Here is a 115,343-nt window from a genome sequence, read left to right as displayed (position 1 = left end):
ACACCCATGCCCTCAGGCTTGGACTGATCCGCCAGGTCTCGCAAACGCACCCGTTCATCATTGTCCGTAATCTTTCGGGAAACGCCGATATAACTCACCTGAGGAAGAAGCACAACATACCGACCAGGTAAGGTTAAGTTAACGCTAATGCGCGCCCCCTTCGTACCGACCGGTTCTTTAATAATCTGAACTAAGAGTTCTTGACGAGAGGTAAGGACGTGCTCAATTCGAACAGATTCAACTGAAGTAGGCTTGTCATCCTCATCAAAATGTGACAGGACTGCATCGCCGACATAAAGAAACGCGTTCTTATCCAGCCCGATATCGACAAACGCAGCCTGCATACCCGGAAGAACATTCTCAACTCGCCCTCGGTAGATATTTCCCACCAAATTAGACGAGCCACCCTCTTCCTCGAACACTTCCGTCAAATCGCCATGTTCAAAAACAGCTGCACGGAGCTTTTGAGAGTGAGATTGAAGGACGATTTCCTTGCCTGGGCTATCATGTTTCATTTGCGTTAATACACCTCCCCTGCCATAGCGTAACCATAATCAGCTTAAATAAGTAAAAACTAAGCAAGAACCTAAGCAAACTCGTCCTGTTAAAACGCTCACCTAAACCCAAGCCCAGCATCGATTCAGAGATGCCGCATGCTCAGAAAGCATGTCCACGTCGTTCCCGCTCCGCTCCGTTCGTTCTGTTCATTCTGTTCGTTCCCAGCCCAGCGGCGCAGCTCAACTCCAAAGCTGAGAGGCGAGATTTGCTACCTTCATTCATGAGAGAGGGGCGCGATCACACGGCGTGAAACCTATGCGGTCGTCTTGCCAAACTCGGCTTTAAATCCGCTTTCTTCAGCAGGACGGGAAACAGGGATGTTTCCCGCCGGCCCTGCGACAGGGACGTCGCATAGGCCGGGAATCCTGCCTACTTGCATAAAGGATTTAAAGCCCTAGTTTGGCAGACGAACGCATGGTTGAACAAGTGTGCTCGCGACCCTCTCACCCCAGAAACGGTAAATCGAGCCTCGAGCCTAGAGTTCACCAAGCCGCCCTACTCAGCTAGCTGCACAAACCCATCATGCTCCAAAGGCGAGCTATTTTGCCCCAAGTAACTCACATGCACACCCGTCCGTTTAATATGAATTTCCTCCATATCAAGCGGTAAATTTTCAAGTTCCCTGAGACTAGCGAGCACTTCCTCCGGGCGAACACTTCCGGAATTACCCATCTCTACTTCCAGCTCGAAGACAATTTCGTCCCCATGGATTTCTCCCTCTAAACGCTTGACCCACGGCCGGATATCCTTGTCCGTAGGCCCTTTTTTCGTATAGCGTGAATAAACCACCTGCTCCCGGGCAAGCCAATCCCCGACTGCCTCTTGCAAACGTTCCGGCAGAATCGGCAAAGCCATCAGAATGCGAATCCTATAGCTAGCCGCATTAAGGACCGCCATCAAGGGTTTAGCTCCCTGGGTGAGAGCACGCCCTTGCAACAGTCGGATTCCAGGAGGCAATTGCTCCTGAATGCGCCCGAGTACCTCTCCCAGATCCAGGTCGCGTTGAATATCAATATCTACGTACTCTCGTTCCCCTTCAGTCCCCACCGCTAAGGCGAAGCCGAAGGAGATTTTGGGACGCTGATTAAAACCTTCCGTATAGGACATGGCGATACCAGCCCGTCGGACCGCACGTTCAAATACACGCGTAAGGTCAAGGTGTGCGATATACCTCGCATCTTCAACTTTAGTATAGGCGATTCTTAGCCGCATGCCACTCACCCTTTCAAGATAATCTGAACCCCTCTAGCCTGACATATTCCACATCCTGAACACTCGTCATGTCGGCAATCGGTTGTTTTAGCTTCATGCAATGCTCGGTGATGTTCACTTACCAAGTACTGTTTTGTGACGCCACTCCCTAAATGCTCCCATGGTAAGATGTCATCATAATCCATCACTCGATTGGCGTAAAAATGTGGGTCGACGCCAAACTCTTTAAAAGCATCCATCCATATATCTTCGCGAAATTGGTCTCCCCAGCCATCAAAACGTGCTCCGTGTTTCACTGCCCATTCGAGAAGGGGAGCAAGTCGCCGGTCACCTTTAGCAAAGACCGCCTCCAGATAACTCGTCTTCACATCATGGTAATTATATTTAAATCTGCGATCTCTTAGCTTTTCTCTAAGATATCTTTGCTTAAGATCCACTGAAGCTTTTGATTCCTGCGGTTCCCATTGAAATGGTGTATGGGGTTTAGGAACAAAGAAACTTGTAGAAATCGTCACCGTAATATTTCTGCGCCCCATCTTGGTTCCGAGATTGGCGACTTTTTTGGCCAGATCAACAATGCCGTCGATGTCTTCCTGGGTCTCGGTCGGTAATCCAACCATAAAGTAGAGCTTAATGGTGGACCAGCCTTTTTTAAAGGCAGTCTCTACAGCGTCTAAGAGATTTTCCTCGGTAACCCCTTTGTTAATGACGTCACGCAAACGCTGGGAACCCGCCTCCGGTGCAAAGGTTAAGCCAGATTTACGAGTCTTCTGTACCGACTCCGCTAAATTGACATCGAAGGAGTCCACTCGTAGGGAAGGAAGAGATACCCCAACTCCGTCATCTCCATGCTTCTCTAGGATGCTCTCAATGACAGGCTGGATACACGAATAATCTCCACTCGAAAGCGAGGTGAGCGCAACCTCATCATACCCGGTAGAACGCACTAGCTCCTCCATTTGTCTAAGAAGGGTTTCCTGAGAACGTTCTCGGACTGGACGATAAATCATACCAGCTTGGCAAAAACGACACCCCCGTGAGCAACCGCGCATGACTTCAAGCATCATCCGATCATGCACAATTTCCAAGTAAGGTACAACCGGATTGGTCGGGAAAAAAGCCTGATCCAGGTCAGCAACGATGGCTTTTTCAACGACCGCTGGCACGCCTTCTTCAGCCCGAATACTCTCAATTCGACCGTCGTCCTTATAGGATACATGGTAGAAATCCGGAACATAAACCCCTTGAACTTGGGCCACTCTCACCAAAAAGTCTCTTCTAGGAAGAGGGTTGGTCTTCTGCTCGGCAATGAGGCGAAGCACTTCAGGCAGCTGTTCCTCGCTTTCTCCGAGGAGAAAGAAGTCGATGAACCCTACGAGGGGTTCTGGGTTAAAGGCACAAGGACCTCCTGCAATAATCCAAGGGTCATCGATCCCGCGTTCCTCGGAGCGCATCGGAATCCCCGCCAAATCAAGCATATTTAGGATATTGGTAAAACTCATTTCGTATTGAAGGGTAAATCCGACGACATCAAATTCTTGGAGTGGTTGAAACGATTCCAGGGCATACAGGGGAATTTCTTTCTCCCGCATTGTTTCTTCCATATCCACCCAAGGCGCAAAAACTCTTTCACAGAGAAATTCCGGGTAGGAGTTAACCAAGTGGTAGAGAATCCGAGTTCCTAAATGGGACATCCCAACTTCGTAAACATCTGGGAAGGCGAAGGCCATATGGACCTCAGTTTTATCCCAATCTTTTTTAATCGCGTTCCATTCTGATCCTAAGTACCTGCTTGGTTTCAAGACTTTAGGTAAAAACCGTTCGACCTGTCGGCGTATCTCTGCCGCGGTAAATTTACTCATGGTATGAATGAGGCCCCCTTGTACTACATTGTGGACCTCAATTATATCATAAATAACAGAATATCCCTAAAGTTTCCCCACTGGAAAACGAATCCCTTCTCTCAACATCCCTTCTACCACATCCGTTTCGGTTAAAATCTTATCCAGCCCCATCTCATTGTTTGCCAAAGAGATCATAGCGTAGCGATCGGGAGTAAACTCCTCAACAATTCGCACCAGCGGAGTATCTTTATGAACAGTCACCCAAAGACTTCGCATTAGCCCCTTTTTCAGCAAGTCCTCCTTCTTACGGGTTAGTTGCCGAATAAAGATAATATGCGCCGAGGAGATTTCTTTGTTGCCAGCCAGCCAAAAGAATCCCCCTAAGACGATGAAGGTCAGAGGACCTTCGGCAAATTTTCCCGTACCCCATAAAATTATCCCGTATAGGGCTAGGAGCAAGCCCAGCCATTTCCCTGCCCAGGCCAGAAATTTCGTGGTCCGGACGAAGCCGAAGTTTTCTGCAAAGAGTGCCCGAGCTACCCGACCGCCATCAAGTGGCAAAACGGGAACCAGATTAAAGGTGGCCAGCCAAAAGTTAAACCGCACAAAATCCTCCGCGAGTTCCCCGGTCCACACCCCCTGCCACCTTAACACTTGGGCTCCAAATAAGAGGAGCAGATTTAAGGCGGGACCCGCTAAAGCCATGATGCTCTCCTCAAATTTCCGCCCTTCAAAGAGGTCATCACAGTAAGCCGCTCCTCCAAAAGGAAACAACTCTAGTCCCACCACTCGAAATCCATACGCCTTGGCCGTCAATAAATGCGCCAATTCATGGCAAAATACTAGACCAAAGACTAGAAGAGCCTGGGCTACTAAACCCAGGACTCCATATATAACCAAGACCACGAGAAATGTGGGATGGATTCGGAGGCTCACTCCGTAAATTTTTAAGAGTTCCATCTTTTCCTCCTCATCGTGTAGGTTTTACAGCAGGTTACAGCAGGTTGTGTAGTGATTCATTTAATCCCGGCCCTTTTCTGTTCTCATGGATACGTGTTGTAAGTTTGACATATCTTCGATATATCGAAGATTTTGTGCTTTGGTGATATCTGTCTTCCACTTTGTACGGGCTTCTTTATGACAAATACATGAATCACCCCTACGTGTTCTTTAGGATAATCCTAGGATTTTGGCGGGATAAGATAAGGTAAAGGATTGACAGGCACGTTATTTTTCCTCAGTTCAAAGTGCAACCAAGGCTTCTTTAAAGGAGCAGAAAGACCTACCGTCGCAAGGACCTCGCCTTTCTCAATTCGCTGACCTTTGACAACTGAAATATCTCCAAGATTGCCAAGCACTGAGGTCCAGCCATCCCCAAAATCTAACTTTACAATCCTTCCTAGTTGAGCATCTTCTCCCACGGAGGTGACCACCCCTGTTGCGGGCGAAACCACCGGGGTTCCCAAAGCATTTTGAAGTGGCTCCACATCAATCCCGTTATGAACTGAACCCACAGCGTTGCTCCCGCCTTCTCCCTTAGCTCCATATTCAGCGACCACTTTCCCTGAAATAGGGGGCAAAAACTGACCTTTCATCTTCGCATCGACTGGAACGTTCTTACTAACAACTCCTCCTATGGACAAAGCTTCTTTAGCCATGCCATTTAAGGATTCGTAATAATTAGCTGAGTTCATGGCGCTCTGGTAAATTGAATGAATGGCACCTGAAAATGGATCTGTACTGTTGGCACTAAAGAAAATTAACAAAAATAGCGTCGCAGAAACGATCGTGCGCTTCTGAGTACCGTTCCAATGTTTTAAGTAGTTATCCCATCCTCCTTTTACCGGACGTCGAGGTCTTTGAGAACGTCCGGGTTGCTGATTAAGGCGTGGTGCAGATTTGCCCCGCCCTGCTTCTTTCCCCACTTCATGGATTGCCCGTTCCCATTCCCAGTCATCCCAGCGTTCATAAGGATTCATTTCTCTGCCTCACTTTCGATGCATGATATTCGTAGTTCGTGGTTCGATCTGTGAATTCGATTCTGCGAATCGAAGAAAGAAATTATACGTTAAGGCTTTAAATCTCGCGAACCTGTTCGCTTCGATTTAAACCTCTATCCACGAACATCGAACCACGCTTAGGCTCGTACACCCCTTAATAATCTATGAAAGGGCAAAAAAAATAGAACCGCGATTTGCGGTTCTATTTTGATGTTCGTATTTCATTGTTCGTTTTTCATTGTTCGTTTTTCAGCTCATAGCTAAAACATTAGTCGGCGACGTCTCAGATTAACACTTAACAATAATCCCACGGAAGCCATATTGGACAACATGGCGCTTCCACCTGCGCTGATAAGCGGGAGCGGAATTCCAGTAACTGGCATTATCCCGGAGGTCATGCCGACATTAACTAAAATGTGAAAGGTATACATTGAGACTATACCTGCAGAGATCAACATGCCGTAAGTATCTCGCGCTTTTAAAGCGATACTAAGACTGCGTAGTAGGAAGATCAGGAATAGGAAGAGTAAGGTGACCGTCCCGATAAAACCAAATTCTTCTCCAACTACGGAAAAAATAAAGTCCGTGTGATGCTCCGGCAGGAAGTTCAATTGGCCTTGTGTTCCCATTTGGTATCCTTTTCCCCATAACCCTCCAGACCCGATAGCCCAAATCGATTGAATAATATGGTACCCGTCTCCAGACATATCCGCCGCTGGATCCATGAATATAGTTAAGCGCCTTAACTGATATTCGTGCATAGGAAGAGGAAGCCCTTCAGCCCAGTGTAGCCATCCCGGTAGATTCGTCGAGAAGTGGAGCCAGAGCGCTACCCCAACAATGACAGCTCCGCCCAGTAACAGCCCTCCGAATTTCCAAGGGTTTGCGCCCGCAACAAACATCATCCCGATAAATATCGCTACAAAAACCAAGGTAGTTCCTAGGTCAGGTTGCTTTAAGATGAGAAGCATGGGTACGAGTATGAACAAAAACGGCAGGATAAAATCCTTATAATTGTTTAGCTTTCCTTTGCGCTCAGCTAGAAAATCCGCGAGGGTAACAATAATGAAGATTTTAGCAAATTCTGAGGGTTGAATATTAAAACCAAATGGGGTAGCTATCCAACGAGTCGCCCCTTTGGCATCAGCTCCAAAAAAGAACACGATCAAGAGTAACAGTATATTAAAGCCATAAATCCACCAGCGATAGGTTCTCCATTTTTCATAATCGATCACGGCAAGAACTGCTGCAGCACCTATACCGATCATAATCCAAGCAGCTTGCATTTTGACATAGTGCCACGGGTCTGATTTAAGAACATTAGTAGAAGCCGTACTCAATATTACGAGACTGGCCATTAGTAACAAACACGTAATAAAGATAAATAAAAAATCCAGATTTCTCAGCGTGCGTCTATCCATGTTAATTCCCCTTTGGTCGAATAATTAAGCCAAATACTTGCTCATTATAACACATCTCGAACACAGCCCAAAACAAGAAAACAAGGACGACCGAAGGATGAATCGGAAAAAGGACCGGCGACAGGGGGACGGTTCCCCTGTCTAAATATAATTTAGACAAAAAGACAGGGGGACGGTTCTTCTGTCTAAATAAATTTAGACAGAAGAACCGTCCCCTTGTCTCGCACTTGTTGTCTTGCATTTGCCGCTGGCGCTACGTTTCTCTAGCTTATTGCTTGGCAGCGTAGTCCCGCTTCATCTTAACGACGGGAATGTTAGCAACTAATGCCACTTCGCGGTCATCTTGACATAGATTGAATTCGAGTGCCGTTTCATCGATTTCCATGTAATTAGAAATAACTTTGATTAAATCTTCTCTTAATCTGTTGAGCATGGCAGGCGAAATGCTGGTACGGTCATGAACCAGAACGAGCCGAAGGCGTTCTTTCGCCACCGACTTGCTCGAGGCACTTTCCTTGCCAAGCATTCGGCTGATAAATTCTAACAAGGACGATTCCTCCTCTCAGTACCGAACGGTTAGCGTAAACCAACGAGTCTCTTCAATCTATCCATAATTCCTTGGGGCACATCAAGGGACATCAGTGGTACTTCTTCCCCTTGAATTCGTCTTGTGATCCGTCGGTAGGCCTCGCCGGCTTTAGATGTTTGATCCATAACTGCAGGTTCTCCACGATTTGTAGAAATAACAATACTCTCATCTTCTGGAACAACTCCGATAAGATCGACCGCTAAAATATCTAGGATATCTGAGATATCCATCATATCTCCACGTTTAACCATTTCAGGACGGATCCGATTGATGATTAATTTCGGATTTCTCAGCTCAGCTGCTTCCAAAAGGCCAATGATACGGTCGGCGTCTCGCACCGCACTGACTTCAGGCGTGCAAACAACAACCGCCCGGTCCGCACCGGCAATCGCATTGCGGAAACCCTGTTCGATTCCTGCCGGACAATCTATGATTGCATAATCAAATTCTTCTTTTAACTCCATGGCTAAGGTCCTCATCTGCTCAGGGTTAACGGCCGTTTTATCTTTAGTTTGTGCAGCTGGCAGCAAAAAAAGATTTGTAAAACGTTTATCTTTAATTAGTGCTTGTTTTAGGCGGCAATTCCCACTGGTCACATCTACTAAATCGTAAACAATGCGGTTTTCCAGTCCCATTACCACATCGAGGTTACGCAAACCTATATCCGTATCAACCAGGACGACTTTATGCCCTGCGGCAGCCAGTCCTGTGCCAATATTTGCAGATGTTGTTGTCTTGCCTACGCCCCCTTTTCCGGAAGTTACTACAATTACCTCACCCATATTTAGACCTACCTTTCCACATAGACTTATTCTCCTATCGAGCCTTGCCGCGCCAACCATTCATACCAGCCGCTTCGACTATCAATTGATCATCTTTAATTTTGGCAATTTCTGGACCCCGCCCACTGTCTTCCTCATCAGGTGCCCTCGTCACCAAGTCCGCAATACGCAATTGGGTAGGGGCCAAATGGTACGCGCTTACTGTGGCATTTCGTTCACCCGTCGCTCCTGCGTGGGCAACCCCCCGAAGGGAACCCAATACGGCAATGTTACCTGTTGCAATAATTTCCGCCCCAGGGTTAACGTCACCCAGAACAACCACATGACCATCAAATTGCACGCTTTTCCCAGAACGAAGTGTGCGCTCCACAAAGAGACAGCTTCCTTCTACCATCCCTTCTTCCCAGAGACGCGTTTCTTTGTCCTCCGTTGCATAGGCTTGAGTCTTACCTGGTACGCCCACTTCTTCTGAGGTCAACCATCCCACGAGTTCCAACCGTTGTTCTCTCAGGGCTGTCCCCAACCTAGCGTGTTCGTCTTCAGTATATTCCTTTGTCCCAGCATAGCATCGTACACTTGCACCTTGCAGGAATTGAACAGAATTCTTCAATAGCTTAGCGAGTTCAGTCATTAGCACCCCAAAGTCTGCAGCTGGATCTAGGTACAATACCAATCCATCACGAGTGCCTTTGAGTGCTACATGTTCAGTCCGTGTCAACCTGCACAATCCCCCATCACTAGTCTTTAATTGAATGCTATCTATGAATTCTACAAGCCTGTCCCAATTCCCTTTTTACAATTGAAAAGTATTGAGAAAAAACGAGGAAAATTCCTCGTTTTTTAGCTTCCATTCGCGGTCTTCCACCCAAAATACTGCATAAAAGCGGCTTTGGCGACGTAACCTGCTGTATCTCCACCGTGCTTTCCGGATTCAACGACTCCAGCAAAGGCAATTTGAGGATTATCATATGGAGCAAATGCTACAAACATCCCATTGAATACCTCACCTAATTCCGTATTGACATTACCAATTTGGGCAGTTCCGGTCTTAGCCCCGCCTGTGAATTCCGATAGATCTGAGAAGATAAATTTAGCAGTCCCTTCTTCCGTTCCACTTCCTGTGACTACGGCACGCATTCCCTGCTTTGTATGACCTAGGATCTCTGGAGAAACCGATACCGTGTTTAGAACCTTGGGTTCATTTTGCAAAACTGTTTCCCCAGTATTTGGATCAAGCAGTTTGTCGACAACATAGGGGCTAAAGCGTTTTCCACCATTTACCATAGTAGATATATAATTGGCTAATTGCAATGGACTATAGGAGTTATCCCCTTGCCCAATGGAATTATTATAACTATCATAGACCTTCCAGTCGACAAACTCACTGACGTTTTGCTTGTATTCAGCATTAACCTTATTAATCTCTGCGTCTTTCGCAGCTTGCACCTTCTGCTTTGCTTTGGCGTCCGCGGCATCGGCCAGTTTGGGAGCGTAATCACTCTCAATCGTTGCCAACTTATTATCGCGTGATTTCTCGTAAGTAGGCCCATAATACGCTTTTTTCCATTCGGCAGAGGGTGCAGTTCCTTTTGATTCGCCGGGCAAATCGATGCCATTTTCGACACCTAAGCCAAATTCATTCGAGATTTGTTTGATAACCTCTGTGTTGGCATCAAAAACCCGGCGTCCCATTACTTCAAAATAAATGTCCGAAGATTTGGCTAGGCCTTTATACATGTTGACTAGGCCGAAATAATTCCCTCCCCACTCAGGAAAACCTTGTTGTTGTGAGGGGCGGTCACCCAGGGAGGACATTCTATCATCAATCTGTTCATATGGCGTTGTGAGGTTGAGTTTTAACGCGGCCATTGCCACCACCATTTTAAAGACCGATCCTGGAGGATACACCCCGCTCAACGCTCGATTAAGAGAAGCCGCCTGTGAGGCACGTTTGGGGTCTTGAGGCCAATACTTATCCACCATGGCATCAGAAATACTGCCCGTCAATTCGTTGGGATCCATTCCAGGCCGAGAAACCATGGCCAGAATCTTGCCAGTATTGACGTCTATCACCACGGCCGCTCCAGCATGAGCAGCAGGATTCGTCTGTTGAATGGTTGCTATTACGTCATCAAGACTATCTTCTACAACTTTTTGCAAGTCAGCATCTATTGTCAGTTGGACTGTCTTTCCTGCTTGCGAGGGAGTGATAATCTTCTTAGAAAGCGGGCGGGCGTTATTGTCTACTTCGATTTGCTGAACTCCCTCGATCCCGCGCAACCAGAAGTCATATGACTTCTCAACCCCATCCTTGCCGACCATATCTCCCTGCGCATACTCAAAACCCGCTTTTTGCGCGTCGGGGTTCTTATTAAACTGGTCGATTTCCGCAGTGTCGCTTATCTCACGTACAAAACCAAGGAGCTGCCCAGCCAGTATTTTTTGGGGGTATTCACGAACTGGTATTGCATCCACACTCACACCCGGGAGTTCCTCCTGATGCTCTGCTATACTGGCTTGAAGTTCTGGAGGAACATTGTCCAGAATTACGACTGGACGATAACGTTCCCACTGATGATTCTGGATGTTGACCAAGATGTCTTCCGTAATTGAATCAATGGATTGATTGGGAATAGGCCAGTAGGGTTCAATGTAACCCGCTAACTTCCTAACCACATCTTTCCAATTACTGCTGTTGGCCAGTTGCAAATCCAACCAGTCTAAGTTGAGTACGAACTCTGGAACACTCGTCACTAAAAGCTTACCATTTCGATCGACGATATCTCCTCGTGTGGGAGGCACCTTCACTAGTTTCATGGCGTTCCCTTGGGCCTTAGCAGCATAGAAAGATCCTTGGCTTATCTGTAAATGCCAAAGGTTAAAGCCCAAGATGGAAAAAATAAGAACCACTACGATGCCTAAACCCACTATACGGGCAATATATGGCTTTCTTTCTCTGTCATCCAATGTGTGCACCTCCCTTCAATATAAGTATACTTTCTTCCTCGTATCTTCCCAACCCGGAGGGTCCGCGATCACACTCCGATGCCTTTGCGGTCGTCGTAGCCAAACTCGGCTTTAAACCCGCTTTCATCGGAAGCGCCTTATCCCCGTGCCTGTTAAGCGAAGAGGGTCGCGAGAATACGGCGAGAAGCCTTTGCGGTCGTCGTAGCCAAACTCGGCTTTTAACCCGCTTTCATCAGCAGGACGGGAAACAGGGACGTTTCCCGCCGGCCCTGCGACAGGGATGTCGCATAGGCCGGGAATCCTGCCCTCTTTTATCAGGGGTTTAAAGCCCTAGTTTGGCACGTCGATGCATGGCTGAACAAGTATCTCGCGACCCTCCCTATCGCTCATATCTCGGTCGATACCTTAGCCATCCACTCAGGAATGACTGATGAATCAATGGATAGGTTATCGGAACTAGGACTGCATTGTAGAATGCTACTCCAATCACCAAGCGCGTGATATAACCCAGAGGCCATTGAAGTCCTGCCCCTAGACTCAAAAAGGCGACCAGAATCTGACCTACTGCGGTAACCATAAATACTACGAACGTCGTTATGAGGAAATTCTCTCGATACCAGCGTTCGGCGAGCCAGTAGCTTAAAAAGGCAACGCCTGCAAGAGTAAGTGTATACATGCCAACATAACGTCCCAAATATAAATCCACTAATAAACCCGCGCCCAGACCCCAAAACATACTGGAGGAGAGGCGGTGGTGCATAGCGATATAGATTGTGAGTAACATTACTAAATCAGGCTTAATCCCCGACCACGACCAATAGTGAAAGAGCGTCCCTGGTAAAATCAGGCTCAGAAGGAACATAACTGCGAGCAATATATAACGCATTATTTTCCCACCGCCATTTTAACAATATAGGCCTCTTCTAAATTGTCAAAGTTAACCAACGGTTCAATAAAAGCAGTTTTAAGCAAGCCTGTAGGATCGAGTTGGATTTCCAGAACTTTCCCGATCGGGATATCCTTGGGGTATACCCCTCCTATCCCTGCCGTCAAGACAAGGTCACCCGCATTGACATTGTCTTCTCTGCGAAAGAGCATTTGCATATTCCCTTCTGGAGTCAAACGAGAGCCACGCTTATAGGTTCCTTCGACAATACCAAAGGTCCCATTGCCAGCACTACTGCGCACCAGGGCACTGACTTGGCCTTCTCCATCAAGAATCAACAAGACTTCCGAGGTGGACGGCGAGACGGAAACGACCTTTCCTATGAGTCCCAAAGCACCGATGACCGGGTCATTAACGGCAACTCCATCCTTGCTTCCACGGTTCAGAGTCAATGTCCGATACCAAGTGGTGGGGTTACGGTTAATAACGCTAGCCCCGACCTTTTCATACTTCTCAAGCGTCGGATTTCGAAACTGCCCCTGTTCAAGCTCCGTAAATCTCATACCTGCCAAAACTTGTTCCTTAAGTTGTAAATTATCCCCTGTTACCTGGTCAATTTTCTTAAGAAGAGCTTCATTCTGAAGTTGAACTTCCCGAAAGTCCCAAATTATCTTCGTATTATTCTTAATTCCGCTTCCCAATTGCAGAATTTGTTTTTCTATCGGACTCAAGACACCCTTCAATACCCCCCCAACGGGGTTTGGGAAAGTACTCCCCAGTCCTGTTAACCGAATTCCAATGAGTACGCTTAACAAAAGAAAGAAAACGAGAACCGCAATTCCCGTTCCATTTAATCTTTTCCCCACCCTAATTCCTCCCCGCTATACTTAGCTCTTTTGCGAGGCGGCTATTCTACGAAGGATGTCTGCATGTTCCAGTACATGCCCCGTCCCAATAGCAACACATGACAATGGGTCCTCCGCTATATGCACCGCAATACTCGTTTCATCCGAGATCAGTCGGTCTAGATTACGTAGCAAAGAGCCCCCACCTGCCATCATGATGCCTCGGTCCATGATGTCTGAGGACAATTCCGGCGGAGTTTTTTCTAAGCACGATTTGACAGCATCCACAATAGCCATGACTGGTTCTTGCAGGGCCTCTTGAATTTCTTCTGAGGTCACTTCAACCGTTTTAGGAAGTCCCGTTAATAAATCTCGGCCGCGTACAACGAACGTACCCGGTTCTGCCATGTACGCATATCCAATTTCTAGTTTGAGAGCTTCAGCCGTACGATAACCTATCATTAAATTATAACGTCTTTTAATATGAGCGACAATAGCATCATCCATTTCATCACCAGCCACACGAATGGATCGGCTTGTCACAATCCCACCCAAGGAAATAACGGCAACTTCCGTTGTCCCTCCCCCGATGTCTACGATCATATTTCCAGTCGGTTCACTGACTGGAAGGCCAGCACCAATGGCTGCTGCCATAGGCTCTTCTAAGATAATCGGGTCTTTTGCGCCTGCTGCCATAGCCGCTTCTTTAACTGCCCGTTCTTCAACCGGAGTAACCCCTGAAGGCACACAAATAACCACGCGTGGACGTATAAATGGATGTTCTGTCCCAAGTGCTCGACTAATAAAATATTTCAGCATCTTTTGCGTAACGTTAAAGTCAGAAATAACCCCATCTTTCAAGGGCCGAATTGCAATGATATTACTGGGAGTACGACCGATCATTTCCTTGGCTTTGTCACCGACGGCCAGAGGGGTCTTAGTCGTTATGTCCATTGATACCACAGAGGGTTCTCTAACTACAATACCTTTTCCTTTAACGTAAACCACTGTATTAGCTGTTCCTAAATCTATCCCTAAATCCTTGCTAAAAAAACTAAACATGTTGTTTAAAAACTCCTTCCAAATTTGGTGTTTCGCTGTGGACTATATGATTCCACGTTCTTTCAAACTTATAAAGCGATTATCTCCGATAATGACGTGATCTAAGACCTCTATTCCCAGAATCTTACCTCCGTCTGCTAGGCGATGTGTTACTTCAATATCTTCCTGGCTGGGAGTTGGATCCCCACTGGGGTGATTGTGTAATAAAATAATGGCGTTTGAGTTCCGCCGTATAGCTTCTTTAAAACACTCCCGGGGATGGACTAAGGATGAATTAAGAGAGCCTATTGAAACTGGGCTGATTCCCAACACATGATTCTTTGTCGATAAAAAGACAACGCGGAAATGTTCACGATCAAGAAAACGCATTTCTTCCATAACCATATGCGCCACATCTTGGGGAGAATTAATCATAGGTCGAGACATAGGATCAACAGAAACAGAACGACGTCCTAATTCCAGCGCAGCCTTCAACTCGGCTGATTTCGCTTTACCTAAGCCATGTATTTGGGATAACTCATGAACAGTCAGCTTGCCTAACCCCGAAAGTCCACCAACACTTACTAAAATGCGTTCCGCAAAGCTCAAGACGTTTTCTCCTTTGATGCCTGTGCGGAGTAAAATTGCTAGAATTTCGCGGTTAGATAAGGCTTCAGGACCTAATTGGTAAAGTCGTTCACGTGGTAGAAGGTCCTCGGGTAGATCCTTTAAACGCAGATAATCCATCATCCACCTCGCGTGAAGCGATATTTGTCTGCTCAATCCCCCACGCCCTAAGATATTCCGAAAGATTTTCCATAGGTAAGCCAATGACATTCGTCAATGATCCCTCGAAAGACTCAACAAACTTCCCTGCTTCCCCCTGAATCCCGTATGCTCCTGCCTTGTCCATCGGTTCTCCACTGGCCACATACGCCTTAATGACATCCACTCCGAGTTGATGAAAACGCACAATTGTTTCTACTACGTCCGAAACGAGTTTTCCTGATCCAGAAATCAATGCCACACCCGTTAAAACGACATGGGTACGACCACTTAAGCTTTGCAGCATTTCCTCTGCCTCCGCCTGTGTTTCAGGTTTCCCTAAAATGCAAGCGTCAAGGACCACCATCGTGTCTGCCCCGATAATAACATCCTGGATATCCCCCCCCTGATCTAACCAATGGGTTAAACCGGCTTGGGCTTTGCGTACAGCTAACTCTCTAACCCCAGTCTCTGGACTCATTCCCTCTGGCAATTCTTCTGAAACAGAAGCTTTGATAGTCTCAAAGGAGTAGCCTCCCTCGCGAAGTAACATAGCCCTCCGTGGAGATGAAGAAGCAAGTACGAGCATATTACACCTTCCTAGACATTAAATATCCCCCAAGTGCTCCCAATATTGTCGCAATAGTAATACTCAAGCGAAAACCAAAGGAAAGCGAGAGGAAAAAGAAATCCAAGTATGTATGGGAGGGTACATCGATGACAGCTGGACGCAAAAACGGCGCAAAAATTCCGTATTTTTCCAAGCCAAATCCGACCAAAGTTCCAAGAGCAGCACCGATCAATGTGAGCAAAACGCTTCTCCCTGTTCCTGAGGGATTTCGCCCCACAGCCATTGTTTTTCCCCCTTCCATCCCTTGGGATTTTATTCTTGAACTCATCGGTTCAAATCATTTTTTCTCATATAACTTCGTATAAGTGTAGCATTTTCCCCATTACTACGCAAGTCGACATTGAGCCATAATCTTCTATAAATAGGCACAAACAACTTCCAATTGTTCCCGGAGGAGTCTGTTTGGAAGAGAGACAAAGAAATGCAGAAAAAGCTTTACGCCTCTTCTGCATTTTCTATAACTTGTGAAAGTCGTGCAAGTTGTGCAAGTTCTTATCTCTTCAAAAGAGCAGCCCCTGAAATACCTGGATTGGTCATCTCATATGGGTTTAGGATTATATCGAGTTCCTCTTTCGTCAGGACGCATTTTTCCAGACAAATGTCGCGGACTGGTCGGCCACATATGATTGCCTCTTTGGCTACGTTTGATGCCACGTCATAACCTACATGGGGGTTAATAGCCGTGACAATGCCAACACTATTTTCCACCATTACGCGGCATCGTTCGACATTCGCGGTGATGCCTACGACACAGCGGTCCCTAAAGACACGGGCCACATTGCGCAGGATGTCCAAGGATTGTAGCAAATTAAAGACCACAACAGGTTCCATGACATTAAGCTCTAGTTGCCCAGCTCCACACGCCAAAGCGATTGTGAAATCATTCCCCTGAACTTGAAATGCCACTTGATTCACAACTTCTGCCATCACTGGATTGACCTTTCCTGGCATGATGGAGGAACCTGGTTGCATAGATGGTAGACTAATTTCATTAAAACCTGTCCGAGGGCCAGAGGCCATGAGGCGCAGATCATTTGCTATTTTAGAAAGGTTGACGGCTAAGGTTCGCAACGCCCCAGAAACTTCCATGAACGCATCTGTGTTCTGAGTACCATCCACCAGGTTATCGGCAATTCGCATCGGTAACAGCGTCCACTCGCGTAAGCGCTGGGTCACCTTCTTTATATACTCAGGATCAGCATTTAGTCCAGTGCCAACCGCTGTTGCTCCCATATTCATGACTTCTAGTGCTAGTATTGCCTGTTTGATTCTCTTAAGATCACGCCCTAACATGAGAGCATACGCTTCAAATTCCTGGCCAAGGCGAATAGGAACGGCGTCTTGCAAATGAGTCCTCCCCATCTTAATGACTCCGTCAAACTCTTGAGCCTTATCTTCGAAAGATTGACGTAAGAGGTCGAGAGCTTCCAGCAAGTCATTGGCCACATTCAAGCACGCAATACGGATTGCTGTGGGGAAAACATCATTAGTACTTTGGGCCATGTTCACATGAGTGTTCGGGTGTACTTTAAAATACTCGCCCTTTTCCCCACCAAGTAGTTCAATGGCCCGATTAGCGATCACCTCATTGGCATTCATGTTCATGGATGTACCTGCCCCGCCCTGGATCACATCGACCACAAATTGATCGTGCAACAGGCCCTCGACTATCTCTCTTGACGCTTCGACAATAACTTTTCCAATCTTAGGACTTAAGGACCCAATATGCATATTGGCTTCGGCAGCCGCACCTTTAACCATTCCCATAGCTCGAATCAATTCTCGATGCGGGTGATACCCGGTTATCGGGAAGTTTTCTGTAGCACGCAGTGTTTGAATTCCATAATACACGTCATCAGGAACTTCATGAATCCCTATTAAGTCCTTTTCTTGTCGCATATCTTTATCTCCTTAAATTATCGTACTTTTGTATATTGTACTTTGTATACATTATACAACTTCTCCGAATGTATGTCGACGACCAATTGTCAGTAGGGTCCATGGGTGTATTCCGCGTTTTCCGCAACGCGGAAAACAGGCCGTGTTGTGTTGCGTTTCCTTCCCCCGCGTCTCCCAGCCAAGAGGGTCCGCGATCACACGCTCCGACGCCTTTGCGGTCGTCGTAGCCAAACTCGGCTTTAATCCTCTTTCATAAAGCAGGGCGGGAAACAAGGATGTTTCCCGCCGGCAACGGCCAAGGATGGCCGATTTGCCGGGAACCCTGCCCGCTTACAAGAAAGGATTAAAGCCCTAGTTTGGCACGACGACCGCATGGCCCGAGGAGGTGTGTCGCGAAACCTCTCCACAGTATATCGTCCAATTGATGGCATCCAATAAGGCCTGCGCACTGGCCTTCAGGATATTCTTTGATACCCCGATCGTGCCCCAAACTTCGTGCTCTAGTCGAGTATCGATAATGACGCGAACTATGGCTTCGGTTCCTCGAGCACCGTCGAGAACTCTTACCTTATAATTAACTAGCTCACTTTTCCCGAGAATCGGAAAGAAACTTACGAGGGCCTGTCGTAATGCTGTATCTAGGGCATTAACTGGGCCATTTCCTTCGGATGCGATATGAACTGATTCTTGACCGACTTTGACTTTGACCACAGCGACAGAATCAAGTTCTCCTCGCAAAGGGTCACTCCAGACATGATAATCTAAGACTTCAAATGGAGGAGTGGTTAACTCTCCGATTATCCTTAAAAGTAAGAGGTCGAGGCTCCCTTCAGCTGCTTCGAATTGAAACCCGCTATTCTCTAACTCTTTGATTTCGGTCATGGCTTGCTCAACCCTCGGGTCATCTTTTTGAATCGTTGGTTCAAAGCGCCTCAAACGATCTAGAATGTTAGCCTTCCCAGCCTGATCTGAAATTAGTATACGTCGTTCATTTCCAACCCCAGCAGGATCCATGTGTTCAAAAGTCCGTTGGTTTTTAAGAATCGCATCCACATGCATGCCCGCTTTATGGGCAAAAGCACTGCGACCCACATATGGTTGTTTCTCATCAAAGGGTGCATTAGAAAGCTCTGCAACAAAACGAGAAAAGGAGGTTATTTTTAATAAAGCGGTGTCCGTTACGACTGTATAGTCTCCTTTGAGCTGAAGCAATGGAATGAGAGTGCTTAAATTAGCATTGCCACAGCGTTCTCCAAACCCATTCCAAGTCCCCTGAATCTGAGTCACCCCAGCTTCCACTGCGACAAGGGTATTGGCAACAGCAAGACCACTATCATTGTGGACATGAATTCCTAGTTCTTGGAGTTCAAAGGCCTCCATTACTGCCTTCACCCCTCGGGCTATTTCTCCAGGCAAACTTCCACCGTTGGTGTCACATAATATAGCGATTTTTGCTCCAGCATCAAGGGCTGTAGCAATGCACTTTAAGGCATAGTCTGGATTTTCTTTGAAGCCATCAAAATAATGTTCAGCATCAAAGAATACTATCCGTCCTTGGCTGACCAGAAAAGAAACCGACTCTCGAATTAAACGCAAGTTTTCATCTAAAGTTGTCCTCAAGACATCTCGGACATGCAGGTCCCATGCTTTCCCAAAGATCGTGATCGTTTCCGCTCCTGAAGCCAAAAGTTTGAGCAAGATTTCGCTGTTTTGCGGAGATTCGTTCACTTTGCATGTACTTCCAAAAGCAGCGATGCGTGCATAGGGCAGGCGCAAGTCGCGAACTTGTTGGAAAAACTCCTCATCTCGTGGGTTTGCACCAGGCCAACCCGCTTCCACGATAAGACTTCCCATCTCCTCAATGCGCTTCACATAACTTAACTTATCTTGTGTTGAAAAATGAATCCCTTCTCCCTGAGCTCCATCTCGCAGCGTAGTATCGTAAATCGTGATTTTCTTCTTCTCATGGATTTGATCCATTTTTCTTCCCCTCTTTCACGTAAACGTTAATCTGGTAACACAAAATCTCTTGATATTTTCCTCATTTTCCCATAGCTGAAGCTAGGGGCTTTACGGCAACAAGTGGTAATAGGATCTCTTCTTTACTTTACCTAGTCTAAACTATACTAAATTAAACTATAAACCCCCTGGCTAGTTCCTAAGAACCGACCACGGGGCTTTTTCCCACACGGTGTAGCTGGCGTACTTTCCAACCTGTATCGCCTAGTCCAGCACCTTACGTCTGAACTCTAGATACACTTCTTATTCTGCTATTATATGACACATACCTATTGATGTACAACAGCGAAATCAGAAAAGCGTTTAAGCTGTGAACTCGTTCAACTAACGATAAATTCTCTATCATGATTTTCGATGGCAGAAGATAAACGTCCCAAAGTAGACTCGTTTGACTAAGATAAACTGAATTTAGCACCTTAAGGTTATTATATATATTATAAAAATTGTTATTTATATTATAAAAACTATGATACTTAATTTACTTAAGTTACAAAATCCAATTATTATGCCTCACGTTAAGTGTAGATGGCTCATTCTTGCTCACTTTCGTCTGTTAACGAACTATGTCCACCAATTCCTTCAAATATGCCCGCTGGATTTCTCTTACACAATCATAGATAGCCCCAGGGCAGGTTAAAAACTTGCTCTGGAGCTGAGTTGAAACATATGAATTTAGGCACGACCTTAGCCATGGTAAGAACGTGCTAAGCATTTAAAACCTTTGCGCACCTACATTAAATGTCAAGACCTCAAGATTTACTGCGAGGTCCACATTCCGGAGCTCAATCTCAGGAGGAACATTCAATACGACTGGTGCAAAGTTCAGGATGGCTTGTACCCCTGCTTTAATCAACTGGTCAGCAATTTCTTGTGCGACAGCTGCTGGCACAGCCAGAATACCAATCTGAGTGCGGTTTTGTTTGGCGACCTCTACAAGTTGCTCTATTGGGAGCACTACTACGTCACCGACCGTAGTTCCCACTTTTTTGGGATCCGAGTCAAAAATGCTGGTGATGATAAAACCACGTTCCCTAAACCCTTTATAGGTACTTAGGGCCAGACCTAAGTGTCCTGCTCCAACCAAGGAGACACTCCAATCAACACTTAAACCGAGAATCCTCAGAATATGTTGACGGAGATCTTTGACATTATAGCCAACACCCCTGGTTCCGAACTCTCCAAAGTAGGCTAAATCTTTACGTACTTGCGCAGGACTAACGCCAACTCCCTCAGCAATATCTCCTGAGGAGGTGGTAATTATCCCTTTTCGATCGACATCAGTAAGATGGCGTGAGTAGACTGATAGTCGAATAATAGTCGCCTCTGGAATTTTTAGAGTTTTCAAAATGTGCCCCTCATTTCTCAGCTGATATTTGTAATAACTTGTGATAGATAGTTAATTATATCACTAAGAAGGAAAAACGCAATTTACTTCATCTTATTTATTACATTAATCTTCTTTATACAGTATTATTTACCAGAAAGAATATTTATAACCCTCTGCGACTCAAAAAGAAGGGATAATCCCATGGCTTTTTGGCCTTCAAAAGTGATTTCTTCGCGAATCTTACTAAAAATCTGATGGAGTCCCTCCAATTCTTTGGGCGGATAATCTCCAGCTAATGCATTCCATGACTGCTTTTCTTTATTCAAGGCCTCGACTGTCACCCCACCTTGGAGTATCTTATTGACATTTATTAAAAGTTCCCCAGTCAATTGTGAGCCATTTCCGGCGACACGAAATGATCTCTCTGGCAAAACGATTTGTTTTGGGACAGTGCTAATTTCCCTATCCGCTAAAGTTTGGCGCAACCCCTTAAGCTCGTCTGCCGAATGACCCAAGCCGACCCCTACTATCCAAGGGGCGGCGCTAATCACTTCTGCATTGAAATTCAATAATCTCAGCTGCTCTTTCCTCAGCTGAGCATTCCTCTCGCTTTGAAAGACCCCAACTTGGCAAGTCCAGAATTTCGCTTCTGGAAGGACCAAAACGGTGTTTGACTGCGAGTTAGCTTCCTTGCTGCGCTGTAGTGCTGCTTCCGCCTTTTCATGGCTCGACTGCCCTACAAGTTCCAAATATATCTTACCCACTCCCCAAGTCAGTAAACCAATTGCCATCATCCCCAAGATCAAGACAACAACAACTCGAATTCGTTCTGAAAGCCGCATTCTTCCCAGTCTCCTTCCACGCCACTTTGGACAACCCTTTTACCGGAAGATATGTTGGAGTGGAAGAAAATAGACCTTGGTAGTGGCGTTCATTTTCATTCATCAGTGGTGCCGCGTAGCGATAAAGGGAGTCTTGACTAGAACAAGAAAAGCCTTGCTCCCTAAGAGCAAGGCGACCTTACAAAAAACTGGCACTATAATGACCAAGGGTCGAACAGGAACGTTCGAGATTATGGGCCCTCCAAGGATGCATGAACTATCGCAAGAATACTTTCATCAGCACTGTGTAAAAGAAAGCTGCCAATAAAGAGGTTGTGGGAATCGTCACAAGCCAAGCGACGAGCATTTGTTTGGCGACTCCCCAGCGCACTGCGGATACCCGCTTGGCGCTTCCGACCCCCATGATGGAACCCGAAACGACATGGGTCGTGGAAACAGGTAGATGGAGGCCTGGGAACACAGTCGCTGACCAAATAACAATCGAGGAACTTAAATCTGCAGCAAACCCATTGATGGGCTCTAGTTTAAAGATTTTGCCTCCCATGGTATGAATAATCTTCCACCCTCCCGCAGCGGTACCCGCTGCCATTGCTAGGGCACAAGCGAGTTTTACCCAAAGGTGCGGGGCAATATCTGTTTGGGCTTGCAATCCCCCAGCGATGAGGGCCATGGTGATAATTCCCATTGACTTTTGGGCATCATTGGACCCGTGGTTAAAGGCCAGTAAGCCCGCCGAGAATATTTGCATTTTCTTAAAACCGTGATTAACTCGGGAGGGTGAAAAACCACCAAAAATAAAAAACATCGATTTCATAATGATGAAGCCCAGTATTATCCCAATAATCGGGGAGAAGATTAGCGCAGCAATGATTCGTCCTAAACCGTACCACTGCAAGACAGTAAATCCTGCTTTGGCAACTGCTGCCCCGATCATACCCCCAATCAGAGCATGGGAGGAACTGCTTGGAATTCCGAAATACCAGGTGACGAGGTTCCAGACAATCGCGCTCAGTAATGCAGCAATCACGACCTCTTGAGTCGCAAATTTAGGCGTGATAATATCTCTCGCAATGGTTTGCGCTACCCCAGTGCTATAGAGTGCTCCCACAAGATTTAATACAGCTGCTAAAATCACTGCTCGTTTTGGTGTCAAAGCCCTTGTCGAAACACTTGTGGCTATGGCATTGGCGGTATCATGAAACCCATTGATGTAGTCGAATGCCAAGGCCAAAAACACCACAACGATAAGCAACGCGCCTAGACTAGTCATATTTCAAGACCACGCTTTTGAGAAGGTCAGCAATAGATTCACAATGATCTAACGTGGTTTCGATATGTTCTAGAATCTCTTTCCATTTGATGATCTCAATCGGGTCTTTCTCGCATTCGAACAAGCGCGCTACTTCTTGGCGGTAAAGCTTGTCCCCTGCGCTTTCTAGATGATAAATTTCTTCCGCTGCAGCCATGATTTTTGTCTTTTGAAAATGGATATTCCCTAAACAAGAGAAGGCTGTTTGAATTTGCTCAGCTGCCAAACCCACCAGATGGACGAGTTCCTGCGTTCCGAGCGATGGTTTACCTGTGCGGTAAAGATGCATGCGTTCGACAGTTCCCTCTGCGTAGTCGACAATATCATCGAGAACTTGGGCCAACTTATAAATATCTTCACGATCTAACGGCGTAATAAATGTAGAATTAAGCCGCTGCAAAATTTGCTTGGTGACATCGTCCGCTTCATGTTCGAAGCGATTCATTTGAGCAGCATCTTCGGCTGAAACACAATCTTGCTGCATAATCCCCTGAAGCCTTTTGAGGGATTTGGATATGATTTCGGTGCTCTGTGCAAAAAGAAGATAAAATTTGTCTTCCTTTGGTGATAAACCAAACATGAAAATAACCCCCACCCTAAAATTTTCTTAGATATCTCCAAGGTGTTCTCATACGTCCGAAATCCCAGACTTCAAAACCAGAATGAAGTAGGGGCTGTATGCATTCCAGAGAGTATTATATCAAATTTCAGTTAAATTTGTGTTAATTCTATGTTAAGTTTGTTAAGTTTGTTAAGTTTGTTAAGTTCGTATTAATTTCGTGTTTCTTCTTTAGATATCCTTAATGTTTGATCTTTGCTTCAATTCGTCGATTAAGGCTTGGCGAGCATCTGCTAACATATAAATTGAACCAGTTACGCACAGCATGTCGTTTTCATGGAGACGCGAGAGAGCGAAAATAACCGCTTCTTTAGGGTCTTCAATGCAAGTGACAGGCCGCCCATATTGTTCCGCTAAACTTCCCAAAGCTCTCCAATCCCCCGCACGAGGGGAATTTGGACGGGTGATGATAACTTCGTCCGCCAAAGGCACGAGCAGATTGACCACTTTTTCCCGTTCTTTGTCCGCCAACATCCCTAAACAAAGAATGAGGTGATCCCGTGCATAAAGTGGGAGTGCTTGCTCTAGGGCTAGGGCTCCATCTAGATTATGGGCCCCATCTAAAAGGATTTTAGGCTCTAGGGAAAGTAATTCTAGCCGTCCAGGCCACCTTACCTCGCGTAATCCAGCATATATTGCACTTTGAGGGATATGTGCCCCGTACTTCGTCTGCAGAAGTTCACAGACCGTTACTGCTGTTGCCGCATTGCGAAGTTGGTGGAAACCAGTTAAGTGCAGGCGTAGCTTAGAATAGGTTGTGTTTAATCCAATGAGATTAAATTCCTGTTCTAGCTCTCCACTACAAGTACTTTCCCAGCGGACATCTTCCCCGACCAAGCAAATCGAAACCCCCATGGTATTCGCTTGTTCACGAAACACCTGAATCACGTCCGGATTGTCAGACGCCGTTACGACAATCGAGTTCGGTTTAATGATTCCCGCTTTAACCTTGGCAATGCTAATCAGATCGTTTCCCAAATAATCCATATGATCCATCGCAATATTCGTAATCACAGAGATCAGCGGAGAAACCACATTCGTCGAATCAATGGCTCCGCCAAGCCCCACTTCAATCAGAGCATAGTCAACGTTTTCCTCTGAGAAATAGAGTAATGCTAGGGCAGTGCTTACCTCAAACTCGGTGGGATGTTCAAACCCTTCGACAACCATAGTCTCCAAAATCGGCCGCACTCGTCTAATCGTCTGAATAACTTTTTCCTTAGGTATCATTTGGCCATTAATCACCATACGCTCACGCCAATCATGCATATGAGGTGAGGTGAAGACCCCGACCTTGTAACCAGCTTCTTGTAAAATACGGGCAATCATGACGGTTGTTGATCCCTTGCCGTTCGTGCCCCCCACATGAACCACGCGCAGAGCTTTTTCCGGGTTTTCTAACCGCTTAAGAAGTTCCTGGATACGCCCCAACCCCAAATTTATACCAAACGTGGTTAGGTTGACGAGGTAGTCCAAGCTTTCCTTGTAGTCCTTTTCTAGGTTGTTATCGAGCATACCCAGTTCCCCTCCTACTTCTGATGTTTCCGCTCTCTAAAGTTAAGTTGCTATATTAGGCTAGAAATTGCCTGAAGTTGCCTGACTTGGTCTAGGCAAAGGTGAATGCCAAAAACCAGTTTTGGCATTTCTTAAGAGACTACGGCAAGTGGCAAGCCCTTAAATCCAGAAGATATACTCACATAGGTGCTGGACACGCGGAGCAGCGCCTGTGACTAGCCTAAGCGAAGTGCCTCTAAGGTGTGTTAAAAGGACCGTTTCCTTAACACATTAAAGTACCGTCCCCTAACACATTAAAGGACGGTCCCCTTAACATATTAACTCAACATTAAAGAGTAGCTTTAAGGTCCCTGATTCGTTCCTCTAAAGCAGCGGTGCGAGCTACGATTCCTTCGAGTCTTTCCCGTTCTTTAGCTACAACTTGAGCTGGTGCCTTATTGGTGAATCCAGGGTTACTGAGTTTTGCTTCCAGACTCTGTTGCTCCAGAGTCGCCAGCGAAATCTCCTTTTCCAAACGGACAATTTCCTTATCCAGATCCATCAACCCTTTTAGCGGGAGATAGATTTCGACGCCCTCCAAAACAGCACTAGCCGCTTGCGAGGGTTTCTCTGCCAGAGTTTCAAATAGCTCTACACTTGCTCCTCCAGCTAATTTCAAGATATCAGCCTTCCCGTCCTCAAGCACAGCGCGTTGAAGATTATCAGGGGCAAGAATTAGAATTTCTACTTTTTGACCAGGAGCGACCTTCATCTCCGCCCGAATATTGCGGATTGCCTTAATGGCTTCCATGAGTAATGTCATATTAGCTTCAGCCACAGAGTCTTGATAGTCGGGTAATTTCGGCCACGACTGCATCATGATGCTATCTCCTGGTACGGGGAGGTTCTGCCAGATCTCTTCCGTGAGGAACGGCATATAGGGATGCAAGAGCCTCAATGTGCCTTCGAGTACTTCAAGTAATACGGATTGGGCAGTATGCCGAGCTAACACGTTTTCTTTGTCATAAAGACGTGGTTTCGTAAGTTCGATATACCAATCACAGAATTCATTCCAGATAAACTCATAGAGCAAGCGTCCGCCTTCACCAAGATCAAAGTTTTCTAAAGCTTCCGTCCCCTTCTCAACGGTGGAGTCATAGCGGCTAAGAATCCAGCGATCCGCCAAGGTTAGTTCTCCACGGGGCCCTTCTACGTAGTCTTCTAGATTCATGAGCACATATCGAGAGGCATTCCAAATCTTATTCGAGAAATTCCGAGTTGCCTCAAGCCGTTCTGGTTGAAAGCGCAGGTCATTTCCCGGAGTATTACCGGTAATCAGCATAAACCGCAAGGTGTCTGCTCCGTACTGGTCGATCACTTCAATGGGGTCCACACCGTTACCGAGGGATTTACTCATTTTCCGGCCTTGTGCATCTAGCACCAGTCCATGAATCATGACTTTAGGGAATGGCACTTCGTTCTTGAACTCCAGCCCCATAACAATCATGCGGGCAACCCAGAAGAAAATGATATCCCTTCCGGTTACTAAGACGGAGGTCGGATAGAACTGTTTCAGTTCAGGTGTTTCTTCCGGCCAGCCTAGTGTGGAGAATGGCCAAAGCCCCGATGAAAACCACGTATCTAAAACATCAGGATCTTGCTTCAGGTGATTAGCTCCGCAGGCAGGACATTTTGCTGGATCTGAGCTTGCACAAATCTCATGTCCACAATCCTCGCAATACCAGACCGGGATGCGATGCCCCCACCAGAGTTGGCGGGAAATACACCAATCTCGGATGTTTTCCATCCAACCGAGATAAATCTTCTCAAACCGATCTGGAATAAATTCCAAACGACTGTCCTTGACGACATCTATCGCCGGCTTCGCTAAAGGGTCCATTTTCACGAACCATTGCTTACTGACCATGGGTTCAATCACGGTGGAGCAACGATAGCATTCTCCAACAGCATTGGCATGAGGCTCGATCTTGAGGAGAATTCCTTCAGTTTTCAACTCTTTCACAACGGCAGCGCGTGCTTCGAAACGGTCCATCCCTACGTACTTACCAGCATTTTCATTCATCTTGGCTTCTTTATCTAAGACCACGATCTGGGGCAAGTGATGGCGTAGCCCAATTTCAAAGTCATTCGTATCATGCGCTGGGGTTATTTTCAACGCTCCAGTCCCAAACTCTCGCTCGACATAGTCGTCGGCAATAATCGGTATTTCCCGATCCGTAAGGGGAAGGAGAACAGTTTTCCCGATTAAATGACGATACCGTTCATCGTCTGGATGCACTGCCACAGCAGTATCACCAAACATAGTTTCTGGCCGGGTGGTTGCCACAACGAGAGCCTCGTCACTGTCTTTTACAGGGTAACGGAGATGATATAGATTCCCTTCGCTGTCGACGTGTTCCACTTCAATATCTGAAATGGTGGTATGACATTTAGGGCACCAATTGATAATATAATTCCCACGATAAATCAGCCCTTTATCATAAAGCTTAACAAACGCTTCCCGAACCGCTTTCGAGCACCCTTCGTCCATCGTGAAACGCTCACGTTCCCAATCACAGGAAGCGCCTAGACGGCGTAGCTGCTGCGTAATGCGCCCACCATACTGATGCTTCCATTCCCAGACCCGTTCCAAAAACTTTTCGCGCCCCAGCTCAACCCGACTCGTTCCTTCTTTAACTAACTGCTCCTCCACTTTAGCTTGGGTGGCAATTCCCGCGTGATCTGTCCCAGGCAACCAGAGCGTGTTGTAGCCCTGCATCCGTTTGAAGCGCGTCAAAATATCTTGAATTGCGCCATCCATAGCGTGTCCAAGATGAAGAGCACCTGTAACGTTTGGTGGGGGCATCACAATACTGAAGGCTGGTTTCTCAGTGTCTACTTCAGCATGAAAAAATCCACTTTCCTCCCAATAGCGATACTGTTTCCCCTCCACTAGGCTAGGATCATAGGTCTTCGCCATCTCTAGCTTTTCTGTCTTTTCAATGTTATCTGGCATATATCTGAACTCCTTTCAATATTAGGCGTATTAGCTCTCACGTTCATCCTCTTCCTTCTGCATCCCACCATACGCCTTTGCGTTCAGAAACGCAAACAGCACCACGGATCCCTCGTCGGAAGGAAAGACAAGGGGGCGACTCTCCTGTCTGAGAAAGACACGGGGTCGGTTCTTCCGTCTGCGAAGGACACGGGGTCGGTTCTTCCGTCTGCGAAAGACACGGGGTCGGTTCTTCCGTCTGCGAAGGACACGGGGTCGGTTCTTCCGTCTGCGAAGGACACGGGGTCGGTTCTTCCGTCCGAGTTTTAGAGACGATTTGGAGCTCAAAAAAAGCTCTTCATCCTAGAAAAGGACGAAAAGCTTCCGTGGTACCACCTTTATTCTGAGGGACATGTCTCTCAGCACTTGTTTATACGCTAACGGGCCTTCCCGTCAGAGAGTACTCTATTCCCCTCTGCCCCTCCTGCACGACCTTAACGTCTTACCGAAAAGGCCTTCCAGCAATGGCCTTTCTCTCTGAACAGTTGACTGACGCTATTCCTCACATTCTTCGGGTTTTGACTAATATTTCATTGAATACATTATACTCAACGTGATAAATATTGTCAAAAGGAGGGTGATGCAAGTTGTATACCCTAACTCTGCCAGGGATAAGCCCGCTTTACCCCAGTTACCTGAGCTGTCCATTCGTCCAAAGCAACAAGATCGTTGGGACCAACTTCAGATAAGACTGTTTTCCCCAGAGCTCGCACGCCTTCTTCCATTTCCATTGTCATAGATTTTAGGACATTGGCCACACTTTTACTTGCCAAATCAATGTCAAGGCGCTGCTTATAGGGAGAATTGTACCAGACCAATTGGGTTAGCGGTTCCCATGGGAGAATTTTGTGTACTTGCTTATGAATCAAAGCAAATAATGGAACCGTTCCCAGATAGATCGCATCCGCACCCAGAGCTATGGCTTTTAGACATTCACCAGGCGTTGCATACCCTCCTGCAACCACCAAGCTCACATCTTTACGAGCACCCTGATCGCATAAAAAACGTTCTGCACGAACCAATGCTAATAAACTAGGAATTCCTAAATCATCGCAGATTAGTGGAGATGCACCACTCGACCCACCTTGGGACCCATCAAGGACAATGACATCAAAGTCCGCCTCTAAACAAACTGCCAAGTCTCTTTCTAAGGCCCCAGTCGCCATAATTTTAATAGCAATTGGTTTCCCGGCTGCCTCCGCTCGCAAATCAGTAACATACTTTGGCCAGTCCCAAGGGGTATTAATGCCCGGCATTACGGCTGGGGTCACGACGGATTGCACAGGAGATATGCCCATTAATTTTTGGGCCTTTCCCTTCACTGTGAAGGGTTCAATAGTAAAGGGTCCCATCCTGGCCCCCTGGCCCATTTGCACTTCAATCATATCTGCAGCCGCAATCGCTTGAGGATTGCGCCCCCACGAGGTCCTACTGATTTGCCAAATAAACTTTCCAGCAGCCTCCCTTTCCTCTTTCAAAAAGGGCCCCTCACCGGAATTTGTGGCCGTCCCGATTTGTTTTGCCGCCTTAGCTAAGGCTACCTTGGCTTCTTCACTGAGACCCTCTCCATAACCCATACCAGCGATCATTAGCGGAATTTGGATTTGAAGGGGCTTTTCTGCTTTAGGTCCAAGGGTTACCTTCATATCAACTGGAATAGTTCCCTCCTTGGGTAGACGAGCCATTTGGCCAGGGACAAACATTAGAGTATCATAATGAGGCAGTGTTCTTGCTGAACCTAAAGGGCGCTGGATCAGCTTCCCGTCTTCGGCTCGCAAACTGATTTCCAGAATATTTTGGATTGACGTGCGACGGACTGCACTCCATAGTTCCATAAGATTCTCATGGTATTTGTCTGAAAGTAACCTTTCTATAACTAAACCAAAAAGCCTCTGGACGATAGTTCGAAATGAACGTTTTCCTACAAAATAGAATACGAAAAGGAGTACGACTCCAGCAATGAGTGCCCCCAAAGCCGAGAGAGCAACAACGAGTAGGGCAGTCTCTAACAGCAATGTCAATCCCCCATCTTTTATCGCAGAATTATCTAAGCAATCTTGATAGGAGTAGTCTATGTTGTTTTGCTAATAATATACGAGAGGGTCCGCGAGACGCTGTGTCACACAAGAACCTAGCTTGACAATGTACTCCTCTTTCATTATTCTTTGCATGTACTTTAAATGACCACTGGGGGGAAGAACATGCGGCAACGTGGACCCTTATTCAGTTTACAGACCATCATGACTTTGCTTGTTTGCGCTGTAGTGGCTTTATCTTTAACAGTAACTGACATCCTAATTAGTCAGGAAATTGCCGATAACACGCAACAAAATCTAGAAGATAAAGCGACGACTATTGCCCGCATTGTTGCCCACTCGCCTCTTGTGATTGAAGCGCTAAATGGGCAAAGAGCCGAAGCGGAAATTCAGCCCTTTGCGAATGACATACGAAAGATCACCGCTGTCGAGTTTATAGTTGTCATGGATATGCAGGGGATAAGAAAGTCTCATCCTGATATCAACAAGGTAGGACAACCCTTTGTAGGGGGAGACGAAGGGGCCGCCCTAGAGGGTCACGAACTTGTTTCCATTGCCAAAGGAACTCTAGGCATGTCCTTACGTGCGTTTACCCCTATTGTTACTTCTTCTGGTAAACAAGTTGGGGCCGTTGCCGTTGGGATCTTGCTTAACAATGTCAATCAGGCTGTAGCCCAGAGTCGGTTGATTATTTATATCAGTGTTGGCTTAGGATTAATGGTAGGCGTTATTGGTGCCATATTCTTAGCCCGAAAAATAAAGAACATAATGTTTGGCCTAGAACCTAAAGAGATTGCCAAAATGCTCGAAGAACGCAGTGCCATGTTAGAATCTGTAAGGGAGGGTATTTTGGCAATTGACACAGATTCCCGCATTACACTCGCAAATGCTGCGGCTCTCCGATTATTTAATCGGGCGGGTATTTCAGGTGACCCGGTTGGAGAAAAAGTAGCGGACTGTATACCCAATACACTGATGAATAATGTACTGGAGACGGGGAGTGCGGAATTAGATCAGGAACTCGATCTGTTTGGAATAACGATCGTAACAAACATCATTCCGCTCTGTGTAAAGGGTAAAAGCGTCGGAGCAATTGCTACGTTCCGAGATAAAACTGAAATAAAACAAATGGCTGAAGAATTAACCGGTGTGCTACTCTACGCAGACGCCTTGCGCGCACAGGCCCATGAGTTTATGAATAAGTTGCATGTTATTCTTGGTATGGTCCATATGGAGTATTATGATCAGCTCTCCACGTACATTAGTAAAATCGCTCACCAACATCAAAGTGAAGTCGGTTTTATTGTAAGACATATTAAAGATCCAGTATTGGCAGGATTTATTCTGGGGAAAATGAGTTATGCCCGAGAGGTTGGAGCAGAGTTAGTACTTTTCGAAGAGTGCTTTTTGCCGGTTCCGGCAGACCCGGAAGTAATTCACGAAATAGTTACCGTGTTTGGAAATTTGGTCGATAATGCTCTAGAAGCCGTGGTTGATTGCCCACTTAGACAAATTGACGTTAACTTTTCATACGAAGACAATGTTTTAAGCCTTGAAGTAAAGGACACCGGGCCAGGTATTAACGATGATTTAAAAAGCCAAATCTTTTCCAAAGGCTATTCTACCAAAGGAACTAAAAGGGGCTTAGGGCTATACCTAGTGAAGCGCAGTGTGGAGAAACTTAATGGAAAAATCGAGATCGCTTCAGAGGAAGGTCAAGGAACTCAGTTCAAAGTGTCTTTACCTTATAAAAACAAGGATGGATGGATGGAATGATTAAGGTCCTAATCGTAGAAGATGATCCTATGGTCTCTGAATTTAATCGGCGTTATCTTGAGCAAGTCGGGGGCTTTGAGTTAATAGCCATGGCCCCCTCAGTTGTTGACGCCTTGAACATTTTGGACCATCAAGAAATCGACTTGATCCTACTTGATATCTTTATGCCAGGTATGAACGGATTTGATTTATTGGCACAAATACGAAAGCTGGGTAAAGGGATTGATGTTATTGTCGTATCCGCTGCTTGTGATAGTCAAAGTATCAAGAAGGCTCTGCGCTATGGAGCCGTTGATTATTTAATCAAACCGTTTGAATTTGAGCGTTTCAATACGGCTTTATCCGCTTACCAAGACTGGGCAACAATGACAAAGGGGCAAGAAAAACTAAGTCAGGCAGAATTGGATATACGTCTTCTTCGTCCGAACCCGGTTGCTGTACCCAGTGAATTGCCGAAAGGGCTTACCCGAAACACCCTAAAGACTGTTTGGGATAACATACAAGAAATAAAGGAGCGCTCTTTTTCAACAGAAGAAATGGCTAACCGTGTTGGAGTTTCGCGGGTCTCGATGCGCAAATACCTAAGTTTTCTTACGGATATTGGAGTTATTGACATGGAAGTTATATACGGTTCAATCGGCCGACCGGTCTATCAGCACCGCTGCATAAAGCCTGAAAGTAATATTATAAAGACGTATTTTTAACCGGCCATCAGGCCGGTTTTCGCTTTCTTACCTAGTTTATTATTTCACTTAGTTTAGTTTCTTTAGTTAGTTTAGTTACAAAACAGTTAACATAATTAATTAAACTGTTTAAATTATTTGAAAAAACTTAATATAAAGAAGCAAATAAATTCAGGAGGTGCTTCTATGAGTTTGGCTATGAAAAAGGAAGTCCCAAGTTCCAAATTAAAATTGTCTGAGAACAAGGAAATCCCACCTTCCAGTTTTTTCTCCAAGTTTACGAACATAAAAGTCGGGGTTGTTCCCTTGCCTCTCTATCTAGTCTTAGCGGCGGTCATATTTATGGCATCAATGTACGGTAAACTCCCTGCGGATATGATCGGTGGTTTTGCGGTCATCATAATAATGGGCATCCTACTCGGGGATATCGGACTTAAGGTCCCCATTTTAAAGGAAATTGGTGGCCCTGCTATTTTGGCAATTATGGTTCCATCAACAATGGTTTTTTTCAATTTGATTAATCCTTCAGCATTGAAAGCTATTACTGCCGTCATGAAAACATCCAATTTTCTCTATTTTTATATTTCAATTTTAGTCGTCGGAAGTATTCTTGGCATGAATCGGAAGGTTCTCGTTCAAGGGTTTATGCGCATGTTTGTTCCTCTCATTGTTGGAACAGCTGCCGCTATTTCAGCTGGGTTGCTCGTCGGTACTTTGTTTGGTTACACTATCCAACGCACATTCTTCTATATTATTATTCCTATTATCGGGGGGGGCATTGGAGAAGGTATCCTTCCACTGTCTATCGCTTACTCGGCCATTTTACAAATACCCCAAGAAGCTCTTATCGGCCAACTTATTCCAGCGGCCGTTATCGGTAATATCGTCGCGATTATATGTGCCGGATTATTAAAACGTTTAGGAGAAAAGAAACCGGAGCTTACCGGGAACGGGGTATTGGTTAAAACTGGGGATGATTCAGAAGTTTTAACCGCCAAGGGCATTGATAAACCAGTTGACTTCCCGCTTATGGGAGCGGGTATTCTCATCGCTTGCGCCTTTTTCGTATTTGGTAACTTAGCGAGTCCGTTTATCGGAATTCCAGGTGCAATTATCATGATTTTCACCGCAGCCATCGTAAAGTATTTAAATATCATGCCTGCAAAAATGGAGCAAGGTTCATTTCATCTTTACAAGTTTGTATCTTCGAGTCTCACCTGGCCTTTGATGGTCGGTTTAGGCGTTCTATACACCCCTTTGAAAGATGTCATCGCTACCGTAACTCCTGGATACCTCGTGGTCTGTGCCTCTGTGGTTATAGCCATGATCTCTTCCGGATTTTTCATTGGTCGCTTTATGAACATGTATCCCGTTGAATCAGCTATTGTCACAGGGTGCCACAGCGGCCTCGGTGGAACAGGAGACGTAGCTATTCTTTCTGCCTCAAATCGGATGGAATTGATGCCCTTTGCCCAGATCTCAACCCGGATCGGTGGCGCCTCGATGATTGTTCTTGCCACTATCTTGATGAAGCTTTGGCATTAGGGGACTTGTATGACACAGCGCTTGGCACTTACGACGCAGAGCAAACTAACCGTGTAAGCTCCTAAAATGGGGAGCGGGGTTCATCCTTCGGCGATAGTATTATTTTAAAGAACACGCCTACGGCGATAATCTCCACTGGAGACTATCGTGACAAATTCGCCATCCTTGGCTCAGTTGTCGGCTTCGCACGTCCTGTGCTCAGCCCCGTATCTGGGGTCGCTTACACGGAGTTTGCTTTTCTGCTTACGTAAAAGACCTCGCACTCGTGTCACACTGCGTCCCTGCTTGGGTCAGAGAACGGAGAACGTGACTTTGGGTTGACGGCACATTTCATGTGCGCCGTCTATGGAATACGAATCTTTTGAAATGATAATTAGTTGCTTACCAATGCAGTATAATGACATACTAAATGAGAAAGTGGGATGGTCTAAAAATGAGTAGTATTCAAGAACGAGCCTTAAAACTCCACAAAGAACTGGTCGGAAAACTCGAAGTCGTTAGTAAAGCAGAACTTAATTCTCCTGACGATTTGAGCCTTCTATATACACCGGGTGTGGCCGAACCCTGTAAAGTGATTGCTGAAAATCCGGACGCAGCCTATGACTACACCGGTCGGGGTAATATGGTTGCTGTGGTATCTGATGGTACAGCGGTCTTAGGCTTGGGTGACATCGGTCCCCTTGCAGCTTTACCCGTGATGGAAGGAAAATGCATCTTATTTAAGAAGTTTGGGGGAGTCAATGCGTTCCCCATCTGTTTAAATACAAAGAATGTCGATGAAATAGTTCAGGTCGTTAAGGCCTTAGAACCTAATTTCGGTGGAATAAATCTAGAGGATATTTCTGCGCCTCGCTGTTTTGAAATTGAGGCACGTCTGAGAAAAGAGACCCACATTCCAATTTTCCATGACGACCAGCATGGTACAGCCATCGTCGTGTTAGCGGCGCTTATTAATGCCTTAAGAGTTGTGAATAAAAAGATCAGTGAGGTTAAATTAGTCGTTAATGGAGCTGGCTCCGCAGGAATAGCCATAACTAAATTATTACTAAAAGCGGGTTTGAAAAATGTTATCATGGTCGATCGTACCGGTATCCTTTGCCCAGGTGAACTTTGGATGAACCCAGCGCAGCGAGAGATGGCGAATCTAACAAATCATGCGAATCTCCAAGGCTCATTAGCCGATGCACTGGTAGGTGCTGATGTCTTTATTGGAGTTTCAGCTCCAGGTGCACTGACTGGAGATATGGTAGCCACTATGAATTCTGCGGTTATTTTTGCAATGGCAAATCCTACTCCGGAAATATTCCCGGAAGAAGCCTTAGCGGCAGGAGCGGCAGTCGTCGGTACTGGCCGTTCTGACTATCCTAATCAGGTAAATAACGTCTTGGTTTTCCCAGGTATGTTTCGAGGCGTGTTAGATGTCCGAGCTAGTGATATTACGGAAGAAATGAATCTCGTCGCCGCGTATGCGATCGCAGGAATCATAACTGATGAAGAGTTAAATGCTCAATATATCATTCCAGGAGTCTTCGATCCCCGAGTAGCACCGATAGTTGCCGCGGCAGTTGCTCAAGCCGCTATCGACTTAGGACTTGCACGTATTCATGCGGACCCCAAAGAGGTCCTTGAAAAGACGGTTCAATTAGCTAGCCGATAAGAGGGTCCGCGAGACACCTCCTCAGCCATGCGTCCGTCGTACCAAACTAGGGAAGGTCCGCGTCACACCTCCTCGACCATGCGTCCGTCGTGCCAAACTAGGGCTTAACCCTTTCTTGCAAGTGGGCAGGGCGAAACACGAATGAGTGTTTCGGCAAATCGGCCATCCTTGGCCAGTTGCCGGCGGGAAACATCCTTGTTTCCCGCTCTGCTTTATGAAAGCGGATTCAAGCTGAGTTTGGTTAGAACGAGCCCAAAGGCGTCGGAGCGTGTGATCGCTGACTCTCTGGGCTGGGAAGAAACTATTGAAAATCTATGGTTAAAAGAAATGCAGAATAGGCGTAAAGCCTATTCTGCATTTCTTTGTTTTCGTTATGCCCCTTATATTTGCTGTGTCACGCAAGTCCTCCCCATTTTCCATAATGAACGATCTCCGCCATAGCTTTCCGCGGGCGTGGACGCCGCTCCTCGGCTGCATACCCCAACGGAGTCATGGCTACCACTCGCACATTATCGGGAACGTTTAAGCTTTTCCGAACTTTCTCTTCACTGAACAAGCCCTGCCAACACGTCCCCAACCCTTGATCCGTCGCTGCTAACACCAAATGTTCCATAGCTAGGCCTGCATCGAGCATCATAAAGTCCTTGCCTTCCCAGACTTCTGATTCACTAGGCAGCGCACAGAGTACGACAACGATCGGAACCCCCATCAAGGCTTTTCGCCCAGGATTGGTCTCTTCCATACTGTCAGCCAAGGCTTCTCGCCCAGCTGCATCTTCAACTATAATAAAGCGCCAACACTGTAAGTTTTTCCAGGACGGTGCCAGTCTGGCTGATTCTAAGACATGCTCCAACTTTTCTCTCTCAACAGGCTTATCTAAATAACTCCGTAAGCTTCGACGAGCCTGAACTACTTCGAAAAAATTCATTTTCCATCCTCCTCTTATTTATCTCTTCAAATATTATGTTCTTGGCTTTTACAAGTTATTCTCTAAAACAGCTTATTTTCCTGCCTTAATCAAAATGTTCTCACATATAGGTCCACAAGGCGGAACACCATCCATTTCCGGATTTTTTTCCACAAAGCGAGTTTACGCTAAAACGAGCAGAGATATCATCTCTACTCGTTTTGTTAGATATTGCACTATTTGGTGCACTTATCTTAGTCTACTTGCCGATGATTATTGTCGGCCCATCGAGAAGGTTTTCAGCTTGTTTAATCAGAGTATCAGGAACAACGGCCGTTCCACCTAACGCCCGGACCATAGGACGAATTCCTGCATCTCGGAGTTTCTTGAGATAAGCCTCGACAGCAGGAGGAAGAGTTCCACTATTGGTATCAATAAGCAGAACTGGGTCGCCAGTTTTTGCTGCTAGTGCACTTCCTGCGAGCGCATCTGGAAAGTTAAAGCCATTTGCTAAAAATACTGTCGTAGGACTTGCCGAAAACTCATTGATTACGGTAGCAACCGTATCAAAGCGATCATTCCCTGCAAGTCGCTTAATTACAGCTGTAGGTACTAGCTCTTTAATTTGATCTTCGACAGCCTGAGAAACGACAAATACTCCACCAACAATATACACAGTAGTTGGCTTGCTATTCGCGAGATAAGTTTTTGTTTTGTCTGAAAGATAGTTTTGTCCTACCAGAAGTGTAGGGTACTGATTTGCTCCTGAGAAGCTAGATACTGCCAAGGCATCTGGAAAGTTTTCGCCAGATGCTACTAGTACAGGCGTGCCTATCTGTACGTTAGCCTTATCAACTACAGCCATAGCTGTATCATACCGGTCATATCCGCTCAATCGTTCAATATTTACATGCCCGCCCTTGATCAGTTCTGTTTCCAAAGACGTGCCAATTACTCCAGTTCCACCGATTATATATATTTTCGTATCTGGATTAGAATGTGCCGCAATATAACTTAAGGCATCTAATGACTGTTCTACTGTTTCTCCTACCAATAAAACTGGGGCATCAAATTTCTTGGAAAGGATACTTGAGGATAATGCATCTGGAAAGTTATTGCCAGATGCTAAGATGATGCTTGTACATTTGCCACTATTAAAGTCTTCTCCGATTGTTTTGGCTGTCTGAAAACGATCCTGTCCTGACAAACGTGCTTTACCGTTCGGTTCTAAGACAGTAAGAGTTTTCATTAAATCCATGTAATTAAATGAGTTGTTACTGTTCACTTCCGGAATCGTAATTTCAAGGGGACTGTTTATCCCAGAATTATCGGTCTTAAAGTTAATCAACAGGTCTAACGTGCCCTTTGCCTCAACCGGTGTATTCTGTTGTTCTTCACTTAGGGTATTCACGAATTTATTAATCTGAGCAATATTTACTTTCAGATTAACGGTCCCGCTTTCTTGTATACAATAACCATTGGAAATAGCATACTTTAATTCTATACCCTTATCACCTAAAAATGTCACCGCATCTAATTTATCCATGATGGTATTAAATTCAGCTAAAAATTGTGACTTGTTTGCCTCAAAATCTTCAAAAGCTTTGTCAAACTCACTTAAGGCATTTGCCTTATCAGGAACTTCACTGATTTCAAGAATCGAATACATAAACTTCTTAACAAAATCCATTGCTTCAGCATCTTGTGTAAAGTTATTAACGGTATATCGGATAAGATCCTTAAATTGTGCGTCATTGAGTTTTAATTTATAAATTTTTGCTGTTTCGGGTCCATCGTTTGTTTGCACGGTTTGACTTCCAACGCTTACGACATCAATTTTTGGATTGAAGCGTTTAGCATAACTATTTAAAAAGGCGATTTCTGTTTCTTGGAAATTTCTGCTGAATTCTGTTAGCTTAAGCATGTCGATACTACTAAGCTCAGAATCCGTCATTTCCGATGGATCCATTACCATATATTCCTTACTTGCAAATTGGGGAGGCAAAGTCGCTTGTGCAATTTGCGGCAGTCTGAGAATCTCAATAACTTTCGGTGTATTCCCTGTAAGATCCGAATCTACCCACATAGGCACGTCTATAGTCATGCCCTGTAAAGCCAAACTCATATCTACTTGTGCTTTACTAACAGTTTTTTCTTGATTACTGCTAATTTTAGAATTGAGATCTAATTTTGCATTATTAAGAAAAATGGCAGCCGTGTTAATTTGTTGTTGAACTTCAGGTTCAAAATCTGACCCACTTAATTGAAAGGTCATTGTAGTATGTTGCTGCAAAGAATTTACATCTTGCATCTTCATCCCTGCGTCAAAAATCACCTGCTGATTTTGACTACATCCCGGTAAAACCAGTAGCGCAGTTAATACCAACGCGGTCCAAATTAATTTAGTCTTCGATTTCATTTTCTTCCTCCTCTTACATAATTACGGTGAAATGATTATATCTTTAGTTATATTTCAATATTTAACGCTCATTTCCTGCACATTAATAAAATTCTTTTATTTCGTTTTCGGTTTCGTACAAGTTGAGACATGGGCAAGTATGAACGGTTCTCCACCTTGCTAAAGTCGTGCTGGCATTTACGAGGCGTAACACGAGTTTTCCCTTGTCTTACAATCCCTAGTTCCCTACTGTTCCCACCACGCTATATTCTTACTTAGACTTGCTTTATTCCTCTCCACTAAATCTGTGCGAGCAGAGTCCGGCTCCCAACCTACAAAAGGTTCTAACTGCCTAGGGCCCGAATCAACTAATTTCTCTTCTTCCTTGTCCCAAGGCCACTGAACATCCGGACTCTTTTCGCAGGCCCCCTTTGCCCCGGGTCTCCCCTTGTAATCGCGCTCTGAGCTTTCGATCCAATTAGTTATTGGTGGCTCTTTCCAGTCCTCATGTACCTCCTCTTCATCCCAATCAAACGTACTATTGACGCTATCATTTGTTTCATATCTATCATCTGTTTCATAGTCTGCATAAGATGGAGTAATCTGCGACCTTTTTCCTGACCATGCGCTCATTCCTGTGCCTTTCGCCCCACCTGCTCCAACAGCACCTGCCACTAAACCGATAATCACACCTTCAGCAAGGACTTGGATGAAACCCCACCCTCGGATTGGTAAAAATAACGCTAGTAAAAGCGTCCCTACTGTAACGTAACCCACTCCTACGATACCACCCAATAACCACTCGCCACTTTCCTTCGCTGTACGATAGCCGCCTACAATACAGCTAGCCAATAGCCCTATATCCAATAATCGAGAGATACTCAAGCCTCCAAGACCTGTAATACCCCAGACGATTCCTGCAAAAAGGGTCAAGACCGTAACTAGCAAGGCGGTGGTAATTCCTCTTAAGATCAATGGACCCATTCTTTCCTCCCCCTTCAATTTTACTGCCGGAGCTCTTCATCTCTCCTCGTACCATAAATACGTCGAACATGTCCAATACATTCCTCTATTGATCCAACATTATCCATTATCATGTCATGTTCTCTGAGAATATAGTGTGCTAAGACACATGGGTAAGGAGGAGTCCTAAATGGATTACGCACGATATATTGTTCAAGCTGGTGATACAATTTATAAGATTTCTAAAGCTTACGCAGTGGAAATGGCCCAAATCATTCAGCTAAATCATTTAAAACATCCTGATCGTATATACGCTGGTCAAGTTCTTTTACTCCCTGTCCTAGCAACCCATGAACCTACTGATGAGGAAATTCCCGAACCGAACTTTACATACGCCATGTGGCTCTATGACGCTTATGCAGGTAAAGATTCGGAATTAACTGCCGTTACCACCTACCTTTACCAGGCCGTGCTTCTGGATCGCCCAGAGTTCGATGCTTTACTCAGGCCCATAGCTTATGACGAGCTACAACATCTTGAAAAATTAGCCCTCGCCCTACGCCATCTGGGTGTCGACCCCAGGTACGGTTCATTGAGTAGCGGCCATTGGGTGGATTGGCGATCCAATTTTATCAACTATACCAGCGAGCTTTGTGTACTTCTTGACATTAATATTGCAGATGAGGCAAAAGCCCATCGTGAATATCTTGAACTCGCCCAAAGAATACCGATTCCAGAAATTCAATGCATTCTTACTGAAATCGCTGCCGACGAAGAGCGCCACTACTATCTCTTCTGTCAGGCGAAACAGCAATACTGTGGTGAGTGTGCTCCGGGCCCGTCGCTACCTCCATGTTCTCCACCTCCGATGTACACACCGATCGAAACTCCGGAAACTCCAGGGACTCCAGAAATGCCACCTAATCTTCCAGGTCCTCATGAAGGAGGCAAAGGTTAATAAATTAGTTCTTTTCAGTTTTCACTTCTTGCGATATACTAGAAACTGCGTAATTAGTGCTTTAACTTTACAGCGTCGAAGGTCGGATGTCTTAAGCGAGAGATCAGAAGATATCAACTTGTTACTAAAATCTGTTAAAGTTCAGAAAGGCCGTGCGTATCCTACGCAACGGCCTTTCGTTTAGTTTTCTTTACTAATTTTATTAAATTATTGGAACATTAGGAGTGATTTATTTGAAACTAAGCCGCAGCCAATGGGCTGATTTTTCATTACTTTTGGTTGCCCTTGTATGGGGTTCAACCTTTGTCATCGTCAAATTGGCTATTGAAGACCTTCCACCGCTTCCCTTCCTAGCTATTCGCTTCGCCCTTGCGTTCATTAGTTTGTTGCCTTTTCTCTACTTCCAAAAGAAACATATCTCTAAGGGAAGCGTACTTAAAGGGGTAGCTTTGGGATGTTTTCTGTTCTCTGGTTACGCCTGGCAAACAGTCGGTCTACAATATACGACTGCTTCCAACGCAGGTTTTATCACAGGACTCTCCGTTGTCTTTGTTCCTGCTTTATTCACCATAACTACACGGAAACTTCCAAGCCCAGGCTTAATCCTTGGCATACTCTGCGCCCTAGTAGGCCTTGCGCTCCTTTCTCTCGGTGATCGATTTCAGTTAAATAAAGGTGACCTCATGGTTCTTGTATGTGCCTTAAGCTTTGCTTTACATATTCTCTTCGTCGGGCGTTATGCTTCTCAGACAAATGCCACAGTCTTAGCAAGCGCCCAAGTTCTAACCGTGAGCATTTTAAGCGGTATTTCATCCTTGTTTTTACCTCAACCTGTGATGCACTTTAGCACCAATGTCTGGGTTGCCCTATTGGTCACCGCAATTCCTGCAACCTCACTTGCCTTCTTTGTCCAAACCAAAATGCAGCAATTCACCACCCCAACTCATACCGCACTCATCTTTTCTATGGAACCAGTGTTTGCTGCGCTCTCTGCCTTTTTGTTTGTCGGTGAAATTTTATCACCTAAAGGACTATTAGGCGCTGGACTGGTTTTAGTAGGCATGCTTGTAGCGGAGTTTACTGGATCAACGAACGAGAAATTGTTAGAATAAATAGAAGGTAAAAGACTCCTCCCATGAGGAGGGTTGTCGGATAGATCACCCCTTTGCGACGCAAAGAAATGAAAGGGATCATCGCAGCACATAAAGCAAGGAGTGCACTCGACAAGGCTAAGGTATCCAATTTCCACGGCGTAAGAGCAATTCCGATTGCCGGAATCACAGAGCTCTGAAATACCATTGCTCCACTTAAGTTACCCATCGCCAACGTGTCTTTACCTCGCCGAATCCAAAGGACGCTATTAAATTTCTCGGGTAATTCTGTGGCAATGGGAGTAATAATTAACGCAAGCACAAATACAGGAATCCCGATCGCCACCGCAATAGGTTCCACTGCATTCACAAAGCCATGCGCCCCAACTACGATCGCGCTTAAGGCGATCCCTATTTGAGCTAAGATTTTAACTAAAGACGGATTTTGGCTCTGCCTTGCTATGTAAAGTGGTGCTAGTTTTTCATACTCACACCCATCCTTGCAATCACGCAATGTTTGAATCACATAGAACCCATAGGCTAAAACTAGGGCCACTGCCACACCGTTTTTAACATCTTTATCGGACAAAAATGACGCGAAAATCGCCATAGTATAAACTATCAGGAAAAATCTCAAATCCCTTCGGACAACCTTCGCATCCAATCGAAGGGGGCGATTCGTTCGACGAAACAATAGCGCCGCAAGACCTGTTATAAAAAAAGCAAGTGTCGCTAACATGAAAGGCGCGCCAAGAATTGCCCCAATCCCGATATCTGCTCCTTCTGTGCCCTTCCCCAGCCCAAAAATAGCTATAATAGGCACCATTGTCTCTGGTAAGGCCGTCCCTACAGCTGCAAGAATACTCCCGACCGCTCCCGCTCCTAGCTTTAGCCTTTGCCCCAACCACTCAATCCCATTGGTAAACGCTTCCGCCCCAATCAATATGACCCCTAAACTCACAAGCAACATCGCTATATCTCTCAAGCTTTCCTCTCCCTTCCTCTCGCGCTCACCTTCGACTTCCTGACTATTCATCAGTCACTCTAAATATACGAGAGTGGGATTTATTTATGCTTGAACTTGCGTTATACACACGCTCACTTGCATCTTCTCACAGATCAAAGAAAATCGCTTTTCAAGCGCGAAGTTCCACTCTTGGATCGTCAGGAGGCGAAAGTAGCACGAAAGCACGAAAGCACGCACGTGGCACGGGGACGTTTCGTTTGCCATATTTTCATTATACCTTTATCACCCCGCGCATTTGATAAAACAAGACCGACGAATTAAAACACAGAAAGCCGAGACCATTTTAATCGAAAAAATGGATTCTCGGCTTTTTCTTTAATTATAAGGACGTTATTCACTTACCCTATGGCAGACAAACGGCCCCTTGCCACTATCTACTTTCGCATGGCGTCCCAGAACCAAGTGGCTCCGCGGTTTATCCTCGTTAGCGTGCCAGTGGTTTTGATTGAGGCTCATAGAATTCAATAGCAGAGAAATCCTTTTTGCAATGTATGAGTGCCAAGATCTCGATATCATCTAAGTTAATCTGGTAAATTATACGATATGAATAAATCAATAGTTCTCTTATTCTTTCTTCATTTCGTTCAGGTACTATTCTTCCCATGTAAGGAAATATATCTAATTTGTCTGACTTTTCAACAATAGTTGCTACTACGCTTTGTGCATAATAGGCTGAATCCTTAGCAATAAAATCATATATACTTTTTAAATCATGTTTAGAAGGGTTTGACCATCTCACCATGATTCAATTTCAGCCTTAAGGTCGTGGGTTGTTATTGTTTCACCCTTTTGGACTGCTTCCTGTCCTCTCTTGATTTTGTCCAATACAAATAACCGATACATGATGTCGTCAAGATCGACTGAATCAGGCAATCTCGAAATAGCATCAAGAGCTTCTTGCTTGATTGTATGCATCCAGTATCCCTCCTTGAGTTCGAAGTAACTGAGTCCATTTTACCTAGAATAGGATATTTTGGCAAGATTAAAATACAGCGAATAAAATCCACAGGAAAGCGGTGATCAACGTTAATGTGGATTCCCGGCATTTTCTTTCCGACAGAATAACGTCTATTTTCTTCAATATGGCAAACAAAACGTCCCCTTGCCACATGAAACGTCCCCTTGCCACATGAGACGGTGCGCATGAAATGTGCCGTCTCTCCGTTCTCCGTTCTCCGTTCTCCGTTCTCCGTTCTTCGTTCTTCGACCCCAGCCCGGGACGCAGGGTGACATGAGCGCGATGTCTTTACGAAAGCAGAAAAGCAAACTTCCGTTAAAGCTCCCGACCCCAGACACGGGGCTGAGCACAGGACGTGCGAAGCCGGCAACTGAGCCAAGGATGGCGAATTTGCCGGGAACCCCGCTCCCCAAAGTAGGAGCTTTAACGGTTAGTTTGCTCTGCGTCGTATGACGGAGCGCTATGTCACCCAAGTCCCAGTATCTCTTCAATAGCCTCGTTCAACTCTTTTTTACCGACTCCTGTCTGAGCTGAAAAAGGAAGTATCAGGGAAGCATCAGGAATATCGAAGGCCTTGGCAATTATATTCAAGGACTTATGCCACTGTCCACGAGCAATTTTGTCTACTTTCGTAGCCACAACCATGGTTGGAACCTGCATGTGGCGTAGCCACTGCTGCATTTCAATATCTTCAACACTCGGTGCATGGCGAATATCCACGATTTGAATCACCGCCCGCAACGGCTCTCGCTTTTTAAGATAAGCCTCCATCATAGGGCCCCACTGTGCATTAACAGTTTTAGCGACTTTAGCATAGCCGTAACCTGGCAAATCCACTAGGAACCATTGATCATTGACCCCATAAAAATTTAGAGTTTGTGTTTTTCCAGGAGTATTCCCCGTCCTGGCTAGGTTGCGCCGCCCCAGAAAACTGTTAATCAGGGAGGACTTGCCCACATTTGACCGTCCGGCCATCGCGATCTCTGGCAACCCCCCGACAGGATACTGTTCATATTTTACCGCTGACGCAACGTACTCAGCCTTACGAATGACTATCAAGATTTGACCTTCTTTCTTCTACCCCCACACTACGGACCTACTTAAGACTTCCACACTGGCCTTTCATCAGGCCTTTCTGTAAGTGGTATTCCCTTTGTCTCATAGACGGATTTCTTCAAATTTGTATCTGCCGGAATTTCATCCGAATGAGCTAATGGCAGGAGTGCAAGTTCCAGTACCTCTTCAATCCGGCTCACAAAGTGGAACTCCATGACTTTACGTACTTTTTCTGGAACATCTTCGAGGTCCTTGCGGTTTTCCTCAGGAAGGATCACGACTTTAATCCCTGCCCGATGAGCTGCTAAAACTTTTTCTTTAACCCCACCGATGGGCAGAACGTTTCCTCGCAAGGTTATTTCCCCAGTCATAGCCAGATCTGAGCGAACAGAGCGCTTTGCCAAGGACGAGGCCATAGCGGTGGCCATCGTAACCCCTGCCGACGGGCCGTCTTTGGGAGTAGCACCTTCTGGAACATGGATGTGAAGGTCCGTTCGATCATAAAAGTCTTCTTCGATTCCTATGTCCAGAGCGTGTGCCCGAACAAACGTCCAGGCTGCTTGCGCAGATTCCTTCATGACATCCCCGAGTTGACCAGTTAAGGTCAGTTTCCCTTTTCCCGGCAAAGGGGTTACTTCCACCGTTAGAACTACCCCACCGACTTCGGTGAACGCTAGTCCTGTGACCGCCCCGATTTCAGGAGCCTTAGCAGCTACTTGGAAATGGTAGCGAGGTGCACCGAGCGCGGACTCTAAATCTTCAACGGTCAGCAAATGAGGTTCCCATTCTTTTTTCACCCAACGAATGGCGACTTTCCGACATAGATTAGCGACCTGCCTCTCCAGAGACCGTACTCCAGACTCCCGAGTATACCCTTGAACCAGCTTGAGCAATACTTCCTCATCAAGGGATAAGACATCCTTGGTAAGTCCATGTGCTTCCATCTGTTTAGGTATGAGATAACGCATAGCAATATTCACTTTTTCATCTTCTGTATACCCACTAAGAGTAATAACCTCCATCCGATCTAAGAGCGGACGGGGAATTGAGTGCAATGTATTCGCCGTGAGCACAAAAAGCGTTTGGGATAGATCAAAAGGTAGTTCTAGGTAATGATCTGTGAAGGTACTGTTTTGCTCTGGATCAAGAACCTCTAAGAGAGCTGAGGCCGGGTCCCCACGGAAATCTGAAGTCATCTTATCAATTTCATCTAAGAGGAACACAGAATTACGGGTCCCTGCTGTCCGGACGCCCTGAATGATCCGTCCGGGTAAAGCTCCAATATAGGTACGGCGATGTCCTCTAATCTCAGCCTCGTCACGCAATCCACCTAAGGACATGCGCACGAATTTGCGATTCAAAGCCCTAGAAATAGATTTTGCTAAGGACGTTTTGCCTACTCCTGGCGGACCTACTAAGCAGAGAATTGGGCTTTTCATTTTAGGCGTTAGTTTGCGGATTGCTAAAAACTCCAAAATACGCTCTTTGATTTTCTCAAGACCGTAGTGATCCTCGTTCAAAATATCCTCGGCTTTTTTCAAGTCGATTTTGTCTTTCGATGTTTTAGCCCAAGGAAGTGCCAAGATCCAGTCCAAATACGTGCGAACTACGGTGCCTTCCGCTGAAGAGGGGGGCATTTTTTCTAAGCGTTCAATTTCCTTGAGCGCTTTTTCCTCGACTTCTTTGGGGCACTTTGCCTTAGCCAATTTCTCACGGAATTCCTCAGCCTCGACGAGACGCTCGTCCTTATCTCCCAGTTCTTTCTGAATCGCCTTCATTTGCTCCCGCAAATAATATTCCTTTTGCGCTTTATCCATTTGCTTGCGCACACGTTGACCAATACGTCGCTCAAGCTCTAGGATCTCGATTTCCCGCATTATAAGTTCGGTTAAGCGCTCTACACGGAGTTCAACTTCGATGGCTTCCAAAATCGTTTGCTTATCTGGCACTTTTAGGTTCAGGTGTGAAGCGACAATGTCTGCCAATTGCCCTGGTTCGTCTACCGCTAAAACGGTTCCCAGGGTTTCGATAGGAACACGTTTACCAAGTTTGGCATATTCCTCAAATTGGTGGGTCATACCACGTATTAATGTTTCTATTTCCGGCGTGCGCTTTTTCTTTTCCTCAGGTAGTTCCTCTATACGCACCTTGAAATATCGTTCTTCCTCCAAGAATTCAAGGACACGTCCTCGCGAAACCCCTTCAACTAAGACACGTATGGTGCCTCCTGGAAGTTTTAAGAGTTGCTTTATTTCAGCGACTGTCCCCATTTGGTATAGATCCTCTGCAACCGGCGAATCAATTTCTGTTTCTTTCTGGGATGTTAAAAGAATTATTCGATCGCCGAGCATGGCCTCCTCAATAGCAGCCATAGAACGTTCCCTACCGACATCCAGATGAATAACCATATACGGAAAAACTAATATCCCTCGTAAAGGGAGTAATGGTAATTCGCGTTCTTTGTTCACAAGTATCCCTCCTATTAAAGCATATAGAAAAAAAGCACACTAAATACAGTGTGCCAAACTTATCTTGAACTATTCTAACATGTTTTGCCCCGTTCAGGCAAATTCGCGACAACGTTGGTTACAACTCTGTTAACTGCAAAATCCAAGCGATTTAAAACTTCTTCAAGAGGTGGACGCATCTCAGTTTTTTCAAGTTTAATATCTGAAACCATCGCTAATTCAAGAACTTGGGTAAGTTCTTCTACAGGTATAATTTGGATTTCATTATTATAATCAGCAAAACGTTCCTGCCAGTTTTCTTTGGGGATCAAAACCCGCTTGCACCCGGCTTGTTTGGCAGCTTCGATCTTGGCTGCAACTCCTCCGACGGGTTGCACGCGTCCACGGATGGATATTTCTCCAGTCATCGCTAAGTAATTATCCACCTTTTGCTGACGAATAGCAGAAATGGTGGCCGTTGCAATAGCAATCCCAGCTGATGGACCATCGAGTGGAACGCCGCCCGGAAAGTTTACGTGAATGTCAAAATTCCGCGGCTCAATTCTCATTTGCCGTCTTAAGACGGTCAGAACATTTTCCACTGAACTGCGGGCCATACTCTTACGCCGAATTTTCTTCCCTTCACTCCCTTGTTCCTCTTCCTCGACGATTCCTGTCACCAAGAGAACTCCCGTGCCAGGAGCGACAGGAAGTGCAGTCACTTCCAGCTCGAGCAGCATGCCCATATTCGGCCCGTAAACAGCAAGTCCATTAACCGCCCCAACACTGGCCTCCATTGGTACTTTTCGCTCCGGTCGCGGTGCATATTGCCCGGTTGTGACCACCCATTCCACAATTTCCACGTCAACTTGGGGCAACTGGTCAGTTAAAGCAACTCCAGCAGCTAGCTGAACCATATTGACGGCCTCCCGACCATTCGAGGCAAACTGCTTGATGACATCGATGGCGGCTGGTGTAATGGGCATTTCCATCTTAGCAGCAGCTACACGAGCAATTTCTGCAATTTCATTGGGAAGCAAACCCCGGAAATACACCTCCATACATCGTGAACGGATAGCAGGCGGAATTTGTTCTGGACTTCGGGTGGTTGCCCCCACGAGACGGAAGTCGGCCGGAAGACCATTTTGAAAAATATCGTGAATATGTTGGGGAATATTTGGGTCTTCGGAACTATAATAGGCGCTTTCCAGAATCACTTTGCGATCTTCTAAGACTTTTAAAAGCTTGTTAATTTGAATTGGATGAAGTTCTCCAATCTCGTCGATAAATAGAATTCCACCGTGAGCTTTGGTGACTGCCCCTTGTTTCGGTTGAGGAATTCCTGCTAAGCCCATGGCTCCGGCTCCTTGATATATCGGATCATGTACCGAGCCTATCAAGGGATCAGCAATCCCTCGCTCATCGAAACGTGCGGTCGCGCCGTCGATTTCTGTGAAATTGGCACTACCTTTAAATGGGGAAAGAGAATTCTTCTTAGCTTCTTCTAAAATTAGCCGGGCAGCTGCAGTTTTACCGACGCCCGGAGCTCCATAAATCAGCACGTGCTGCGGGTTCGGACCGCATAAAGCGGCTCGCAAAGCTTTAATCCCCTCTTTTTGTCCTATAATCTCCTCAAAATGAGTAGGGCGAGTTTTTTCAGACAAAGGGGTGGTTAAAGCAATCTTTCGCATTCTTTGTAATTTTTCAAGTTCCTTACGGGACTCGCGCTCAACCGAAGTCTTATTTCCCTGTTGGGACTTGAGCATCCCCCAAAAATATAGCCCTATGACGATGGCAAAAACCAACTGAACGACCATGACTACACCACTGAGTCCATTCATATCTCTTTTCCTCCCTGTCCTGTACAATCTCACTTGTTTTAGTATTGCCACAAGATGGGAATTAAAACATGAAATAACAAGGTAAGGAAAAATTGCTAGCTCCCAAGAGTTAAGGGAGGATGCATCGTGTCCTTGTGGTGGAAAAAATAACACATTTTTATACAGCTAGGGCTTGACCGAAATGGATATGATAGGAATGGATACGACGATGGGCTCGCATGCATTATGCCGCTACAGAAAATAACACCGGAGAAGCTTTACAGCGTCTCCGGTGTCTCTATTCATTGCTCGTTATTCGTCATTCGTCATTCGTTATTCGTTATTCGTTATTCGATGCATTTTCGATCTATGAACCCTGATCCTCGAACCAGGCTTACGCAGATTCTTCCTTCTTGCTTTTCTTGGTGGGTTTTTCAGCCACAACGAGAAGGGGTTCTTCTTTCTTCGAAACCACGTCTGGAGTGACAACGCATTTTGTGACATCATTGCGCGAGGGCAAATCATACATCACGTTGAGCATGATATCTTCCACAATGGCTCTTAGGCCCCGTGCCCCAGTATTACGACGAATCGCTTCAGTCGCGATCGAAGTCAGTGCTCCTTCTTTGAACTCCAAGGTTACACCGTCAAGCTCCATCAACTTTTGATATTGTTTGACCAAGGCATTCTTAGGTTCTGTCAAAATACGCACTAAGGCTGCTTCATCCAACGCTTCGAGAGTTACAATTACAGGTAAACGTCCTACAAACTCAGGGATTAGTCCGAATTTTTGAAGGTCTGCCGGCAAAATCCCTTTTAAAACTTCTCCAACATTCAGATCTGTTTTATTTTGGATCGTTGCTCCAAAGCCCATGGTTTTTTGTCCGGATCGGTTTTGAATGATTTTTTCGATCCCGTCAAAAGCACCGCCGACAATAAAGAGAATATTCGTAGTATCTAACTGGATAAATTCTTGGTGAGGATGTTTGCGTCCACCTTGTGGGGGCACGCTAGCAACCGTTCCTTCAAGGATTTTCAGTAAGGCCTGCTGAACTCCTTCTCCAGAAACATCCCGGGTGATGGAGGGGTTTTCAGATTTACGAGCAATCTTATCGATTTCATCGATGTAAATAATGCCCTTTTCTGCTTTTTCCACATCATAATCTGCCGCTTGAATTAATTTGAGGAGAATGTTTTCGACATCCTCACCTACGTACCCTGCTTCTGTGAGTGATGTGGCATCTGCTATGGCAAAGGGAACATTAAGAACTTTAGCTAGCGTCGAGGCCAGCAAAGTCTTTCCTGATCCAGTCGGCCCTAGCATGATGATGTTTGACTTTTGTAACTCCACATCGTCAATCTTCATGCCTAGATTAATCCGTTTATAATGGTTGTATACTGCAACTGAAAGTGCTTTTTTCGCTTGATCTTGGCCAATAACATATTGATCAATAATCGCCCGGATTTCCTTGGGTTTCAAAACTTCTCCAATTTCAACGCCCAAGTCGTCAGTCAGCTCTTCCTCGATAATCTCATTGCATAGTTCAATACATTCATCACAAATGTATACGCCTGGGCCAGCAACCAATTTCTTGACTTGCTCCTGAGTTTTACCGCAAAATGAACATTTTAGCTGATTTTTGTCGTCGGTGTACTTTGCCATTCTCTCACCTCTATACCTCAAAATTTTCCCTCACGCCTTTGCTTAGGCGTTTTGCTCTATTAAAAAGCTGACTGTCTTCTCGCTTATCAAACTTTCTTTATAGAACTCAATCTCGCCACGCGTAATGAGGGACTGCTTGAGCAATTTTGCGTCTTGTTTATGACGCTCTGCAAGTTTTTGGATTCCTTCGTCTACTTCGTCTTCCGTGACCGTAATTCCTTCTACTTTGGCAATAGCTTCTAAAACTAAATCCGTTTTGACGCTTTCCACTGCTTGAGGACGTAGAGTCTCTAGCATAACTTTCTCAGTCGAGTTAGTATATTGGTAATACTGCTCCATAGTCATTCCCTGCTGAGCCAGGTTACGATTTAAATCGTCGACCATAACTTTGATTCGTTCAGTAAACATGACTTCAGGAATTTCAATGCTGGCATTGTCTACCACTTTAGAAATGACGGCCTTCATATGATTTCCCTTGGCTTGCATTTCACCCTGCTTTAATAATTTATTCCGTAAGTCGGCTTTCAATTCATCAAGCGTTGCAAATTCACTGACATCTTTTGCAAATTCATCATCTAATGCGGACAATTCCTTGCGTTGGATTTTTTTGACGTCTGTTTTAAAGACAGCTTCTTTTCCCGCCAGCTCTTCACTATGATATTCAGCTGGGAAGGTAACGTTGACATCAACATGTTGTCCGATTTCGGTTCCAATTAAACCTTCTTCAAAACCAGGGATGAAGGTACCCGAACCAATAACTAGTTCATAGCTCTCCGCTTTTCCGCCCACGAAAGGGACATCGCCTGTAAATCCTTCAAAGTCAATGGTGACTGTATCTTCATTTTCAACTTTGCCTTCGGTGAGTGTGGCGAGACGGGCGTGTTGTTCTTGTTGATTTTTTAGTTCCGCAATTACTTGCTCGTCCGTTACGCTAATAGCATCTTGTTCAATATGCAGGCCAGTATATTCTCCTAGTTCAACTTCAGGCTTGACGCTTACTTTAGCTTTGAAAATAAGGTCTTTTCCCTCTTCGATCTGTACTAAGTCAACTGACGGACGATCGACAGGCTTGATGCCGCTTTCGATAACTGCTTCAGCATAAGCTGGTCCGATCAAATGATCCAGCGCTTCGTCGTAAAGGGCTTCCTTCCCAACATGTAGTTCAACCATCTTACGTGGTGCTTTACCTTTACGGAACCCAGGGACATTGACTTTTTTAGCCAAAGTTTTGGCTGCTTGGTTCACCGCAAGTACGAATTCCCCTGAAGCGACGGTTACTTCTAAAGCTACAACATTTTTTTCTATTTTTTCTACTGAGACTGACATATATTCTCCCCCTTAAAAAACTATTTACTCTATGTGCAAGGCAACGCGATCGGATACTTTGTTAGTCTTCCCAGATAATTAAGACTACAAACCCGCGCTTAAGCCATATACATCCTATAGGTTCCTGAGATATTTCTCATCATAAGAAATTACGCTAAGTCAATATAACTCAACTTTAATCTAAAGGGGGAACGTTTCGTTCCCCCTTTAATTAGCCAGTTTACATCGACATTATTTAAGGGTCTCATTCAATAAATTTACTCACCAATTATACCAGACTTACACTACGTAATCAAATTGAAGAAACTATAAGTTGTAAATATCGTAATAACTCTTAGCATTAAGGGTAAAATAATCTTCATATTCTCGAAAGGAGAACGAAGATGATCATTATAGTGATCAGAACCCTGATTCTCTATACGTTGGTAGTCGTTGCCCTTCGTGTGATGGGAAAAAGAGAAATCGCTCAATTGCAGCCCTTTGAGTTGGTCGTGCTACTTATGATTGCCGACCTTGCTGTCATCCCCAGTGAGAATATAGGCATTCCACTCCTTAACGGCATCATCCCAATCCTTGTTCTTCTCTCCGCAAATCTAACTTTGGCATGGATTACTTTAAAGAGTGAAAAGGCTAGAGATATTATTTGTGGCACGCCAAGTATCCTAATCAAACAAGGGAAAATTGTCGAAGAAGAATTGAAGAAAAATTGCTACAACCTCACTGATCTGCTAGAAGAGCTTCGAATCAAGAACGTCCCTAACATCGCAGATGTCGAATATGCAATTCTGGAAAACAATGGAGAATTGAGCGTTTTCCCTAAATCACAGAAAAGGCCAACGATCCCCCAAGATTTTCATATCATACCCCCTTACGAAGGCTTGCCGCTCTCTATTATAATGGACGGTAAATTAAATACTAAAAACCTACAGCAAAGTGATAAGGACCTGGATTGGTTAAAAGATGAACTAAAAAAACAAGCGATAGACAGGGTCGAAGATGTCCTCATAGCAAGCCTAGACTCGTCAGGGACACTTTTCACCCAAGCAAAGCAACGGAAGTGAACTCAGGGTACCAGTCCCACTGCTAGAAGGACAAGCCTATTGCCTAGAGGGATGGTCAAACACGGATAGCAGATAGTAATAAGAGGTGAAAACAGTTGCGCACCATTATAACCATTGTCACAATCGTCATTATATTATGTGGTGGTTCCTTCGCTTCCTATCAGTATATCACGACAGCGACCGGGACCATGGGGACTCTGCTTGAGTCGGTGGAGAATTCTATCACTGTTGAAAAATGGGAGAAGGCTGATGAAGAATTAAATATCACCCAGAAAAAATGGGAAGATAACAATATGTGGTGGAGCATTCTCCTCGACCATCAGGCAATCGACAACATTGACATCAACCTCAAACGCTTGGAAAAACACATCGGTGTACAAGACATTTCAGAATCTCTAGGAGAATTAACGACCTTGAAACTTCTCTTCGAACAAATTTCCGGTGCTGAAATGTTCACTTTGGAAAACATTTTTTAACACCTTGAACTTTCTCACTTTACATATCCGCCATACAACGGTCACAGAACAGTAATATGAATGTCTAATACAGTATACAATTTTCATACATGAGTATACTATTTTCAACTAGGTTTTTGTTTTTTTCATGTAGTTAAAACCTCTTTATCCCTCCGCTTAATGAACGGAGGGAATTTTTTCGTCATAGACAATGCCAAGGTAATCTGGGATTGTGAGATCTCTAACATCTGCGTTTACAAATGTATCGTCCATGAACATTTAAGAGACATGCTGAATAGAATATTCAGGAACCTTCTCATCTTATTGGATTCTAAATGAGGAGGTGCAAAGGAATGATCTTTGGGTTATTGGGGCTTTTAGGGTTTTTAGCGCATCCTAGACAATTTGTCTCTTCTCTCCAATCTTATTCTCTGTTCATCTTGGCTAAGGGTTACAACTCTCTATTATCTGACACAAGCCCAATGGTCTTCTCAAGAACCATAAACTTTTTAGATAAGTATGGCTTAATCTCTCCAGTCTCAGAATAGCCCATACTTAGCCAAAATTTTAGCCCTTTCTCGTTACCAAATAGAACACCTAAACGAACTCGATTGTGTTGTCGACTAATAGCCCACTCTTCTAAGGCTTCATATGCCTTACTACCAATCCCTTTACCACGACTGCAATGTTCAAGTACCATTAATGCTAAAGTTAATGTTTTGGGAACTGGGTAACCCTCAATCAACTCAAACACGCCTACTAGTTGTTCCTGTCCATCAACAAAAATACCCATTAAAACTTTATCCTTATCCTCAACTCCCTCAGGTCTACAACTGAATAAGTCTTGTGCGGCGGTAGATTTTACAGGTTCATCATCCTGGAAAATTAAATAATCAGAACATCTTACCAATAATGCCTGAAGAATCGAGAAATCTTCTCTTGTAAGGACTTTCAGTTCCACTTCCATTTTTTATCCCCTTCTAATTGAAGTCATATAACGTGTGCTATTCATTACCTGACCATCTCCCTAGCATCTTACATTCTTTACCTTTTCTTAAAATCCTGCTTCCGGCGGGTCTCTTTTTTTATGCCCTGATCTCCATACATCTGCCTGATATTATCATCTATTTCCTTTTGGAAGGATGACTTCCAATAACAATCCAGAAGTAAATACAAAAAAGGCAGTTAACCCTTTCATAGGTCAACTGCCTTCAAACTTGCGTAAGTGGTGCTGGAAACAGGACTTGAACCTGCACGGTTACCCGCTGGAACCTAAATCCAGTAGATTGCGCTTTACGCAATAGTACATAAATATAGACTCCGTGGTCGTTACACGTTTCTACAATCTTTGTAAATAAGTTGCATATACCTCAATATTAAATTATATTTGCATGTCTATAAACTGAAATTTCATATTCTGTGCGTTATTTGTGCGTTATGGATACCAAAATAACGCTTCCTAATTAAGAGAATGAAACTAGAGAATTAGGTTGGATGTTATATAGTTCCGATAGCTTTATAATTAAATAAAGTGGTAACCGCGAAGAATTAAGTTCATATTTTCTGATCGTTTCCGGTGATACACCGCAGTGTTTTGCAACTTGTTCAAGTGTATATCCGCAGGGAATTCTCCCCTCTCATATTTCTTTTCCCTGCTTAATGTGGTCAAAGTGGGGATAAAATGATACTAAAATCCTACTCTGCATGACTAAAGTCCTGGACAAAAAAAAGATCCCGCACCGTTTCTGAGGAGAGCCAGATGAGCAGATCGAGCGCTTTTATGCCTATTACCATATTGTACCAAAACGCCAAGCTTTTGCATATTATGTGCTATCTCTTAGCAAAGGAGGAACTGCAAATGGCATTCGGTGGTGTTGATGATTGTTGTCATCGCGAAAAATTTCATTTTGAAGGAATTGCAATTGTTGTCATAATTATTCTTCTGCTTATCGCACTGGGAATCGTATTCTAATTTAGGAAGGAGGAACTTGCTATGTTCGGAATGGGTTACGGTGGAATGAGTGGATCATGTTGTCGTCCCCCTGTATGTTGCCCCCCTGTCACCGACGGCGTTGGTCCTGGCGTCGGTGTAGCAATTATCGCAGTTGCTATTTTGATCCTTATAGCCTTAGGTGTTATTTTCTAGAAATATCTTTTAAACTGGCTATCATCTGAAAGGTGATAGCCTTTAATTATTCATCTACCCCCTCCTATTTCGATCTAGTTTAAAGAAATGCAGTGTATATTCCCACCTGCCTTTGTTAATCATAAAACAAATAGATCCTAATCAAATTTCAGGAGGCCTCTACATGAGACTTGATCTCCCCTATTTGTATTACTATTTAATTTTTACGTTTGGATTATTGTTTTTAATTCTCGCTTTTATCCCCAAACTAGAAATCAAGAAACTGTTTTGGTTCGGACTATTATGGGGATCAGGTTTAGACTTTTTAGTTGAATATATCTACCATTTTGTTCATTTAACTAAGTATCAGCATATGGCACCCTTCAACATTGGTGTTCTCCCTCTATGGACAATCCTAGCATGGACACCGGCAGTTATGCTATTTATTTATTTTTTACCACAGCAAAGAGAACGATATATTTATTGGATTTATGTGATAATGTGGAGTACCTTTATTTCTTTTGTTGCGATGATCTTACGACAACTTGATATTTTAGTCTTTATAAATGGCGGACCATGGATCTGGTTCATAGGAAGCTTTATCTTTTTATCTCTTATGACCAAGCATTATCGGTCTCTTGAAGCAAGCAACAGACCGAGTTCGTAACATTTTTGGACAAGTAAGCATAATATGTATTGTTGTGATGGCCATAGTATCACATCCTTGAAGAGGAGAGCCGCTGAGCTCTCCTTTTACATTTTCCACAACAGCCATTTGCAGGTCTGCAGCTCATACTTCAACTCAAACACATGGCCCCGTCCACTTGTCGGGATATTTCTTGCCCTAGATTAGGTTTAATTATTCGGATTCGTATAGACAAAACATACCAGCTTACAGACTGATTTACTAGAGATAATATCAGGCATGGCCGTTGATCTCTTAAAAAGTTTATTTATAGGCATCGACAATAATCTCTCGTAATACTTAGGCAAACGATGATGGGTTTAAAGTTTGCTTTAAAGGATTATTACTCTTATTCAATAACTCATATATAAGAATACGGACTTCTTCTAGGTTAAAGGGTTTAATTATAAAGTGTTCAATCTTTCCTTCTTCAACTGCCTTTTTTAAATCTTTGGCATCAAAATAAGCACTCATTATAACAACAATTGTTTCTGGCGCTAAATCCCTAATTTCAGCTAGAATTTCTAAACCACCTAATCCAGGCATCCTTAGATCAAGTAACACCAGTGTAGGTTTTTCCTCCATAACAAGTTGTAAAGCTGTTGATCCATCAGATGCTTCTCTAACATAGAAACCTTGCTGATTAAAAAATTCACTCATTAGTCGGCGTATACCATTATTATCATCAACAACTAAAATATAATTATTAATAATGGCCCCTCCTTAGTTTTAAAAATTAGAATTTCCATCCGTTATTCGTCGTCGGCTATTAATTGATTAACTAACTCAGTAACTATCCTTTCCATATAATCTATTTCATGCAATATAACAATTGAATGATCAATTTTATTGTTCATCTTATCTAATTGGATAAATCCTTTCAGAACTGTTAATTGGTCAATTAAATTGTCACAAATTCTTAATATTTGATTTCTACTCATATTTACACCTTTTTCTATGCAAGTGTTCATATATCCTCTTTTTTTAAATAGTTTAAATATCTTCTATATATCCTAACATTATACAAATTTTACACTCATTATCTGCTATATACAAGAGAGTCTAAAATAAAGAATTAAAGTAAAGCCAGAGCTTTGATAAGCTCTGGCAAGTTAGATCTAGCTATCCACTTGTAGTACATTTTCCAGATTATCATTATCAGGGTAACCATGTTGAATCTTATTGTTTTTAGACTCTTTTCGTTGCTCAGTTGTTTTCATCGTTGGTTTTAAGTGATCATTTTGAGGTGGGGTATCGAACAGTGAATCATCACCTATCTTAGCTATAGTGAATATTGATACTAAACCAAATGCAGCATGGGATAAAAGATACGAAAGATTACTTACAGCATCTTTTGGTCTCACCTTGTTATTAGAAAATCCACTAAGAATACCTGTTATAACTGATCCAAACGCAATCCCCAAAAATAGACCCTTGGGAAATAATTTATCACGTCCATATGAACTTAATAACTTTACCCCCAATACTCCACCAACCATACTCATCCCAAGATTCATTATTACTCCAAGTAGTTGACCTTGCCATTTCTCAGCTTGTCTACGAGAAGAGACCCATACTCCGGCAGCTGTCGTTCGATAGGATCGTTGTGAAATTTTCATTCTTGATAAAATAACGAAGCATTTTATTGCCGGCTAGCTTTTCTTCTGACCGGGATACAATAACTTGGGCTTCTCTGTTGTCTTCTATTTTGTAGCGGACAGGGTGTGTAGAATATGTGAAATCTTATAGATCATAATCTGCTGAAATTAGAGTAAACGCTATCGAATATTTTGGTAAAACTTACAATATTAGGGGTCACGCCAACCAAATGACGTAAAACCCACGCTAAGACAATATATGGTAACAATGAGCCGGCTTTTCCAACGCTAAGGAAAAGTCGGCTCATTACGTTATTCACTCAAGTTTTGAGTTTGTTATTTAATAACTCTTTTTATTTCATTTTGCCTTTAAAAAAACTAGCAATAAAGCTACTAATCAGATAGTGAAAAGATAGCCTACAATAGGGTTCAATTCAAACCACATCTTCAAAGCCATAAAGGAGGCAATAAGGATAGTAAAATCATAAATCAAGCAATTTTCTTATTTGCTTGATAAAATTTAACAAAAACAAAGATATAGAGAATTGATGCCATCATACTTACATAGTTCAGTAACGCTTATGGGACTCAGAAGAATTATTATTCTAATTCGCGAAGATATTATGTTCGTTTTCACAATAAGTAAATATGTACGAAAGATAACCGATAATGGAATGTATGACCTGCATGATATTAACAGTACTTTGTCATCTATGAAGGATCAAACTATAAAATCGTCGTCGACAACGAACTTTAGACGGAAATATTTCTTTTAACGATGACAAAGCCCTCTCTTGCTTTGATATGCTCCCCTCTCGGTATCAGATTTTTATTATTTAATCTGTTTACCTTAAGGGGAGCATATCAAGGTGAACGTATTTGGCTGAATATGATATTAATTAACTACATCTGCAGCAGTGACATCTGCAGCAGCAACATTTGCAGCAGTGACATCTGCAGCAGTGACATCTGCAACAGTGACATCTGCAGCAGTGACATCTAAGTCTCCACATAAATAACACCACCTTTTAATGATTTCAGAAGTGAAAGGTTTGTCTTGTATAAAATATTCCGTTTGTTCTAAAAGTGTGCAAGCCCTTAACGGATGAAGAATTGAACGCAAATATGGACGATTATTAGCGTAGTAAATAATTATGTTGTGGGAAGGGATTGGCTGATTCACAACATTTATTAAGGAACAACAAAAACACGACTCGCTTAATTGAGCAAACCCCCTAGCCAATAGGCTAGGAGGTTTGCGTGGGGATGATGATAACTTGGGGTTCTATGCACAAATCGTCCAAAAGTTCGGCAGAGGAGTCAGTTATGTATATATTCCACAATATGGTACACAGCAGGTAATTAAAGCTATATCGAGTAATTTAAAGAACGTGATTTTGTTAGTTTGAGCCATTTCTCAACTAGTTTTCTAACGTAGTTACATTCACATAGTGAGATTTTATGGGAGTGGGTCCAATTTAGAAGAAAATCCAGATTTTGCGAGCTGATTCACGCTATTGAACTTTTGGACGATATGTGTACAGAACCCCAGAATGTAGATGTCACAATTGAAGCCGATTTAAATGCCGCGGTGTTTTTAGGGATCGAGGAGGGTGATGGCGGGATTATAAATCCGGTTATTACTTTAACTGCGGAGACTTCCACGAGTAAAATACAAGTCATGGAAATTGCGAATATTGCCCTTCGAAAATCGCCGGTTTTGGCAAGTTTAAAAACGAAAGTAAATCTAGTAATAAAATAGATACTTGTAAATAAGTCACCTGATCTGCCGGGTGGCTTATTTTCTGTTGTACGTACGGGTCCCGGTCGGGCTTTATTTACAAAATTACTCTTATAGGGGTCCCGCCAACCAAATGACGTAAAACCCACGCTAAGACAATATATGGTAACAATGAGCCGGCTTTTCCAACGCTAAGGAAAAGTCGGCTCATTACGTTATCCACTCAAGTTTTGAGTTTGTTATTTAATAACTCTTTTTATTTCATTTTGCCTTTAAAAAAACTAGCAATAAAGCTACTAATCAGATAGTGAAAAGATAGCCTACAATAGGGTTCAATTCAAACCACATCTTTAAAGCCATAAAGGAGGCAATAAGGATAGTAAAATCATAAATCAAGCAATTTTCTTATTTGCTTGATAAAATTTAACAAAAACAAAGATATAGAGAATTGATGCCATCACTATACTTACATAGTTCACAATCGAAAGTATTACACTTGGGAAATAATTCCCGTGTACATAAACCCCCAAAACTTGGGAGCCAACTAACGCTCAAACCATAGCCCACTGAGTTGGGAAATATTCACTTTTGTAAAAATAATTTTTGAAGTAATCAGTGAGTAAATATGCTGTAAATATAGCCCAACCAATTGCTATGACGTAAGAAAATGTGATAAAGAAGAACGATGCTATTTTTATATCAAAAGAAAACCACGTCTGCAAGTATAGCATGATTTTGTAATAACTTATTGCATACAGACAAGTAATTGGAACTACTAAAAAATACGCAGGTTGTATTTGATTATCCGGCAATTCACTGGATTTTAGCTGTTGGTAAATCAAATAAGTAAGTTTAATTACAAGTAAGAAAGAACCAATACTTAACGCTAACAAGGTTGCAACAGCTGCTATCGATGCAATCTCTCTGTTACTGGCCATGGAGGCTATTCCCGCCCCGGTTAAATTCACTAACCCAAAGGCAAAAACATCAAGTAGCCAGACGAAATTTGACTTTGTGACATCCAACGGCTGGCTTAACCAGCTTTTGAGCATCGTAAATTCAAGTTTGAGTAGCATCAACAATAGAAATCCAAACATGATTAAGCCAGGCAACATCATTCCTTGGATATTGTCATGTAGTTTCGGAACAAAAAAAGCTAACGGAGCTAAAATCACATTCATAGTCATAGACAGGGAGGCAATGGGGACACAAATGCCTGTAATTCTTGATGGTGGGCCACTCATAAACTCTTTGTAATCTTGCTTAGTCGCAAGCCATTGAATGAGGTCTTTTGAAAAAACAACAATAGAAAGTAAGTTTATAATAGTGAATACCAACATAATCCCGACTAAAGGAGCATACAAGCTAGTTTGCATTGTTGTCAAACTTGCCCAAGGGATATCTGATAGCTTAATTAATCCTTTCCCATGAGGCACTGCAAACTGAAGATAACTGAATGCCATGAGGGTAATACCCCCAGCCCCTAAAGGTGCTTGGAAATTAAATGGTGAGAACTTCAAGATACTTCCTCCTAACAACAATTCAGTTGAGAACCCCTTGTACAATTATTGCATCTATTAAAAAGTCACTACCTTATCCGCCCACACAACCATCTCAAGACAATCAACCATCGTTGAAATTGGACAAACATCAGTGCCATCAAGATTACGTGACTTAAGACAAGTTCCGCACGCCAGTATTTCTCCACCGGCTTCTGAATATACCTTAATCTGTCCAGCGACATCAAACTTCTCGTGAGTAAGATTCTCACATTCTACTGCTTCCCCCATCAGGAACACCTGAACTTCATGGCCATTCTTTAATGCAGTGTTTGCAAATCTAAAGCCATTCCAGGCTTTTTCAAACTCTTTTGTTTCCAGAATAATTCCAAGTTTCATACTCGATTCCTCCATTTTCAAAATAAGAATCCACTTCATAAAGTGGCCCTTGGCTTTCTCTCACGTTTAGTACCATTAGTGTGTCCAAGAAATTAATTGGACTTCTGGACCAAGCTTTTTTTCGACCGCTGTTTTGATGGTTTCAAAATGAGGACAGGGGAAACCGATAGGATTTCCTCGACCCATACAAGAGGCAAACGCAATAATTTCGGCACCTCTTTCAATCATTATTTTCGCTCTAGCCACCGCCTTCTTGCCAGGACATCCGCCACAGGAAACAAAACCGATTACTTCAACAGGACCTGTTTCGGCGAATCCCAGTTTACCTTCACTTGCAACCTTAAAGTCTGTGTTTCCCGGACATAAATCCTCGGTCTGTTGACAACGAATAATTCCTACTTTTGGCATTTAAATCCCCTCCGTTATAGTTATTCTTTTAGCATCCACTTAGGTTTTGAGTGTTAGCTTGTTTAACTCTTTGTGTTTCCTTTTGTCTTTAAGGAATACTAGCAATAAAAGTACTAGCCCTATAGTGAGAAGGTAGCCGACAATAGGGCTTAATTCAAACCACATCTTCAAAGACGTAAAGGCAATAAGGACACTTAAAATTATTCGAAGACTTGCCGTTTTCAACCGGCTACTTAAACGTCCCCCCAGTTGTGCCCCTATCAATGCACCGGCAACCAGGACTATAGCCATTAGGAAGGGTATTTGTCCCGTTCCCCACTTTCCAATGAACCCAGCCAATGCGGAAAGAAACGTTATGGCCACCGAACTACCAAGTGCAATCCTTGTAGGAATTTTAAGAACATATAGCATCAGCGGAATTAAAATGAATGCACCACCCTGGCCAACTATTCCTCCAAGTATGCCGACCAGCAAGGCAACGAAAAAAGCGAGATATTCATTAAAATCAACATTTTCAACCGCTAAATCATCATCCTTTTTAGAAGGTATAAACATCAATACAGTAGCCATTAGTGCCATACCTGCAAAAATTCCCAGCATTACTTCCCCTCGAATCTGCTTGGAGAAGTAAGAACCCAGCAGTGAACCAAAAACAACACCACTACCCATATAGGCTATAAGTTTAGAGTGAACAAAGTTATATTTTTTGTGGACGACTAACCCAGAAAAAGACCCGGCCATACTCTGGACTATTGTAATAGCGGCAGCCGTTTTCATGGAAATGGCTTCAAGCCCAATCAATGAAGGGACGTATAACAATAGGGGGACCATGATGATTCCCCCACCAATCCCTAGTAAGCCAGAAAAAAAACCTCCTATTAATCCAAGGGCAAAAAGAACAAATAGCAATAAAGTCGTCATATTAAACCCTCGATTATTTAGATATTTCCAACTTATATAAATCGTCCTGAACCATTTTACCCACGGTAGCGATTGTTTGAACTCCAGCATCTTTTAGCTCTTGGAGAAGGTTTGGCAACTTTTCTTCAGTTACTGAGATCAATAAACCTCCCGAGGTCTGGGCGTCTGCCAGAACAAGCAAATCGTGTTCAGATATGTCGGGGTTAATAATTAGGTCTCCTTTAAGGAAATCTAAGTTCTTCCGTGTGCCGCCGGGTACGACTCCTGAATTATTCTTAATCAAATTCCATGTCTCGTGGATCACCGGCACGTCAGACAGGAAAATCTTTGCCCCCAGACGGCTTGCTTTCGCCATTTCATGCAAATGTCCAAGAAATCCAAAACCCGTAATGTCAGTACAAGCGTTAACGCCGACTTTAACCATAGCTTCAGCAGCACGCTTATTAAGGATACTCATGATCTCAATCGCTTCAGCCATAACCTCAGGGCTAACAAGACTTTTTTTCATAGCTGTGGTTATGATCCCCAGTCCTAAAGGCTTGGTCAAGACGAGCATATCCCCCGCTTTAGCTCCAGCGTTGGTGACTACCTGAGATGGATCAATGACTGCCGTAACGACCATTCCATATTTAGGTTCAGGATCGTCGATCGTGTGGCCACCGATAACGCTAATCCCGGCTTCAGCCGCCTTCGCGGCTCCACCTTTTAAAATTTCCGCAAGCACATTCATGGAAAGTTTCTTCGAAGGAAAGCCGACAATATTTAGGGCAAAAAGGGGCTGAGCACCCATCGCATAAATGTCGCTTAATGAATTAGCGGCTGTGATTAAACCAAATGTATAGGGATCATCCACGACAGGGGTGAAGTAATCCACTGATTGCACAATGGCGAGGGAATCGTTTACCTTGTATACAGCAGCATCGTCGGCAGTGTTGGTGCCAACTAAAATGTTAGGATCATTAATTTGTGGTAATTGGCGCAGAACCTGCGCTAAGTCCTGAGGACTTATTTTAGCTGCTCAACCTGCACAACTAACCATCTCAGTAAGTTTAAGTTTCGCGTCGTTTAACATTGTCTTCATGCTCCTGTCAAATGAAAGTTTCTTGTTTAATCATATACTTATTAGTGCTATATTAAAAATATATAAATGATATAATATCTATATTAAAAGGAGATAGGTGGTGGTTACCTGTGATCAACGCGAATCATCTAATGGTTTTTAATAGCGTCGCAAATAACCTGAGTTTTTCGAGGGCTGCTGAAGAACTCTATACAAGCCAATCATCAGTTTCTATGCAAATGAAAAAGCTCGAAGAGTACCTTGCGGTCAGTCTCTTCGAGCAACTGGGTAAGAATATAGTTTTAACTGAGGCTGGAACGACGCTTTTTCTTTATTCTCAAAAGATTTTTTCCTTAATTGACGAAGGTGTTCATGCCATCGAAGAACTTAAAGGCTGCCACAAAGGTCGGTTATTATTAGGCGCAAGCACAACTCCGGGTGTCTATTTATTACCTAAGATTTTAGGTAAATTCAAGTCTGTTTATCCTGGAATACTACCTAAACTAGAGATAGCCAATAGTCAAAAAATAGTAGAGATGGTGAATACAAATAGACTTGATATCGGCATCGTCGGAGAAGAAATAATTTGTCCTCCAGAGCTCTATGTAGAACCATGGCTGAAAGATGAATTATTTTTAGTTGTCTCCGATAAGCATCCGTGGGTTAACAGAGCCAGCGTTCAAGTAAAAGACTTAGAAAACGAACAATTTATCTTTAGAGAGTGCGGTTCAAGCACTAGATCAATTATCGAGAATATCCTTGCCAACCATGGGTTAAAGGTAAGTATTGTTTTAGAATTAAATAATACTGAAGCAGTTAAACAAGCGGTAAGTGCCAATTTAGGAGTCTCTATAGTTTCTGGGTTTTCGGTTATCAGTAATTCGGGAATTGTCTGTATTCCAATAGAAGAATTAGGTTTCTATCGAATGTTTAATATTATTTATCATAAGAACAAGATATTTTCTCCTGCCACCAAAAGTTTTGTAGCTTTTCTCAAATGTGAAATTGGTGCAGAAAATTTAATCGATACGTTTTTCAGATGATATCCTCATTTCTGTATTTAAGAGGTCGTAAGGCATTTAACGTTGTCATTTGACTTGAATCAAACTTATACTCGCCCAGGAAGTTAATATGTTCCCATCCAAGAGGCGAAATATGATTCAGCAGCTCCTCTTTTAGATTTCCTTTGCCCTTCCTAAACTCTATGGCTTTGTTCAAATAAACCGTATTCCACACGCTGATCGCATTGATTATTATGTTAAGAGCACTGGCCCGTTGGAGTTGGTCCTGAAGTGCGCGTTCGCGCAGCTCACCGAATTTACCAAAGAATATTGTTCTGGCTAATGCGTTCATTGCTTCACCTTTGTTTAAAATTACCACTATAAAAAACCGAAAACCCGCATGAATAGCGGGTTTTAAGACAAATTATGGTGCGGGAAACAGGACTTGAACCTGCACGGTTACCCGCTGGAACCTAAATCCAGTGCGTCTGCCAGTTCCGCCATTCCCGCATAATATAATTGTTGCAACACGAGCAATAATATCATAGTTCTATTAATAAGACAAGTTTTTTTGTTATTCTCTTTCCAATGGATTAATCTGGACCTCTGGATTAATCTATCCTATACCTTGAAGCAACCAAAAATATTCAAAGATTAAGACCACGAGATTAATTCCGACCAACGCCAGTAGATTTTTTAACCAATCTAGAGGGTATCTCCAGTAATAAAACAGGATATTGAAAATGATAAGAAAGGCTGAGCAGATGACCCAACGCGAATAAATTCCAGGGTTCTGTGAAAATACCTGGATAAACCAGATGACTGGCAAAAATAGAAATACGCTCATGAAGGTGATCATAATATACCCGATAAAGCGGCGCAGGTCATTAGCATCTGGCTTAACTTTGCTCACCATCTCTCCCCCTCATTAAGAAATAAACACAGTGTCTCAGAAATCTTGGAAGACTTCCTCGAATTCAGCAGACGAGAAACGCATCAGAATTCGCTCTCCCACAACGGTTACAGGTCCTCCAAGTGCATCGGTCACTTTTAACCTTTCTTTGAAGTTTTTAGGAATTAGAACATTTTTCTCAGTAAATAAAATTCCTTTACCCGTAAGGAATCGCTTGGCGCGAAAACAGTTTGGTCAAGGGGGAACAGTATACATTATTACTTCTGACTTCATTAGTTCACTCCTTAATCATCCGTTCTGTCTTCAATGTACCACATCTTACCTTTCCTGTCATGTAGCTATCTAAACCATGACCCTTGCCCTTAGAAACCGATCAATTAACGGTATATTCATCCAGGTATCAGCATTGTCTTAAGGCTGCGTTCATACTGGCAGGCGGAAATGGCATCACACCATTCATGAAACAACGTGCCTTGAGGAGATAAAAAAGATGACGCTTGGCTACGCCATATCCGTCGTTCTCTCTTTTGTTCTATTCAATACATATTGATTAGCTTAACTTTTGAAAAGTATGTCTTGACAACAGGGGGTACTACAGTCTTTGGGTGTTCCCACTTTATTTACACGTTTGTATAGTAGAGCCATGGAACAAACGTTAAGCTCCAAAGCGTTTGCCAAATCGGTTCAATAAGTTCAATAAATCCTCCGGTGAAAATTGCAGTGATTTTGATTGTAATTTACTATTTGAAGCTGGGGCAGTCAATGGTTTGGCACCAGTCGTTTCTGGAGGCACGACCGACCTGACAAATATAGTTGTTAAAAGTTCTAATATCAGTAAAGGTATGGCGCCTCGCACGCCTGGAAACGTAAATAAATTAACAAGAAGAAAGACAGCCGGACAATAAGGTTTATTTGTAAAATCGCCATAGACGGCTAAACCAACTACTAGGGGAATCTCCGGTGTTTCAAGGGGAAATATCCCAGTAACAGCTTGATTGGTTGAAGGAACGGATGTGCTGGTTGAAGGCTGGACATTGCCGCGTGACACCGAGGCCAAAAAATCCTGCAAATCACTTAAAGACATCCTCACAGTTTGTTCAGGAGATATAATAGTACCTTTCTGAACTGGCTTTAATTCATGTCCAAAAAATCTATCAGCAAGAAAAAGGAAAATCTGAGCTACGATAAGAACACCCACCGAAGCAAATATCTTTCCCGTTAACAGTGGTTGTAAGAAGAAAAACGAAGCGCTTCCTGGTACAGAACTAACCGGAGCAAAAATGGTAAGACCCAAACTTAAAGGTTCTTTAGAAAAACATTCACAAGAAACAAGCTCACAAGGATTCGTCCCAGGCAATGGAGGTGTGCTATTAGAAAGCGATGAATAAATATTGTCCATTGATCTAATCCCCTCTTTCTATTCTAGATTATGGGGAGTTTACTGGAAATGCACTATGTACCTAGACCTTACCTTTTTTCTTTCCTGAACGGCTTCGCTTTTTTTCATATGCGACCCTCCGTAATTTATTAAGATTTTAGAAACTTAAAATTTGAGGTTTTCCCTCAGGACCATGACACCCTATCGCAAAGTGGAAAATACTCTATAAATTTAGTTTATTGAGTAACTCCAGGAACTTTCAATAACGCCTTCTCAACTGAACTTTTGCACTGTCCACAAGTCATTCCCTCAATTTTTAATACAATCCCATCTTGGAAATTCAAGGTATTTCCCCCAGATGGTCTTTCTTCGAATGTCCACAGCAACCCATTTTACATCGCTCCGATAGGTACTACACGGTTATCCGACTTCCTACCCATCATTTGACAGTAAAATTACCTAAGGATGAGAAAAGAATGTTAGCCTGGAGATTATCCGAGCGTCCAGTAAGATTAAACCCGAGATAAGAGATGGCAAGTTATCAGTTACTGTCGAGGTAAAAGAAGAAGGGAATCTGGGCGAACAAATGTCTCAAGTAGACTTAACTAAGCCTGTGAAAGCAGAAGAGTAAACTTAATTTACCATAACAAACGCTGTTTTTTATTATCAATTACTTGTTTAACGGCGATGATTACATACACAGTAAAAATAAAGGCACTTAACGATAGGATTGTACCAAAATAGGAAAATGGCTGTGCCCCTAATGTAACACCGTATAACCACAAGTCCAATAGAGACATATCCAAAGTCCCCCCATCCATTACTAATGTTATCCGTAAATAATTTTAAACCTAATAATTCTTTTTCATTTGTTGACTACTCCCCTTGACTTCGTTAATAACTTCTTCACGAGCTCCTTGTTCGATCTTGTTAATTTCATCACTCAGAAAGAGGTGAATGGCAAGAAACATTACCAATAAAGTTAGAGAAAAAGGAACTTGAGCATGAATAAACCTAAAGATACTATACATCTTATCATTAGGTTCAAGAGCTTGTAAGACAGCTATCGCTAGGTAATCAAGATCATGGAACACTACACCAATGGCCGTATGATCTTTAAAAACCGGGAAAAAAATTGACATCGAAATAGGGGCTAATTTAAACGGATTTAGGGCTTCGATGATTGACCTATGCTTTTCTTCGGCTATAGTCTCTAATATTTTTCCTTCTAAATCTAAGCATGCTTGCGTCGACAAAAAGTCAAGTTCTTCTTCTCCTAAAGCCTGGAGCCTTTCCTCTTGTTCCGTTAATAATTCTTTTTTTAAGGTTTCCAGCAATTTATTTATTTTACCAGTAAGATAAAGTCCCAAACAGGAAGCCAAGATTAATAAGGCGAGCGGAGAAGGCACATGAAACTCAAGGATTATAAACGCCGAAAATATATTGGCAAACGTTGGGTCCATTGCCTGTCTAATATAAATATCTACTTCTCCCAAATTTGTTACTGATACACCAATCGCCAGACTGGGAATAACAGGAAACCAGAACGTTACTGAAAGTGGAGATAAATTAAGTGGATTAAGGATTCTCACATAAAACTTACGTTGTTGCTCTGCTAAAGCATGCTTGATCTTTTCGATATATTGTCGTTCTGCAATTGATTGAGGACGCCAAGAAATACTGTTAAGGTACTGCTCAAGATACTGTTGCATGAACATATACGGACTTGATGGCCCCCTCATAAAAAACACTCATTCCTTACTTAAAACTGCTCAATTACGGCATTTTCGCTTTCAGTTGTTTTAGGCGCTTCTGTAAGACCTACTGTTTTAGAAATTAACCAAATCCAGAAAGTCGAGTTGATAATCGCAATGATAGTGGGTACTGGTAACCATACTCCCCAATACTTACCTTCCGTCGGATAAGTGTTCTTGGATTTTTGAACTGGAATACTATTCATTAGAAGCCCCTCCTAACCAGAGCGTATACATCAATTAACGGTCTCCCAATTACGCAGGATGACAGCTCCTAGTACAAAAGAAACTACAAAAGAGAACACCAGCCAAACAATCCAATAACTTTGAATGAGCCACAAAGGAGTAAAACTCCAAAATCTACAGCCTGCTATCATTAATATCACCCCTTATTTCATTACCATATTATTCCTAATAATTTATTATGGTTCCTTGTTCTCGAAATAGATCGCTAAAATGTCCTGCTCAAATCCCCAAAAGGTTATATTCGGAGTTATTTCATCTAGTATATGGTCTCCACAAAGAAACAGCTGATGTTTTCTCTCATACAAGCCGATATGCCCAGGCGCACAACTCTAAAATGCCATTGACTCCTACATATTCATCCCTAATCTGCTGAGACCCTCATTAAGAAAGTGTTTTGAGAGATTCATAGAATCCTCCTTTTTGGTGTTCCTAAAATTAGATAAGAGTGTAAAATCAGCAATTCTGCAAGATGATTTTACACTCTTATTTTACTTAATTGCTGAAAAGGAGCTGTCTTTTCAAAAAATGACTTTTTTATTATTTTGAGACAGCTTTATTCTAGAAAACTTGTTGCCTTCATAAGCGGGGCGGGATCCAAGGATGGATCCCGCCCCAACTAAGATACGGAGGTCGAACTTGCCGGAACCGCGCTCATATTCATTAGCGGATTTGCATCTTCAACTCAACTCTCCTATTATTTATGATCCCGACGATTATTGTCTCCACCGTTGTCTTTGTCACGGTCTCCCTGTTTGTTCAAGTCATCTTTATTATTGTCAGACGACCGAACAGTTGGGGCCATTTGTGCTTTAACTGGGACAATTGTTACATGAGCTTTATCGCTTTGGTTAACTTGGTAAGAGTTCCGATCCATTTCTGGCTTTTCTGGCTTTACTTGCTCTGGTTTGGTCTGTTTGGCTACATTTTCATCCTGATCGTTTTGGTGATTTTGGTCTTTATCTTCAATGTAAATCTTTCTTTTTTCATTGACGGATTTTCTGAATTGTTCTAAGGCAGCTTTAGTTTCGTTATCCATAATTGTCTTTTCAGTTTCGACCTTAGGCACTGATGTCACTAGTGCGACCTTTTCTTCTTCTTTTTGAATCTTATCGACAGCTTTTTCCATGGTTCGTACGACATTAAGTGCTAATTTTTGAGCTGCTTGAGGAGGAAGCTTGTCTACTAAATTGCCCAAAACCTGAATGTTCTTTGCTTCAACATTCGCTAATGCTATAGCAAGATTTTTAGCTGTTTCAGAGTCAGTATCTTCAACTTCAAGCAGGAATGCCTGCGCCTTAGCGATTTTATCTGTGTACTCATTTAAACAGACCTCGGAAGCTTCAATATTTCCATCCTTCACAAATTGATGGGCTTGTGACAACTTTTTAAGTGCTTGACGATGGTTTAACTCACCTTTACGTGCTGGGTCGTATGTCAAGGCAAGTTGGAGTTTATTGATCAAATCACTGAAAAGAGTGGCTGGAAGAATTTCATTGCCATCCTCGTCTACAACCGGTGCAGATAGTGCAGTTTTTGCTTTTGCAATTTCTGTTGCTTGGTTTTTTATCCTAAGTTCGAAGGCTGCATTTGTGTCCTCATCACTTACTGCTGCTACCGCTGTAACTGCAGTTGCTTTTAAATCTTCAGCTTTCGCTATTTTTGCTAATGTAGTGATTGGTGCGGCTTCATAGGCCGAGACTGCTTCTTCTGCTGCTTCTACCTGAAGTGCAGTTTTTGCTGTTGCAATTTCTGTTGCTTGGTTTTTCACCCTAAGTTCGAAGGCTGCATTTGTGTCCTCATCGCTTACTGCTGCTACCGCTGTAACTGCAGCTGCTTTTAAATCTTCAGCTTTCGTTACTTCTACTAATGTAGTAATTGGTGCTGCTTCATAGGCCGAGATTGCTGTTTCTGCTGCTTCTACCTGAAGTGCAATCTTTGCTTTTGCGATTTCTGTTGCTTGGTTTTTTATCCTAAGTTCGAAAGCTGCATTTGTGTCTTCATCGTTTACCTCTGCCACCGCTGTAACCGCTGCTGCTTTTAAGCCTTCAGCTTTCGCTACTTCTACTAATGTAGTGATCGGTGCATCTTCATAGGCCGAAACCGCTTCTTCTGCTACCTCATGTACCGTTGTAGCTGTTACTGTTGTAGTTGTGTTTGCTACCATTACTTGAGTATCAGGAGTGATCGTCTGAGCTAGTGCTGAACTGATTGGTAATGCCAAAAAGGCAACCGTTACTGCAACTGCAAGTTGTTTTTTCATCTTAATCATTTTCTACCTCTTTCCTCTTTTTAGTCGTTCAATTATGTATCGAAACGACCTGGGTTCTACTTCGTTTTTCGGGCTTGTTCTAACCCTTTCATAATATTCTTACGAGCTAGTGATCATTTTTAAGGGGGTCGTACCAAAAAAAATGTCGTAAACTGCCTATCCCCCCTGGGAGATTAAATCCATAAAACACAAAAATCCTACTCATCTGTTCTCTTATCGGAGAGCAGTCTGAGAAGGATATCGACACATAGTAACCATACGACGAAACTATTCTAGAGAGCGCATTTCAGAATCTTGACGAACAATCTAGAAACATTCTTAGTTACTTATTAGCTGCTTAGTTTAAAGCTCACATAAAAAGTAGATCCTTGGGGACTACTCTCAACATTTATCTTTCCGTTATGCCGCGAAACTATACCGTAGCAAACGGCTAACCCTAAACCCGTGCCCTGTTCTTTAGTTGTAAAGAATGGGGTGCCCAATTTTTCTAGCACATACGGTTCTATACCCCTACCTTCATCCGATACAGCTAATACTACGTCACTGTTAGTAGAGAATGTTCTGATGCTTAACTGTCCGCCACTAGACATTGCCTCAAGTCCATTACGAACAAGATTCAACAATAGCTGGCGTATCTCCTGTATGTTAAGTGGTAAATTCGGCACTATATTAAGCTCTATCTTTAATAATTGATCATTGTTGCTTACGTCCGCTTGGACGAGTGGCAAGGTGGAAGTGACGATATCATTAATATTGTGACATTCAAGCAACGTTAGTTTGGTTCTACTGATGGACAGAAATTCCGAAAGAATAGAATTTGCACGGTCTAGTTCTTCTACCATGAGAACAAAGAACTCTTTATCCTTTTGCTCTTGTTTGTTCATCAGCAATTGCAAGAAACCTTTAACTGTTGTCATTGGGTTTCGGACTTCATGGCTGATACTTGCAGCCATTTCACCAATTAAGTTTAGCCTATCAAGCCGCGCCATCTCAATTTCTGCTAGTTTCCGATCTAAGATTTCTTGGGTAAGTAAATCATTAGCTATTTGTAATTCCTGCGTTCTCTCTTTGACTAGATCCTCTAGATAATACGCATGTAGTAAATCCTGTCGTCTATATTTATAGAGTGCTGTCGAAAGAAAATATGAGCATAAAACAACCAAAGATGTGTTTACATAGTGAGCTTGCAGAAGAATCGGATTCTTTTGACTGATAGATAATGAAATTATAAACACAAGCCAGGATAATCCATACAAAAGTGCTGTAACCTTTGGTTTAAAATTATACATTACAGCTAAGATTAAGCATCCTACTACGTAAACGGTAATTTGTCCATGAATCCTTTGATCAATCCAACCAGATATTACAGCTGCCAGGCTTAGCATCAAAAAGACAACTAAAATTACATAGGATTTATGCACTAATGTTATGTCATTTGCGGTGTTAGCAATAATCCAATAGGAAATAAAAATAGAAAAGAGTGTCAGCGAGCCTAAGGCCACATGCGCATAAAATAGAAATTTATAACCATTTATAATAATCCAGAGACCATTCAGATTATTAAGATAGTCAATAAAAAGCAATATCAAGTTAACCGAGAATAAGATAATAGCTAATTTACTAGTTTGCTTGAAATTATTGTAAGCTATAATTTTATCGATGGCATTTTCGTATTTCTCTGTTATAGCTTGTGTTTGAAAAAACGTCACACAGGATGCACTCCTATTCCGTTAGAAACTAAATATCGTCCAATGGATTAACTAGTTAAAGGCACCTCTCACCCCACAATATTCCACGTTGACTATAATTATCCTCCTTTTCACAAGAACCCTCTCATTATTTATTTTATCAGTTAGTATCTATAAATCTTATGTAGCAAAACAGTTATCAACTCAACTGTGCTCTTCGCTAAAATATGGTGCCTGCCAAGCTTTTTTGATCTACTAAGGCAGTTCTAGAAGGATTTTGACACAACAAAAACACCGAACGATACGTTCGGTGTAATTTTTGAGTTATGGGGTGGATGATGGGTCTCGAACCCACGAATGCCGGTACCACAAACCGGTGCGTTAACCACTTCGCCACACCCACCATAAAAATTTGTAAATATTGGTGCGCCTGGAGAGATTCGAACCCCCGACAACCTGCTTAGAAGGCAGATGCTCTATCCAACTGAGCTACAGGCGCAGTTCAAGGATTACGATTGTTAACCCAGGGTACCATCAACCGAGGATAATTGGGAAAATCATGGTCGGGGCAGAGGGATTCGAACCCCCGGCCTCCTGGTCCCAAACCAGGCACGCTAGCCAAGCTGCGCCATGCCCCGAAACGGTGACTTGATTAGTATAGCCCATCCCAGCCTATTCGTCAAGAAGAAATTCAAAGTTTTTTTGCGACGTTGAATTTACTCATAAACCCTCTATATTTTGCCTTGGGAACTTGTGCCTCTAGCAAGAGTCCTCAGAATCGGAATCACTTTACGAAATGCCTGTGCCCTATGGCTTAGCGTATTTTTCTCAGTCAAGGTTAGTTCGGCCATCGTGCGAGCAAACTCAGGCAGATAAAAGAGCGGGTCATAACCAAATCCATCCGATCCGCGGCGTTGTGTCAGAATTTGCCCTTCCACTGCGCCCTCTGTCAGATATTCTTCACCATAAGGCGTTGCCATAACTAAGGCGCAACGAAAACGCGCAGTCCTTTTATTCTCTGGGGTCATTTCTAAGAGATGTAGTAGTTTGTCATTGTTGCGCTCATCATCTTTAGGCTCCCCAGCATAACGCGCAGAATATACGCCTGGCGCACCATCTAAGGCATCGACTTCCAAACCCGAATCATCGGCAAGGGCAATCAGTCCCGTTCTCCGAACCGCTTCTCTGGCTTTGATTGCAGCATTTTCTGCGAAGGTTACCCCATTCTCCTCCACATCTTCCCAGTCTGGGATATCCAGTAAAGAAAGAACTTCAATCTCCTCATCCACAAGCAGTTCTCGAAGTTCTCGTACCTTTCCCTGGTTTTGAGTCGCAAGTATTATCTTCATGCGGTCGTTTCCACGGCAGACTTCTGGACCTCCATTAAAGTGCGGATCCCTTTTTCGGCAAGTTGCAAGAACGCATCCAAATCTGCTCGGTCAAAGGGGGTTTCTTCCGCCGTCCCTTGGATTTCCACAAACTTCCCGGCACCAGTCATAACAATATTCATGTCTACGTCCGCTTTTGAATCTTCTTCATACGCTAAATCCAGAATCGCATGTCCCTGGACTTTACCCACAGAGATGGCAGCAAGGGTATCCAAGATGGGGTTAGTGCGAATAAGTTTCTTTTCCATCAAAAACTGAACCGCATCAACTAAGGCAACGTATGCTCCAGTAATAGCCGCCGTACGGGTTCCACCATCCGCCTGCAAAACATCGCAATCCAGCCAGATTGTGCGTTCGCCAAGCTTCTTTAAATCAACTACAGACCGCAGTGCACGACCGATTAAGCGTTGAATTTCCATGGTACGCCCAGTGAGTTTTCCTTTGGTCGCCTCACGTTGAGTCCGGGCTTGAGTGGCTCGGGGAATCATCGCATACTCTGCAGTGACCCATCCTTTGCCTGAGCCTTTTTGAAAGTGAGGTACTTTTTCCTCTACGCTAGCGGTACATAGAACCCGAGTTTCTCCGATTTCGATAAGAACTGAACCCTCCGGTATATTTGTAAACTGCCGAGAAATTTTAACAGTCCGTAATTCATCATAAGCCCTGCCATGAGTACGCTGCATATTCATAACCTAACCTTTCTTTCACCTAAGTCTTTTACTATAGCGTAGCCGAAAGTCCCTGACTTCAGTCACGGGCTGCGCACCTTAAAAACTCGCCGACTTTAGTTGCACGAAGTATCAGATATTTTAGTCTACCAGATTAAAACAAGAAATACCAATCCGAGGTCCCAGGATGGACGAGTGTCTAAATAGTTTGGTCGCGCCCTCCAAACAAATCAATGGAACGAGTCGGCATCGTTTCTTCTCCCACAATACCCGCTATAGTATAAAGCTTTGCTATCGAATCGAACCGGAATTCCTTAAGTAAGTGGAAACCTTTAATTTCGCTGGTTCGCCGAATATGGATACGCGCACCTGTGCAAGGGTAAAGCATCTCTCCAACCCGAATGTGCCCGTCATCGGCAAAACATATGGGTAAATCTGCCTTTATTATATCTAAAACACGTTGTTCCACTAAGTCTAAATCTATGTCCGGTTTTTCCGGAAGTTCCAAGACAAAACCGTGTTTTATGTCACTGTGCACTTCGGGCTTTGCCAAACCCATTTCCTCTAGGATCATCGATGTAATATCCTCGGCACTGTGAGCCATTCGCCGATACTTAATCGACTCAAAGACAATCTCCGCAATGCTATGTGGTTCTGGACCAAACACAGTCGGACGAGTTACAATCACTTCTTCGCCTACGCCAATCAATACTTCAGCATTAGTCCCCAGTTGAGCATAGACCAGGTCAAAATGCTCGATGACCACGCGATGTCCAGTCGCTATTGCCTTCTGAATAGCTTCGGCGATTTTCCAAGGCTGAGTAAAAGCGGACTCGAAACGGACATCCAAATGGTAGGTATGATAGCGGAAATGCCCACGATCAGCATCCTCCATCAACGGCAACGGCCGAATATTAATTCCATCGTCATCATTGGTCAGTTCTAGGCCCGGAAACATGCCTCGAATGAGCAACGATTTTCCAGCTCCAGCATCTCCCACAAACCCGATTAGCTTATCCTCAGGGCTTAGATAGCGTTGTTGAATATTTGTTCCTAAAAATAAAAGACGTCTCCTCCCACGCGGAGCAAAATAGACCGCCTGCATTAAATGCTCATGTACAAACATGGTCAAAATTCATCCCCCCTTAAGTAATATTAAATGGGACACAAAAAATTGCACTTATGTAGAATCAATTAATTATTGCTCCTCACAAACGATTAATAAGGAAGATCATAACCAGAAGTATGGGTTGATGGATTAAATAGATACCTAAGGAATTTCGACTCAACCACTGAATCCCTGCAGAATCTTGTTGAAACGGAAATAGTGGTTCCGTCCGCTCAGCGTAGAAATATCGATAAGCCAGGACTCCTAAAATGGTCACAGCAAGATACGGAAAAAGGGGATAATAATCCATGGAAGCAAACCCATCGTACATAAGGCCAAATGGAAGCATAAGACTTGTGTTTAGCACTTGTTCTTTGAACCAGAATCCGAGAACAGTCGAAGAACCAGCAAGACCCCAAAGAGTCAGTGATGACAATCTGACTAGAAGCGGAGACAAGATCATTGAAACGCCTAAAAAGTGTAGAATCCCAAAACGTACATACTCATCTTTCATGAACAGATAGGTTACCACCGTGATGACCATGCCATAGAACAACACTTTCAGACCTCTCCTAACAGGGGATTTACTAAATCCACTTGAAAGCCCAGAAATAAAGATAAAAAGCAGGGCGGAAGCTTTTCCGATAAAAAACCAAAGTGGAGACCGATAATCAATATTGACTCCAGCAAACTCCTTCAGATCATATACAAAATGAAAGAGGACCATCAACACAATCGCAACCGCCCTTAGAACATCAATCTCCCCATGACGAATTTTCATTTTCATTCTCGCTTCATCACGCCCTTCCTGCCACTGTCCAGTTCGCTGTTCGCTCTGTTCCTAGTTACTTTGTTCATAGTTCGTGGTTCGTAGCTCCTAGTTCCTAACTCGTAGTTCCTAACTCGTAGCTCCTAACTCGTAGCTCCTAACTCGTAGCTCCTAACTCGTAGCTCCTACTCCTAGTTCCTAGCTACGTAGTTCCTTGCTCGTGGCTCGTAGTAGTGGCCCTATCAGATCTTTCACATCGCATTTAGCCGCCGACTGACTGACACCCCATCTCCAAACGGTAAAACAGTAGTGGTAAAGTCAGGATTCTGGCAAAGGTCCTCTAAGAATTGGCGAAGTCCATTCACCATTCGGTCATATTTTTCCACAAAAATACTTCCCGGGACCACCCACCCCCGAAAAAGTACATTATCCACCACCAGTACCCCTCCAGGTGAAATTAACGGGTAAATAAGATGCAAGTATTCTAGATATTCTCCTTTGGCAGCATCGATGAAAACAAAATCAAACATTGAATCTAGCGTCGGTAAGATCTTACGAGCATCTCCTCCTAACGCTGTGACACAATCCTGAAGACCTGCACGTTCAAAGTATTTAAGCGCTCGAGCACGCCGATCTTTATTCATATCAATCGTCGTGACATGCCCACCAGTCTTTTCCGCTGCACGGGCTAACCAAATCGTGGAATATCCGATCGCCGTCCCGATCTCTAAAATAGCCTTTGCGTTGCCCATATGTACAAGTAAGTTAAGGAAATTTCCGACCGTCGGCGTCACCACCGGAATTGTTTCCTTCAGAGCCTGCTCTTCCATTTCTTTAAGCAGTGGATCCCGTTCTCCCAACAATGTTTCAAGATATTGTTCCATTTCAAAAGGGTAAAACAAAGCCATCTTCCCTTCTTGTCACTAGAATTCCCACTACCACTTTACCACAGATGGTTTTAGAACGATAACTCATCAAATAGTAAGCCCCGTTTCATGATATTCACTTTAGTTTTTCGTACGAATTGAACTTAACAAACAAAGTTGATTGACAATCTCCATGGATGAATCCAGGGGATTCTTGGGTGAGTTAATATTACATCTCAGCAAATTATTATTAAAAAAATGTAATTTTCACAGCGACGGCGATAATAACCGCAAACAAAGCAGATAAAGTTGTTCCCAGAATATAGTATTCTGCAAAATCCGGGTTTTCCTTAGCTTGATTAAATCGAATAGCGGTCTTTGAACCATATAAGGCGGCCAGAGCATTCCAGGCACCCGCTAAAATAATACTAATGGTTAGAATACGCTCAACTCCACCGATATACCTCCCAGTTTTAGCATCTGCACCTAAATCTTTTCGTATTCCACCTAACAATGTCCTAACAACAACATTAGCTACAGACGTGACAAGACATAAGTAGATTAAAGCCAGTAGAACTTTCTTCATCGAAGTCAATGATTCAGAAACAGATACAGATCCATTAACATATTGATAATAAAAGCCCATGTAATGGCTTAAATCGAAATTGTATAGTGCATGGGCTGCAATAAAAATGCTTATTAAATGTAACACTTGGTCCCCAAAGAATAAGGGTACTGTCATATCGATTGTTTTCAACTTAGATTTTATGTGACCAGAATACGGACTTTGTTTCAAAATCTTTTCAGTTATCTTTTCGGTTATCTTTTCAGTTTCGGTAACCTTTTCCTTTTCTAATTCTCTTTTAGAAGTGGTAGCATCGACAGGGTCATAAGCGTCAATTTCTATCACTGTGCTCTTCTCTGTTACTGAAGTATTTTCAAGTTTGCTTGTCATAACAGAGTCGATGTCACAAATCTTCATTTCTGCTTGGATGGTAGACTTAACTATATCTAAAAGCCAGTGAAAAGAGTTTACTAAAAATAACACAATCCAGGGAATACTTTCAAATATAGACCTGAAAACTATTATATTTAATATGAAAATAATTACTATATGTATTGATACACCCTGCATTCGCTGCTTTATATCAGGATCTATTTTCAATTTGCATAACCGATCATTCTGGAAAACAAAGTCACCGGCCAAATGTGCTAGTAACAAAGCCAAAAAGTAATCTGAAAACATCCTTCTTCACCTCACCAGCTTATAGATAACCCGCAGTTATGACCTTATCTAAATAATAACATAATGAAATGACAATAATTTGTATGATTTGTACGATTTTTATAACTATATAAGTTATAAAACAAAGATATAACCTATACAGTTATATCTTAAAAATATAATAAATTTTTATTTGTAATTTATAGTTTATACAGGACTGGCATAGCTATTTTTTTTTCGATTTCCTCGTGCTTTTGGTGTATCTAAACACGTCTTAATGAGGGCATCAACGGTTGACTCCAGCTCTTTAATCTCACTCCAATAAGCTGAAGCCACCAGCTTACTAACTAAAGGTTGGGTACAGTTTAATAAGCTAGCAATGTCTCTTTGATTTTTATTTTCTCTTAAATATGGCAAAATCTCATTAAACCTATTGGCTTTGTGTATCCAGAACTTTCGCGAAACGGCAAGGAGCCCCAGCAAAGTATTTATTGTAGTTTCATCTTGCTCAATAATAGTGCTAGGTTCTGCCTTGAAAATTATGGCATGCCCTTTTCTATTATGGCTTATATCCAAAGCTTTTCTGGCGTAATGAAACGCTGGTCCATCCATACCTAGGGCTACTTTTTTAATATCCGTTAATATGCGCCCCAAACCAATACCAAAACGCACTTCTACAAATTTTTCCTTATAACTTTCTGCGTTAATACCTTCAATAACACAGGAAATAATCTCATACAGTGGTGCATTAGGTCGCAATAGTCCCTGGAATTCGTCGCCTAGCGTAATAAGAAAATCTGACACAATAAACTCTCGATACAGCTGGTTCACAGAGTCAAGTGTTTCCTCTAACCTAGATTGTACTTGTTTTCGCTGTTCACCAATAATCTTTTTGGAATCAACCAAATCTCCAATTACTGCTAGATAACGATTGCTGGTCATTTTTTCGTCCCTCCTTCCAGATACAAAGGTATTATTTACCAAAATATACTTATTAACACCATCTATTTTCCGTACATAATAAATTCTTTATCCGTTAGGTCTAGTGAATATTAAAATATGTAAAATAAAGCAGAATGTGAATTTGTTTTAATGGTTGGAATGGCGGAATCGTGACAATCCCTTTGGAGATAAAAACTGCGCTGATTATCCCTTAGCCGGCTACTTTAATCCTTTTGAGCATAAATAGATCACTATTACCATATACTTCCTCAAGTATATCATAATAGTGATCTATTATTCGAGGGTTTTACTATAATCGCGAAAATTCTACTTTTAAGTTTAAGTGAAATTATTCTCGAACTCTTTCAACAAATTACCTTAGGTACCAGAATAAATCGTTCAATCAAGCTCCCTTAAGATAGCATTCTTTTCGCCATCTCCACCAATCGTGCGTCCAGCATTGGCCCTGCTCCGCGCTGAATCAGCGCTAACGATTCACCTAGAGTCATCGCCAGACGATAAGGTCGATCCTCCGTTAGTGCCACAAAGATATCTGCAATTGCCATCAAACGGGATCCCTCATCGATTTCGTCTCCCACCAAAGCAAAAGGATATCCTTTGCCATCGAGACGTTCATGGTGATGAGCAGCCCATTCCACCATGCGAGTAGGAAAACCTGCCTCCGTCAATAAGCGATGCGTATGGTACGTATGCGTACGAATGATATCAATCTCAGAGCTGTTAAGTGGCCCCGGTTTATCCAGAATTTTCTTAGGTACAGAGAGCTTCCCCAAATCATGTAGTAAGCCTGCCACATAGATTTCGTGAAGCCGCTCCGACTTCCAACCTAATCCCCTAGCCAAACGCTCTACTGTTTCAGCAACCGACCGTGAGTGTCGCGCCGTAAATTGACTCTTCTGATCGATCAAATCAGCAAACGTTGTCGCCAAATCATCTGTGAACCCTATTTCTAATTCGCGCGTCGCAGGTAATTGCCACTGTCCAAATAAGAGCCCTAAAGAAATCTGGAGTAAATCAGGTTGTTCGATATCTAGCCAAAAAGCCTCTTTTTGAGCTACGTGTTTAAACGCAGAGGCAACCTCGGGATAAAACAACGTCCCAGTTTCCGCCGTGACCCATTCTATAATCTCGTCCCGCTCCCCATGGCTAGTTAAAGTCCGCTTCAAGCGAAGATCAACCTGATCTGCCAAGGACAAAATACGGGCCATTAACGGTACTTCCTCGTATGGCGCACGCAAAGCACTGGCCAAAGGATCTGGAGTTTCATGGTGATATTTGATCGCTGTGGTAAGAATCTCTCCCGATGGAAAACGTTCGACTATTGCCGCTCCAGAAAGGCAATGTTTTTCTAGGATCCGCGGATCTCCATTATATGCTCGAAAGCAACCAAGTGCTCCAATATCATGTAAAAGCCCAGCGACAGTGAGCTCCACCAACTCTTCTTTACTAAATTTTAGTACCCGACCTAAACGCATGGCAATATACGCTACACGTTCTCCGTGACGTTGCCCCAGTGAAAACTGTAAGCCCCTTTCAATTTCTTCATCTACCAAACCGAGATCAAGCGCATGTGAAAAACTCCACATACGGCGAAGATAGAAGGCATCTTGCAACAATTTCCGTTCCCCCAATAAAGCTACTTCTTGCTTTTTAGATATCAATCAGAAACCCCAACTTTATTTGACCAAAGAATTCAAGGGCAAGAAAAAACCGTCTCCGATTTACACGCAAAGCAGGACGGTGCACATGAAATGTGCCGTCCTCCAACCTCTTCGAAATGTCTAAACTTCCTCCGTACCACAACCACAAGCCCGGGACGAAGTGTGACAAGCGCTCGATGTCTACTTAAGCCGACCAGCAAACGTCCGTGCAGGCTCCCGGCCCCAGATACAGGGCAGCGCACATGAACGTGCAACCCTCAATGCGCCAAGACGACGCAATTGCGCAGGAACACTCACTCATGTTCTGCCCGACTCCAAAAGACAGGAGCTTGCGCGGTTAGTTTGCTCTGCGCTGTGTCACCTAATCACCTAATCTCGCAAACCCATCTGCGCCAGACTCGTCGCCGAGTTAGCCACATCTTCAGATGCAGCCCCTATTTGTCCAGCAGTCAGTGCTAAAGCATCAATCTGTTGAGCAATTCCCTGAACCTGTTGGATACTGGCATTAATTGCAGACATAATGTCTCCAAAACGGCCTACCACTTCGCTTGCCTCCGCTGCAGCAATCTGCATGGCGTCAGTGGTTTGAGCAATGGATTGATTCACGGCCAGAGTATTTTGCTTTGTGAGCATAATCAGTGCACTGATCTCTTTGACAGACTGTTCGGAATGAGTGGCGAGCTTCTTCACTTCCTCCGCAACGACACCGAAGCCTCGACCACTTTCTCCTGCACGTGCCGCTTCGATGGCAGCGTTTAAGGCCAAGAGATTGGTTTGGGAAGCAATTTCCTTGATCACATCCGTAACCGAAGCAATACGCGCGGAGCTATTATCGAGTTCGGTCATTTTCCCTTTCATCTCGGATGTCATACCCGCTAGACGCAAAATCGTTTCTGAGATCATTTGAATCTTTCGGGCACCCTCTTGTGCCAAAGCATCCACCTTTCCAGAGAATTGAGCCGCCTCAGACGCATTATTCGAAATTTGTGCTGTGGCTTCATTCATTTCCGATGCAGAGGCCGCTGTTTCTTCCGAAGTTGCCGCTAAGGCTTGGCTGGCTTCACTGACCCTGCGTTGCAAGCTATCAATTTCATGTAAGGCCTTCTCTAACTCAGCCTTTTTGTCAATTTCGGTCATATAAGATTGAATATAGCTAGCCATAACGACTTGCTGGTCAAAACTCAAGATTCTCTGAACAGCTAAAGAGGCGCGAATGGCCTGGTCAGTTTTTTTACGATAGTGCTTAAAAATCCGAGGTATGATTTCGTCGCAAAGAATTTGATTGGCACTCAGATAATAAAACGGAGGTAGATTGATCCGATTGTGAACCTCCCCAATCGTAACTCGCCACTGCATAAACTCTTCATCAATCTTGTCCGGAAAGAGAGAAAGCAGATACTTCTTCATGGTTATTTTCAACTTTTCCACAGACGAAAATTGTTCAATAATCGCTTTAAGCCCTGGTAATGTTGTGACATGAGCGTAGAAATTTCGGATGATTTCCTCCGAATCATGTTCAACGACTGATCTAACCTCTTTAATCAAGACCAACTGTTCTGAATCTATTCTCAACAAGCGAATGGATTCATCTAAGTCAAACTGGTGTAAGCGAATCAAACAGATCATCCTTTCATTATCTATCATTAAATTTTCTATTTAAGTGAGATTTCCTTCAAGCTACGGGAGTGGTTCGCCAAACTCAATTTTCGACTTTAGTTAAACGAGTTCACTATTTTCATGGGATTAAATTTATAATCCCTATTCCCCAGAAAGTATCTGATCCTTATCAGTAGTAAATTCTTTACCTTCGAGTAGAATTCCTAAGGCTGTGAGAACTACGTTTACCGTACAAAAGGCATCGTGCTCATCAATTGCACAGTCATCACATATACTTTGTACCTCACCGAAGGCCTCTTGCAATTCCATATTTTTATATCGTTCGGGAATCAAGGGCACGCTCCGGAACATATCCAGAATGTCCTCTGGGATCTTATCGTTAAATTTTTCCCCTGTCTGAGCGGATAAACTTAAGAATTCCTTGGCCATGAACAATTGGCACAAGGCAGAACATTTACACCCTTCCGCACAAGATTTATCCATCTTTGAAAATGCCTTATAGGCACTAAGCTTACTGAACCCCCGAGTTGCCATAGTAATCCCTGCTCCTTTTTTACTTTTAGTTAGGTCGTACTTATAACTATTACACAACATGCGGGTTATTCAGGACTTCTTCGATTGCCAGCGCAAACCGTTCCGAACCCGTTTTCTCTAAGACATGATAAAGCCGAACCCGGGCTCCTTCACCAAGCTCTGCTCCAAATTCCTCTGCCCCTTCAGCATAAGTTTCCAAAATCCGTTTCACTACAGGGATAACCTGGGTCCGAGGAATTCCTTTTCGCACTAATTTTCCATGCGTAGGACTCATCCCTGACTCAGAACCACCGATCCAAATCGAATATTTCCCGCGTGGCTCTGCCATCAGCCCCAGATCCTGGCATTGCACACCAGTACAATTGCGCGGACAACCAGATATTCCAATTTTAAAATCCCAAGGAAGAATCGTTCCGTAAAAGGCCTCATCAAGTTCCTTGGCGAGGCCTAAGGTATCTCCCCGAGAGTTTGGTGAGAATCCTTTACCAGGACATGCCGCGATGTTCCGAACGCTCCTATGTAAATTCGCTACACGGAGACCGATTGCTTGGAGCTGTTCTAAGGCAGTCTCAACTTTTTCTTTTGGAATAAGGAGCAGCGAGGTCATACGACGTGTGTTTTTAATGACCCCATCCTCCCCGACAATCTCGGCCAAAACCCGCACCTGTTTCCCGGTCAAAACCCCGCCCGGGGAATTTACAATTATGGCCACGATCCCGTTGGCTTGTTCCGCGATGGCCCAATGAATTCCGCTCTCACATTCAATCGCATCACCAGTCCAGCGATATTTATCATCTCGTTGAAGTTCCGTCATAAAACGTCTCCTCTCAAACAATTAAAGTAATTCTTAGTTATATTTCTATATATTTCGACTAAATCCTGCATGTTTGATTAGAATTTAAATATTATCCTAGAAACAGCAAAAGAGAGCCTCCGCGTTTGGCTCTCTTAGCTATTCATTCATTATCAAGTGATTGTTCAATTCATTGCTAAAAAGGTGTTTTGCTATGTTGACTCTTAATTTGTGCTTCATCCAGCACGACGACGGGTTACACGTTGAGTAAATTCATGAAAGAAAGGTTCGACTTCCGTTTCTAATTGTTCCACCGATCCATCGGACAAGACTTCATAAATTTTAACCTCACCGCCACCCTTCGTCCACTCGTGGCAACATTCTCTGCAGTAATACCGTTCACGGCCAATTCGGCCTACCTCACGTGCTCCACATAACGGGCAACCATTCATAACTCATGCCAACTCCAATCAGGATTTCAAAGACTATTTACATTATACCGCAAAACCCTTGACTTTTGCGGTATAAATTGTGAAGCTTTTGTGTACATTTCACTCTAAGAGGGTTTAATGCCCAAAAATAATTGCAAAATAATCCCAAATTTATCGAAATCTGATATTTTTCAGGTATGATTTCGAAAAAAATAGGATTTTAAGCAATAAAAGTCGAAAACTTTTTAAAATTTGCATTTTCCACTTAAATATAATAATTGAAATAATCGTAGGAATTCTCCAGGAATTACAACATCAGAAGTAATTTCCTTACTGAGGAAGATGGTTGGCGCAGGAACCTCGCTTTGAACAAGGGGCGTAACAAAACTCAGAAATTTTTCTGAGTGGTGGTGGGCTATCCTCGACAATAACGGCGATTCCCGAACAAAAAGGGTCTGTAACAAACTGGAGAACAAGTTTAGTTACAGACCCTTTTATTTTACAAACTTAAGCTCTTTTGTACTGTGCCTTTCCAAGGTCATAAAGATTGTTTCCCTCATGATCAATGATCACTATGACAGGGAAATCCTTGACGACTAAACGTCGTACTGCTTCTGGTCCCAGTTCAGGATAGGCGATTACCTCAGCCGAAACAATGCGTTTGGCAATCAAGGCTCCCGCTCCGCCAATCGCTCCGAAGTAAACGGCACCATGTTTCTTCATCGCTTCAATTACTTCTGAAGAACGGAGACCTTTGCCAATCATTCCCGTTAATCCTTCGGCGATCAGCTTTGGAGAATAAGCATCCATCCGACCGCTTGTCGTCGGCCCTGCCGAACCAATCACCTGACCTTCTTTAGCGGGACTGGGCCCTACGAAATAGATGATTTGATCTTTCATCGTGAAGGGAAGGTCAATGCCTTGCTCCATCGCCTCGACCATTTTTTTGTGGGCTGCATCGCGCCCAGTATAAATCACACCGCTAATTAAGACATTATCCCCGGCTTTCAGACCTTTGACCTTTTCTTGGGTAAGGGGAGTTTCAAGGCATATGACTTCGCTCATACAATTGCCCTCCCTTGCAAGGTGATTTCTTTATGACGAGTAGCATGACAGCCAATGTTTACGGCAACTGGCATTCCGGCGATGTGCGTGGGATAGACCTCTAAATTGACAGCGAGAGCAGTTGTCACACCACCAAATCCTTGCGGACCAATGCCAAGTCGATTAACCCGATCTAACAACTCTTCCTCGATCTTCGCCAGACGCTCTTCTGGATTATGGCTTCCCACTTCCCTAAGTAAGCTCTTTTTGGCAAGCAAGGTTGCTTTTTCCATCGTTCCGCCAACGCCTACTCCCACAATAATCGGAGGACAAGGGTTACCACCCGCTCGATCGACGGTGTCCACCACAAATTGCATTGCACCTTCCAACCCCTCAGAAGGCTTGCACATTTTCAAGCCCCCCATATTCTCACTGCCAAACCCTTTCGGAGCCACTACCATGTGCAAAGAATCGCCGGGGACAATATCATAATGAATCACAGCTGGCGTGTTATCTCCTGTATTGACCCGCTCAAAGGGGTCCTTGACTACTGATTTGCGTAAATATCCTAAGTCATAGCCACGGCGCACCCCTTCATTAATCGCCTCGGTGAGACCCCCACCAACCACGTGCAAATCCTGGCCTATTTCAACAAATAGTACGGCCATCCCAGTGTCCTGACACATTGGAACTCTTTCTTCGTGTGCAATTTCTGCATTCTCAATGAGTCGTTCTAACACCTCAATACCCAAGGGAGAACTCTCATCCTTTAAAGCTTTTTGAAATCCAGTCATGATGTCCGAGCCTAGATCATAATTTGCATCGATACATAGTTTTTCAACCGCTGAAATAATCTCTTCCACGAGTATTTCCTTCATCTTTTCGAATCCCCTCCTCTAAAGACATTTCCCGGTAGCAAATAAAGAATTCCTAATATATATGATAGTTCTGAATATTGTGAACTCTTCCTCTCATTTTACTACTTGGCCAAGCAAATGCAAGAGGAAATTAATTATCAGTTTTTGCAGAATAAACGTCGGAATACGGACTTGAACCAGTATTGTTTACTGCCTGAACTTTATAATAATAGGTAGTATCCGCCCATAGACCAGTATTTATATAGCCCGTGGTTGTTACTGTCGCAAGATGGGTATATGTTCCAGACGACGAGGTTGCTCCGTAAACATAATAGGATGTTGCTCCGCTTACTGAATCCCAAGTAAGGTTAATTTGGCTGGCACTCGCGGTGGTTGCAGTTATATTTGTCGGTGTGGAGGGTGCATCAGACCCATTGGAACTTCCATGAAGACTAGTTAGAATACTTTCAGGTACAATGACGGTTCCTCCAAAAACAACTTCTTTTTCGATACTACTTGCCTTACTTCTAAAGAAATTTATGGTTGACTGATCGACAGGATCGCTAACCAAGATAACTGGTGAATTTGTCAATGAAGCTAACGCTGACCCTGATAAAGCATCCGTGAAATATTCCCCTGTTGATATATAGCAGGTGCTGAAATCCAGTTCATTTGCGAATTCTTTAATAATACTAACATTTGTTTCATATCTATTGATCCCGCTAAGACGTTTAGGAGACGGAAGTTGCTTAAAGACATTCTCACTTATAACACCGGTTCCGCCGACAACATAGGTACTTTGTACATTTTTTAATAAATAGTTTTTTATATTTTCAGGCAAAGTATCCTTCGGTGTAAGGATAATCGGCATGCCCTTCATTGTAGCAATGGGCGCAATTGACAAGGCATCCGGAAAACTTACCCCACAAGCAACTACTGCTTGATCGGAGTCTCCCATGGCTTCAGCAATTTTTATCGATGTTTCATACAGATCCTTTCCCGCAATCCTTGAGACTTCTATTCCCATGTCTTTTATGCTTTGTTCAACGGCAGATGATACAACACCGGTTCCGCCTATGATAATAACGTTCTTTGTCTTTAAACGTGAAAGCTCAAGCTTTGTTTGGGCGTTTAAGCTAGCCTTTGTCGTCAGTAACAAGGGTGAATTATATTTTTGGGCCAGTGGGGCACTGCATAAAGCATCAGAAAAAACTTCCCCACTTACGATAATGGCGTAATACGAAGTATTCCATCCTGCTTTGGAGACTTCAACAGAAGTTGCATACATATCATTCCCCGCTAATCGCTCCGACTTGATTTCTGATGTTGGATCAGATGGAGGAGTAGTGGTGCCTGACTTAGAAGTTTTTGCATCAGCTCTTGAAGAATAGTCGCTTGTGTCACCAGAACTGTTGACAGCTCGGACTTTATAATAATAGGTGGTATCTGCTGACAAGCTGGTGTTTGTATAGTTTGAGCTTGTCGTTGTAGCAATTTTAGAGTAGGTACCTGAGGAGTCAGTTGATCTATACACATAATAGGATTTTGCGTCACTGACAGAATCCCACTTCAAATATATTTCACTGGAGCTTTCAACTGTAGCGCTAAGATCATTTGGTGCTGACAGATCATCTGACTCATCCGTCGTTGCATGTTCTTTGGAAGAATAGTCGCTTTTACCGGTACTGTCGACTGCTAGGACTTTGTAATAATAGGTGGTGTCAGGCGACAAGTTTGTATTGGTATACTTTGAGCTTGTCGTTGTAGCAATTTTGGAGTAGGTGCCTGAAGACGAGGTTGACCTATAAACTTGATAAGATGTAGCGTCACTGACAGAATCCCAGTCCAGGTATATTTCATTGGGGCCTTCTGCCGTAGCAGTAAGGTCTTCCGGTGCTGAGAGACTATCTGATTCATCCGAATCATCGGACTCATCGGACTCATCCGTGGTTGCATACTCTTTGGAAGAATAGTCGCTTTTACCGGTACTGTTGACTGCTAGGACTTTGTAATAATAGGTAGTGTCAGACGACAAGTTCGTGTTGGTATACTTTGAGCTTGTGGTTGTAGCAATTTTGGAGTAGGTGCCTGAAGACGAGGTTGACCTATAAACTTGATAAGATGTGGCGTCACTGACAGAATCCCAGTCCAGGTATATTTCATCGGGGCCTTCTGCCGTAACATTAAGGTCTTCCGGTGCTGAGAGACTATCCGACTCATCTGAATCATCGGACTCATCCGTCGTTGCATATTTTTTGGAAGAATACGGGCTTTCACCAGCACTGTTGAGGGCTAGGATTTTGTAATAATAGGTGGTGTCAGACGACAAGTTTGTGTTGGTATACTGTGTGCTTGTTGTTGTAGCAATTTTGGAATAGGTGCCTGAAGACGAGGTTGACCTATAAACTTGATAAGATGTAGCGTTATTGACGGAATCCCAGTCCAGGTATATTTCACTGGAGCTTTCTGCCGTAGCGCTGAAATCTGTCGGTGCTGATGGAATACTTGCCGCTAACGTGGTTTTGGGAAACAATAATGTTGAAACTAATAGGCAAAGCATCATGGTTATAAATCTGAGATTAACCTTTTCCATCCATTTACCTCCTCAATATTCTAGAAAATATTTTCCATATCATTCCTTATCAGTATTCAAGCAGATGTTTAATGTCTTTTCTCATCTGCGAAAACCTTACTACTTCTTTATTCTTGTCATATCTGCATAATCCTTCCTATCGTTGGGAAATATTTTAGAGTGAACTCGTTCAACTAAACGCCATCCATAAAGCCTTCTAATAAATGTAGAAATACTGTAACTCCTAATAAATCTGCACTCCCGCCCGGACCTATCTTGCGTCTACAAAAATCCTTATCCATTTCTTCGATCGCCTTAACTCCTGCGGGCGTTCTCATACCCCCCATAGAAATAATCTGCTTAGCTCTTTCTTGTACTTCTTTTAACACACCAAAGGAGTGCCTATGCAAAATATTTGTATCCTCGTTAAACTGCATAATACCTAACAGAGTTTGCACTAACCTTGAGTTTTGGTTTAACTCGTGATTTTCCTTATAAAACTCCAGGGAAAAGTCAAAGACCGTGGGTAATCCTCTTTGAACTTCTCCTCGGATACCTTCAACGTTATAGGTTAAAAAGAGTCTTTCACCGTGCGTCAACACAGATTTTGGGAGGTTTTTCAGTTCGCTAACTCTTGAATTTAACTCCTGTTCCACTAAACCTTCGGTCATATCTTGAATAATACTCTGCAATGATGAGAAGCAGGTACCCGATTGTATGGCTTTCCCTCCGGCCGCACAGCAAATACCCATTAAAAAAAGTGTTCCCTTGTGGGTATTGACGCCCGCAGTTTTGTGAAACATTTGGCATTCACCCAGTTGCCCAATCCGCCGAATTTGCCTGAAAATCTCTTTCGCGCTATCGTAAGAAAGCCCCGCTTCCGCACAACGGATCAGAGGATTAATAAGAGCGGTGGCACTATCAAGAAATGTGAAATAATCCATGTCACTATGTGCGCCTTTAGATACTTTAGAAACCAGCCCCGGCGACGGGGTGCAGGAAACCTCATAAAGCATTGCTTGTACTGCCAGACTCGCTAGGTGGATGGCTCGGTCATCGATATTTCCTAAACCTTTCTTCAATGTACTCTATAACCTCACTCTCACTATGTCGCCTCGCTCTTACGCAATGATGGGCATAGTCCTCACAGAGATAACATTTTCGTTTCGAAAACCCAAGTTCCTGTCGACTTATACTAGACCCCGATCTATTATACACGTCGAGATCTAAGCATCGCCCCAGACTATGTCCTTCTTCAATTTTGATGGCCAGCGTCTTTAAAGCCCAAACCCCTTCATCAACCGCAACGTAAAAAGCAGGACCGTCCGCCCCTTGGGTAAAAAGAGTTTCCCTCACCTTATCGCTTAGAATTGTACAAATCACAGGGCTCATTTCATTAATCATAGCTACTGTTATAGTGTTCGTTTTCTTGAGCCCAGGATAGTTTACTCTCATCCCTAAAAGCGGGGTGTTATAGCGTTTTAGGAGTTGCTCAATCAAAACAGCCCTTTGCTCCCTTGCTGCAAGCAGTTCATCAGCGGTGCATTCTTTCATCACTTAGTGCGGAGAGTCGCCACGTTTCAGCTTCTCCACGATCTCCTTTCCAAAACTTGTGTTTAGAAACTCTAAAGTCACTTCAGGCAGAAGATTGTTGAGTTCCTCACTCTGAAAATCTCCTACCTTCAGTAGGTTTCTAACTCGAGATGCACTTATAGCACTCTCTCCCAAGGATTTTCTCGGAATTACCGTCACCTTGACACCGTAGGACGGAAGGACTTTCTCTAAAGCCGCATTATAAGCCGCCGTAACCGGGCAATAGGGTTCTTCCCCTATATATCTCTTCGTAATGTTCAAGCGACCGCAAAAGTATTTGCCGAAAATTGAGGCGTCTAACTCTGAATATGCCCGTACCCTTGCCCCCTCTTCCTTTATAAAGTAGGAAGGAAAAGTAGTTGAGGATATTATGTACTCTCCACTGGGTAATACCTGAACATTTTCTAAATGCTCGACTCCCTTACTAACCAGTTCATATCTTGTTTTAAAGGGAAAAATAGATCGGTCCTCTTCAACAACAAACACCAGGACTTCTTGATTGTTCTTTGAAACTTCTTCTATTAAATAGTAATGTCCTAAGGTAAACGGATTACAATTCATCACAAGAGCTGCTTTTTCCGCAACTCCCAGCGAGTACCTGCTTTTCATTTCTGTGATAGCTTGCTGGATGTCATAAATCCCATTTTCCAAGAGAGCAACATCGGCATTGCTCTGGATAGGTTTATAGTTAAGAGCTTCAAAGAAATGTGAGTTCGCAGGTTTCGTAAAGATAAAGCTGTGGTATATACCCTCACTAAAAAGTTTATCGATCAGACTGGAAATCAAGCTGGCAGTTAGCCCTTCACCTCTAAATTCTTCTTTGACCGCAAAGCATTTTAGGACACTCTTCGCTTTAGAACAAGTGGCAAGAATATTCCCTCCGCCCGACACACCATCCCTAATGATTAGGGTATAATCCACATCTTGATCTAGTACTAAGTCAAAACCCTGGAGAAAGACTTCTACTTCTTCCCTTGCTACCCGATCCTTGAGATTTACCCGTAGAGGGTTAACTCCGTTCATTGATTTCGTCTCCTTTAGATGAAGGCAAATGAAGTTAGCAGATTACGACTTGTCGGCCTAAATGGTGCGAACGGTCTAAAAACACGGCCTACACACTATGCCTCACTCTGCCTCACACTGCCTTTACTACATCGATAACGCTTCCGTCCCGATATTCCACTACAGCTACGATCTTCTCTAGCGTTTGTACACCCTTGGGTATTCCCGTAATTCTCTCAGCCATCTCTTTTAATTCGTCGATGCTCACCAGAGGAAGGTTCGTATGACTGAGCTTTTCCATTAAATCTACTCTTCTAGGATTGACCGCGATTCCTCGTTCTGTCACGACCACATCAATACTTTCTCCAGGGGTTGTAATCGTTGTCACTCGATCCTTGATGATTGGAAGCCTAGACTTCATAAGATTAGTGACGACGATGGAAAGTTTTGCACCGGCCGCCGTATCACTATGCCCACCAGAACCACCCATGATCACTCCATTGGAACTTGTTGTCACATTGACATTAAAGTCGGTGTCGATTTCAGTAGCTCCTAGAATCATAATATCTAGATTGTTCACCACCGCCCCCTTGGTGTGAGGATTTCCATACATGGAGGCAGACATAGCTTGGTGGGTGGCATTAGATCTAAAGGAGTCGATGGCTTTTAGGTCAAAGCATTGGACATCAAAGAGAGTTTTAAAGAGTCCCTCTTCTAACATTTCCACAAGGTAGCCAGTGATTCCGCCGGAAGCAAAGCTCCCTACCACACCTTCACGCTGCATAATATCTTTAAGCTCTGAGGCGACTGCTAGGGAGGTTCCGCCTGCTCCGGTTTGAAATGACATGCCATCCTTAACTAAACCAGACGCTTTTATCACCTCAGCTGTCCTTTTAGCAATGATTAAGGCCACTGGATCTTTGGTAATTTTAGTGGTTCCCGAAACGATTCCTCTGGGATCTCCGATGGATTCAACCTGGACCACGTAATCAACAAAGACTTGGCTTATTTGAATCGGGCAGGCAGGGAAAGATACTAAATTGTCGGTAATAGCAACCGTTTTATCCGCATATTCTGCATCAGAAATAGCATACCCTAATGTGCCGCAAGCTGATTTACCATATACCCCATTAATATTGCCGTAAGTATCTGCCGTGGGTGATGCGATAAAGGCCACATCGATATGCAAATCCCCACTTTCTATGGCCCTTGCCCGTCCGCCATGGGTTTGCATGATAGCAGGTTTTTTCAATTTACCCTTCGATACTGCTTCCGCCACAGGACCAGATATGTAGTTTGAGACAAGACCCGTGACGACACCATTTTTGAAGTGCTCTACTAGGGGTTCATGAATTGGGAATATCGAACTAGCAGCAACGGTTAAATCCTTTAGTCCTCTTTTGGCCAACCCCTCAAGGACCATATTTAAGACATGATCACCATTTCTTAAATGATGATGAAAGGAAATAGTCATGCCATCTTTGATTTTGAGCAGATCAAAGGCCTGTTCCAGGTCGTCTAATACTTTCTGATTCGCAGGGGTTACGCTTGTCACATTCACTGCTTTTCGGGTCTTAATCCCATAATTCCTAAAAGTACCTTGAAACGGACTAACCTCTCCATACCCCTCAATATAAGCTGGGAGATCCCGACCTAATATCGTCTTCATCTTGCTCCACCCTCGCCACTAATAAGTCCTAGCCTAATACCTTGGTCCACCGTGGATGTTGCTCTATTGATAACCGGAGCATCGATCATTTTGCCGTCTAAGGCAAAGACTCCTTTTCCTTCCTTCTCTGCTTCCTCCATGGCATCTAGAACCCTCAACGCATGATTAAGTTCCGCCTCTGACGGTGCAAAAACAGAATGGATAATCTCAATCTGTCTTGGATTGATCGCTGATTTTCCTGTCATGCCCAAGCTCTTGGCCTTAGCGGTATCCTCTGCAAGTCCCTCGTAGTCATCCGTATCTGTGAACGGAGTATCAATAGAATCGACCTTTAGAGCCCTACACGCAGTAGCCACCTTATTGCGGGCATAAAAGATTTCCTCTCCCTCTCTAGTTCTTGCGATTCCTAAATCCGCAGTCAAATCCTCTCCTCCGAGTAATACCCCCACTACTCGCGTTGAGGCCTGTATTACATTGTACACAGTTTCCAATCCAACGGCCGTTTCTATGAGAGCAATCAGTTTAATACTGCCCGCGAGATATCCTTCTTCAGATTCTATTTGATCGAGCATTTTATCGACAAGCTTTATTTGTTCTTCATTTGCCTTCGGGATTAATAAGGTATCTGGTTTAACTCTGGCGATCATATCCACATCGTGTGGCCCAAATTCTGTATCCAAGGGGTTAACTCTCACGACGACTTCGACCTCTGAGTAATCGATCGTTTTAATGGCTTCTCTTACTAAAATTCTGGCACTATCTTTCTCCGTGAGACTGACTGCATCCTCTAAATCCAGGATAATGGAATCCGCCCCTAGAATTGCCGCATCTTGAAGCATGCCTGGGTTGTTTCCCGGCATAAAAAGCATTGATCTTCTTAGTTTTTCCACGTTCCCACCTCATCAAATTCTGCTCAGCCAACAAACTCTACAACTAGCCAAGCGCAGCGTACGCTTTAGTTAAAGCATATGATACAGTATCTATCTATCCCCTTCTACAGGGCTCTCTTAATAGCTGTTTCAACTCTTGCTCCGATCGTATAATCTAAAGCTCCCTTATCTTGGGCCTTAATCTTAATCCCCTCTACACTCATTTCCTTAACCTTATGTAAAATCACTTGCTCAATCACATCGCCAAACTGCTGCATAACGATACTTTCAAGTTCAAGTTCCACTCCTTCAGATTCAATGGGCATGACCATAATTAGAATATCATTGGATTCCAAAGAACCCGCTTTAGCAACCTTCGTTATTTTCATCGGAAATCACCTCATTTAAATAACTTTTTTAACCCTCGGGCTATAAATATAAATCCTAGGTAAATTGCAAACGCAACTAAGAAACCCCAGAGGCCTTCCGTGATATCTTGAAATTCCATGTTGCCACGACCTGTTATTTTTTGCCCAATCTCAATGGCGAAAACTAGAACAACAAGGACAGTAAACGTATAGATAAAGGAAATTGCCGTTAGGCTATACCGAACAAGATACTTAAAAAACTTATTTACAATTATAAAAAGCACTATCCCTAAAAGCCCGATGACAAAAAAATGTAGCTGCTTATCGTTAAAGTGCAGACCCAAGTGACGTGACAATAAGACTAAGTTGTCGTGGAAATAGTTCATAATGCTGGTTATAAGTCTCAATACGTCGCTCATGCTTTAACCTCCAAGTATAACTCCCTTCCAGCCCTGAGGGTCGCGCTCACACGCGCCCCTCACAACAACACCCTATCGCCCCATTAAACTGTGGCTCCTTCGGCACTACAATCCGCTTACCCGAGCCCGCCTCCAAAAGCCGCCCTACTGCGTGGTTATGCGCAACCCCCCCGGTAAAGACCAAAACCTCCCCAGTGAAAGAACGAAGGAGAGGTAAAATACGTTTAACGATTGTGGAATTAACCCCTGCCGCGAGTTCAGCTAAAGGAAACCCTTCAACAATTTTCCCGATCAGCTCACTTTCGCCAAACACCGCACACGTCGAGTTCAACTCCACCGGAGCATCAACATATTGCCCGAGCTGCTCAAGGGACACATCAAGTATAGTCGCCATATTTTCTAAGTAGCGTCCTGAAGAGGCCGCACACTTATCGTTCGTCATAAAATCGACCATTTTCCCGTTACGGACCTGAATGATTTTACTGTCTTGTCCACCAAGATCAACCAACGTAAAATCTTTGAGCCCCGTCTGATAAATCGCTCCCAATACATGCGCCTTAAGCTCCGGAATCGCCGCTCCACCGGCAAGCTCTAAAGTATTACGCCCATAACCAGTGGAAACTAAGCAATCCACCACTGGCAATCCCAAAGCCTCAAAGTCCACGACCAGCTTCTCGCCCTGCTTCCGCCCATATTCCCGGTAAAACCGGATCGTATCCAGGCTTTCCAAGCGGAGAATCTCGAATCCTTCCTCCTCGTTCTCCGACCTCATGAGGGCGATCTTCACACTCCGGCTTCCTAGATCAATTCCACAGATAGTTTGTCCAGACATGCGCGCCCCTCCTAAAAGTATGTACTAAATTAGTACCCCCATTCAATCCCGTTCTTGCATACAACACTTGCGCCCTAGTTTGGCACGACAATCGCATGGCCGAGGGACGTGTCTCACGACCCGAGCATGGATAAGAACGACTCCAACCTCATTTTACTTCGCGCATCTAAGCCTGTTGGATTTTCCCCTTCCAAGGTCAGGATCGGGTAATCCAGCTTTTTCCGGATAATCAAATCTTCGATCTGACGATAACAAAAGCTTTGTGTATAGTGAATAATCCCGTCTAGTTGGCGGCGCTCTGCCTCCCGCTCAATATCCTCAAGCCGTTGAAACACTTTGTATGGATAGGTGTATAAGCGGTACTGTTCTACGACGTCATCCGTCTCAAAGGGCATCGCAAACTGTCTCTGGACTTCATTAAATACAACACGGGCTCCGTGTTTTTCTAAGAAATCATACATTTCGGGGAAAATTGGTGGAACTCCGATAAAACCAAGACGAAGCTCACGTCCCTTTCCACGTGTCCCTGAACGCACCCGCTCTGAAAAAGGCTCTCGCTCTCGCGCTGTTTGAATAAACCCTTCCATCTCTCGAGCAAAGCCCTCAGGGTCGCCATTAAAATCTGAACAAGAAACAAGGTAGAGGTGGTTTTCAAATCCGCTCACCCGGTTTTCTTCCCAAGTCAAGCGGTCAATTTCCCACGCTAGGGCTCGGACCTGATCAAGTCGTTTCTTTTGCAGATTTACACCCTCCCACGTTGCTCCTAACGTTTCAATTAGCTTGTCCATTTGAAGCCGGAGCATGTCAGGATCTCGATCATACGGAAAAGCGAAAGGAATAATGTTGATTCCCTCCACTTCCCACGTCTCCATCAGGGCGTGAGTATTACTGCAATCTCCTTGAGTCACAGCAACAATGCTCTGAATCTCAGGGTTATGCAAGGCTGTCGTATATAATCCCTTGATCCAACCGCATACATTGCGCGGGTATCCAGCCAGCTCCGCTTCCTCCACTCGGCGCATAGCTTCCGGACCCGTAATAAAAATATTGTTCAAATCGACCGGTATATCTCCTGCTGCGAAAATCACTTCAACAGGCACCGTCGTTGTTAAGCCAATTTTGCCCATAATCGCTGTCTACTCCTTAAAATGTCTTTATATATACTCTATTTTAATCTTAAATCACAAAATGTTAAGTTGTAACTACGCAAAATCCCCTCTACTTAGATACAACACTTGAGCCCTAGTTTCGCGACTAACGCATGGCTGAACTAGGGTTTCGCAGACCTCTCTTAAGCACAGCGAGTGTCCTACTCATCTCATTGCTCACAATCATTAATCCTTCATCGACACCCATACCTGGTTTGGCGAGCATTTGGTCTGGTCGAGTAGCTAGAGATACATGTACCGCGGTCCTTGCACCACCATCCGTTTCATTGCAAGATCCCCCGACATAAGCACCTACCCCGAATTTCTTGGCATAGATGACTGCCTCAATGGTATTTTGAATTCCGCCTAAATCTGGAGTCTTGATTTGAACCATATCCGCCGCTTGAGCATCCACAAATTTAACGATATCCTCATACGTGTTGCACCACTCATCCGCGACGATTTCCACCTTTACTCCGTGAGCCTTCAATGCCTCGCGCAAAGACTTGAGTTGTTCAATCTGACCTTTCAAACTTCCAGCATCCATCGGTCCTTCAATTCTCAAATGTAGCGGTAACGCTGCCTTTTCTAACTTAACAAAGTACTCAACCATCCGCTCAATATCATCTTCAAAGGCGATACCAATCGTGCCGTAAACATCAATATGCAAAACTGGACGATAATCATCGCCACCAAGTGTCATGATCCTATTTCTAAGCCACTCGACATACCCGAGGAGTAATTCCCCGTTTTTCCCCAGCTTTGTCTCTACATTGTTAATTAATGCATGCGGTAACACCCCAGCGCGTTTAATAATCGCCTTATCGGCGTTATCATAACGATCATCTCCAGTTTGGGTGAAGATCGGAATTGGCTCAAGGATCATCGGAAGTTCGTATTCCTCAAGAATCACTTCCGTCATGGTCTTTTTCTTTGCTTTAGCAACCCCATCGAGAATAGCTTGGCTCACCCCATAACGAATGGCCGTATGATAACGGTCTCCATTCGGCCGTTCTAAATTCTCTATAACCCCCACCAAATCTCGAAAAGAATCCAGTTCCTGCCCTACCAACTTAGGAGCAATTTCTTCTAAAATGATTGGAATAAAATCTTCTGCCAAGAAAAGTGGATCACGACCACCACACCCAGAATACTGAACTGCCGCGCAATCCCCCGACGCCACTTGACCATCTTCCAAAATAAGCATAACCGAAATAGACTCACCTCGTTGGCGAACCGCCTTAAACCCCAGAGTTTGCGGCTCACCACAACACGTAAACCCATCCTGAGTAGCTCCACACTTAATCGCTTTCTGGTCATCAAAATAAAATCCAGTAAGCCCAGGCGAAGCAATAACGTCAACAATTTTCATATTATGTAGATCCTCCTTAAAATCGGTCCTCATGTTGCTTAGACAGGGGGACGGTTCTCTTGTCTGACATGACTGAGAAACTTGTCCCCGCACCCTCTATATAACTATCCTACTCATATTCAGTTCTAAGTTAATACTTAAAGAGACGCTGATACTGCAAACAAATGTCTATCATTTACGCAATCACGATACACGAGATTCAGACAGAAGAACCGTCCCCATGTCTCCGCTACTCATATTCAGTTCTAAGTTAATACTTAAAGAGACGCTGATACTGCAAACAAATGTCTATCATTACGCAATCACGATACACGAGATTCAGACAGAAGAACCGTCCCCATGTCTCCGTCGACCCTAGCCAGAGGGGCCGACGTGTCTCGCGGACCCTCTCGAGCGCCTTTCGTGAACGTGTCTCAATCGGCACCGCCCGCCAAGGATGTTAAGCCCTTGGCCGCCCAACGAGCATCCCTTTTCCGATTGCATAAATATCATCAATTACCATCTGAAATGACGGGTCCCTTCCTTCATCTCGTCCGCGCTTAGCGATGCGTTCTCTGTGAAACTCCTTGATCGTCTCATTGAAGGGAATATTTCCGAAATCTAAGAGACGCACTGCACCAGTGGTATCGCGGGCTGGGAGGATCTTCCCGGAATTATAACGACTCGGAGCGAATGGGACATCAATGACGCCGGCTTGAAAAGCCCGGACAGCGCCGACCGCGGCATCTCCTTCGCCTAGATCGAGCACTCTATCGAGTATGGCCCTAGTTTCCGCCAAGATCATTTCCTCTTCCAAAGCGAGTTCTGGAGTCATAGGCAGTTTTTGGTCTTTCAACATATTTAAAATCTGTTTTGTGGTGCGAAGTCCTGCCGCATTAGCCTCTTTGGTCGGAATACCGAGTGCTTCATGCGGAGTTTTGACGATAACTTTAGAAGCTTTAGCTAAGGCTGCTGCAACAGCACCCCAGGAAATAACCCCATAGGCCTTCGCCTCGTCTTGTGGGAAACCACCCATCCATTGGTGAAAGACCGTGGTAATCATGACTTTCGGCAAGCCGAGTTTTGCTAAATATTCTTCCGCGAGAATGGGGAGGGTATGCAGGGCTGCCACGTCTTGAATGAGATTACCGCATTGTCCGTATCCGAGTGTCAGGCTACGAACTCCTTGAGAGACCGCGAGGATCCCCTCAATAACAGCAACCGCATGGGAAATGGCCGGTGGCACGAGTGTTCCCGTCAAGGGACCGAAGGGCTCCCGGTTTATTTTGACCCCTTGCTCCTCGTACAGACCAATCAAGCGGTCCACATACTGCCAGTATTTAATCGTGCTTTCTATTGAAACGTCTTTAGAATACGGAATGTTATATGATATTCCGCCCCCTTCATAATCCGTAAAGCCACCAGCGATTGTAATTTCCGCCAGTAAACGGGCATCCGGGGTCCCGTGCCGAACTTGCACAGGCACTTGCACGCTTTCGACAACTCGCCGACAAGCTGCAACCCCATGGTTGACTGCCGGAAATCCGTTTAGCATGGAGCGCCCGATGGCTTGGCTTTCTTCAATACCCGCTTGTGCTTCTGTATATCGATTTTGACGGGTATAGGAATCAATCGTGGAGGGCAGGAAATCTGCCCCGCCTTCATCTTGGAGATACCGCAACAACTCGATATGCTCATTGAGAAGGGCCACACCCGCGCGAGGTTGAGCATAGGTTATCCCTTTTGCCTTTCCTTCGGCGAGTTTTTCAGCAAATATTTTACTTTTGGGTAACTCCTTATGATAAGCGACTGCTTCTTCAAAATTAACTTCCTTACCAGTCTCCCATTGTCCTAGGACTTCCTGCCGTTGACGGTGAAACTCTTCAGCGTCAATTTTTTGGACTGTTAATTCCATCTCTAAACCCTCCTACTATACTTTTACCATATACTTTTTCATCATACGAAGTGCAATTTGTGGCGCCACTTCTCTAAGCAGTCCCATGGCGGCTAAAATGTACTCTTTATCTATGTAAAAATCCGCTTTTTGTGGTTTGAGAATCGTGGGATCCTCCGGATTAAAGACCGCCCCTCGTAAGATTTCCTTAGCTTCTGGGTGATGGAGAAGGACTCCTCCTGTCCCGATGACGACCGGTAATTGTGTCAAATCTTTGCCGTGCTGTACATAAGTCGCTCCGAATGGGGTATAAACCACTTCAATTGTCCCCACATGGCGATCCACAGCTAAGCTTACTGCCACTCGACCCATCGCTACATCAAACTTGACTTCCTCCTCCGTTTGGGGGATTCGCCAAGGATCTTCTTTGCATAAGCCCAGCTGACAGGCAACTTGATCCTCTGTCCAGCCAAGATAGTCAAACAGGCGCCTTCCTGCTGTTTCCACCAACGCTTCTGAACTATAGCGCATTCCTAAATCGCCTTCTACTGTCCGTTTGGCATAAGGTTCTGGCAAACCTCTTAGCATCACGCTGGGTTTACTTGGGTCACCTTTGGCAATCGAATGCACATCCGTCGTGGCCCCCCCTACATCCACGATCATCAGTTCTCCCATTCCTCCTTCGGCACCGTGACCCTGCGCCAGAAGTTCTGCAGCCGCAAGCACAGCCGCTGGAGTTGGCATCATGATTCGCTCCATAAACTCCTCAGCCTTGTCTAAACCTTTGGCTTGGATGATGTGCGATAAAAACACGTCCCGAATGGCCATACGAGCGGAGTCTACCGACAAAACGCCGAGTTCGGGCATCACATTATCAGCCACAACCACGGGATCATGCCGTTTTTTCAATATTTCTGCGGCCTGGGCTGAGACCACTTTATTCCCTGCAATTACGACTGGCAGACTAATTGGGAGCTGACTCAGCATTTCTGCATTTTTGAGCAGTACTTCCTTATTCCCGCCATCCGTACCTCCTGCTAACAAGATGATATCTGGTTTTGCGGCGGTGATTTTAGCGAGATCCTGTGCGGTCAGTTCAAAGCTAAATACTTGTTGAACTCTTGCACCTGCGCCCAGAGCGGCCCGTCTTGCTGCTTCCCCTGTTAACTCTTTCACCAGGCCACTGGCAATCATCTTTAAGCCACCCGCTGCGCTACTACAGGCAAGTTTGCGGATAAAATTCCACCCTTCCACAGGTTCAGGAATCTGAGCTAAGGCCGCTTTTAACCCATCCATGATATTTGTTTCAATGGTCGTACCTGCTTGGCCTGTCCCGACGATATCTTCTTGATCGAGGTCTACAACTGTCACTTTGGTGTATGTACTGCCAAAATCAATGAGAAGGACTGCTTGCAAGGTCCATTCCCCCTTTAATCTTCCGAAATACCTAAGTCCTCACGTAAATCTTTAATCGCCGTCTCGGGCATAGTTCCCGGTGGATAAACTCGGTCAAAACCCATGACCAAGAACCGTTCTTTGACCGACTCGAAGTCCTGTTTCCCACACACCAAGTTTCCTCCGGCATATATAAGGATATTACCAATTCCTGTTTCCTGACATTTCTCTCGCAAACCCCGGCAATCCATCTCCCCATGTCCATACAAGGATGAAACCAGGATCACGTCGGCATTTGTTTCAATCGCCGCATGAATGAATTCTTCCTGAGTGGCCAACACCCCAATGTTAATTACTTTAAAACCCGCTTGAGTGAACGCGTAGTCCAAAATTCGGTTCCCTACGGCATGTACATCTGAACCGATAACTCCCAGGACCAAGGTCTTTTGTTCCACTATAATCCCTCCCACTTCGCGCATTGCATTTCGAGCTCTGCACTTCGAACTTCAAACCTCGACTATTGAACATCGCCTTCATACAACCCTAATACTCCCACCTCAATAAGGGGAAGTGGTCCCCGTACTCTGCTGCAGTGAGGATAGTCTCCACTGTAGTCTCGATGTTCAACTTTAGTAAACGAGTTCACTCCCCCGGTGTTACCTGTTCCACCAAGTCGATAGGTTCTTGGAGGAGTGTATTTCCGACTTGCCGGAAAAGCCCTGGATCCCCACTCACATAATAGCGGGCACGCCAATGTTTTTTTCCTAGAACTGAACCGGTGGGTGCTTCAACTGGTCCATATAACCCACCTCCTTCCATACGTTGAAGCAAGATTTTAAGTTCTTCGACAACAGCTTGAGCTGGATCAATGATAAGGACATTTTCCCCTAAGATCTTTTGCAGGACTGGTTCTATAAAGGGGTAATGTGTACACCCTAAAATAAGGACATCCACACAGTTCGCTTGGAGTGGCTCGAGATAAGTTCTGGCAATTCCTCGAGCTTCAGCAGAGTTGGCCAGTCCGGCCTCGATCAAGGGCACAAAGAGAGGGCAAGCCTGAGCTTTCACAAGAGCAATGGCTGCTTCCCCTTGCTGCCACGCCTCACGGAGCACCGAATCATCCGGAGAACTCCCTTTAGACAACGCTCGGCTCACCTCGGACGAATATGCCTTACTGCGTACAGTGGTTTCCGTGGCAATCAGTCCAATCCTACCCGTTATTGTTTTTTCCACCGCCAAACGGGCCCCCGGTTCCACCATTCCAATCATCGGGATATTAAACCGTTCCCTAAGCGTAGGAAGCGCCGTTGCCGAACTGGTATTACAGGCCACGACAATCACCTCTGCCCCTTGTCCAATTAAAAAAGCGATACTTTCTTCTCCAAAACGGATGAGTTCTTCACGAGAACGGTTTCCATAGGGAACTCGCGCAGTATCCCCAAAATAAACGATTCGGACATCCTTTAGTTGATCCAGGATCTCTCTCATGACAGTCAATCCACCGACCCCGGAGTCAAACATGCCGATCACGCGCTGCTTCTTCATATCTTCCCCCCCTTTATTTCAAGCAAGGCACCTCGCAGTAAATTGAGACTGCCTGCATCTGGTTCAAATTGAAACTCAATACATTCCATGTTTTGCGGAAGCACTTTTTCGACCCGCAATCGAAGCTTCGGCGCCAGGATTACGGCCCCACATTTTAGTAACTCCTCACGCAAATTGTCCTCACTAGGCTGAATCAGCGTTTTAATTGCCGGGTGTAAACCCGCTTGTTTGAGCGCTACTATTACCTTTTCAGCAAATTGTTGGCTTTCACAAACCAGCGCCAAATCACGTCCCATGGTTAATTTAGCTATGCGCACGATAGTCTCCAGTTTAGGTTGTAAAGATATCCCGAGAATAGGAGTGGAAAGTTTAGCTAAAAGGGTTTTCACTTCGGCTAAGTGGGCCGCGCCCGTGACAGCCATATCCACCCCAGCTAAACGCTCTTGCGCCCTAGGAGATTCTTGAAGCTCAGAGAGCAAAAACGGCAGGAGAGTCACACCAAGGCCCAGATTCCAATTGGAGTCTGACAGTTGCTCAGGGTTACTTACTATAAAGGCTACTTTCATTCGAGAAAGGAGGTCCTTCTTTTCCATCCCGCGCACATGCACGAAGGATACAAAATCGTCGATGGAAAATCCGAGCCCAACCGCCTCTTCCATGGCTACATCAACAATGCGTAAAACCTTCTCTTTACGCCCTTCCTGCTGCATAATCAGCAGCGTATCCGCCACAAATGTCCCTCTCCCTCGAGCAGAACTTAGGATCCCTTCGCTTTCCAGCTCTTTATAGGCTTGGCTGACCGTATTTCTGCTTACAGCTATGCTTTCAGATAAGTCCCGTTCTGTCGGAAGCTTTGTCCCTGCTGTCCAGATTCCCTGAGTGATTCGCCGCCGAATCTGCTCTTTAAGTTGAATGTAAAAGGGTATACCACTTTTTCGGTCCAGATCCATCTAATCACCCTTCTTCCATACCCCAATCTATTCTATGCTCGCAACACCCATTATATTGGTATGGTTAACCAGTCCAATACCACTTCGCCATTATATCAGTATTCCCCTTCTTTATCACACTATTTATAGAAGTTACTTTTAATTAACTATTGAAACCTAAATCGAAGCCCAACCACCCTTGAGTAGGTGTAGGGTAGCCTGCTCCTAAAGAAAAAAACCTGTCACATTCCGTGTCAGGTTCGAGCGTAATTATAACTTCACCTTATTTGAAGCATTATTCCAACTTCCGGACCTATAGCATAGCTGAAAGACTGCCCCCAGGGCATGCCCTTCAGCTGCTAATTCCAGTGTACATCTCTAACATCCTTTTGATTTAGGTTTCCAAAAATTCTCCAATCGCTTGCATGGCCTCAGCTTCCTTCTCCCCTTGGGTTATGACAACAATCTTCTCATTGGCTTCAATCCCTAACGCGAGTATGCTCATAATACTTTTGGCATTAACCTTCTTATCCCCTTTAACCAAGGAAATGTCACAAGGGAACGAATTGGCCTTTTGAACGAGCATAGCTGCAGGCCTGGCATGTAATCCTGAAAGGCTTTTGATAATAAATGAACTTTCCACTTTAACTACATCCTTTCCAAACTGATTCAAATATTTTTCCGAAATCTAACTTAACTAGGGCGGGTCGCTTTAAACCCTTTTTTAAATATATTCATCAACGAATTTTTTAAATAAATGACTGGCCTAACCTCTAGTAATATACATGTAACTAATTCATTTCTAACGATGACCTCTAATTTGATACCGGCTCTAATTGAGATACGGAAATTAATTAGATAAGTTTTATTTAGTAACTAATACCTTAGTAGCTACTAACTTAATAACTTAATAACTTAAATCTTGATGTCCGTCAGCACAGTTAAATCGGTGTGTAGCTGTAGAATGCTAGCGGGAACTGCTGTGCTTACAGGTCCATAGAGCGTCTTGGTCAAAATGTCTCGTTTGCTCTCCCCGCTGACCAGTAAGAGAATTCTTTGGGCTCGCATAATGCTACCGACACCCATCGTTATTGCTTGGCGAGGAACCGCTTCAGAACCTGGAAAGAATCGCGTGTTAGCCTGAATCGTCTCCGCTGTCAAATCGACGACATGCGTATGAATCTCCATATTATGCGAAGGTTCATTGAAACCAATATGACCGTTGGGTCCTAGACCTAGTATCTGCACCTCAATGCCTCCGACGCTCTGAATCGCATCATCGTATCTACGGCATTCCGCAGCTAAATCGGATACATCCCCTCGCGGTATATCCCCATTACCTTTCGGCAGGTCAACTTTACTCCAAAAATGTTCGCGCATAAAAAAAGCGTAGCTTTGCGGGTGATCAGCCGTTAAACCGACATACTCGTCAAGATTAAAGGTTCGGGCCTGAGCAAAGCTAATGAGCCCTTCTTGAGCCAGCCGAGTGAGATGTTGGTACATGCCAATCGGCGTACTTCCCGTCGGAAGACCCAACACTAGATTTGGACAAGCTAAGATTTCTCGGGCCACCCAACGGGCAGCCATTTGACCTAAACTCAGATTATCTTGGGCATATAGGTATTCCATTTTACGTCCTCCTAGATTCCCCTTGCTTCAAAGACTAACTTGCCTTGTAGCCAAACCTGCTTGATGTCAAAATCCGGTGACAAGCGGATAAACGTCGCTTCTTTGTTAAGTTCTAGACTGCCAATCCGGTTATCAACTCCCAAGAGTTTGGCGGGATTTAACGTTACATAGCAAACAGCCTTCGGCAACGGATATTCAAGCGTTTGAACCAATGTTTTTAGGCCCTGTCGCAGGGGATAGGCACTACCAGCGATGGTCCCATCCGGTAACTGGGCCATACCTTGGCGTACAAAGGTCTTTTGTCCCCCTAGTTCATATTCTCCGTCTGGCATGCCCACTGCTCTGGTACCGTCAGATATCAAACAAACCCGTTCTGGCGATTTATTCCTTAATACTAGGTCAATCACTGCCGGGTGAATGTGTACCCCATCAGCAATAATCTCCATGGTAATTGTTTCCTCAAGTAACGCTTTCGTTAAGAGGCCCGGATTACGGTGATGAATTCCTGGCATAGCATTAAACGCATGAGTAATATGCCGCACACCCCACTGGACAGCCTGCCCCATCTGATCAAAATTCGCGGCGGTATGTCCTGCCGAGGGAATTACGCCATGCGCCGCGCAAATCTCAGCCAGTTCTCGTCCATCCGGTCGTTCTGGAGCAAACGTAAGAATCTTAACAAGATCCGGGAATTCCCCGAGTAGGTTTGCCAGGAATTGTGCACTCCCCTCCTTAGCTCCCTCCCAAATCAGCTCCGTCGCTTGCGCGCCGCGGAACTCTACCGCTAAAAAGGGGCCTTCCAAATGAAGTCCTAAACTTTCCGCACCCCATAGTTGACCCCGGTGAAAATCCGCGACATTGTGTAACACCTTCTTTAGTTGTTCAGCACTGCACGACATCGTTGTAGGCAAAAAAGCAGTGGTGCCTTCTTTTAGCAGAGCCTCGGCTAGGGTGTGTAAACTTTCTGGGGTACCATCCATAACATCATAGCCCCCGGCCCCATGAACATGTGTATCAATCAAACCCGGGATCACAAAATCCCCTTCCATGTCCCAGACGGTTGTTTCCTTCAAGTCTTCTGGCCTAGATCGCTGAATTTCTGAGGCTTCGTCAAAAATTTCCTTCAGAATACCATCTTGCCAAAGCATTCCACCAGAGCAAATACGATCTGGCAGAACTAATGTTGCGCCATGCACCAAACCTCGATCCATTATAATCCCCCTCTAAGTGCCCAGCGGTGAACGGCCCAAGCCACGCCCGATTCACAGTTTGACCTAGTGACTACTTGGGCCTGCTGTTGTACAGCTTCAGGAGCGTTACCCATGGCTACGCTCAGTCCTGCCACTTGGAACAAACTCAAGTCGTTATAATTATCGCCGATAGCCATAATCTGCTCCGGTCTAATTGCTAAAGAATTTGCGATCTGGCGTAAGGCTGCTCCTTTAGAGACATTAGTCGGACAGATCTCAAGATTTCGGGGGTCGGAACTCGTCACACTCAAACCCGATATCTGGCCAAGATCCCTAGCCGTCTCCTCCAACGAACTTTCGCTTAAGACAGCCATTTTATAGATTGGTTCCCTAGTTGTTTTAACCCATCCCGCTAAATCGTCCACCCGCAGGGCAGGGCAGTACTCTCTCACTCTCTGAACCCACTCAGCCGGTGGCTGCTGCCCTTCAAGCCTGGCCAGATTCTGTTCTGGCCAGTGTTCGTTCCAACACGCCGGGGTATCAAAGATCATGCCCTCGACTGAATATATATGGCAGTACAGACCATGGCGCTGGCAATAGGCTATGAAGTTCAACACCACATCCCTATGAAAGGCCACACCGCTGACAATTTGTTCTCCATTACCAATAAGCGCTCCGTTTAACGCTGCGAACGGTGTGTTCAAATCCAGTAATTGTGTGTGCCAAAGAATTGAGCGTGGTAAGCGCCCACTAATCAGAACGACTTTGCCGCCTGCCACCTGAAAAGTCCGCAAGGCCTCCTGATTCGCTCGGGTAATTTCTTTATGCTCATTTAACAAGGTTCCATCAATGTCCAAGGCTATTAATGAGTAGTTAAGCTTTGGCTTTGGCTTGGACTGGAAAAGCGAGGAAGAGAACATCTTCTCCGGCAACGACCTCACCGTCCTTACGTGCCAATTCAAGACTCCATTGATCACTATTGGTTATTACTATCGGAGTTGCCAGATTTTTTCCGTTGCTGGCTATAAGTTTTAAGTCCGCTTTGATTAATACACTGCCAAGTTTAACCTTGTCTCCCTGACTAACCATTACCTTAAAACCCTTCCCCTTTAATTCGACGGTATCTATACCGCAGTGAATTAAACACTCCACACCTGCCTTTGACTTTAACCCGATGGCGTGACCAGTAGGAAACAAAGCAGTCACCTCTCCGTCAAAGGGCGCTAAAATCTCACCCGACGTGGGATAAATAGCTAGGCCAGGACCCAATAGTTGGTTAGCAAACACTGGATCAGGCACTTGATCCAGTGCCATAATTCTACCACTCAGCGGTGCCCTTATTTCTGCTTTCACCGTTTCAGTCTCGTTCTGTTTAGTTTTCCCAAAAGGCCACATGGCTGGCACTCCCAACTTCCTTATAATAAACCCAGTTTTCTTCAATAAACTCAGTTTTGTTTAAAAACCCTTAAAGCTTGGGACACACTCCCACCCACTTGCACTAGAAGTTCTTGTGCCTCAACTGCGGAACTACCGATCAACAACAAGGTCACTGCCACTTTAACGGACCCTCCAGCTGCAACAATGGCTGCCTCTGCTTCCTCTCGACTGACGCCGGTAGCCAAGCAAACAATACGTTTCGATCTTTCCACCAGTTTCTTATTGGTTGCCTGGACATCCACCATCAAGTTACCATACACTTTGCCCATCCTAATCATGGACGCCGTGGTCAGCATATTTAAAACTAATTTCTGGGCAGTACCCGCTTTCATCCTGGTTGAGCCCATGATTACCTCCGGACCGACCAAAATTGCAATTGACAACTCTGACACCTTTTGCATCTCAGAATCCGGCGTACAAACGACAGCAACGGTATGACATCCAAGCTGGCGGGCATACTCTAGACCGCCAATGACATAAGGCGTCCGTCCGCTCGCTGCGATTCCTACGACCACATCTCTTGGATTTAAGTCCCGGGCTAGCAGATCTTCAGCTGCCATGGTCAAGGAATCCTCCGCACCCTCAACAGCCCGAAAAACAGCCTTTTCCCCGCCAGCAATAACCCCCTGCACTAAATCCGGCGAAGTTCCGAAAGTAGGCGGACATTCCGAAGCATCAAGTATGCCCATTCTACCACTTGTTCCCGCTCCAAGATAGAATAACCTACCTCCCCCACTCAGGCTCTCAACAATCCAATCAACGGCTTGAGCAATCTGAGGTAGTACTAATTCGATGGCTAGCGCGACTTTCTTGTCCTCTTGATTAATACATCGTAAGATTTCTAGGGTTGCTAATTCGTCAATATTCTCCGTCTCCGGGTTACGTGCTTCCGTTAACAGTTTTTCCAAGTTCATAGAAACTCCACCCACCCTTCTATAGTTCTTCTAGCTCTTTTCTCTAAATCGAAATGCCCGTCCTGGAGTAATCCAGTCAAGCAGAAACTCTTCTTCCGGTACTATTTTACCCACAACGTTCACCCGCAGATCAGCTGGAAGTGACTGCCTCATGACTTGTAGCTCTCCCATATAACGCAGATATTGAGAATTGTCCAAGGTGATGCTGCCACGCAGACGGGGCTGTGGAGGACGGGGTAAGATGTCTCCCCGACATAGGCCACGTGCCTCCTGAGAGCGGACAACATGTTCCCCGGGATCCAAGCGATTGGTATGTCGAGTAGCAAAGAGAATGTTTCGTTCATCCTCTGTCAAATCAGGATGCACCTCTATCTGTATCTCTAGACAGCTAGCATCCACCTGACCAACCGCGGCCAACTCCAAAGGCTCTGCCAACGGATCCCCGAACAAGATGCCATCGACTAAGGCACTTGCCGCCAGATGTTTGGCCGCTTGCAATGGTTTCCATAACCGATGTTGTTCTAACGTTGGAAGGCCGGCAAAAATAGGGCCTCGCGGGTTTTGCCGAGAAGGGATAAAAGCCAAAACAGGTATTTTGTACTTCCGAAAGATCTCTGAACGTTCGGCAAAAACATCATATGATAAACCAGTTTCCGGTCGAGGATAATAGTTGTGGCACGCCTGAAGCTTAGCAGGGTCTGCACCGGCATCCATGATCGCTTTAAGCAACTCCTCATTAACCGTGCTGGCATTGATTTCAATCGCAAGTCCGCTCTCCCTAGACATCCGGGCTATTTCCAGCGGGGTAAAGCCGAAGTCCAAGCGCAGCGCCTGTATTCCTAATCGACGCAAAGGTTCTAGGTGATCGAGACTGGCCTGAAGCAGTTTAAAGGCCATGGGCGAAATGTCCGCTGTAATTTGGTAACCTAATTTTACGGCTTCAACCACTAAAGACTGAAATTCTTCTAGGAGGGTCTCCGCATTCGCCTCCGGGATGTGTAAGGAAGTAAACAGCCTGGTAAAACCAGCTCGATTGGCAAGCTTCAAATATTCACGGTTAGCTTCAATCGTATATCCCATCCCCACATAAGCGGAGATACCTTTGCTAAGCATTTATGATCAACTCCTAACCGCAAGCTTATTCATTTTAAAAACCTAGATATGCGGTGCAGTCTCCCCCTCTAGAAACAGGGGAGACTGCTACCTCTCTCCACTAACATTCCATAAATAACAATTTGTTTCTATCTGCTAAGCATTCTCTATAGGATCTATAGGATCATCAAAGCCGACAATCCAAGTTACCACAAAGCCTGCGACGTAAGCCACAACCAGACCGAGCAAGTAGAAAAGAACACTCCCGTTCTTGATTAAGAACGTCAATGGTAAACCGGAAACACCCATGGCGATGGAAGCAACGTGAAACGAAGCTTGTACTGCTCCACCAATCGCGGCACCGATACAGGCAGTGATAAACGGCCGGCCTAAGGGCAAGGTAACACCGTAAATTAAGGGTTCCCCGATTCCCAAGAGCCCAACCGGCAAAGCTCCTTTGATGATATTCTTAAGCTTCTTGCTCTTAGTCTTAAAGTAAATCGCAAACGCAGCTCCTACTTGACCGGCACCGCCCATGGCTAAGATGGGAAGTAGTGGGTTTTCTTTTGTAGTATTCAAAAATTCCATATGGATGGGAGTTAAGCCTTGGTGCAAGCCAGTCATCACTAAGGGCAGGAAAGTTCCAGCCAGGACCAGGCCAGCAAGTGCCCCACCGTATCCAAGCATGGTTTTGAAGAAATATACAGTTCCGTCCGAAAGAAAACCACCGACTGGTTGTAGAATGAAGTAAGTGGCAAAGCCCGTGATTAGCAGGGTTAAGGTAGGGGTCACGATGATATCAATCGAGTTTGGAATTACCTTCCGCAATTGTTTCTCCACCGTACTCATAAACCACGCTACAATTAACACACCGATAATGCCACCACGGCCAGGTAGCAAAGCGGCACCACCAATTGTAATATTAGCAATGGCCGGGTTAATCAACAGAACGCCTGCCAATCCGCCCATAGCTGGAGTACCACCAAATTCTTTCGCGGCATTAATACCGACGAAGATAGCAAGGTAGACAAAAATTCCGCTCCCTAGTGTCGTTAAGATCGTGACTATAAGTCCTTTAGGGTCCACGCCCATGCGAACAGCGACATTGGTTATACCTGAAATCATGCCGGAGGCCACAATGGCGGGAATAAGCGGGATAAATATGCTGGATAATTTACGCAGGAATAATTTAAACGGCGTACGATTTTTATCATCAATCGAGGCCTTTAAATCTTGTACTTCACCCATTTGAATTCCGGTTAATTTTGTAACCTCCGCGGCCACCTTATTAACCAAACCAGGACCTAAAACTACCTGGAACTGCCCGGATGATTCCACTAGACCGAGGACCCCATCGATTCCCTTTAATTCATCTTTATCCACTTGGGCCTTATCCACAGCTGTCAAACGGAGACGCGTCATGCAAAAGCTTACAGCTGCGATGTTCTCCTGACCACCAAAGACTTTAAGGATTTGTTCGGCTAACTCTCTTTCCTTTGTCAATGTCTTCTCCTCCTCTTACATTCAGGGTTTTACTGATATCTTTTCCTACATCTTCTAACTTATGACCTCAGGTCAATAGCAAATTTGTAGCGATCACCCCGATAAACTGATTTCACAAATTCAACGACCTGCCCCCCAGACGCATAGGTCGTTCGCTCGATCAAAAGGACAGAAGCCTTGTTTTTGATATTCAGTTTAGTGGCCTCCGTACCCTTCGCCTGGGACGCTTCCAAAGTCTGGGTAGCGTGTGATATTTCGATGCCTCTCTCCCGCATTACCTCATACAGCGAACCTGATGCCACCTTTTCCTCAGTAAAATTCGGCAAATAACAGATAGGAACATAAGCGGTCTCAATTGCCATTGGTTCATCGTCAGCTAGCCTTAGACGTTTGATCTCATACACACTGTCTCCGTCCTCGATACCAAGTTGCCTGGCGACACGACCTTTTGCCGGACAAGTGATCATGTGAATGAGCCTGGTTCCCGGCTGCATATTTCGCCGCTTCATGTCCTCTGTAAAGCTAGTTAGCATTTGAAGCCCCTGTTCAATCTTCGGTTGGGAAACATAAGTGCCTTTACCTCTCTCCCGCCGCAACAAACCTTCATTCACCAGCTCAGAGATTGCTTGCCGAACGGTCATCCGACTAATACCATATTCCTCACAATATTCCCGTTCAGACGGTAGACACATGCCCACAGGATATTCTCCCGACGAGATCCCTTCTTGAATCAAGGTCTTTAATTGAAAGTAAATAGGAACCGCACTAGTCTTATCAATCTTCATTCTCTCACCTCCCTATTTCGAATTTTCATACACTTAATATAACATATAGTTGTCGAGTTGTCTAGACCAGTACGCCGAAACCATTTAAAGTGTAAACTACTAATGCAATACTCTAAAAGTACCTCTTGTTCCTCAATGGTGCAATCAATGGCCAAAAAGTTGTGTAGAACTTGGCTAGGTAATATGTCGATCAATGGAATAGGCATTTTGCAATCCAACCGATTTGTTTTGTATATTGACGTTATTCGGCGGTTGGTTCTTTTATATCTATCGTCATATATTTTGCTATTCAAGGAACTGTGCAACATTATAGTTCCCAATTGTGCTTGCTAGCTGTCGTGGCGACACTCCATGCTTGTTTTTCAAATCTTTGTCCGCTCCTTTTGCAAGGAGTAATTTGATCATTTCACCTTTTTCTCTAGAATTGAAAACAGCATCATTCAAAGGAGTGTTTCCATGAATATCCTGTATATCTACTCTTGCTTGGTTTTGCAAAAGTATCTGAGCAATATCTAACAAATAGTTCTGAGCTGCAAAATGTAAAGCTGACAGCCCTCTGGAATCTTGCAAATTCACATTTGCACCTTTTTGAATTATAATTCTTGCAATCTCCATATCCTTATTTATTACCGCATCCATTAGTGGTGTTCTTCCATGCTTTTCCTGCACACTCACATCAAAACCAGTATTTAGCAATTTTAATAGTTCCCCTTTGTTTCCTTTATTAACAATTGTGAAAATCTCATTCAAGTTATATCACCTATTCAACTTAAATTCGGGAGTATCTAATACTTCTTAGTTGTTGTATAAGAAATAGGGTCTACCGTTATCAATATAACATTGGTTTCTGTTGTACAAATTCTTATTGTTTTATTGAGATTTTCTATATTCCTACCAAGCAATAAAACCTCTCCCTGAAACATCCGCAGCAGTCTTGTATACTACTTTTTCAAAATCATTTCCTATGCAATTATTATATACCTTATCCAGTACCTTTCTGTCTTTACTGTAAAACTCAATAAATATTGAATCCGTACACATAAAAACCATTTCGCAACTACTTTCTAAAAAATCTTCAAATGTCTTTATTTCAGCTCGTTCATTGCCTATAGGATACGCTTTTATATCAGCAAATATCATGTAATAACTATCTCTTGATATACATTTAAAAAACTTTTTTCCACTTAAAACATTGACCCCAAATAAATTTTGTTTTATGTCTCCATTTTCAGGATACAAAAAGTCATCGACAATTATCTAAAAGAACGCCTTTCCGTTATGGCGTTCTTTACACATTTTTAAGTCAAATGTGTAATATAATTATAGGTACTCTTATCTTGAATACCCTATAATATTTCCCATAACGAGCATGAAGTTGGTTTGTGATTATCGTCAAATGTGTTTACATCCTTCTTAATTTCTCGCAAATTGAGTCTCGCTTGATTGTCCTTAAGAAACTTCCCAAATTTAGCATTCCAACTTTTGCTAGGACTGGTCTTAGCGTTGTAATAATTCCCCTGATGAGCTCTGATGACATCCACGGTTAAGACTTCCGTGTTTTTTTCTTTCCCTCATCGCTCATTCCCGGATAAATAACATAGTGCTCCTCAAAAGACTTTAAAAACTCTGGGCGCACCAAATCGAGAAAAGTCCTAAAGTCCCAATA

General features: G+C 44.0%; 113 protein-coding genes, 4 tRNA genes, 1 pseudogene and 1 other annotated feature (2 of these 119 only partly in view). Of the genes and pseudogenes, 14 read left to right on the top strand and 104 right to left on the bottom strand.

Annotated elements, in window-relative coordinates:
* The 27 genes from E4K67_RS01630 to E4K67_RS01500 all read right to left on the bottom strand — a co-directional run.
* A protein-coding gene (locus E4K67_RS01630; RefSeq protein ID WP_135544661.1) for an Rne/Rng family ribonuclease crosses the window boundary here: on the bottom strand, positions 1-515 show its 5' end (the start). It extends 739 nt beyond the left edge of the window; 515 of the gene's 1,254 nt are visible here — the first part of the coding sequence; it begins with the start codon at positions 513-515; its stop codon lies off the left edge, out of view.
* A 296-nt stretch (positions 516-811) separates the two neighbouring features.
* Positions 812-937, bottom strand: a complete 126-nt coding sequence (locus tag E4K67_RS31000) for a hypothetical protein (RefSeq protein WP_274594821.1) — start codon at positions 935-937, stop codon at positions 812-814.
* Positions 938-1,053: 116 nt separating this feature from the next.
* Positions 1,054-1,770: a TIGR03936 family radical SAM-associated protein gene (locus E4K67_RS01625; RefSeq protein WP_420841511.1), complete on the bottom strand. Its 717-nt coding sequence runs from the start codon at positions 1,768-1,770 to the stop codon at positions 1,054-1,056.
* 5 nt (positions 1,771-1,775) lie between these two features.
* Positions 1,776-3,632 carry a TIGR03960 family B12-binding radical SAM protein gene (locus E4K67_RS01620; protein WP_135544659.1) on the bottom strand — a complete coding sequence of 619 codons (1,857 nt, stop codon included), beginning with the start codon at positions 3,630-3,632 and terminating at the stop codon, positions 1,776-1,778.
* 66 nt (positions 3,633-3,698) lie between these two features.
* A complete protein-coding gene (locus tag E4K67_RS01615; RefSeq protein ID WP_135544658.1) occupies positions 3,699-4,574 on the bottom strand; it encodes a M50 family metallopeptidase in 876 nt (291 codons plus the stop codon).
* A 221-nt stretch (positions 4,575-4,795) separates the two neighbouring features.
* On the bottom strand, positions 4,796-5,593 hold the full coding sequence (locus tag E4K67_RS01610) for a murein hydrolase activator EnvC family protein (protein ID WP_135544657.1): 798 nt from the start codon (positions 5,591-5,593) through the stop codon (positions 4,796-4,798).
* A 281-nt stretch (positions 5,594-5,874) separates the two neighbouring features.
* The gene (gene rodA / locus E4K67_RS01605) at positions 5,875-7,035 is read right to left on the bottom strand and encodes a rod shape-determining protein RodA (protein ID WP_135544656.1); all 1,161 of its coding nucleotides are present in this window, start codon (positions 7,033-7,035) and stop codon (positions 5,875-5,877) included.
* Positions 7,036-7,303: 268 nt separating this feature from the next.
* Positions 7,304-7,582, bottom strand: a complete 279-nt coding sequence (gene minE, locus E4K67_RS01600; RefSeq protein ID WP_135544655.1) for a cell division topological specificity factor MinE — start codon at positions 7,580-7,582, stop codon at positions 7,304-7,306.
* A gap of 29 nt (positions 7,583-7,611) precedes the next feature.
* Positions 7,612-8,406 carry a septum site-determining protein MinD gene (gene minD, locus E4K67_RS01595; protein WP_135544654.1) on the bottom strand — a complete coding sequence of 265 codons (795 nt, stop codon included), beginning with the start codon at positions 8,404-8,406 and terminating at the stop codon, positions 7,612-7,614.
* 34 nt (positions 8,407-8,440) lie between these two features.
* Positions 8,441-9,124, bottom strand: a complete 684-nt coding sequence (minC, locus tag E4K67_RS01590; protein WP_135544653.1) for a septum site-determining protein MinC — start codon at positions 9,122-9,124, stop codon at positions 8,441-8,443.
* Between the two features lie 122 nt (positions 9,125-9,246).
* The gene (gene mrdA, locus E4K67_RS01585) at positions 9,247-11,373 is read right to left on the bottom strand and encodes a penicillin-binding protein 2 (RefSeq protein ID WP_135544652.1); all 2,127 of its coding nucleotides are present in this window, start codon (positions 11,371-11,373) and stop codon (positions 9,247-9,249) included.
* A gap of 379 nt (positions 11,374-11,752) precedes the next feature.
* On the bottom strand, positions 11,753-12,259 hold the full coding sequence (gene mreD / locus E4K67_RS01575; protein WP_135544650.1) for a rod shape-determining protein MreD: 507 nt from the start codon (positions 12,257-12,259) through the stop codon (positions 11,753-11,755).
* A complete protein-coding gene (gene mreC / locus E4K67_RS01570) occupies positions 12,259-13,125 on the bottom strand; it encodes a rod shape-determining protein MreC (RefSeq protein ID WP_135544649.1) in 867 nt (288 codons plus the stop codon). The genes mreD and mreC overlap by 1 nt, the downstream gene beginning before the upstream one ends.
* Before the next feature lie 21 nt (positions 13,126-13,146).
* Positions 13,147-14,166, bottom strand: a complete 1,020-nt coding sequence (locus E4K67_RS01565; RefSeq protein WP_135544648.1) for a rod shape-determining protein — start codon at positions 14,164-14,166, stop codon at positions 13,147-13,149.
* Positions 14,167-14,208: 42 nt separating this feature from the next.
* Positions 14,209-14,892 carry a RadC family protein gene (radC, locus tag E4K67_RS01560; protein ID WP_135545143.1) on the bottom strand — a complete coding sequence of 228 codons (684 nt, stop codon included), beginning with the start codon at positions 14,890-14,892 and terminating at the stop codon, positions 14,209-14,211.
* On the bottom strand, positions 14,843-15,499 hold the full coding sequence (locus E4K67_RS01555) for a Maf family protein (RefSeq protein ID WP_135544647.1): 657 nt from the start codon (positions 15,497-15,499) through the stop codon (positions 14,843-14,845). The genes radC and E4K67_RS01555 overlap by 50 nt, the downstream gene beginning before the upstream one ends.
* Before the next feature lies 1 nt (position 15,500).
* Entirely contained in the window at positions 15,501-15,764 is a 264-nt protein-coding gene (locus tag E4K67_RS01550) for a DUF4321 domain-containing protein (RefSeq protein WP_135545142.1), read from the bottom strand.
* A gap of 269 nt (positions 15,765-16,033) precedes the next feature.
* Positions 16,034-17,440 (bottom strand): aspartate ammonia-lyase, encoded by a 1,407-nt coding sequence (gene aspA / locus E4K67_RS01545; RefSeq protein ID WP_135544646.1) that lies wholly within the window; start codon positions 17,438-17,440, stop codon positions 16,034-16,036.
* A gap of 51 nt (positions 17,441-17,491) precedes the next feature.
* On the bottom strand, positions 17,492-17,671 hold the full coding sequence (locus tag E4K67_RS01540; RefSeq protein ID WP_135544645.1) for a hypothetical protein: 180 nt from the start codon (positions 17,669-17,671) through the stop codon (positions 17,492-17,494).
* Positions 17,672-17,791: 120 nt separating this feature from the next.
* Positions 17,792-19,420: a citramalate synthase gene (gene cimA, locus E4K67_RS01535; protein ID WP_135544644.1), complete on the bottom strand. Its 1,629-nt coding sequence runs from the start codon at positions 19,418-19,420 to the stop codon at positions 17,792-17,794.
* A 751-nt stretch (positions 19,421-20,171) separates the two neighbouring features.
* Positions 20,172-20,804 (bottom strand): redox-sensing transcriptional repressor Rex, encoded by a 633-nt coding sequence (locus E4K67_RS01530; protein ID WP_135544643.1) that lies wholly within the window; start codon positions 20,802-20,804, stop codon positions 20,172-20,174.
* A gap of 125 nt (positions 20,805-20,929) precedes the next feature.
* Positions 20,930-21,628, bottom strand: a complete 699-nt coding sequence (locus tag E4K67_RS01525; RefSeq protein WP_135544642.1) for an SPOR domain-containing protein — start codon at positions 21,626-21,628, stop codon at positions 20,930-20,932.
* A 256-nt stretch (positions 21,629-21,884) separates the two neighbouring features.
* On the bottom strand, positions 21,885-22,898 hold the full coding sequence (locus tag E4K67_RS01520) for an inorganic phosphate transporter (protein WP_135544641.1): 1,014 nt from the start codon (positions 22,896-22,898) through the stop codon (positions 21,885-21,887).
* Positions 22,891-23,517 carry a DUF47 domain-containing protein gene (locus E4K67_RS01515; protein WP_135544640.1) on the bottom strand — a complete coding sequence of 209 codons (627 nt, stop codon included), beginning with the start codon at positions 23,515-23,517 and terminating at the stop codon, positions 22,891-22,893. Before E4K67_RS01515 ends, E4K67_RS01520 begins: the two co-directional genes overlap by 8 nt.
* Before the next feature lie 210 nt (positions 23,518-23,727).
* Entirely contained in the window at positions 23,728-25,071 is a 1,344-nt protein-coding gene (locus E4K67_RS01510) for a bifunctional folylpolyglutamate synthase/dihydrofolate synthase (RefSeq protein WP_135544639.1), read from the bottom strand.
* Positions 25,072-25,399: 328 nt separating this feature from the next.
* On the bottom strand, positions 25,400-28,066 hold the full coding sequence (locus tag E4K67_RS01505; RefSeq protein ID WP_135544638.1) for a valine--tRNA ligase: 2,667 nt from the start codon (positions 28,064-28,066) through the stop codon (positions 25,400-25,402).
* 345 nt (positions 28,067-28,411) lie between these two features.
* Positions 28,412-28,626, bottom strand: a binding site (T-box leader).
* 75 nt (positions 28,627-28,701) lie between these two features.
* Positions 28,702-30,078, bottom strand: coding sequence for an FMN-binding glutamate synthase family protein (locus E4K67_RS01500; protein ID WP_420841518.1), 1,377 nt, complete (start codon positions 30,076-30,078; stop codon positions 28,702-28,704).
* Between the two features lie 228 nt (positions 30,079-30,306).
* Between E4K67_RS01500 and dcuS the strand changes: the two genes are divergently transcribed.
* The 4 genes from dcuS to E4K67_RS01480 all read left to right on the top strand — a co-directional run bounded on the left by dcuS (position 30,307) and on the right by E4K67_RS01480 (position 35,802).
* Positions 30,307-31,917: a DcuS/MalK family sensor histidine kinase gene (gene dcuS / locus E4K67_RS01495; protein WP_135544637.1), complete on the top strand. Its 1,611-nt coding sequence runs from the start codon at positions 30,307-30,309 to the stop codon at positions 31,915-31,917.
* The gene (locus E4K67_RS01490; RefSeq protein WP_135545140.1) at positions 31,914-32,621 is read left to right on the top strand and encodes a response regulator; all 708 of its coding nucleotides are present in this window, start codon (positions 31,914-31,916) and stop codon (positions 32,619-32,621) included. The genes dcuS and E4K67_RS01490 overlap by 4 nt, the downstream gene beginning before the upstream one ends.
* Positions 32,622-32,786: 165 nt before the next feature.
* Complete coding sequence (locus E4K67_RS01485) at positions 32,787-34,145, top strand: 2-hydroxycarboxylate transporter family protein (protein ID WP_199242432.1); 1,359 nt, start codon at positions 32,787-32,789, stop codon at positions 34,143-34,145.
* Between the two features lie 433 nt (positions 34,146-34,578).
* Positions 34,579-35,802 (top strand): NAD(P)-dependent malic enzyme, encoded by a 1,224-nt coding sequence (locus tag E4K67_RS01480; protein ID WP_135544636.1) that lies wholly within the window; start codon positions 34,579-34,581, stop codon positions 35,800-35,802.
* A 394-nt stretch (positions 35,803-36,196) separates the two neighbouring features.
* Here E4K67_RS01480 and E4K67_RS01475 read toward each other — a convergent pair whose 3' ends face one another.
* From E4K67_RS01475 to E4K67_RS01465, 3 genes are all read right to left on the bottom strand, one after another.
* Positions 36,197-36,730, bottom strand: a complete 534-nt coding sequence (locus E4K67_RS01475; protein ID WP_135544635.1) for a nitroreductase family protein — start codon at positions 36,728-36,730, stop codon at positions 36,197-36,199.
* Positions 36,731-36,968: 238 nt separating this feature from the next.
* Positions 36,969-39,128, bottom strand: coding sequence for a cell wall-binding repeat-containing protein (locus E4K67_RS01470; protein WP_135544634.1), 2,160 nt, complete (start codon positions 39,126-39,128; stop codon positions 36,969-36,971).
* A 225-nt stretch (positions 39,129-39,353) separates the two neighbouring features.
* Entirely contained in the window at positions 39,354-40,091 is a 738-nt protein-coding gene (locus tag E4K67_RS01465; protein WP_135544633.1) for a TIGR04086 family membrane protein, read from the bottom strand.
* 169 nt (positions 40,092-40,260) lie between these two features.
* On the opposite strand from E4K67_RS01465, the gene E4K67_RS01460 reads away from it, so the two are divergent.
* Both E4K67_RS01460 and E4K67_RS01455 read left to right on the top strand, forming a co-directional pair.
* Positions 40,261-41,028 (top strand): LysM peptidoglycan-binding domain-containing protein, encoded by a 768-nt coding sequence (locus E4K67_RS01460; protein ID WP_135544632.1) that lies wholly within the window; start codon positions 40,261-40,263, stop codon positions 41,026-41,028.
* A gap of 233 nt (positions 41,029-41,261) precedes the next feature.
* Positions 41,262-42,140 carry a DMT family transporter gene (locus E4K67_RS01455; RefSeq protein WP_135544631.1) on the top strand — a complete coding sequence of 293 codons (879 nt, stop codon included), beginning with the start codon at positions 41,262-41,264 and terminating at the stop codon, positions 42,138-42,140.
* On the opposite strand, the gene E4K67_RS01450 is transcribed toward E4K67_RS01455, so the two are convergent.
* The 9 genes from E4K67_RS01450 to tig all read right to left on the bottom strand — a co-directional run bounded on the left by E4K67_RS01450 (position 42,106) and on the right by tig (position 52,416).
* Positions 42,106-43,104 carry a sodium:calcium antiporter gene (locus E4K67_RS01450; RefSeq protein WP_135544630.1) on the bottom strand — a complete coding sequence of 333 codons (999 nt, stop codon included), beginning with the start codon at positions 43,102-43,104 and terminating at the stop codon, positions 42,106-42,108. The genes E4K67_RS01455 and E4K67_RS01450 overlap by 35 nt on opposite strands.
* A 466-nt stretch (positions 43,105-43,570) precedes the next feature.
* Positions 43,571-43,888, bottom strand: a complete 318-nt coding sequence (locus tag E4K67_RS01445) for a type II toxin-antitoxin system RelE/ParE family toxin (RefSeq protein ID WP_135544629.1) — start codon at positions 43,886-43,888, stop codon at positions 43,571-43,573.
* Positions 43,882-44,061 carry a hypothetical protein gene (locus tag E4K67_RS01440; RefSeq protein ID WP_135544628.1) on the bottom strand — a complete coding sequence of 60 codons (180 nt, stop codon included), beginning with the start codon at positions 44,059-44,061 and terminating at the stop codon, positions 43,882-43,884. The genes E4K67_RS01445 and E4K67_RS01440 overlap by 7 nt, the downstream gene beginning before the upstream one ends.
* Before the next feature lie 162 nt (positions 44,062-44,223).
* On the bottom strand, positions 44,224-44,577 hold the full coding sequence (locus E4K67_RS01435; protein ID WP_135544627.1) for a hypothetical protein: 354 nt from the start codon (positions 44,575-44,577) through the stop codon (positions 44,224-44,226).
* Positions 44,570-45,163, bottom strand: coding sequence for a ribosome biogenesis GTP-binding protein YihA/YsxC (yihA, locus tag E4K67_RS01430; RefSeq protein ID WP_135544626.1), 594 nt, complete (start codon positions 45,161-45,163; stop codon positions 44,570-44,572). The genes E4K67_RS01435 and yihA overlap by 8 nt, the downstream gene beginning before the upstream one ends.
* 41 nt (positions 45,164-45,204) lie before the next feature.
* A complete protein-coding gene (lon, locus tag E4K67_RS01425) occupies positions 45,205-47,628 on the bottom strand; it encodes an endopeptidase La (RefSeq protein ID WP_135544625.1) in 2,424 nt (807 codons plus the stop codon).
* A 74-nt stretch (positions 47,629-47,702) separates the two neighbouring features.
* A complete protein-coding gene (gene lonB, locus E4K67_RS01420) occupies positions 47,703-49,448 on the bottom strand; it encodes an ATP-dependent protease LonB (protein ID WP_135544624.1) in 1,746 nt (581 codons plus the stop codon).
* 373 nt (positions 49,449-49,821) lie between these two features.
* On the bottom strand, positions 49,822-51,090 hold the full coding sequence (clpX, locus tag E4K67_RS01415; protein WP_135544623.1) for an ATP-dependent Clp protease ATP-binding subunit ClpX: 1,269 nt from the start codon (positions 51,088-51,090) through the stop codon (positions 49,822-49,824).
* Positions 51,091-51,132: 42 nt separating this feature from the next.
* Positions 51,133-52,416, bottom strand: a complete 1,284-nt coding sequence (gene tig / locus E4K67_RS01410; RefSeq protein ID WP_135544622.1) for a trigger factor — start codon at positions 52,414-52,416, stop codon at positions 51,133-51,135.
* Positions 52,417-52,799: 383 nt separating this feature from the next.
* Between tig and E4K67_RS01405 the strand changes: the two genes are divergently transcribed.
* Complete coding sequence (locus E4K67_RS01405) at positions 52,800-53,477, top strand: DUF421 domain-containing protein (RefSeq protein WP_135544621.1); 678 nt, start codon at positions 52,800-52,802, stop codon at positions 53,475-53,477.
* Positions 53,478-53,572: 95 nt separating this feature from the next.
* On the top strand, positions 53,573-53,953 hold the full coding sequence (locus E4K67_RS01400; protein ID WP_135544620.1) for a DUF4363 family protein: 381 nt from the start codon (positions 53,573-53,575) through the stop codon (positions 53,951-53,953).
* Between the two features lie 430 nt (positions 53,954-54,383).
* On the opposite strand, the gene E4K67_RS01395 is transcribed toward E4K67_RS01400, so the two are convergent.
* Positions 54,384-54,899 (bottom strand): GNAT family N-acetyltransferase, encoded by a 516-nt coding sequence (locus tag E4K67_RS01395; protein ID WP_135544619.1) that lies wholly within the window; start codon positions 54,897-54,899, stop codon positions 54,384-54,386.
* 496 nt (positions 54,900-55,395) lie between these two features.
* Positions 55,396-55,560 carry a helix-turn-helix domain-containing protein gene (locus E4K67_RS31425; protein WP_135545138.1) on the bottom strand — a complete coding sequence of 55 codons (165 nt, stop codon included), beginning with the start codon at positions 55,558-55,560 and terminating at the stop codon, positions 55,396-55,398.
* 131 nt (positions 55,561-55,691) lie between these two features.
* Here E4K67_RS31425 and E4K67_RS01385 point away from each other — a divergent pair, with 131 nt between their 5' ends.
* From E4K67_RS01385 to E4K67_RS01380, 3 genes are all read left to right on the top strand, one after another.
* Positions 55,692-55,904 (top strand): hypothetical protein, encoded by a 213-nt coding sequence (locus tag E4K67_RS01385; RefSeq protein WP_135544618.1) that lies wholly within the window; start codon positions 55,692-55,694, stop codon positions 55,902-55,904.
* A gap of 21 nt (positions 55,905-55,925) precedes the next feature.
* The gene (locus tag E4K67_RS30035; protein ID WP_199242431.1) at positions 55,926-56,078 is read left to right on the top strand and encodes a hypothetical protein; all 153 of its coding nucleotides are present in this window, start codon (positions 55,926-55,928) and stop codon (positions 56,076-56,078) included.
* Positions 56,079-56,241: 163 nt separating this feature from the next.
* Entirely contained in the window at positions 56,242-56,724 is a 483-nt protein-coding gene (locus E4K67_RS01380) for a hypothetical protein (protein ID WP_135544617.1), read from the top strand.
* A gap of 318 nt (positions 56,725-57,042) precedes the next feature.
* Here the strand turns inward: E4K67_RS01380 and E4K67_RS01375 are convergent, their stop codons facing one another.
* From E4K67_RS01375 to E4K67_RS01360, 3 genes are all read right to left on the bottom strand, one after another.
* Positions 57,043-57,441, bottom strand: a complete 399-nt coding sequence (locus tag E4K67_RS01375; RefSeq protein ID WP_274594830.1) for a response regulator — start codon at positions 57,439-57,441, stop codon at positions 57,043-57,045.
* A 419-nt stretch (positions 57,442-57,860) separates the two neighbouring features.
* The gene (locus tag E4K67_RS30030; protein WP_206752167.1) at positions 57,861-58,259 is read right to left on the bottom strand and encodes a hypothetical protein; all 399 of its coding nucleotides are present in this window, start codon (positions 58,257-58,259) and stop codon (positions 57,861-57,863) included.
* Between the two features lie 976 nt (positions 58,260-59,235).
* Positions 59,236-59,523 (bottom strand): hypothetical protein, encoded by a 288-nt coding sequence (locus tag E4K67_RS01360; protein ID WP_135544614.1) that lies wholly within the window; start codon positions 59,521-59,523, stop codon positions 59,236-59,238.
* Between the two features lie 351 nt (positions 59,524-59,874).
* Here E4K67_RS01360 and E4K67_RS01355 point away from each other — a divergent pair, with 351 nt between their 5' ends.
* Positions 59,875-60,102 (top strand): hypothetical protein, encoded by a 228-nt coding sequence (locus tag E4K67_RS01355; RefSeq protein WP_206752166.1) that lies wholly within the window; start codon positions 59,875-59,877, stop codon positions 60,100-60,102.
* 371 nt (positions 60,103-60,473) lie between these two features.
* Here the strand turns inward: E4K67_RS01355 and tsoY are convergent, their stop codons facing one another.
* From tsoY to selD, 5 genes are all read right to left on the bottom strand, one after another.
* Positions 60,474-61,601: a selenoprotein TsoY gene (tsoY, locus tag E4K67_RS01350; RefSeq protein WP_376797696.1), complete on the bottom strand. Its 1,128-nt coding sequence runs from the start codon at positions 61,599-61,601 to the stop codon at positions 60,474-60,476.
* A gap of 57 nt (positions 61,602-61,658) precedes the next feature.
* Positions 61,659-61,979 (bottom strand): DsrE/DsrF/TusD sulfur relay family protein, encoded by a 321-nt coding sequence (locus E4K67_RS01345; protein ID WP_135544612.1) that lies wholly within the window; start codon positions 61,977-61,979, stop codon positions 61,659-61,661.
* 75 nt (positions 61,980-62,054) lie between these two features.
* Positions 62,055-62,387, bottom strand: a complete 333-nt coding sequence (locus tag E4K67_RS01340; protein WP_135544611.1) for a CGGC domain-containing protein — start codon at positions 62,385-62,387, stop codon at positions 62,055-62,057.
* Positions 62,388-62,426: 39 nt separating this feature from the next.
* Positions 62,427-63,308: a sulfite exporter TauE/SafE family protein gene (locus E4K67_RS01335; RefSeq protein ID WP_158408368.1), complete on the bottom strand. Its 882-nt coding sequence runs from the start codon at positions 63,306-63,308 to the stop codon at positions 62,427-62,429.
* A gap of 13 nt (positions 63,309-63,321) precedes the next feature.
* Positions 63,322-64,380 carry a selenide, water dikinase SelD gene (selD, locus tag E4K67_RS01330; protein WP_135544609.1) on the bottom strand — a complete coding sequence of 353 codons (1,059 nt, stop codon included), beginning with the start codon at positions 64,378-64,380 and terminating at the stop codon, positions 63,322-63,324.
* Positions 64,381-64,499: 119 nt separating this feature from the next.
* Between selD and E4K67_RS01325 the strand changes: the two genes are divergently transcribed.
* Entirely contained in the window at positions 64,500-65,411 is a 912-nt protein-coding gene (locus tag E4K67_RS01325; protein ID WP_135544608.1) for a LysR family transcriptional regulator, read from the top strand.
* Here E4K67_RS01325 and E4K67_RS01320 read toward each other — a convergent pair.
* From E4K67_RS01320 to E4K67_RS31420, 5 genes are all read right to left on the bottom strand, one after another.
* Entirely contained in the window at positions 65,404-65,775 is a 372-nt protein-coding gene (locus tag E4K67_RS01320) for a Tn3 family transposase (protein WP_338031837.1), read from the bottom strand. The two genes, E4K67_RS01325 and E4K67_RS01320, sit on opposite strands and share 8 nt — an antisense overlap.
* Positions 65,776-65,796: 21 nt before the next feature.
* Positions 65,797-65,879: transfer RNA gene (locus E4K67_RS01315), tRNA-Leu, on the bottom strand.
* Between the two features lie 106 nt (positions 65,880-65,985).
* On the bottom strand, positions 65,986-66,285 hold the full coding sequence (locus E4K67_RS01310; protein WP_135544607.1) for a hypothetical protein: 300 nt from the start codon (positions 66,283-66,285) through the stop codon (positions 65,986-65,988).
* Between the two features lie 652 nt (positions 66,286-66,937).
* Entirely contained in the window at positions 66,938-67,681 is a 744-nt protein-coding gene (locus E4K67_RS01300; protein WP_135544605.1) for a hypothetical protein, read from the bottom strand.
* Positions 67,682-67,896: 215 nt separating this feature from the next.
* Positions 67,897-68,004: a heavy-metal-associated domain-containing protein gene (locus tag E4K67_RS31420; protein ID WP_199242428.1), complete on the bottom strand. Its 108-nt coding sequence runs from the start codon at positions 68,002-68,004 to the stop codon at positions 67,897-67,899.
* 140 nt (positions 68,005-68,144) lie between these two features.
* Here E4K67_RS31420 and E4K67_RS29590 point away from each other — a divergent pair, with 140 nt between their 5' ends.
* Positions 68,145-68,291 (top strand): Ger(x)C family spore germination C-terminal domain-containing protein, encoded by a 147-nt coding sequence (locus tag E4K67_RS29590; RefSeq protein ID WP_158408390.1) that lies wholly within the window; start codon positions 68,145-68,147, stop codon positions 68,289-68,291.
* Between the two features lie 220 nt (positions 68,292-68,511).
* On the opposite strand, the gene E4K67_RS01290 is transcribed toward E4K67_RS29590, so the two are convergent.
* The 50 genes and pseudogenes from E4K67_RS01290 to E4K67_RS01045 form a co-directional block, all read right to left on the bottom strand.
* Entirely contained in the window at positions 68,512-69,402 is an 891-nt protein-coding gene (locus E4K67_RS01290) for a hypothetical protein (protein ID WP_206752165.1), read from the bottom strand.
* Between the two features lie 20 nt (positions 69,403-69,422).
* A complete protein-coding gene (locus E4K67_RS01285; RefSeq protein WP_135544603.1) occupies positions 69,423-69,620 on the bottom strand; it encodes a hypothetical protein in 198 nt (65 codons plus the stop codon).
* A gap of 228 nt (positions 69,621-69,848) precedes the next feature.
* Positions 69,849-69,980, bottom strand: a pseudogene (locus E4K67_RS30440) (MBL fold metallo-hydrolase); the annotation flags it as partial.
* A 374-nt stretch (positions 69,981-70,354) separates the two neighbouring features.
* Positions 70,355-71,929, bottom strand: coding sequence for a DUF5667 domain-containing protein (locus E4K67_RS01275; protein WP_135544602.1), 1,575 nt, complete (start codon positions 71,927-71,929; stop codon positions 70,355-70,357).
* Between the two features lie 329 nt (positions 71,930-72,258).
* Entirely contained in the window at positions 72,259-73,638 is a 1,380-nt protein-coding gene (locus tag E4K67_RS01270) for an ATP-binding protein (protein WP_135544601.1), read from the bottom strand.
* A 306-nt stretch (positions 73,639-73,944) separates the two neighbouring features.
* Positions 73,945-74,020 (bottom strand) — tRNA-His (locus tag E4K67_RS01265).
* A 19-nt stretch (positions 74,021-74,039) separates the two neighbouring features.
* Positions 74,040-74,116 (bottom strand) — tRNA-Arg (locus E4K67_RS01260).
* 61 nt (positions 74,117-74,177) lie between these two features.
* Positions 74,178-74,255 (bottom strand) — tRNA-Pro (locus tag E4K67_RS01255).
* 93 nt (positions 74,256-74,348) lie between these two features.
* Positions 74,349-74,966, bottom strand: coding sequence for an XTP/dITP diphosphatase (locus E4K67_RS01250; protein ID WP_135544600.1), 618 nt, complete (start codon positions 74,964-74,966; stop codon positions 74,349-74,351).
* Complete coding sequence (gene rph, locus E4K67_RS01245) at positions 74,963-75,688, bottom strand: ribonuclease PH (protein ID WP_135545136.1); 726 nt, start codon at positions 75,686-75,688, stop codon at positions 74,963-74,965. Before rph ends, E4K67_RS01250 begins: the two co-directional genes overlap by 4 nt.
* Before the next feature lie 184 nt (positions 75,689-75,872).
* The gene (locus E4K67_RS01240) at positions 75,873-76,799 is read right to left on the bottom strand and encodes an alanine-tRNA synthetase second additional domain-containing protein (protein ID WP_135545135.1); all 927 of its coding nucleotides are present in this window, start codon (positions 76,797-76,799) and stop codon (positions 75,873-75,875) included.
* A gap of 82 nt (positions 76,800-76,881) precedes the next feature.
* Positions 76,882-77,568 (bottom strand): heparan-alpha-glucosaminide N-acetyltransferase, encoded by a 687-nt coding sequence (locus E4K67_RS01235; protein WP_135544599.1) that lies wholly within the window; start codon positions 77,566-77,568, stop codon positions 76,882-76,884.
* Positions 77,569-77,801: 233 nt separating this feature from the next.
* Positions 77,802-78,452: an O-methyltransferase gene (locus tag E4K67_RS01230; protein ID WP_135545134.1), complete on the bottom strand. Its 651-nt coding sequence runs from the start codon at positions 78,450-78,452 to the stop codon at positions 77,802-77,804.
* A 214-nt stretch (positions 78,453-78,666) separates the two neighbouring features.
* Positions 78,667-79,662: a DUF3307 domain-containing protein gene (locus E4K67_RS01225; protein ID WP_135544598.1), complete on the bottom strand. Its 996-nt coding sequence runs from the start codon at positions 79,660-79,662 to the stop codon at positions 78,667-78,669.
* Positions 79,663-79,848: 186 nt separating this feature from the next.
* A complete protein-coding gene (locus E4K67_RS01220; protein ID WP_158408366.1) occupies positions 79,849-80,583 on the bottom strand; it encodes a SatD family protein in 735 nt (244 codons plus the stop codon).
* A 413-nt stretch (positions 80,584-80,996) separates the two neighbouring features.
* Positions 80,997-82,220: an HD domain-containing phosphohydrolase gene (locus tag E4K67_RS01215; protein ID WP_135545133.1), complete on the bottom strand. Its 1,224-nt coding sequence runs from the start codon at positions 82,218-82,220 to the stop codon at positions 80,997-80,999.
* Positions 82,221-82,634: 414 nt separating this feature from the next.
* Positions 82,635-83,882 (bottom strand): globin-coupled sensor protein, encoded by a 1,248-nt coding sequence (locus E4K67_RS01210; RefSeq protein ID WP_135545132.1) that lies wholly within the window; start codon positions 83,880-83,882, stop codon positions 82,635-82,637.
* A gap of 141 nt (positions 83,883-84,023) precedes the next feature.
* A complete protein-coding gene (locus tag E4K67_RS01205) occupies positions 84,024-84,416 on the bottom strand; it encodes a nitrite reductase (protein ID WP_135544596.1) in 393 nt (130 codons plus the stop codon).
* A gap of 49 nt (positions 84,417-84,465) precedes the next feature.
* Complete coding sequence (locus E4K67_RS01200) at positions 84,466-85,230, bottom strand: NAD(P)/FAD-dependent oxidoreductase (RefSeq protein ID WP_135544595.1); 765 nt, start codon at positions 85,228-85,230, stop codon at positions 84,466-84,468.
* A 215-nt stretch (positions 85,231-85,445) separates the two neighbouring features.
* Positions 85,446-85,661: a hypothetical protein gene (locus E4K67_RS01195; RefSeq protein ID WP_135544594.1), complete on the bottom strand. Its 216-nt coding sequence runs from the start codon at positions 85,659-85,661 to the stop codon at positions 85,446-85,448.
* 486 nt (positions 85,662-86,147) lie between these two features.
* Positions 86,148-86,705, bottom strand: coding sequence for a Fe-S-containing hydro-lyase (locus E4K67_RS01190; protein ID WP_135544593.1), 558 nt, complete (start codon positions 86,703-86,705; stop codon positions 86,148-86,150).
* Positions 86,702-87,562, bottom strand: a complete 861-nt coding sequence (locus E4K67_RS01185; protein WP_135544592.1) for a fumarate hydratase — start codon at positions 87,560-87,562, stop codon at positions 86,702-86,704. Before E4K67_RS01185 ends, E4K67_RS01190 begins: the two co-directional genes overlap by 4 nt.
* Positions 87,563-87,692: 130 nt before the next feature.
* Complete coding sequence (locus E4K67_RS01180; protein ID WP_135544591.1) at positions 87,693-90,134, bottom strand: cell wall-binding repeat-containing protein; 2,442 nt, start codon at positions 90,132-90,134, stop codon at positions 87,693-87,695.
* 173 nt (positions 90,135-90,307) lie between these two features.
* Positions 90,308-91,195 carry a triphosphoribosyl-dephospho-CoA synthase CitG gene (gene citG, locus E4K67_RS01175; RefSeq protein WP_274594819.1) on the bottom strand — a complete coding sequence of 296 codons (888 nt, stop codon included), beginning with the start codon at positions 91,193-91,195 and terminating at the stop codon, positions 90,308-90,310.
* The gene (gene citX, locus E4K67_RS01170) at positions 91,167-91,667 is read right to left on the bottom strand and encodes a citrate lyase holo-[acyl-carrier protein] synthase (protein ID WP_199242427.1); all 501 of its coding nucleotides are present in this window, start codon (positions 91,665-91,667) and stop codon (positions 91,167-91,169) included. Before citX ends, citG begins: the two co-directional genes overlap by 29 nt.
* 3 nt (positions 91,668-91,670) lie before the next feature.
* On the bottom strand, positions 91,671-92,729 hold the full coding sequence (citC, locus tag E4K67_RS01165) for a [citrate (pro-3S)-lyase] ligase (protein WP_135544589.1): 1,059 nt from the start codon (positions 92,727-92,729) through the stop codon (positions 91,671-91,673).
* A gap of 112 nt (positions 92,730-92,841) precedes the next feature.
* A complete protein-coding gene (gene citF, locus E4K67_RS01160; protein ID WP_135544588.1) occupies positions 92,842-94,377 on the bottom strand; it encodes a citrate lyase subunit alpha in 1,536 nt (511 codons plus the stop codon).
* Positions 94,374-95,267 carry an HpcH/HpaI aldolase/citrate lyase family protein gene (locus E4K67_RS01155; protein WP_135544587.1) on the bottom strand — a complete coding sequence of 298 codons (894 nt, stop codon included), beginning with the start codon at positions 95,265-95,267 and terminating at the stop codon, positions 94,374-94,376. The genes citF and E4K67_RS01155 overlap by 4 nt, the downstream gene beginning before the upstream one ends.
* 104 nt (positions 95,268-95,371) lie before the next feature.
* Complete coding sequence (gene citD / locus E4K67_RS01150; protein WP_135544586.1) at positions 95,372-95,635, bottom strand: citrate lyase acyl carrier protein; 264 nt, start codon at positions 95,633-95,635, stop codon at positions 95,372-95,374.
* 11 nt (positions 95,636-95,646) lie between these two features.
* Positions 95,647-96,033, bottom strand: a complete 387-nt coding sequence (locus tag E4K67_RS01145) for a hypothetical protein (RefSeq protein WP_135544585.1) — start codon at positions 96,031-96,033, stop codon at positions 95,647-95,649.
* A 46-nt stretch (positions 96,034-96,079) separates the two neighbouring features.
* Positions 96,080-96,865: an acyl-CoA dehydratase activase gene (locus tag E4K67_RS01140; RefSeq protein ID WP_135544584.1), complete on the bottom strand. Its 786-nt coding sequence runs from the start codon at positions 96,863-96,865 to the stop codon at positions 96,080-96,082.
* Positions 96,866-96,978: 113 nt separating this feature from the next.
* Positions 96,979-97,992, bottom strand: a complete 1,014-nt coding sequence (locus tag E4K67_RS01135) for a 2-hydroxyacyl-CoA dehydratase family protein (RefSeq protein WP_135544583.1) — start codon at positions 97,990-97,992, stop codon at positions 96,979-96,981.
* Positions 97,993-98,119: 127 nt separating this feature from the next.
* Complete coding sequence (locus E4K67_RS01130; protein WP_135544582.1) at positions 98,120-99,385, bottom strand: methylaspartate ammonia-lyase; 1,266 nt, start codon at positions 99,383-99,385, stop codon at positions 98,120-98,122.
* A gap of 439 nt (positions 99,386-99,824) precedes the next feature.
* A complete protein-coding gene (locus tag E4K67_RS01125) occupies positions 99,825-101,279 on the bottom strand; it encodes a methylaspartate mutase subunit E (protein ID WP_135544581.1) in 1,455 nt (484 codons plus the stop codon).
* A gap of 15 nt (positions 101,280-101,294) precedes the next feature.
* Positions 101,295-102,674: a methylaspartate mutase accessory protein GlmL gene (gene glmL, locus E4K67_RS01120; RefSeq protein WP_135544580.1), complete on the bottom strand. Its 1,380-nt coding sequence runs from the start codon at positions 102,672-102,674 to the stop codon at positions 101,295-101,297.
* 14 nt (positions 102,675-102,688) lie between these two features.
* Positions 102,689-103,108, bottom strand: a complete 420-nt coding sequence (glmS, locus tag E4K67_RS01115; protein WP_135544579.1) for a methylaspartate mutase subunit S — start codon at positions 103,106-103,108, stop codon at positions 102,689-102,691.
* Between the two features lie 187 nt (positions 103,109-103,295).
* On the bottom strand, positions 103,296-104,198 hold the full coding sequence (locus E4K67_RS01110; protein ID WP_135544578.1) for a glutamate racemase: 903 nt from the start codon (positions 104,196-104,198) through the stop codon (positions 103,296-103,298).
* The gene (locus E4K67_RS01105) at positions 104,195-105,148 is read right to left on the bottom strand and encodes a GntR family transcriptional regulator (protein ID WP_135544577.1); all 954 of its coding nucleotides are present in this window, start codon (positions 105,146-105,148) and stop codon (positions 104,195-104,197) included. Before E4K67_RS01105 ends, E4K67_RS01110 begins: the two co-directional genes overlap by 4 nt.
* A 373-nt stretch (positions 105,149-105,521) precedes the next feature.
* Positions 105,522-105,770, bottom strand: a complete 249-nt coding sequence (locus tag E4K67_RS01100) for an HPr family phosphocarrier protein (protein WP_135544576.1) — start codon at positions 105,768-105,770, stop codon at positions 105,522-105,524.
* 272 nt (positions 105,771-106,042) lie between these two features.
* Positions 106,043-106,756, bottom strand: a complete 714-nt coding sequence (gene nagB, locus E4K67_RS01095; protein ID WP_135544575.1) for a glucosamine-6-phosphate deaminase — start codon at positions 106,754-106,756, stop codon at positions 106,043-106,045.
* A gap of 11 nt (positions 106,757-106,767) precedes the next feature.
* Entirely contained in the window at positions 106,768-107,967 is a 1,200-nt protein-coding gene (gene nagA, locus E4K67_RS01090) for an N-acetylglucosamine-6-phosphate deacetylase (protein WP_135544574.1), read from the bottom strand.
* Positions 107,967-108,878 carry a Cof-type HAD-IIB family hydrolase gene (locus tag E4K67_RS01085; protein ID WP_135544573.1) on the bottom strand — a complete coding sequence of 304 codons (912 nt, stop codon included), beginning with the start codon at positions 108,876-108,878 and terminating at the stop codon, positions 107,967-107,969. Before E4K67_RS01085 ends, nagA begins: the two co-directional genes overlap by 1 nt.
* Positions 108,820-109,341, bottom strand: coding sequence for a PTS sugar transporter subunit IIA (locus tag E4K67_RS01080; RefSeq protein ID WP_135544572.1), 522 nt, complete (start codon positions 109,339-109,341; stop codon positions 108,820-108,822). Before E4K67_RS01080 ends, E4K67_RS01085 begins: the two co-directional genes overlap by 59 nt.
* Positions 109,342-109,391: 50 nt before the next feature.
* Positions 109,392-110,297: an N-acetylmuramic acid 6-phosphate etherase gene (gene murQ / locus E4K67_RS01075; RefSeq protein WP_135544571.1), complete on the bottom strand. Its 906-nt coding sequence runs from the start codon at positions 110,295-110,297 to the stop codon at positions 109,392-109,394.
* Between the two features lie 30 nt (positions 110,298-110,327).
* Positions 110,328-111,410 carry a DUF871 domain-containing protein gene (locus tag E4K67_RS01070; RefSeq protein WP_135544570.1) on the bottom strand — a complete coding sequence of 361 codons (1,083 nt, stop codon included), beginning with the start codon at positions 111,408-111,410 and terminating at the stop codon, positions 110,328-110,330.
* Between the two features lie 135 nt (positions 111,411-111,545).
* On the bottom strand, positions 111,546-112,892 hold the full coding sequence (locus E4K67_RS01065; RefSeq protein ID WP_135544569.1) for a PTS transporter subunit EIIC: 1,347 nt from the start codon (positions 112,890-112,892) through the stop codon (positions 111,546-111,548).
* A 59-nt stretch (positions 112,893-112,951) separates the two neighbouring features.
* Positions 112,952-113,677 (bottom strand): GntR family transcriptional regulator, encoded by a 726-nt coding sequence (locus E4K67_RS01060; RefSeq protein WP_135544568.1) that lies wholly within the window; start codon positions 113,675-113,677, stop codon positions 112,952-112,954.
* Between the two features lie 285 nt (positions 113,678-113,962).
* Positions 113,963-114,427 (bottom strand): ankyrin repeat domain-containing protein, encoded by a 465-nt coding sequence (locus E4K67_RS01055; protein WP_135544567.1) that lies wholly within the window; start codon positions 114,425-114,427, stop codon positions 113,963-113,965.
* 141 nt (positions 114,428-114,568) lie between these two features.
* On the bottom strand, positions 114,569-114,916 hold the full coding sequence (locus E4K67_RS01050) for a DUF2691 family protein (RefSeq protein ID WP_158408364.1): 348 nt from the start codon (positions 114,914-114,916) through the stop codon (positions 114,569-114,571).
* A 304-nt stretch (positions 114,917-115,220) separates the two neighbouring features.
* Positions 115,221-115,343, bottom strand: partial view of an AbiH family protein gene (locus tag E4K67_RS01045; protein WP_243454292.1) — the 3' portion only. 57 nt of this gene lie beyond the right edge of the window; only the last 123 of its 180 coding nucleotides appear in the window; the start codon falls outside the window, past its right edge; the stop codon is at positions 115,221-115,223.

This window comes from Desulfosporosinus fructosivorans (assembly GCF_004766045.1).
Taxonomy (GTDB): Bacteria; Bacillota; Desulfitobacteriia; order Desulfitobacteriales; family Desulfitobacteriaceae; genus Desulfosporosinus; species Desulfosporosinus fructosivorans.
Note: the sequence above shows the minus strand (reverse complement) of the source record. Positions and strands in the feature narration are given on the sequence as shown.

What these genes read in the sequence shown, in the direction of transcription:
- E4K67_RS01105 (WP_135544577.1), bottom strand. Translation starts at nt 105,148, where the DNA reads ATGGATCTGGACCGAAAAAGTGGTATACCCTTTTACATTCAACTTAAA.
- E4K67_RS30035 (WP_199242431.1), top strand. Translation starts at nt 55,926, where the DNA reads ATGTTCGGAATGGGTTACGGTGGAATGAGTGGATCATGTTGTCGTCCC.
- E4K67_RS01200 (WP_135544595.1), bottom strand. Translation starts at nt 85,230, where the DNA reads ATGACGGAACTTCAACGAGATGATAAATATCGCTGGACTGGTGATGCG.
- E4K67_RS01355 (WP_206752166.1), top strand. Translation starts at nt 59,875, where the DNA reads ATGTGTACAGAACCCCAGAATGTAGATGTCACAATTGAAGCCGATTTA.
- nagB (WP_135544575.1), bottom strand. Translation starts at nt 106,756, where the DNA reads ATGGAATACCTATATGCCCAAGATAATCTGAGTTTAGGTCAAATGGCT.
- E4K67_RS01480 (WP_135544636.1), top strand. Translation starts at nt 34,579, where the DNA reads ATGAGTAGTATTCAAGAACGAGCCTTAAAACTCCACAAAGAACTGGTC.
- E4K67_RS01610 (WP_135544657.1), bottom strand. Translation starts at nt 5,593, where the DNA reads ATGAATCCTTATGAACGCTGGGATGACTGGGAATGGGAACGGGCAATC.
- E4K67_RS01515 (WP_135544640.1), bottom strand. Translation starts at nt 23,517, where the DNA reads ATGTTTGGTTTATCACCAAAGGAAGACAAATTTTATCTTCTTTTTGCA.
- E4K67_RS01460 (WP_135544632.1), top strand. Translation starts at nt 40,261, where the DNA reads ATGGATTACGCACGATATATTGTTCAAGCTGGTGATACAATTTATAAG.
- E4K67_RS01550 (WP_135545142.1), bottom strand. Translation starts at nt 15,764, where the DNA reads ATGGCTGTGGGGCGAAATCCCTCAGGAACAGGGAGAAGCGTTTTGCTC.
- tig (WP_135544622.1), bottom strand. Translation starts at nt 52,416, where the DNA reads ATGTCAGTCTCAGTAGAAAAAATAGAAAAAAATGTTGTAGCTTTAGAA.
- E4K67_RS01440 (WP_135544628.1), bottom strand. Translation starts at nt 44,061, where the DNA reads ATGCATACAATCAAGCAAGAAGCTCTTGATGCTATTTCGAGATTGCCT.
- E4K67_RS01300 (WP_135544605.1), bottom strand. Translation starts at nt 67,681, where the DNA reads ATGGACAATATTTATTCATCGCTTTCTAATAGCACACCTCCATTGCCT.
- E4K67_RS01485 (WP_199242432.1), top strand. Translation starts at nt 32,787, where the DNA reads ATGAGTTTGGCTATGAAAAAGGAAGTCCCAAGTTCCAAATTAAAATTG.
- E4K67_RS01380 (WP_135544617.1), top strand. Translation starts at nt 56,242, where the DNA reads ATGAGACTTGATCTCCCCTATTTGTATTACTATTTAATTTTTACGTTT.
- E4K67_RS01250 (WP_135544600.1), bottom strand. Translation starts at nt 74,966, where the DNA reads ATGAAGATAATACTTGCGACTCAAAACCAGGGAAAGGTACGAGAACTT.
- E4K67_RS01510 (WP_135544639.1), bottom strand. Translation starts at nt 25,071, where the DNA reads ATGCTCGATAACAACCTAGAAAAGGACTACAAGGAAAGCTTGGACTAC.
- radC (WP_135545143.1), bottom strand. Translation starts at nt 14,892, where the DNA reads ATGGATTATCTGCGTTTAAAGGATCTACCCGAGGACCTTCTACCACGT.
- E4K67_RS01180 (WP_135544591.1), bottom strand. Translation starts at nt 90,134, where the DNA reads ATGGAAAAGGTTAATCTCAGATTTATAACCATGATGCTTTGCCTATTA.
- E4K67_RS01205 (WP_135544596.1), bottom strand. Translation starts at nt 84,416, where the DNA reads ATGGCAACTCGGGGGTTCAGTAAGCTTAGTGCCTATAAGGCATTTTCA.
- E4K67_RS01080 (WP_135544572.1), bottom strand. Translation starts at nt 109,341, where the DNA reads ATGTGGCCTTTTGGGAAAACTAAACAGAACGAGACTGAAACGGTGAAA.
- E4K67_RS01475 (WP_135544635.1), bottom strand. Translation starts at nt 36,730, where the DNA reads ATGAATTTTTTCGAAGTAGTTCAGGCTCGTCGAAGCTTACGGAGTTAT.
- E4K67_RS01135 (WP_135544583.1), bottom strand. Translation starts at nt 97,992, where the DNA reads ATGGGCAAAATTGGCTTAACAACGACGGTGCCTGTTGAAGTGATTTTC.
- E4K67_RS01285 (WP_135544603.1), bottom strand. Translation starts at nt 69,620, where the DNA reads ATGAATAGTATTCCAGTTCAAAAATCCAAGAACACTTATCCGACGGAA.
- E4K67_RS01190 (WP_135544593.1), bottom strand. Translation starts at nt 86,705, where the DNA reads ATGAGCGAAGTCATATGCCTTGAAACTCCCCTTACCCAAGAAAAGGTC.
- E4K67_RS01565 (WP_135544648.1), bottom strand. Translation starts at nt 14,166, where the DNA reads ATGTTTAGTTTTTTTAGCAAGGATTTAGGGATAGATTTAGGAACAGCT.
- E4K67_RS01340 (WP_135544611.1), bottom strand. Translation starts at nt 62,387, where the DNA reads ATGCCAAAAGTAGGAATTATTCGTTGTCAACAGACCGAGGATTTATGT.
- E4K67_RS01465 (WP_135544633.1), bottom strand. Translation starts at nt 40,091, where the DNA reads ATGGGTCCATTGATCTTAAGAGGAATTACCACCGCCTTGCTAGTTACG.
- mreD (WP_135544650.1), bottom strand. Translation starts at nt 12,259, where the DNA reads ATGCGTTATATATTGCTCGCAGTTATGTTCCTTCTGAGCCTGATTTTA.
- E4K67_RS01335 (WP_158408368.1), bottom strand. Translation starts at nt 63,308, where the DNA reads ATGACGACTTTATTGCTATTTGTTCTTTTTGCCCTTGGATTAATAGGA.
- E4K67_RS01345 (WP_135544612.1), bottom strand. Translation starts at nt 61,979, where the DNA reads ATGAAACTTGGAATTATTCTGGAAACAAAAGAGTTTGAAAAAGCCTGG.
- citC (WP_135544589.1), bottom strand. Translation starts at nt 92,729, where the DNA reads ATGAACGGAGTTAACCCTCTACGGGTAAATCTCAAGGATCGGGTAGCA.
- E4K67_RS01240 (WP_135545135.1), bottom strand. Translation starts at nt 76,799, where the DNA reads ATGTTTGTACATGAGCATTTAATGCAGGCGGTCTATTTTGCTCCGCGT.
- minD (WP_135544654.1), bottom strand. Translation starts at nt 8,406, where the DNA reads ATGGGTGAGGTAATTGTAGTAACTTCCGGAAAAGGGGGCGTAGGCAAG.
- E4K67_RS01385 (WP_135544618.1), top strand. Translation starts at nt 55,692, where the DNA reads ATGAGCAGATCGAGCGCTTTTATGCCTATTACCATATTGTACCAAAAC.
- E4K67_RS31000 (WP_274594821.1), bottom strand. Translation starts at nt 937, where the DNA reads ATGCAAGTAGGCAGGATTCCCGGCCTATGCGACGTCCCTGTCGCAGGG.
- E4K67_RS01470 (WP_135544634.1), bottom strand. Translation starts at nt 39,128, where the DNA reads ATGAAATCGAAGACTAAATTAATTTGGACCGCGTTGGTATTAACTGCG.
- E4K67_RS01070 (WP_135544570.1), bottom strand. Translation starts at nt 111,410, where the DNA reads ATGCTTAGCAAAGGTATCTCCGCTTATGTGGGGATGGGATATACGATT.
- E4K67_RS01235 (WP_135544599.1), bottom strand. Translation starts at nt 77,568, where the DNA reads ATGAAAATGAAAATTCGTCATGGGGAGATTGATGTTCTAAGGGCGGTT.
- citF (WP_135544588.1), bottom strand. Translation starts at nt 94,377, where the DNA reads ATGAAGACGATATTAGGTCGGGATCTCCCAGCTTATATTGAGGGGTAT.
- E4K67_RS01615 (WP_135544658.1), bottom strand. Translation starts at nt 4,574, where the DNA reads ATGGAACTCTTAAAAATTTACGGAGTGAGCCTCCGAATCCATCCCACA.
- E4K67_RS01445 (WP_135544629.1), bottom strand. Translation starts at nt 43,888, where the DNA reads ATGGTGAGATGGTCAAACCCTTCTAAACATGATTTAAAAAGTATATAT.
- E4K67_RS01525 (WP_135544642.1), bottom strand. Translation starts at nt 21,628, where the DNA reads ATGCGGCTTTCAGAACGAATTCGAGTTGTTGTTGTCTTGATCTTGGGG.
- E4K67_RS01140 (WP_135544584.1), bottom strand. Translation starts at nt 96,865, where the DNA reads ATGTCTGGACAAACTATCTGTGGAATTGATCTAGGAAGCCGGAGTGTG.
- cimA (WP_135544644.1), bottom strand. Translation starts at nt 19,420, where the DNA reads ATGGATCAAATCCATGAGAAGAAGAAAATCACGATTTACGATACTACG.
- E4K67_RS01555 (WP_135544647.1), bottom strand. Translation starts at nt 15,499, where the DNA reads ATGCTCGTACTTGCTTCTTCATCTCCACGGAGGGCTATGTTACTTCGC.
- E4K67_RS01145 (WP_135544585.1), bottom strand. Translation starts at nt 96,033, where the DNA reads ATGAGCGACGTATTGAGACTTATAACCAGCATTATGAACTATTTCCAC.
- nagA (WP_135544574.1), bottom strand. Translation starts at nt 107,967, where the DNA reads ATGGATCGAGGTTTGGTGCATGGCGCAACATTAGTTCTGCCAGATCGT.
- E4K67_RS01290 (WP_206752165.1), bottom strand. Translation starts at nt 69,402, where the DNA reads ATGAGGGGGCCATCAAGTCCGTATATGTTCATGCAACAGTATCTTGAG.
- rph (WP_135545136.1), bottom strand. Translation starts at nt 75,688, where the DNA reads ATGCAGCGTACTCATGGCAGGGCTTATGATGAATTACGGACTGTTAAA.
- E4K67_RS01110 (WP_135544578.1), bottom strand. Translation starts at nt 104,198, where the DNA reads ATGAAGAAGCAGCGCGTGATCGGCATGTTTGACTCCGGGGTCGGTGGA.
- E4K67_RS01395 (WP_135544619.1), bottom strand. Translation starts at nt 54,899, where the DNA reads ATGGAAGTGGAACTGAAAGTCCTTACAAGAGAAGATTTCTCGATTCTT.
- E4K67_RS01625 (WP_420841511.1), bottom strand. Translation starts at nt 1,770, where the DNA reads ATGCGGCTAAGAATCGCCTATACTAAAGTTGAAGATGCGAGGTATATC.
- E4K67_RS30030 (WP_206752167.1), bottom strand. Translation starts at nt 58,259, where the DNA reads ATGAATCTTGGGATGAGTATGGTTGGTGGAGTATTGGGGGTAAAGTTA.
- E4K67_RS01405 (WP_135544621.1), top strand. Translation starts at nt 52,800, where the DNA reads ATGATCATTATAGTGATCAGAACCCTGATTCTCTATACGTTGGTAGTC.
- E4K67_RS01520 (WP_135544641.1), bottom strand. Translation starts at nt 22,898, where the DNA reads ATGACTAGTCTAGGCGCGTTGCTTATCGTTGTGGTGTTTTTGGCCTTG.
- E4K67_RS01310 (WP_135544607.1), bottom strand. Translation starts at nt 66,285, where the DNA reads ATGGTGAGCAAAGTTAAGCCAGATGCTAATGACCTGCGCCGCTTTATC.
- E4K67_RS01225 (WP_135544598.1), bottom strand. Translation starts at nt 79,662, where the DNA reads ATGTTTTCAGATTACTTTTTGGCTTTGTTACTAGCACATTTGGCCGGT.
- E4K67_RS01195 (WP_135544594.1), bottom strand. Translation starts at nt 85,661, where the DNA reads ATGAATGGTTGCCCGTTATGTGGAGCACGTGAGGTAGGCCGAATTGGC.
- murQ (WP_135544571.1), bottom strand. Translation starts at nt 110,297, where the DNA reads ATGAACTTGGAAAAACTGTTAACGGAAGCACGTAACCCGGAGACGGAG.
- citX (WP_199242427.1), bottom strand. Translation starts at nt 91,667, where the DNA reads ATGAAAGAATGCACCGCTGATGAACTGCTTGCAGCAAGGGAGCAAAGG.
- aspA (WP_135544646.1), bottom strand. Translation starts at nt 17,440, where the DNA reads ATGCGACAAGAAAAGGACTTAATAGGGATTCATGAAGTTCCTGATGAC.
- E4K67_RS01490 (WP_135545140.1), top strand. Translation starts at nt 31,914, where the DNA reads ATGATTAAGGTCCTAATCGTAGAAGATGATCCTATGGTCTCTGAATTT.
- rodA (WP_135544656.1), bottom strand. Translation starts at nt 7,035, where the DNA reads ATGGATAGACGCACGCTGAGAAATCTGGATTTTTTATTTATCTTTATT.
- E4K67_RS01060 (WP_135544568.1), bottom strand. Translation starts at nt 113,677, where the DNA reads ATGAAGATTGATAAGACTAGTGCGGTTCCTATTTACTTTCAATTAAAG.
- E4K67_RS01185 (WP_135544592.1), bottom strand. Translation starts at nt 87,562, where the DNA reads ATGAAGGAAATACTCGTGGAAGAGATTATTTCAGCGGTTGAAAAACTA.
- E4K67_RS01505 (WP_135544638.1), bottom strand. Translation starts at nt 28,066, where the DNA reads ATGCCAGATAACATTGAAAAGACAGAAAAGCTAGAGATGGCGAAGACC.
- E4K67_RS01220 (WP_158408366.1), bottom strand. Translation starts at nt 80,583, where the DNA reads ATGACCAGCAATCGTTATCTAGCAGTAATTGGAGATTTGGTTGATTCC.
- clpX (WP_135544623.1), bottom strand. Translation starts at nt 51,090, where the DNA reads ATGGCAAAGTACACCGACGACAAAAATCAGCTAAAATGTTCATTTTGC.
- lonB (WP_135544624.1), bottom strand. Translation starts at nt 49,448, where the DNA reads ATGAATGGACTCAGTGGTGTAGTCATGGTCGTTCAGTTGGTTTTTGCC.
- E4K67_RS01130 (WP_135544582.1), bottom strand. Translation starts at nt 99,385, where the DNA reads ATGAAAATTGTTGACGTTATTGCTTCGCCTGGGCTTACTGGATTTTAT.
- dcuS (WP_135544637.1), top strand. Translation starts at nt 30,307, where the DNA reads ATGCGGCAACGTGGACCCTTATTCAGTTTACAGACCATCATGACTTTG.
- E4K67_RS01275 (WP_135544602.1), bottom strand. Translation starts at nt 71,929, where the DNA reads ATGATTAAGATGAAAAAACAACTTGCAGTTGCAGTAACGGTTGCCTTT.
- citD (WP_135544586.1), bottom strand. Translation starts at nt 95,635, where the DNA reads ATGAAAATAACGAAGGTTGCTAAAGCGGGTTCTTTGGAATCCAATGAT.
- E4K67_RS01620 (WP_135544659.1), bottom strand. Translation starts at nt 3,632, where the DNA reads ATGAGTAAATTTACCGCGGCAGAGATACGCCGACAGGTCGAACGGTTT.
- E4K67_RS01125 (WP_135544581.1), bottom strand. Translation starts at nt 101,279, where the DNA reads ATGGAATTAACAGTCCAAAAAATTGACGCTGAAGAGTTTCACCGTCAA.